Consider the following 115,343-nt stretch of genomic DNA (forward strand, 5'->3'; position numbering starts at 1 on the left):
TAAATCAATTTTAACTTTACACAAACTACACAAAACTTATGTTAGACGATTTATTACAACTCACACAAGGACAACTAGGAACTCAACTTCAAGAAGAAGCAGGACTAAGTTCTTCACAAGTAGGAGAAACAGTTGATGTTGCCAAAAATTCATTTCTTACTCAAATGGCAAGTGAAGCATTGAGTGGAAATTTGCCACAACTTTTAGATATTTTTAATGGAAAAGCAAGCACTACAACAGCAAATCCAATGGTTATGCGTCTTGTAAATCAATTCGGAGGCGATATGATGGAAAAAATGGGGGTTTCGAAAGAAACGGCTGCAATGGTTTCTAATATGGTCATTCCTTTTATTATGTCAAAAATTGGTTCTCCTGAGACAGGAAGTGCAGAAGATGAAGGTTCAATGATGTCAAAATTAGGACTTGATAACTTAAATAATATTGGAGGAATGCTTGGTGGATTATTTGGTGGAAAAGGTGGTTTTTTTAGCTAAAAACTTCTTTTATTGATTTTACTATTTCTCATAGTCTGATTTAGTTTATAAATTGAGGTTATGAGAAATTTTGATTTCATTTTTCTATTATTTTATCATCAACACATTCAAAAATAAATAATTAAATAATCATGACTACCAGCCCAATCGATAAAATTATCAATGATGCTAAAAATAATCTAGCAGAAAAAGTAAAAAATGAAATAAATATTTCTGAAGAAAAAACAAATCAAGTTTTTGTCCTTGCTAAAGATTCTTATATTCGTCTTTTAGAAAGTGAAGCAGGTGCAGGACATTTTGATGAGTTTTTGAAAATTTATAATGGAACAGCTACTTCACTTTCGACAGCTCAAATTACTTCTTTAATGGAATATTTTCATACCAAAAAATTAAGGGATAGTTTAAAACTCTCAGATATAGATGCTGAAAAAACAGCCAAAATAGTTTCGCCTTTTATCATAAAACAAATTAGTAACAAAAAATCTGTTTCTGCGACAGATATAAAAACTTTATGTACTCAAATAGGTTTAGAAAGTTGTATTCCAAACTTAGAAGCTCTCAAAAATAAATGGGATGATTTGTCTCCCGAAGAAAAAAAACAATTTAGCCGTTAGAATTATTTATTTCTAGTCTTAAATCTTAATTTAAAAAAATCAATTGATTCTACTTGCAAATCCTTTATTGTTCAAAATTTTGAAAAATCCACCTCGGGCAATGGCTTTATTTCCTTTTGTATTGGTAGATTCAGAAAAAGATAAATTTGATAAAGTATTAATCAATCATGAAAAAATACACCTCTATCAACAATTAGAAATGGGTATTATTCCTTTCTATCTAGTTTATTTAGGAAATTATTTTTTTCAACTTATCAAACTCAAAAGACATCATACAGCTTATATGAATATTGTCTTTGAAAAAGAAGCCTATCAGAATGAATGGAATTTAGAATATCTTAGAGACAGAAAACTCTGGGCATTTTGGAAATATTGGAACAAATAAAGTATGTTTCAAAGTGTTTTTAAAAAAAATAATGCAGAAATAGCAATATTAATCAAAAAAATTGTTATATTTACGTGTCCTTTAAAAACAGAATTATAATATTACTACTAAAGGACAAAAAAGAGGATAAATTTATAAAATGAATTCGTATTCGTTTTGACACTTGGTTTAATTAATACTTAATTGAATTTGTGTTTTGTATAGTTTCTTATAGAAATCAAAATATTTCCTCTTACCTTTTCAAAAAGCGTATTTTTACTTTTTACAACTTCCTTCCTGCTACCTATGTAAAACAACGAAGGAAATATAAGAAGAACCTACAATATGTTTTATTCAGATAAGTTTTAGTCTAATTTTCTTTTTTAGGTTTAATTTATCCTTTCAATTTTCTATTTAATAGATTAAAGCAAAATGATAGTATTATTATCATTTTATACTTAAATATTTTTTATTACAACTTCACGTTTTTTCTATATTTTTATAGATTATTCCATTACTAGAATTTTCTAAACTAATTTCTTAGAATTAAACCATTATTCCTACCAACCTATATAAGTCAATATGTATAATATTGAGGAACTCAACGTTCGCTTACTCTCCGAATTGCGTACTATCGCTACCGAAATGGGCTTGAAAAATCATAGCCGTTTACCCAAAAAAGACCTTATTTATAAAATCTTGGATCATCAAGCTAATAAAATAGAGGAAGATGAAGATAATGACAACAAACAAGAAGAAATAAAAACATCTTCTATATCTTCTAAAAAAGAAGCTATCTCTACTGAAAAAACAGCAGTCAAAGAAGAAGAAAAAAAAGAGGTGGGTTACAAACTTCCTACATTTAGCTTCTTGAAAAAAGACAAGCAAGAAGATAGTGAGCCAAAAAGTGAGGCAAAAGAAGCTAAAAAAGATGTTACAGAAACAGCAACAGCTACCAAAACCTCTACTGATGATAAAGAAGAGAAAAAAGATGACGAGAAAAAAGATGATTCAATAGAACGAATCAGAGAAACTCTCCGTGAAAGAAAACGTGCAAATCTTATTGGTAAAAGCGAAAATAAAGACAGTAAAGATACTGCTGATTCTACTTCTACGAAAGATTCTAAAGAAAGAACTGAAAGACGTTCAAGATTAGATGCTCGCAATGAAGAACGCAATGAGAGCGAGAATCTACGTCGTCGAAGCCGAGTAAACGTTAAAGAAACAGAAACAAAAGCACCTATTCAAAGAGCTTCTCAACGTTCTCAATCAGGTGAAGATGCTAATTCAAACCAAAGTAATACACAGTCTGAAAGAACAAGTCGCTCAAATGATAGAAAAGAACGTACAGACAAAACGAATGACCGAAATTCAGACAAAAAAGAACGAAATGAGCGTTCTTCCAACAAAAAATACAATATTCGTGAATTCGACGGTGTCGTAACAAGCGAAGGGGTTTTGGAAGTAATTTCTGATGGATATGGTTTTTTACGTTCTTCTGATTATAACTATTTGGCTAGTCCTGATGATGTATATATCTCACCTTCTCAAATCAAACTTTTAGGACTCAAAACTGGCGATACTGTAAAAGGACAAATCCGTCCACCAAAAGATGGAGAAAAATATTTTGCTTTACTAAGAATTGAATCTGTAAACGGAAAAACTACTGAGCAAATTAGAGACAGAGTTTCTTTCGAACACCTAACTCCACTTTTTCCTCGTGAACGTTTAAACCTTTCTACAAAAGCAAATACGTATTCAACTAGAATGTTGGATTTATTTGCTCCAATAGGAAAAGGACAGCGTGGAATGATTGTAGCCCAGCCAAAGACAGGTAAAACTGTTCTTTTGAAAGAAATTGCAAATGCTATTGCTGAAAATCATCCTGAATGTTACTTACTTGTACTTTTAATAGACGAACGTCCAGAGGAAGTAACTGATATGGAACGCAGTGTAAGAGGAGAAGTGGTTGCTTCTACCTTTGATGAGCAAGCAGACAGACACGTAAAAGTAGCAAATATGGTTTTGGAAAAAGCCAAACGCTTGGTAGAATGTGGACACGATGTAGTGATTCTTTTAGACTCAATTACTCGTTTGGCTCGTGCCTATAACACAACTGTTCCTTCTTCAGGAAAAATTCTTTCTGGTGGTGTTGATGCAAATGCACTCCACAAACCAAAACGCTTTTTTGGTGCTGCTCGTAATGTAGAAAATGGGGGTTCACTTACCATTATTGCAACAGCTCTTATTGATACAGGTTCGAAAATGGATGAAGTAATCTTTGAAGAGTTCAAAGGAACAGGTAACATGGAACTTCAACTTGATCGTAAACTTGCCAACAAACGAGTTTATCCTGCTATTGACATTCCTGCTTCTGGTACTCGTCGTGAAGATTTATTATTAGATAAAGAGACTTTACAACGTGTTTGGATTTTGCGTAGAATGATGAACGACATGCACTCTAACGAAGCAATGGATTATATGCTCAAACACATGAGAGGTACAAAATCAAATGATGAATTTTTAGCTTCTATGGATAATTAAGAATTATTTTTATAAAAAATAAAGAAAAGCTATTTCTTCTTAATAAAGGAAATAGCTTTTTTTTTACAAAAAATCAAACTTACTTAGTAGTAAGTAAAACATTTTTTCATATATTGCGTTAGTAAAATCAAAGTCAATCATTTTCTTTGGCAATAAGAATTTAGTAAATCACTAATTTTTACTTATTAATTAACTGATAATCAAACAATTAAACTAGTAATTTTTAATTAGCTTCACTGCTTTAGCAGGTCGTAATTGTTTTTTATCTATTTCTACTATTTTTTATGTCAGACATTACCATTGCCTCTCACTCTTATTCTTTTGATTACTTGGATCATAAATTAGAAAAACTTGATACAAGAGAAAAAATAGTTTATTTGGGGGAAGCTCTTTTTCAACAGTTTGGTTATAATGGTTTTAGCTACAAACATATCTCTGAAAAATTGGGAATCAAAAATGCAGCTATTCATTATCACTTTCCGTCAAAAGAAGATTTAGGAGTTGCCATAATTACACATTCAAGAAATAGACTAGAACGTTGGAAAGAAAAAATGGACACCCTAGATATTTCTCCAACTGAAAAATTAGAACAATATATTGAGGGTATGTACGGTTGGCAAATAGAAAAAGGAAATCGTATTTGCTTAGTAGCAGCTACAGGCACAGATTTTTTTTCTATTCCTGAAAAAATGCAGCAACAAGCACAATCATTAGGTTATTTTATAAGAAAAATTTATACAGAAATCTTAGAAGAAGGGCTAGAAAAAGGCGAATTTCAATTTGTAGGAGAAACAAAGTACCAAGCATTGAATATTCTATTGACCCTTCAAGGCTCACTCATGATAGCACGATTACATGGAAAAGAAGTCTATCAAATAGCAAAACAGCAAATTTTGGCAAATCTTCTTACAAAAAAATAAATAGCTTTTCTTATTTATCAATTACAAAACTTTTATAATCACTTTATTTTGTCTTAGATTAAATTTTTACAAACAACTTACTTATTAGTAAGTATAAATCTCAACATCTATGAATATTATTTTGCAACAACTACTTAAGAAACCTTTTTTTGGTAATTTCTTTGTCAAAAACTGGAAAAATCCTTTATCAGAAACTCAGCAAAAACAATGGAAGGAAATTAGTTTTCTTAATCCAGATGGTTTTGTTTTAAAAGGTTTATTTGCTGACGCATTGACTCAGAATTCAAAAGCAAGTCTTTTACTTGTTCCTCCAATGCTTAAATCATCAAAAGGTTATTTTTTGAGCAATAATACAGCACAAAAATTAAGAGAAAATGGATATAATATTTTTATAATTGATTTAAATGGTTTTGGAGAAAGTCAGAATGGAAGTTTTGATTTTCCTGCTGATGTATTGGCAGCTTCACAAGTTTTAGAAGAACTTACACCTTCACTTCCTTTGGGTTATTTAGGTGTTTCACAAGGCGCAGCTTGGGGAATTTGTGCATTAGCAAATCCTACTCATAACTTTCAAACAGCTATTTTTGAAGCTCCTCTTACTTCTTTGCCAGAGTTTTGGAAACATTACCCTTCTTCTGCAAGAATATTAAAATTTATGCAAACTGTTGCCCCAAATTTTGAAAATAAAGTTCGCCCAATAGATAAAGTATCACAAATTAAACACTTAAAAAATATGCTTTTGATATATGGCGATGAAGATATTCATACACCAGTAGAAATGGGAGAACGTTTAAAAGCAAAATCAAATATAGAGACTGAACTTTTGGTATTTAAAAAAGCAGCTCATTTAGAACCTATCAAGAAAAATCCTGAACTCTATTTTGATACAATTATTTCTCATTTTGATTCAATCTTTAAGACTTCAACTTCTGAAAAAGCAGATTTAGAATTATTTTTTATAGACAAAGAACTTACTTATTAGTAAGTAACTCTAAGCATAGAAATTAAAAAACTCCTTATCCAAAATAGAATTGAATAAGGAGTTTTGTTTTTTTGAAAATTAAATTTTGCTCAGGCTAAAGCATAAACTACATTTTATTTACCAAATTTATTCTTGAGCGCAGCCAACATATCAGCCATTGTTCCACCTGTTTCTTCTTGTGGTTTTTCTTTTGGCTTTTCCTGTCTTTTATTGAATGAATCAGCTTTTTTATAAGATGATTTTCTTACTGGACGTTCTGTACTTTTATTTTTTTCATTTTCTGATACTGAACTTCCTCTTGAGAATTTAGAATCATTTTTTCGGTCTGCACCAATTTTAGAATCTGTTTTTCTTTCTGATTTTCTTTCCATTTTGGAGTCAGAACGAGAAGATTTAGCTTCGCCTCCAACTGGATTTGCTCCAAAAGGATCAGATTTTAGACTTAACGCAATTCTTTTTCTGCTTAAATCTATATCCATAACTGTAGCTTCTACTTTCTGATGGACTTTTACAGCTTCTGTTGGGTGTTTGATAAATTTATCTGAAAGCTGACTAATATGTGCCAGTCCGTCTTGATGAACTCCCACATCTATAAAAGCACCAAAATCTGTAATATTAGTTACAATGCCTGAAAGTTTCATTCCGACACGCAAATCTTCCATTTTTTCTACTCCTTCCACAAAAGAAAAGGCTTCAAACTGCTCACGAGGATCACGCCCTGGTTTGGCAAGTTCTGAAACAATATCTTCAAGCGTGGGAAGTCCGACTGTATCAGTAACATAATTTTTAAGATTGATTTGCTTACGAAGTTCTTCATTTTTGATAAGCTCTTCGACAGTTGTGTTCAAGTCTTTTGCCATTTTCTCCACAATTGGGTAGCTTTCTGGATGAACAGCACTTGCATCTAGTAAGTTTTTGGCATCACGAATACGAAGAAAACCTGCTGCTTGTTCGAAGGCTTTATCTCCCAAACGAGGCACTTTTTTGAGTTGCGCTCTACTTTTGAAAGCTCCATTTTCATTTCTGAATGTTACAATATTTTTGGCAAGAGAAGCTCCCAAACCAGAAACATAACTCAATAATTCTTTACTAGCTGTGTTTACTTCTACACCCACAGCATTTACACAACTCATAACTGTATCATCAAGGCTATTTTTGAGTTGTTTTTGGTCTACATCGTGCTGATACTGACCTACTCCAATAGATTTGGGATCAAGTTTTACCAATTCTGCCAACGGATCCATAAGTCTGCGACCAATAGAAACAGCACCACGAACTGTCAAGTCATAGTCTGCAAATTCTTCACGAGCAACTTCAGAAGCTGAATAAATTGATGCTCCACTTTCACTAACAACTACAATTTGAATCTTTTTAGGCAGATTTGGAATTGCTTTTATAAAACGTTCTGTTTCTCTACTTGCTGTTCCGTTTCCAATTGCAATAGCTTCTATATTATATTTTTCTGCTAAAGCTAAAATTATATTTCCTGCTTTTACAGTATCTTTTTGAGGTTCATTTGGATATATGGCATCATGATAAAGCAGTTTTCCTTGTTTGTCCAAGACAACTAATTTACAGCCTGTTCTAAAACCAGGGTCTAAAGCTAATGTATTTTTTTGTCCTAGAGGAGCAGATAATAAAAGTTGTCTAAGATTTTCTGCAAAAATAGTAATGGCTTCTTCGTCTGCTCTGTGTTTGGAAAGCATACGAATTTCTGTTTCCATAGATGGTTTCAAAAGACGTTTGTAAGCATCTTTTACAGCCATTTGTACTTGTTCAGAAGATTTTGTGTTACTATGAACAAAATTATCTTCCAATAAAGTAATTGCTCGGTCTTCATTGGGTTGTAAATCTAAGAGCAAAATACCTTCTTTTTCGGCTCTTCGAAGTGCCAAAACACGATGAGAAGGAGCTTCTATTAATGGCTCTTCCCACTCAAAATAATCTCTATATTTTTCACCTTCTTTTTCTTTTCCTGTAATTACTCTAGCCGAAATTTTGCCTTCTTTTTCAAAAACTTGGCGCATTTTTGCACGAGTTTCTGCGTGTTCATTGATGTGCTCAGCAATAATATCTCTTGCTCCTGCTAATGCTTCATCAAGTGTTTTTACACCTTTTTCTTCATCAATAAACTGTTTAGCAGTTCTTTCTAAATCCATTCTTCCTTGCTCCAAAATCTGTAAGGCTAAAGGCTCTAAACCTTTCTCCTTTGCCATAGAAGCACGAGTTTTACGTTTTGGTTTGTAAGGCAAATACAAATCCTCTAAAGCAGAAAGTGTTTGGACAGCATTTATTTTTTCTTCTAATTCAGGAGTGAGTTTTTCTTGTTCACTAATCGATTTCAAGATTGCTTCACGTCTTTTATCCAATTCACGAAGTTGTGAGAGTCTATCACGAATACTTGCTACCTGTACCTCATCAAGTGTACCTGTAACTTCTTTTCGATAGCGAGAAATAAAAGGAACAGTTGCTCCTTCATCTAAAAGTTGTGCAGTTGCTTCTACTTGTTTGACACGCACACCAAGTTCGGCAGCGATTTGAACGATATGTTGAGCATCTAAAAGAGCCTGATCCATAGTCTTATCTTATTCTTATCTTATATAAATCGAAAAAATGAAAATAGTTTGCTTATTATGTAAGCAAAAATACGAAAAAATCATGAATTATTTTTATAAAAAGGCTCACATTATTTAAAACCACAACGTCTATATTTTTCATATTTTTTAAAAAAAAGTATGTGTCTTCTAGAAATGTATAGTAGTATAATTTTATTATTTTTTGGATAAATTCTTTTAACTTAGTACGAGTTAAGTTCTACATATTGTTCATTTGTGAAAGCTAAACCATTGAGTAGATTTATGAAAAAACATACACCTTTTATTTTTGCTTTACTAATTTTGGTAAGCTGTAACTCTAAATCAGACAATAAACTAGAAAGTTTTGAAGTAGAAAGCAAAGAAAAACGTATCGAAATTTTATCAGAACAAATCAAAGAATACTCTAAAATTTTAGATACAGAGTATTCTCTTTTTAATACTAATGGTTTTGGAAATACAATCGTTTTCATTCCTGCTGCTTCCTATTCTGATTATAAAATGGCTTTAAAAGTAGATGCAACTAATGTTGATAAATGGCTTGTCGGAATGTATCAAGCAGAAAATGAGAATGCAGAAGATTCAGTTTGGATAAATTCTATTTTGGATAATTTAGATCGTACAAGAAAACAAAATTGGGTAGAAAACATGGAAAAAAGCAATCCCAAAAGATTCACTATATCAGCCACAAACGGACGAACTAAAGTGGCTATTGTTTATCAAAATGATACACTAAAAGATGCAATTATTTTTGAACGAATAATTCAAGAGTAGATTTAAAATCAATTAGTTATGTCTGCAATTAGTCTGATTACTTTGGTAACTCTTAATTTTTAATTAGCTTCGCTGCTTTTACAGGTTGTAATTCGTAATTGCTGCCATCTTTATTTAGAATTATTCTAAAAAATGACTTCTGTCATTTTTTTTTATGCCTTCTGTGTCTTAATTTTGCACAAAATGAGATTGTCTATAATTAGTCTAAATAAATGAACCCTTTTTTTCAAGATTCGTTGTGTTGTGTTTGTAAAGATATTTTCACTTTTTGCTGTTGTTGCTTGATTTGCAGCTTTAGTTTTGCTCAAAATGCGCAAAGTTTTGAAACTGTTGCTACGAAAACTCCTAAACTAGAAACTCAAATCCGAATAAAAGGGAATGTTTCAACATCTTCTTATTCTAGGAATGAGCCTCTCTTTGGCGCAACTATCGTAGTCCAAGAACTAAATAAATATGCTCAAAGTGATGAGAATGGAAATTTTTTAGTAGAATTTTTCACTCCTGTTTCTACTCAATCTACTTATACTTTAGTTGCTTATTTATATGGTTTCAAAACAGCTTCAAAAGAAATAGATATAAAAAATAATACTACATTAACCATAAATTTTAATTTAGAAGAATTACAAGACTCTTTAAAAACAATTGTAGTAGAAGGACAATCAGAGCTTACAAATTCCAACTTAATGGCTCGCCTAAATGCTGTCGATGGAATGGGAATTTATGAATCCAAAAAGAGTGAAGTAATCGTTTTAAGCAACACAACAGCAAATTTGGCATCCAACAATTCAAGACAAATTTATGCAAAAGTAGCAGGTCTGAATGTTTGGGAAAGTGATGGTGCAGGCATTCAGTTAGGAATTGGCGCAAGAGGACTTTCGCCAAACCGAACAGCAAATTTTAATACTCGTCAAAATGGTTATGATATTTCGGCTGATGCACTTGGCTATCCTGAAAGCTATTATACACCACCTGTTGAAGCAGTTGAGCGCATTGAACTTGTGCGTGGTGCAGCTTCTTTGCAATACGGAACGCAGTTTGGTGGAATGCTCAATTTTGTCATGAAAGATGCACCAAAAGATGATAATTTTAAAGTCAATTTACGTCAAACCATCGGTTCTTTTGGTTTTACGAGTAGTTTTGTTGATGTTGGTGGAAATTTAGGAAAACAAAATCAAAATGCAAATTCAAAAGTAAGCTATTACGGATTTTATCAATACAAACGTGGTGATGGTTGGAGAGACAATTCTGGTTTTGATGTTCATACAGGTTTTGCAAAACTGACATTTAGACCCACTTCAAAACTCAAAATTTCGGTAGAATATACGGGGATGAATTATTTAGCACAGCAAGCTGGAGGACTGACAGATGTTTTATTTGAGCAAAATCCACGTCAATCCATCCGAGATAGAAACTGGTTTGCTGTAAATTGGAATTTGGGAGCAGTAGTTCTAGATTATAAAATTTCTGATAAAACCAAAATTAATAGTCGTACTTTTGGACTTTTAGCAGGACGAAAAACAGTAGGGAATTTGGATAAAATATCTACCATTGATTTTGGAAAAAATAGAACCATGATTGATGGAGATTTTAAAAATTTTGGCAATGAAACTCGTCTTTTACATCGTTATTCGATCAATTTTTTAGGAGAGAAACTCAAAAAACAAACTCACGCTTTCATAACAGGTTTTAGGTATTATAATGGCTTCACAACGCAGCGACAAGGCGATGCTGATGCTACCAACAAACCTAACTTTACCTTCCTCAATTCTGAAAATTTAGAAAACTCTTCGTATGAGTTTCCCAATCAAAATGCTTCTTTTTTTATAGAAAATGTATTTAATCTTTCTGATAAATGGAGTATTACCCCTGGAATTAGAGCTGAATATATTAAGACACAAGCTGACGGCTTTTACAAAGAACGAGTTTTTGATTTTGCAGGAAATCTTATTTCTGAAACCAAAAATGAAGAGGGTTTAGAGCGTCCTAGAAGTTTCGTTTTAGGGGGAATTGGAATTAGTTATAAACCGATTTTTAGAGAAAAATATAGCAAAAACGAATTAGAAATCTATGCAAATTTCTCACAAAATTATCGTTCGGTTACCTTTAGTGATTTGCGTATTCAGAATCCAAATTTGGTAATTAGTCCCGATATAAAAGATGAAAGTGGTTATAATGCAGATTTGGGTTTTAGAGGAAAAATAAATACACTTTTACAATTTGATGTAAGTCTTTTTTACTTGAATTATAATGACAGAATCAGCCAAGTAGAACGCAAAGGAGTTGCTCCAACGTATAATCCATATCGTTTTAGAGGGAATATTGCTCAAGCTAGAATTTATGGAATTGAATCTCTTTTAGAATTTAATATAGGAAAAATTAGTAATAATTGGATTGAGAGTATTTTACCAAAATCCTATTTAGGACTTTATTTGAATACGGCAATTTTAAAAAGTCGTTATGTAAAATCAGAAGAAACGGCTATTTTAGACAGACAAGTTGAACTTGTTCCTCCTGTTACATTGCGTACAGGTTTGCAGTTTGGTTACCAAAAATTTAAACTTTCTTATCAATATTCTTTCACAAAAGAACATTTTACAGATGCTACCAATGTTGTCCGAAGTGCAACGGCTGTTAGTGGAATTATTCCTTCTTATTATGTAATGGATTTGTCGATGAGTTATTCTTATAAGTGGCTAAAACTAGAAGGAAGTATAAATAATTTGACTAACAATTCGTATTTTACAAGACGTGCAGACGGTTATCCTGGACCAGGAATTATTCCTGCTGATGGAAGAGCCTTTTTCTTGACTTTGGGAGCTAGTTTTTAGATGCTTTTTTGTTGGTGTCGCAATGCTAAAATACCAACAGAGGTAAAAAAAATACCGTATAATAGAATAGCACATTATTTAAAAACTAATGGAATAGAACAATCAAAATGGAAAAAATACCAAAAAAATGATTAGTGGTAATGCTAATAAAAACAGAATGAAGGAGATTATTGAAAAAATTGAATCTAATTCAATTACAGTAGATAATTCTCGTTTCATAGAAAGTCTCCTAATAGAATTTAATAAAGAGAGACGGAAAATGAATCTTAACCCTGATAATCATTCCTGTTTGATGTTAGATATTACAGAACAACGGTGGACTAATGTAAAAGAACAAGTAGCTAACCAATCAAAGTCTTACAATAAATCTATTGTCAAACATATGAAATTGGTTATTGAAGGAAAAGAGGAAAGAATAGAATTAAATAGATTTGGGGGAATACATATTATACAGTTAATTACTAAATCAATTAAAAAAATTTTTGGTTTGAATTCATAGTCTTTAGCTCCTCGGCAAAGCCAAGCAATGACTATTTTAGTTAACCGAGCAAAAACAGAATTTTTCGCTCCTCTTGTGTACAGCTTGTTTTTTCTTCTTTCATAGTTTTTAGATTTCCCTAAGAAACCACAATATCAAACTCAATTCCTTCTTTTACTAAAGGTTTAAAATAATGATTCATTCTTCCTACATGTGTGTCAATATCATATTCACCTCTAAGATTGCTTTTATTTACTCGTAATAATACTTTTTTGTCATCAGATGTATCTATTTGTATGGCTAATCCAAATAATTTTTCGAATTGTTGTGAATAGGATGTAATTGTTGAATATGCTTCTTGATTCTTGAATTGTTCCATTTCTTTTTGGGTTGATTTGTTGTAAGTTACAATTTTTCTTCTTCTTCAACATTCGTGATAAAAAAATGTTATTGTTTGCCAAAAAAAATCACAAACCAAACTAAATTGATTTGTGATTCTGAAGATTGTCAAGACACTTCAAAGTGTCAGACAATTAGAATATATTCTTATTTTTCTTAACGAAAAGAAATATTTTTCTTATTTTCGGTAGAATAATAAATAGCTACATTATTTCCTACATTAAGATTGTCATATTGACTTTTGGTAAGTTCTACACTTGTTGAAGTCAAATTATCTGTTCTTCCAATTTCTTTACCTGTGTTTTTGATTCCTTCTCCAATATCTTCCAAAACATCTTCTAAGTTTTGATTTGTTCCATTTGTATTTTTTTCTGAGCTATCTACTTCAGGAGAAGCAAAATAATATAAGACAGCAAAGTATTTCATTGTACTACCTACATTTTGTGTATATTTATTAGTGACACGAGCTTCTACAGGTACTTTATCATCAAAAACATCTGTTCCTTGAGAAACTGTTTTTTTGGCACAAGACGAGAATAAAAGAGCGAAAGAGAATAAAAAAGCAAATAAAAATGCAGTTTTTCCTAATGATTTTTGAGTGAACATAATTCTAAAAATTGAAGTTTAAAAAATAAAGTTTAAAAAAAATAGATTTTTGAAAATCTTTGAAAGTAGAACACATTTACTTGATACATTGTTTGAATAGTTAAAATTTTCACAACATTCAACAATAGACAACGTACATACTAAAACCTACTTTAATAAGATAGTTAAAAAATTTTCTCCATGAAATTATACGAAATCGTTGTTATTCTCTTATTTGTCATTGCTATTATTCTTCAATTTTTCAACATCGGCGAAGATACAATATTGATAATTTTGCTTTCAACAAATACTCTTTTGGCTCTTTCTTATTTTATTGGTGGTTACTGGTTTTTTAAAAGAAAACAAAATGATGAGGAAGAAAATGAAAATGAAAATGAAAATAAAGCTATTTCTATTTTTGCAGGTTTTGCCTTTGGTATTGCTCTTATTTGTTTTTGGACTAGAATAATAGTTACTCCGAATGAAGTTATATCTTATCTTCCTTTTGCAAATATTGTGTTTTTCGTAATTCTGTTGATTTTACTGATTGTCAAAAGAAATGATTCTATTTTCACAAAAAATAATAAGCCTATTCTAATCCGTTCTTTTATTATTCTTATCATAACGTGTTTTTTCTTTTACATTCCTATAGAATTTGAGCCTTATAATGATTTGATTCGCTCTATGAATGCAAGTAGCGAAAGAATGCAGCATAATCTGAATATGGCGAAATATCATGGAAAATCACAAAAAGAATCAGCTAACACAAATTATGAGAAAGCTGTTGAATATTCTTTGCTCTCCGAAATAGAAGGTAGAAGAGGTTTTAAACTTTCCGATAGTGATTTGTTTTTGGATAATGGAGAAGTAGATACAACTTTACTTAAAGAATTAGATTTAAGAAGAATGAATGCTATTTACTCTGAGCTTTATGCTGTTTATACTCGTTTGGGGCATTATAATTTGCAGAATGGAAAAGGAGAAGAAGCACTAAAAAATTATAAAATAGCACATCAAATTCTTTATATTTATAATCTAAATGATGGAAGATGGGAACAGCAAAATGTAGTTTCTTTTGCTAATATTGGTAAAGCATTTAGCCATCTAAATCAGTTTGAAGAGGCAAATACACAATTTAATAAATCACTTTATTTAATCGATTCAGCAGATTACAAAGACAACATAGAACCACAAAAAATTGCTACAGCTTATAGTGAAATTGCTAAGTCTTTATCAAAAAGAGGTTTGTATGAACCCTCTACTAATTACTACACATCTGCTATTGAGATTATGGTAAAAGACTCTTTAAATGAAGAATTTAGAGAGTATTTGGCTACTACTTATATGGAAATAGGAAAAAATTACACTCAACTATCCAATCCAATAAAGGCAATAGATAATTACGAGAAAGTATTTTTTTATACTGAAGATAAATCAGAAGACCCTAGTCTGCGTAGCTTTGTATATACAGGATTAGCATATCTGCAACTTCATAATTATGAAAAAGCTGAATCTATTTTTTTAGAATGTATAAAATTATATAAAAACTTGGGAGAGGAAGGTGTTACAAATATTGGAGTGATTAAAGTTTTTTTAGCACGAACTTATATTCAATTAAATAAATATCAAGAAGCTGAAAAATTATTGCAAGAAGGAATTGAAATTACAAAAGTTGAAGAAGGCAAAATGAGTTCGAATTATCTTGTCGGTTTATCCGTTTATGCAAATCTAAATTCTATTTTGAGTAATTATAAAGAAGCTGAAAAGCAATATCAAGAAGCCTTTGAAATAAGTGAAAATCAATCTCAAACTAGTATTCGAACACTTGAATTATTAATTCAAGTAGCTAATAATAAAGTGAGCCTTTCTAAGTTAGAAATAGCCAAGGATTATACAGATGAAATTACTAAAAAAATACCTGAAGCAAATGGAGAATCTCTGAATACTTCAAATAATGTAGTAGCTGATGTAGCTTATTTAAACTATTCAGTAGGAAATTATGAGGATGCAAAATTATATTATGAAATGATTATTAACATAAACAAAAGAAATAACAATACAAAGGATATATCAATGGGTGTTGCATTCAATGGCTTAGGTTTATTAGAAATCAATGATAAAAAATATATAAAAGCAGATAGTCTTTTTCATCAATCTTTAGAGATTCATAATGCTATTTTCAAAACTTCAAATCCTTCTTTAGCTACTTTGCATTTGAATATGGCAAAACTTTATATCTTGAAAAAGGAATATCAAAAAGTAAAAACTAATCTTGCTATTTGTTTAAAAATGAATCAAGATTTATTTGATAAAAGTCATACTAATTTTGCAGATATTTATTTTGCTTATGGAGATTTAGCCAAGGAGCAAAATGAAAAAGAGAAAGCAAAAGAGCATTATCAGAAAGCATTGAAAATTTATTCAGCAAAATTTGATGAAGAACATTTCAAAATAAAGTCTGTAAAGGAACAAATAAAATCAATTCAATTTTAGACTTTCAAAACAAAGCAATTCGTTTTTCGACTTCTTTTCTCACAAATTCAAATAATTTTCTTGGGTCTGTAGTTCGCCAGTTGTCTATTTCATCTAAAATCCCTCCCCAAATCAGATAGGAATCTAAATTATAAGCATTCATTTCTCTAAGTACAAACTCTCTAAAATTCAGTAGAACAATCCAGCCGTTTTCTACATCTTCAAACCATTCTTCATAATATTCATCATCTGAACCATGAAAATTAAGGACATTTTCACCTATCAAAATAAAATGAGTAATTCCTTCTCCAGTAAAGTAATCGATGACATTTCGTTTGAGATGCATAATATCGTTGTGTAGGGCATCATTCCATTCTCCCAAAAATTCTATAATGACAAACTTACGATGATAATCAGCCATCAAAACCTTTACATAAAGCGTTTCAGAGCCTATAAAATCCCAGTAAGGATGAATATAATATCCGTAAATTGTATTTGTATATTGATTAGTGTCGTACTCAGCTTCATAAAAAGGAGAACGCTCATCAGCATTCGAATCGTAACTAAACTCCCAACCAAAAAAAGGTTCTATATCATGCATAAAATTGTGTTTGAGTAGGCTTCTGATAGGATTTTGACTATAAAAACGTAAAATAGTCGTTTCTTGTTTAGATAAAATTAGATTTTAGACTAGATTTGAATTGTTTTTTCAGCTAAAAACTCAAGTTTGCACTACTTTATTTCTCACTTTAAAGGTAACCTACATGGAATTTCGTTTTGTTTATTTTATATTCTTGATTTTTCTATTTTCAAATTGTCAGAATAAAGAAAAAGATACTTTTTACACCACCCTCAAAGACGGACAAAAAATAGGCATTCGTTTGGTTGAACTTAATACTAAAAAAGAAAGCAAAAAACACAAACATAACTTTGTAATTCAAACTTTTTTGAAAGAAAATAATGAAATTATTTTAGATGAATGGAAATTACCTTATCCAGTTTACAACTTCAAAGTTGCTGATGCAGATAATGACGGACAAGATGATATTTGGGTAGGCGTAATTAAAGAAACTCGTTTTGATAAAAATCTAAAAAAACGACTTTTTTTATTCAAAATTATTGAGGGGAAAATACGTCCCTTATGGCTAGGTTCTCGTATGAGCAAACCTTTAGTAGATTTTGCGCCTGCTTATTTGATTGATTCTTTAGATAAAAATAACAAAAAATGTATTATCAGAACTATTGAAAAAGAAAAAAACGGAAAATTCTTAGTAGCTAATTATCAATGGCGAAAATTTGGAATAGAATTTATCAATTATGAAATCAGAGAAACAGATAGTTTGGCAGCAAAACTCTTTCTAAAAAAATAGTGAAAATAAAAAACCCTTATTTCTTGCTTTCAGAAGCAGAAAATAAGAGTTTAAAAAGTTTTGAAAAGAGGATTTTTACTTCATTTCATTTTCTTCCTCTTGATTGTCTTTATTTCTAAAATCATAGACTTTTTTAGCTCCATAAGCTGCGCCTGCTGCCAAAAGTAGTGAAAGACCTCCATCTATAGGTGCGCCTAATGCATTAGGTGGATCAATAGGAAAACCTCCACCTTGAGCAAACAAATAGTCTACAATAAAAAATCCAATAAGGAGTAATACAATTTTTTTAAACATAATGAATACAATTTAAATGATGATGTTTTAGGTAAGATAAATAGCCGTAATAATACAATTAATACGGCTATTAATATCAATAATAGTGCTTATTCTTTAACAATACGTACAGTAGTTGTTTTTTCAGAATCCGAAACTTGAAGTAAATACAAGCCAGAAGCCTGTTTTTCTAAATCAATTGTGCCTTCTAAAAATGCTCCTTCTTTAGATTGCTCGGCTTCAAAGATGATTCTGCCTGTGGCATCAAATAAACGAATGGTGTAATTTCCTTCTTTATTTGTTCTCAAGCTATATGAAAAACGATTTGGAGTTGGATTTGGATACACCATCAACTTTTCATTCTCAAAGAAATCTTGACTTGCTTCTGTTTTGAATAAAAGCACAAAACGTTTTACTTCATTTCCTTTTGTTGCTTCAAACTTATAATCGCCTTCTGCTTTTAAGTTATGTAACGAATCCGTCAATGAATCATACAAATAAAGTTCGTGTTTTGAATGGAAATATTTCATACTGCGAAGCGTAATTTCATACTCTCCATCTGTCAGAATATTCATGGCTAAAGGTAAACTTTGGTCGGAATCAAAACGTCCTAATCCATTGATAGCAAAATATTCCGTTTCTGCTGTTTCTGTATTTTCATTGTATGAATAAAGCGTAGGGCTTGCACTATTCATTTTGTGAAGTTTGGCTGCATCATATTTGCCATCAAAATTAGGAGTTGCCCCTGATTCAAAATAAATTGTGGTTTCATCTAAAGAAGTCCCTTTCTTGAGAGCAACTCTAATCAATCCTTCTTTTACGTTTTGGGTTTCTGTGGTTTTGTAAAAACGTGTGTCTGTTCCCAAACGAACACCATTATTCATATTGACAGTTCCTCCACCTAGAGTTCTGACAAAGAAACCTTGCATAGAAGCAATTTCTTTTTTACCTCCATTGTTCGAAACCCCATTGACATATTCTGCAAAAATTCCTTGATATTGATTGACTGGAATATCAATATAAACAGCATCTTCAACTCCTGTAGAAGCTAGCAAAACTAACTCCCAATCAATTGGAGAGGGATACGGATTTCCAACCAAATTATAACCTTCTTGGCTAAATCCTCCTCCACTATTTGTAACAGAAATAGATTGACTTCCATTATTCAATGTTCCATTCAAATCTACGGTTACACCTGTTGAAATATTGGCTTGATAACCTCTAGTTACAGTCAAATTAGCTGTGGTAGGAACTTTGTAATTGGAAATAAATGGATTGAAATAAGCACTTGATGTTGCACCTGCATTACTTTCTTCATACTGGAAGAAAGTAGGGAAAGGACGAACAAAGGCAGGCTCTGGAGCTGTATTGTAAGCTGTCGTCAGAACTAGACTCATATCATCGCCAAACTGGGAAACAGTTGCATCAGAAAAAGGAGAACTAAATAAATGATATCCTCTTCCATCTGTGCCTCCTAAATCTGAAACAGCAGGTAAGTAGCGTTCCATAATGACAGTTCCTACAACTGTATTTGTAGGAGAATCATTGATTACTAAAGCCGTTTGAGTTGCAGAAGAAAGCAAGGCAAAATCAGTTGTTGAACCTGTAACTTCCATTTCGCCAGTAGATTCTAAATGTAAAACCTCTACAATACTCATATCGCCTGTAATAGTCAGTTTATTTCCATTTTCTACAAGAATCTGATTGATGTTTACATTTTTATAATCTGTAAAATCAGAAGTAAAAGTGAGGTTTTTATCTACGATTACATTTTCAGGATAATTTCTATTTCCTGTCGGTTTTATGGTATCATTTGCTATCGCTGCATCAACTGCTTGTTGGATAGTAGGGTAAAAAATACCTGTACGTACCAAAAGCACATCACCTCCAGAAGTATTACTTCCTTCTACTGCAAAATCATAAGCAGCTTCATCACAATCATTGTTATTTATTGTAATGGTTGCTGTTCTTGTTCCTGTTCCAGAAGGCGTAAAAGTAACATCAAAAGTAGCACTTCCACCTGCTGCAACGGTTGCTGGAATGCTACTTACTACAAAATCAGTTGCATTTGTTCCACTTGAAACAATAGAAGTAATAGTCAAAGTCTCTGTTCCAGTATTTTCAATCGTATAAGTAATGGTTCTTGATGTGGCTGTGTTTCCAAAATCTGTATCATCAGAAACATTGGGGGTTACATCGCCATCTACAATAGAAACTGCATTTCCTTGCACATCGATTTCTCTTGTGCTGTTTACAGTAACTGTTTGTGTTGCTGTTTGAGTATTTCCATTACCATCATCTGCTGTCCAAGTTACGGTTGTGTTTCCAATAGGGAAAGTAGCAGGAGCATCATTTGTGAAGGTAGGTGTTCCACAATTATCACTTCCTGTTGGTGTGCCTAAAGCAACTCCAGAAGCTGTACAAAGTCCTGTATCTGTGTTTACAGTCACATTTATTGGTGCTGTAACCGTTGGATTTGTAACATCATCAAGAATTACATTTTGGTCTGCTGTCGATGTATTTCCATTACCATCATCAAATGTCCAAGTTACAACCGTTGTTCCTTGGGCAGTAATTGGAAATACTGTTCCTGTTGTTCCTGTTACTGTTCCTGCACAATTATCTGTTGTTGTTGGTGCAGTTGGGGTTACACTACATTCAGCAGTAACATCTGCTAATGTCGGCACTACTGGTGCTGTAACATCATCAAGAATTACATTTTGGTCTGCTGTCGATGTATTTCCATTCCCATCATCAAATGTCCAAGTTACAACTGTTGTTCCTTGGGCTGTAATTGGAAATACTGTTCCTGTTGTTCCTGTTACTGTTCCTGCACAATTATCTGTTGTTGTTGGTGCAGTTGGAGTAGACGAACATTCAGCAGTAACATCTGCTAATGTCGGCACTACTGGTGCTGTAACATCATCAAGAATTACATTTTGATCAGCAGTTACTGAATTGCCATTACCATCGTTAAATGTCCAAGTTACAACCGTTGTTCCTTGTGCCGTGATTGGAAATACTGTTCCTGTTGTTCCTGTAATTGTTCCAACACAGTTATCTGTAGTTGTGGGTGCAGTTGGAGTAGACGAACATTCAGCAGTAACATCTACTAATGTCGGCACTACTGGTGCTGTAACATCATCAAGAATTACATTTTGATCAGCTGTGACACTATTGCCATTACCATCGTTAAATGTCCAAGTTACAACCGTTGTTCCTTGGGTTGTAATTGGAAATACTGTTCCTGTTGTTCCTGTAACTGTTCCTGCACAATTATCTGTTGTTGTTGGTGCAGTTGGGGTTACACTACATTCAGCAGTAACATCTGCTAAAGTTGGAACTACAGGAGGTACATTATCTGCTGTTCCATTTCCATTGATAGCAAATGTATAAGGATTTTCATCTGCATCATCATTAGTTATTGTAACTAAAGCTACTCTATTTCCTATTGCAGAAGGATTGAAAGTAACTGTAAAAGTTTGTGTTCCTGTTGTAGCTGCTACTGTCGCAGGGAAAGCAGGCAGACCACTTAAAGTAAAATCAGCAGCATTTGCACCTGTAACTGTGATATTACTTACTGTTAGTGCTGCTCCTCCTGTATTTTGAATAGTATATGTCTTAGCAAGACTATTCGTTCCACATTCAGCTACATCTCCAAAATTAGTATCATTGGTTAGACTTGTAGTTCCTGTTCCACTTACGATATTATTGCCATTACCTTGAACATTGATTTCGGGTATTGCACTAGGAACGAAAGTAATAAGGAAGTTATCAACTGCGCCACCAGCAAAATTTATAGTAATGTCCGATTTGAATACTATTCTAAAAGCAACATCAAGAGTTCCTGCTAAACTAGAAACATCAAGCGATTTAGTAAAATAGTTTGCATTTGTAGCTGACATAAATGGAGTTCCTTGAGGACCAAATACTGTTGGGTCGGGACCAACTGCAATTACTGAATTATACCAAGCTGCTGTTGTTGTCGCAGTTCCTAGTTTTGTCCAAGATGTGCCTCTATCAGTAGAATATTCTACAATCATTCCATCATAACCTGTTTCATAAACATGTTTCGTTTGAAAAGATAAATTATATGTACCTGCTGCTGAGAAGTTGAAATTAGGTGCATAGAGGTTAGAGTGAGAATTATCTAAATAATTTCCTGTAAGACCTGTAACCCATGCATTTGCACCACTTGCTGTTCCATTCTTTCCTGCTGTAGCAGAGTTTCCACGTTCCCACATAGTTGCTCCTCCTATATTATCGGCTGCAAAGTCTAGTGGGTTAACATCAAAGTTTCCTCCATCAGTAATAGCATAAGGTACAGGTCGATCTGGTAAAACAGTTATAGTTTTGGTTACTGTCAAGACACCACCTCCACCATTGATAGCAAGTGTAATCGTTTTTATACCTGGTGTAGTATAAGAAACTGTGTGAGGTCCAACAGTAGCTGCTGTAGCTGTACTTGCACCTGTACCAAAATTCCAGTCCCAAGAAGTAGCACCTGCAGAAGCATCCGTAAATATTACATTTTTATTCATGTAAACAATATCTTGACTTACAGCAAAATCAGCAGCAGCAGGAGAAAATACATTTGTTGTAAATACTCCTCTACCATGTGTTGCTACTGCAACTAGATTATCAGAACTGCGAATTTGGAGCATATCACAACGTGTATTGGCTAGTCCTGTACTTGATACCTCCCAAAAATCAGCAGCAGCTCCAGCAGTAATATCATCTGTACTCCAAATACCTGTTTCTGTTGCAATTAGTACCTCATTCGTATTATTAGGATTAAACATTGCCCAACGTACTGGCATATCAGGTAAACCATGAGCGGTATCTTTGCTTGTCCAAGAAGTTCCTCCATTGGCTGTGTACCAAACACTTTGAACACCATAATTAGAGTAAGTAACAACCATTTGATTCTCACTTGTACCAAACTCAATAGAAGAAACTGAACCTTGTGCTTGCATAGTAGCATTTGACAATACTGTTCCTGCTTTATTTGCCCCTGCAGTGTTGGCATTAGCAACTCGTACTACTTCGCCTGCATCTGTACCTACATAAAGTGTGGTAGAAGCTGCTGTAAAAGGAGAAGCTTTTAAGTGTGTAACATTTCCAGTCATACCACCTGTTACATTAAAGTTAGAACGAGTTCCACCAGGTACAGTCCATCTTGCAACATCACGATTTCCTTGTGATGAAGAGTAGAGTAAATCTAAAGCATCGTGGTAATCTGCTGGGTTGATAAAATCACCTGTGCCTTGATCTTGAGTACCTAAATTTGAAAAACTAGTACCTCCATTAGTAGATTTGTAGAAAGAGTTAAATACATACGAACTAATCTGAATATTTGGATTATCTTGGTCAATAAAACAAAATGCACCATCTCCTCCAGTTGGCTGTGTACTTCCACCTACTCCTGCCGAGGTAAGTTTACGTGTTCCGTTATCTTGTGCTCCTGCTAATAAATAATTAGAACCATTGTTTGGGTTCATTGCAACAGCATAAAACTGAGTAACATTATATCCTGTATTTCTATCAGCAAAATTAGGAGTAGCTGCACGTATATTTGCACTATAAGAGATCCCTCCATCACTACCTACAAGCATTTCATCAGAGCTACCAGGTTTATAGGCAAAAGCATGAATATCTGCATGAACGTAAGGACCACAGGCACCCGTCCAATAGGAGATAGAAGTCCAAGAAGTCCCTCCATTTGTCGTACGATGAACATCAATACCACCAACTACCACATGGTCAGAGTTAGTTGGATTTACTTGTAATATCAAATCGTACCAAGCTTGTCCACGAGTAAAGTGTGTACCGTCAGTAAGACAACCACCTTGATTACGGTATAGTGGAATAGTTACATCTGTCCAAGAAGTTCCAGCATTGATAGATTTTTTGAAGAATGCTATATTATTAGTGCTTGCATCATGTGCAACAGCATATAAAATATTACTATTTGATGGAGCAGAGGAAATTTCTATTCTTCTTGTGTTAGCAGAAATGCCAGCAGGTGTTACTTCTGTCCAAGCAACTCCATCGCTTGCACTTGTAGATTTATAGATAGAACCTACAACAGCTCCAAATAAAGAAGTAGTTCCATAAATAGTACCGTCAGAAGCTACTTCCAAATCAGCAGCACGAGTAGAAGTTTCTGGTAATGTCACTTTTGTCCAATTAGCTCCTTCATCAGTAGAGCGAAAAATACCTCCACTGTTTGCATCAGTAGAGTTAAATCCATCAGTACGACATGCTGCAAGTAATGTTCCTGCAGAAGTTACTACAATTTTTTGTACATATTGAAAGTCATCAGTTACTGTAGGTGAAGTATTGGCTAGTCTTGCCCAAGTAGTTCCTCCATCACTAGTTTTCCAAATACCTGCACCACGTTGCATTCCACCACCAAAAAACCCTTCTCCAGTAGAAACATACATGTTTTGTGTATTTGTTGGGTCATAAGCAATAGAAGAAATAGCTATATTTTCCCAAAAATTATCAACAGCTACCCAAGTTGGACTAGCTACTGTAATATCATTGGTATACCAAAGTCCACCACCAACACCACCAGCCCAAACTTTTCTGCCAGTACCATCATTTGGGTCATACATAAGGGCACGAGTACGTCCACCTACATCATTAGGTCCACGTTCTACCCAATTTACTCCAGCAATAGCCCTTTGATTTTGACTAAGAGCATTTAGACGTAAATCTGTAAGTTCATTTGCCTTTATAGGAGCATTTTCAGGAATATCTCCTGTATTTGGATCAGCTGTACGTAGAAAATTTAGAAGAGCTGCTAAATCAGGACGATCTTTTTTAGGGAGCTTTTTTAATTCTTGTTTTGTCCAGCCTCTATATTTTTCATATAAGGCTTTGTAATAGGCATATTTTTCTTTGCCTTTTAGTTGTGAAGGATCTTTAATTTCTAAGTTTTCAGAAATAAGCTCCTTGTCTTTAGGAGTGTTCTCCCAAACTAAGTAACCAGTAGTGCTGATTAGAAGCAGTAAAACAAACCCAAATATATAATTGGAATAAGTGGAGAGTTTTTTCATTGATTTTATATTATATGGTAGTAGTGAAAGGAATAAGTAGAAATGAAGTTTTACTAAAAAAGCCATACTTAAAATAAGATGACATACTATCAGCACGTAAATTAACTATTTTTTTTATAAAAAAAGCTATTTTATATTGGAAAATTAGCAAATATCAGGCTATTATTTTAACATTTAATATAAAAACGACTTTTTTTAATTTTTAGTTTACACGTTGTTGTTTTCTCTCTAAAAAACAAAAGCAACCCTATTTACTAAGGTTGCTTTTATTTTTTAAGTATTACATTAAAATCTTCTACTTCATCTAAAAGAGATTTGATTAGTTTTCCTCTTTTTTTGTAAGCAGTTTTCATTCTTTTCTACTTCTTTTCGACCTCATCAGCATTTATCAATGATAGAAAGCATTACATTTTCAATCGTTTGTTTTGCACCTGTCAAAACTACAATTTGGTCAGTAGAATACTCTAACTGATTTCCTCTTTTTAGCTTATCAGCAATTGCTTGGCAAAGTAGTGCAATGCCAGAAACAGGCATGTAGTAAAAATGTCCGTCATCAATTAGCTTTTTTGGCAGCCAACTTGTCGTTGGTGGATACACCAACAACGGCAAGAACATTTCTGTCTTCTTATTTCAAAATATATTTCATAAAAAGGAGGCTGTCTTGTTTAGACAGCCTTTTTTATGTTACATTAAAAATTACTTATTCTTTCACAATACGTACAGTAGTTATTTTAAACAAGAATATAGAGAATATCTGAAATATCTATAGTTTACTTCATTTCATTTTCCTCCTCTTGATTGTCTTTATTTCTAAAATCATAGACTTTTTTAGCTCCATAAGCTGCGCCTGCTGCCAAAAGTAGTGAAAGACCTCCATCTATAGGTGCGCCTAATGCGTTAGGCGGATCAATAGGAAAACCTCCACCTTGAGCAAACAAATAGTCTACAATAAAAAATCCGATAAGGAGTAATACAATTTTTTTGAACATAATAAATAGTATTTTAATAGATGATGTTTTAGGTAAGATAAATAGCCGTAATAATACAATTAATACGGCTATTAATATCAATAATATTGCTTATTCTTTAACAATACGTACAGTAGTTGTTATTTCAGAATCCGAAACTTGAAGTAAATACAAACCAGAAGCCTGTTTTTCTAAATCAATTGTGCCTTCTAAGAATGCTCCTTCTTTTATTTTGCTCTCCTCAAAGATGATTCTGCCTGTGGCATCAAACAAACGAATGGTGTAATTTCCTTCTTTATTTGTTCTCAAGCTATATGAAAAACGATTTGGGGTGGGATTTGGATACACCATTAGCTTTTCATTCTCAAAGAAATCTTGACTTGCTTCTGTTTTGAATAAAAGCACAAAACGTTTTACTTCATTTCCTTTTGTTGCTTCAAACTTATAATCGCCTTCTGCTTTTAAGTTATGTAACGAATCCGTCAATGAATCATACAAATAAAGCTCGTGTTTTGAATGGAAATATTTCATACTGCGAAGCGTAATTTCATACTCTCCATCTGTCAGAATATTCATCGCTAAAGGTAAACTTTGGTCGGAATCAAAACGTCCTAATCCATTGATAGCAAAATATTCCGTTTCTGCTGTTTCTGTATTTTCATTGTATGAATAAAGCGTAGGGCTTGCACTATTCATTTTGTGAAGTTTGGCTGCATCATATTTGCCATCAAAGTTAGGAGTTGCCCCTGATTCAAAATAAATTGTGGTTTCATCCAAAGAATTTCCTTTCTTGAGAGCAATTCTAATCAATCCTTCTTTCAGATTTTCAGTTTCTGTCGTCTTATAGAAACGAGTATCCGTACTCAAACGAACCCCATTATTCATATTGACAGTTCCTCCACCTAGAGTTCTGACAAAGAAACCTTGCATAGAAGCAATTTCTTTTTTACCTCCATTGTTCGAAACGCCATTGACATATTCTGCAAAAATCCCTTGATACTGATTAACTGGAATATCAATATAAACAGCATCTTCAACTCCTGTAGAAGCTAGCAAAACTAACTCCCAATCAATAGGAGATGGATATGGATTTCCAACCAAATTATAACCTTCTTGGCTAAATCCTCCTCCACTATTTGTAACAGAAATAGATTGACTTCCATTATTCAATGTTCCATTCAAATCTACCGTTACACCTGTTGAAATATTGGCTTGATAACCTCTAGTTACAGTCAAATTAGCTGTGGTAGGAACTTTGTAATTAGAAATAAATGGATTGAAATAAGCACTTGATGTTGCACCTGCATTACTTTCTTCATACTGGAAGAAAGTAGGGAAAGGACGAACAAAGGCAGGTTCGGGAGCTGTATTGTAAGCTGTCGTCAGAACTAGACTCATATCATCGCCAAACTGGGAAACAGTTGCATCAGAAAAAGGAGAACTAAATAAATGATACCCTCTTCCATCTGTGCCTCCTAAATCTGAAACAGCAGGTAAGTAGCGTTCCATAATGACAGTTCCTACAACTGTATTTGTAGGAGAATCATTGATTACTAAAGCCGTTTGAGTTGCAGAAGAAAGCAAGGCAAAATCAGTTGTTGAACCTGTAACTTCCATTTCGCCAGTAGATTCTAAATGTAAAACCTCTACAATACTCATATCACCTGTAATAGTCAGTTTATTTCCATTTTCTACAAGAATCTGATTGATGTTTACATTTTTATAATCTGTAAAATCAGAGGTAAAAGTGAGGTTTTTATCTACGATTACATTTTCAGGATAATTTCTATTTCCTGTGGGCTTAATAGTATTTCCTGTTACAGCTACATCTACAGCTTCTTGAATGGTAGGATAGAAAATACCTGTTTCAACAAGTAGAACATCGCCAGAGGAAGCTTTGTTTCCTTGTACAGCGAAATCAAAATCTTCTAAATCACAATCGCTACTTTTTATGGTAATAGTGGCGTTACGAATTCCAACTGCTGAAGGTGTGAAAACAACGTTAAAGGTAATACTACTTCCTCCATCTATCATCTTCTTTGTACAAGTAAAGTCAGTTATCACAAAATCACTAGCATTTGCGCCTGTCACTTCAATAGAATTTATAAATAATTTAGCTCCACCAGTATTTCGGACAGTAAAAGTATGTGTATCACTTGTAACTACTGAGCCAAAATCTGTATCATCACTTACGTCTGGAGTCGCATCTCCATCATTTATAAAAGTAGCATTACCTAGAAGAGCAATTTCAGCTGGAGTTACTGGTGTTGTTCCTGTGATTCCATTTGCAGAAGCAAGCCAATTAGAGGCAGCTCCTGTTAGTGAAAAATTGTTTAACGTGCCATCGTTATTAGCAGCAGTAACATCATTCAAAGAAGTAATAGTAGTATTATTTCCACTTGCTATACCTTGGTTGAAATTATAATATGTTATCAGACCAGCTTCATTACCAATAAGTTCATTAGACATATTGCTCTGAATTTGTTCACAAGTACGAACAGTATTCCAAATACGTAGTTCATCTAAAAGCCCCTTCGTATATCTACTATTGGCTATTGGTTTTCCAATATGTTGAGTTGTAGGTGTGTGATTCTGAAAAGTTTTAGCAGACATATCTTCCTCAGCAACCAAAGCTCCATTCAAATAAAGACGAGCAAACCCATTTCTATCATAAGTAGCAGCATAATGATACCATGTATTAGCACAAAGATTAACAACTGGTTGCAGAACAATAGAACTACTTCCATTATTTCCATTTTGATAGAAGAAACGTAGCTCATTATTCTCAGTACCTGTGTTTACCTCTAAAAAGTTTCCAATATCACCATATCCATCATGGTTAGCAACTCCATTAGTAAAATAAAAAGGAATTTGAGCTGAATTTAAATTATCTGTGTAGAACCAGTATTCTATTGTACCTGTATTAGCATCCGCCGTAACAGGTGTATTAATATAATCATTTAGTCCATCAAAGTCTAGTGTGTTAGCTGTAGCTGCTGGTATACAACTAGCAGGAGCAGTAAAAGCATTTGTTTCTGTAAATGTACAACCTGCATTAGCTGAAAAACTAGCTACTGCATCTACTGAATTCCCATCAGCTATCAAACCTGTAAGTATTACTGTTTGAGGACTTGAAGTAATAGCAAAACTTTGTCCGTTTACTACTAAATTTCCACTTGCTGGAGGGTTTGAGTACGTAACTGTAACTTCTTGTGTATAAGTGTTTGTTGTTGAAACACAACCCGTTTGAGTTCCTGCACTTATAGCTGTAATAGAACAAATAGGTGTACACGAAGTGGGAGCAGTAAAAGCATTTGTTTCTGTAAATGTACAACCTGCATCAGCTGAAAAACTAGCTACTACATCTACTGAATTACCATCAGATATCAAGCCTGTAAGTGTTACTGTTTGAGGACTTGAAGTAATAGCAAAACTTTGTCCGTTTACTATTAAATTTCCACTTGCTGGAGGGTTCGAATACGTAACTGTAACTTCTTGTGTATAGTTGTTTGTTGCAAGAACACAAGCTGTTTGTATTCCTGTATTAATTGTTGTGATAGAACAAGCTGATGCTGTACTTTGAATAGTAACTGAGTAATCTTCTCCTTGTCCATATTGTCCTGCTAAACAAGAGTTTATTGTTCCTGTTCCACCTGAAAAATCAGCTACTACTCTAAGGCGTAAAGAAATTCCTATAGTTGCAGTCAAAGGAATAGTTACACTAGCTATATGGTCACCACTTCCTGAATTAGATATTAGTACTTCTTCTCCTACATCTGTAAAGTCTCCATTATTATTATAATCTATATAAGCTCTGATACGATGAGAATTTGTAAAAACTCCGTTTACAATAAGTGTATAAGTATCTCCAGCATTTACAGTTGTACTTTGAGAGCAAGTTCTATCTACATAAGCTCCTTCTGCTTCTGAACCTCCTGAAGCTACATCAAGAGTATTAAATCTAACTCTTCCAACTCCTAAAGCAGAAAAACTTTCTGGTGCAGTTGTAACACAAACTGGAGTTGTAGGCAATGTTCCACTAGGAGCAGTTCCACCCAAAGAAGAAATAAGTCCTCCTCGTTGTGTTTCTAAAGCAGTACGCATACGAGTTACTTGGTTTGGAGTAAATCTACTTGTGCCACTACAGTACGACATATAATTATCAAGAGTAGCAGCATCAACCCCCCCACAGTTTGTCCCAGCACAAGCCCCTAACATATAACCATGAGGATCAGTATCACAAATTAAATCTCCTTGTATTGTACAATCTGTATTCAATGGACAATCTGCTGCATTTGCGCTATCATTTCCTGTTTCAGCCTTATGGAAAGTATGTTGAAGCGCAAAGGCATGACCAAATTCGTGTGTCATAGTTGTGCTTGTTCCGTTTGTTTGTGTAGCAAGGATAACAGTTCCATCAATGTTAGCAGGTGCACCTGGAAAATAAGCATATCCTGCTACAAAAGAACCACTTGTTCCGTCATTTCCATTAATTTTATTTACTATCCAAATATTATAATAATCTGTATTAGACCAAATGCTCAATGCTTTTACATCTGCATCAGCTGCACCACCTGTACCAACTCCATTTGCTGTATAATTAGGTAGTCCAGAACCATTTACTCTATTAATACCAGTGGTTGTATTACAATTAGGATCTCTTTGAGCAAGAACAAAATTTATTTCTACATCTGCACCAAAGGTTGTATTTCTAAAGTCTGTGTTGATTTTTCCTAACATAGCATTGATATTTGCTACACTTGGATTATAAATTGTGCCTTCTGCTCCTCCAGTATGAATGACATGAACTACAACAGGAATATTATAGACTACAGCTTCTGTTCTTTCTGTGGAAGCATTTGACATTTTTTTAGCTATATGTCTTTGCAAGTCAGCTTGCATTTTTTCGTAGGTAGCCTTATAATTTTCATCAGAGGCTAACATTTCTTGATGTTTGGTATTTGTGGCGCAAGGTTCAACTTGAGCAAAGGCATTTTGATTTATCAAAAATAAAAATGATAAAACAATACCAAGTATGTAGTTTTTGTACATAAGGTAAATAAAATTTAAGTATTAAGTAAATTTAAAGTAAATTGATTCAATTTGTGAATTAGGGGTACTCGTTTGAGTTTATAAATGAAAAAGCATTTTTTATCAATGACTAAAATATGTTTATGAATGGTTATACTTTATAATTAGTAAAACTCATATTTAAGTAATTACAAAAGCAGAAAGGTCTTATGTGTGATACATACGTTAAATATACTGTTTTTTTTTATAAAGGTTGTCTTATTCTTAGTATTTTCTTTAACGAAAATTGATTTTAATAGCTTTTAGCCTATACTTTGTTAGTTTTTACAAAAAAATAAAAAGCAACCTTATTTCTACGATTGCTTTTATTTTAATGAAAAATATTTTTGTTAACTCAATTTCTCAACAGCAGTTGAAATTCTTTCAATCGCTTTTTTAATAAGTTCTTCCGAAGTAGCAAAAGAAAGACGAATACAAGAAGGCGCACCAAAGGCATCTCCCATCACAACAGCTACATGAGCTGTTTCTAATAAAAACATAGAAAAATCTTCTGAATTAGCGATAGTTTTGCCTTCATATTTTTTACCATAAAAATCGCTTATATCAGGAAAAACATAAAATGCTCCTTGTGGAGTGTTACATTTGAAACCTTCTACTTCATCTAAAAGAGACTTGATTAGTTTTCCTCTTTTTTCATAAGCAGTTTTCATTTCTCCTACTTCTTTTCGGCTTCCATTCAATGCAGCAACAGCAGCATATTGAGTGATTGAATTTGCACCCGAAGTAACTTGTCCTTGAATTTTATCACATGCTTTTGCAATTACAGCAGGACACGCAGCATAACCCAAACGCCAACCTGTCATAGCAAAACCTTTTGAAAGTCCATTTATAGTAACTACTCTATCTTTCAAAGACTCTACTCTTCCGATACTAAAATGAGATTCGCCAAAATTAATATATTCATAAATTTCGTCTGCAATTACTGTAATTTGTGGATGTGGAGCGATTACTTCTGCAATTTCTCTCAATTCTTTTTCAGAAAAAACGCTTCCAGTAGGATTACAAGGCGAAGAAAAAATAACTGCTTTTGTTTTTGAAGTAATAGCAGCTTTTACATCTTGTGCCGTTGCTTTATAGTCATTTTCTAATTTTCCTTCTACAAAAACAGGTGTTCCTTGTGCTAATTGTACAATCCCAACATAAGAAACCCAGTATGGAGTAATAATAATTACCTCATCATCTTTATCAATGATAGAAAGCATTACATTTGCAATCGATTGTTTTGCACCTGTCGAAACTACAATTTGGTCAGCAGAATACGCTAACTGATTTTCTCTTTTTAACTTTTCAGCAATTGCTTGGCGAAGTGGTGCAATACCCGAAACAGGGGTGTAGTAAAAATGTCCGTCATCAATCGCTTTTTTGGCAGCTTCTTGAATGAAAAGAGGCGTTTTGAAATCAGGCTCTCCCAAATTCATATTGATAACATCAACTCCTTGTTCTTTGAGTTCACGGCTTTTACGAGCCATAGCAAGAGTTTGAGATTCTTCCATTTCGGAAATTCGACGAGCTAAAATATCGATATTCTGTGCAATAGTGGACATAAAAAGTGGGGTTAGTGTCGTTGGTGAGGACACCAACAACGGCAAATTTTGATAGAAAATTTTAATACAACAAAGCTAAAAAATAGTTTGGTAGGTAGCAATTTTTGTTCATTAGATTTTATAGATTGGAGGAAATTCTGTCTTTTAAATTGTAAAACAGACAAGATGGAATAGCAACTAGAACTAGTTGGGATTACCTATTTAGAAATAGTCGATTTAACATTTAGCACTTCAAATTTCATTGCTCCACATTCAGCATTGATAGCCTTTATACTTTCTCCTTTATCAAGAATTTGATTTAAAAATTCTTGCTGATATTTCCACCACGTTTTAAAAGCAGGAGGAGAAAAGCATTCTTTATTTAAGTATATGATATAGTTTTGTCGAGGGAAAATCAAAACACCATATTTAAACGTGTCTGAATATGAATCTTTTTCGCTAATTAAGTAATTAAAGGCTTTATTACTTCCTATAGAATCTTTATATACAGCCTTTGTAAATACAGTTCTGTTACCTTGATAATTAACAGGCGAATATACTAAAATACTATCCAAAGCATTTGGAGGTATTGGATATGTCTGTCTCTTGGTGTGCCAATGTATTATAGTTTTTTTGCCATGTCCAGCAAGGACTGAATCCGAAAAACTAAGTAGATTACGATTGAGTATATCTTTCTTGCTGTATATTATATTAGGTATTTCTTCTACTAAACTATCCTGCAATTCTTCTATTACTTCTACTTCATTAGAAAGAGTTTTATCTTCTTGTGAAGAACTAGACTTTTCAGTCTGTTTATGATTATCACAAGATATAAATATGAGAGAAAAATAAAACACATAAGACATTTTTAGACACTTTGATAAAATATTTTGGTAGTTCTTCATATCAATAAAGATTTAGTTCTTTCTTACTATTTAAAGTTTTACTGTAAACCTATAAGGTTTTTGAAACCTTATAGGTTTAAACTTTGCTTACAGTCCCAAAACATCAGCTCCCTGCTCAAAAATAATATCAACAGGAATATTTGCAGCCGAAAGTCTGTCCAAGTCAGCTTGCAAATCTGCTTTTATGATTCCCATTTCGTCAGCTAATTTTGTTACACCTTCGTAATCGCCATCACCTTGAAGTGTCAAGATTTTGGCAGAAAGTTCATTTACAGCCATCGCCATTTTATCAGGATTTACTTTGTATGTTCCGTCTGGTAATTTTTCAAAAGCTCCTTTTTCATTGAAGAAATTAAAACGAATCATATTTGCTTTTCCGTGTGCCGAAGCAGCTCCAAAACGAACTGAACGGAAAATACCAGCCAAAAATGTAGTATAATTATCCATGAGTTCGCCTTCTGAAAGTTCGCCCATTTCACGCAATTTGGTTACCATATACAATCCTAAAATATCAGCTTTTCCTTCTTCAAGTGCAGAAGCCATATCTTTTAACGATTCTCTAACTGTTCCTTTTTTATTGATTGTGTTTTTGATTCCTAAACCATGAGCTACTTCATGAAACATGGTGTTTTCAAAGAAAGCATCAAAAGTAATGTGTTTTCTTTGTTCTGGCGTAATGAGCATTTCAGAAATTGGCATCAAAATTTGGTCAAATTTCGCTTTCATAGCATTCTTTAGCTGCGAACGACGAGTACCTTTTTTGAGTTGAACTTCTTCATCATTTGGAAGATTTACAGCAATGGTTTTGCTACCTGCGTTACAATCTCCCCCATAATAAACCACATCATAAGCATTAAGTTGAGAATCCGACCCAGGTTTTTCGGCTTTGTATTTGGCATCAACAGGCAAATCTTTTTGAAGTTGTGGTAAGAGTGCTGCATATTTTTCCAAACGCTCACTCCAAGATTTATCTTTTACCAAAACATAAGACGAATAAGCAGCTTTTTGTCCATATAAATGGTCTTCGTACGTTTCAATTGCACCAATAATAATATCAATTCCGTTGGTTTTCATATCCATCCACGCCATATCACTCGCCATATACTTGTCTGTAACAAGCGCATCAGCACGAAGAGTAAGGTAATTTTTCAGACTTTTATCTTCTGCAACTTCAGCAGCTTGACGCAAATAATCAGCAGCTTTTTCTAATTCTGCTTTGTACTCTTCATTATAAGGAACTGTAATTAAATTTCCATCAGCATCTCTACGAAGAAGCGTATAAAGACTTGATTTTTCTTTGTTATCAAATGATTCATATTCTTCTTTTGTCATGTTGGTTGGGTAGAAGTTTGCGCCAAGAGGTTTTTCTCCTACACCTTCCATAAAAGGTTGATTTTCAGCCAATCTATCCCAAAGACCGTAATTTATTTGTATAAATTTTTTAGTGTCAGCATTTTCAGTTGCTGCTAATAAACTGTCTTTATCGCCCATATACGCTTGTTTCCAAAACAAACCATCCATTATTTTAGCAGCTTCAATAAGAAGTGGAATCATTTTTTTCTCACTTTCTGAAAGAGAGCTAATGTCGGTTGTTAGTTTGAAAGGAGCATAAATTTCTGGACGAACAAGCTCATTTTTAGACTCTTCTACTACTACACTTGTAGTATCAGTAGTTGTATCATCTGTTGTCTTTTTTTCTGGTGTACAGTTCCAAAAGCCTAGACAGATAGCCATTGACAGAACAGCTAATTTTGAAGTTTTTTGAATAGTCATGTTTTTTTTGAGGTTTGTGAGAGTTAAGTTAAATAATCAATACAATTTTTAAATACAGAGTCACAGAGAACACAAAGAATCGATTTTGAAATATGAGTTTTATTAAAAAAATCAATTCATAATTTACTACTATTTTTTCATTTCATTTTTTCTAACAATATCTACTACTTCAATTTCGAATCGCAGCATTGTAAAAGGAGGTATTCCTTGATGGTCTTTATTTCCAAAAGCAAAACGAGAGGGAGAAAAAAGACTGAGTTTAGAGCCTTCATTAGCAATCTGTGTGAAGGCTATTTGCCAAGCAGGAAGCACTTGTCTAGCTCCTACTACAAAACCTACCGTTTCGCCTTTTTTAGATTGATCTAATACTTGTTGAAAAGGAATAGTCCACGTCTGATATGTAAAAGAAACACTGTCTCCTATTTGTGCTGGCATTCCTGTTCCTTTTTCTTTAAATCTATAATAAAGTCCTAAGGGGTGTTTTTTTGAGCCTTCAAAGACCAATTCTTTTTTCATATATTCTACAATTTTTTTGTCTTGAATTGCTATTTGCTCTTGCGTACGTTTTTTAAGCCTCACCTCTTCATCTATATCAAAAGCAGCCTTACTCTGTGTGTTATATAATTTGACTACATAACGAATTTCCTTCATTTGCTCTCTTGTTTTTGCTCCAATTGGCAGTTCGGTATCTTTGATAGAATCTAAAACAACATAAAAAGTAGCACTATCTCCTACATTAAGCATTCTAAATCCTTCTTCTATTGCTCCTCGGTAAGCAGGTTTTAATAAAGGTTGTCCGACAGGCTCATTGAGTTTGTAGGTATCCGTAATTGTATCTCCATTGTCTGCTAATAATAGGTAGTGCATTGTCATAATTTCATTATATTCAGGTTTTCTATTTTCAGGATAGTGAATATGATGAATGTATTTTAGACCTGTTTCTGTAGTTTGTAGATTATCGTTACAAATTGCACCTTTTGGGCAGTTTTTATTTTCCTCACTGCCTGTACAAGAGTTAAATACAGATAAGAAAAAGATTGAAATAATAAATATAAACGGTTGAAAAGTGAATTTATTCATGTAAGAGAGTTTTATAATTTAAGAAATTAAATTCGTATTTTTATTTTTTTAGACCAATTGAAGTTTGATAGAATAAATAGCAAAATTACTAGATATTTTTCAGCTTCAATTATTTTTTAACAAAGTTAGTAGATTCAATAAAATTTATATGAATTAGGTATTTTTTGATGTACTTTTGAAGTAAGAAATCTAGCTTTCACTTTCTGGTTTACTCTTTTTTCAATCAAAACAGCCTATTTCATAGCGCAAATATACTTTAATTAAATTGGTATCATTTTGGCATAAATTGAAAATATACCACAAATATAACAAGACATAAATTATCATTAGATTGAAAAATCTACTAAAACAGCCTCTTTTACTTTACTATCACAGTTCTTGTAAAGTTGAGTAACTAATAAAGACTATTATATAGCACAAAAAATACAATGAAAAATAGAATAACATTTATATTACTTTCAGTTTTCCTTTTATTAGGACTAAAAAACTTGACTTTTGCACAAGTAGACTCTAATAAAGTGCTTATCAATACTACTGTCGTAGATTTCAAACAAAAAGTAAGACCTGGTGAAACTGTCATGTTTGTGAATACCCAAACTGGTGAAGTTTTCTCCAAAATTAGTGATAAAGAAGGAAAGTGTTTTTTTGTTTTGATAAAGGGCAGTGAATATCTTATCAAATATAAAAATTTTGGGAAAGATGTAGAATACCAAAAAGTTCAAATTCCTGATGTAGCACGTCTTAAGGAATTGAAAGTATTAGTAAAATTTCAACCAGCAACAGCTTATACACTTGATAATGTACTCTTCGAAACTGGAAAAGCAAATCTAAAAGGTTCTTCTTTTAAAGCTATTGACGAACTAGCATCAGCTATGACAGCTAAATCAACGATGGAAATAGAAATTGCAGGTCATACAGATAATGTAGGAGACAAAGATGCCAACCTAAAACTTTCACAAGAACGAGCTGAAGCAGTCCGTGATTATCTGATAAAAAAAGGAATTAATGCCAACCGTATTACAGCAAAAGGCTATGGAGACACCAAACCTGTTGCTGATAATAGTACAGACGCTGGGAAGCAGCAAAATCGCCGTACGGAAGTTAAAATAATTAAAGAATAAAATCATCTTTTAATTTTTAGATTAGAAAAATATATATTTAAACTGACTATTTTTTATTAAGTAGTCAGTTTTTTTGCTTATTTTATTTTTGATGATAACTTTGAATTTTATTTTCAATACTACCTTAAAAACAATTATTATTTTATATGAAATTAATCACACCTTTTACTCACTTTTATTCAATTCTATTTTTGCTCTCTTTCTCATTCTTGGCTTTTAGTTGTGAGAGTACAAAACAACCTGAAAATACGTATGCAGTACAGATAAAGCCTGCCTTTTTGAGTATTGAAGAATCGCCTACAAATGCCAAAAATTGGGATCCTGTAAATATGTTTTCTTACGACCACAAACCAGATGTATATTATGAAATTTGGCTAGGACAAGACCGTTTGTTTGAATCTGAATCTATAAAAGATGAATTTACACCAAAATGGGATAAAGTAAAACCTTTTTATATTCCAGATACCAAACCAAATGCAGAACTCACTATCAAATTCTATGATTTTGATAAAAAAATGGGTGTAAAAACAGGTCGTTTTTATAATAATGATGACCTTATTGGAGAGATTAAAATTTCAATTGATGAGATTCGAAAAAAAGCTCAAAGTTTTGATACACTTCGTTTTGGCAATGTAAAGGCTTGTGTTTTTGCAGAACCTGTTATGAAGTAAAATCAGTTATCAAAAATAAAATTGATTATGAATGGTTTGTTTTGAGTTTCTTACATTTTGTAATAACGAATCTAATGAAAATTATAATAATATTGCTAGTAGTAGGTTGCTTACTATCTGCTTTGCTTGTCTGTATTGAGTTTTTAATTTATCTTTTCATAAATAAAAGAGTATTTAATAAAAACTTAGAAAAAACTATTGATGTTTTGGTAATTGTAGGATTACCTTTTTTGTATTTCATACTTCTAGAAAAAAGCACAAATGACTGTTGTAGTGAAAGTGCTACTTTTTCTCCAGAACACAGACTTACAATTTACGCTCTGATGGGTATTTCTATTTTAGCAGGTATTTATTCTATTTTTAAACAGAAAATACTAAGTCCTGTTTTAGAAGTTTTTGTCAATGCTACTTTATTGCTTGGATTTGTACTTAATATTTTTGTAGCCATTCAAGTAAAAGAAATAGCCATTTTAGGGAATCTACCAATAAGTATTGTATTTGTTTTCCAACTTATAAAAAGTCAAAATCAATTCCTAGAATCTAATTTTATTCAGCTTTCAGAAGTACAAAAATTGACTAATCCAATAGAAAAAATGGCTTGGAGAATCTTGCGTCTTGAGCCAATTCTAAAATATCCTATTTTGCTGATTTTGGCTTTGCCTATCTTGGTAATTATTGTTTGTTTTCTATTGTTATTTGGTCAAAAGCCAGATTCTATAATTCGTGCTTTTACAGATACCTATAAACACAGTTTTTCTCAGCTTGACTATATGTGCGATAACGTAAATTATGGAGGACATTTCTTGTGTTCGGTAGCTGCAAATGGTCATTCAGACGTTGTAAAGCCTGTTAGATATGGAGAAAGAGGTGGAAACAAAATTATTTGTAATCGCCAGCTTTTGGTAGCAAATGCTTTTGAAGAATTGCTAGAAGAAAACTTTCCAAAACTACATCATCTAATAAGACGAAATTATAATAAAGTTGGAAATGTAGTCCACAAATATTATAGCATTTTTAATAATAAATTTGTAGCTGATTCTGTCTATTTTCTAATGAAACCTTTGGAGCTTATTTTTATTATTATGCTCTATACTTTTGATAGAAAACCTGAAAATAGAATTGCAAAACAGTATTTGAATAAAAATGATAGGAGGGAATTGCAGGGAATAGAGATTGGAAAATAAAAATTCATTAAGAAAAAAGGTTTCAAAAAGCAATATGTCTTTTTGAAACCTTTTTTAGTTATGAAATCATTTTTTATCTAAAAACTATACTTTTTCTGTACCCAACTCTTGTTCTTTCAAAACACGTCTAAGAATTTTACCCACATTAGATTTTGGCAATTCATCTTTAAAAACTACGTGTTTTGGTACTTTGTAACCTGTCAAATGTTCTTTACAGAAAGCTCTTATTTCTTCTTTTGTAAGGCTGTCATCTTTCTTTACGATACAAGCCATAATTGCCTCATGTGACTTTTCATCTGGAATTCCGATTACTCCTACTTCCAAAACTTTATCATTGAGTGCAATTACACCTTCAATTTCGTTTGGATAAACATTGAATCCTGAGACCAAAATCATTTCTTTCTTTCTATCAACAATTTTGAAATAGCCTTCTTCATCCATTATTCCAATATCTCCAGTTTTGAAGTAATCACCTATCATTACATTTGCTGTTTCTTCAGGACGTTGCCAATAACCTTTCATAATTTGAGGTCCTTTTCCACAAATCTCTCCTGGTTGTCCGAGTTCTACATCGTTGCCTGCATCATCCAAAATGCGTACTTCTGTACTTGGAAGAGGAAGTCCAATCCAACCAATGCGAACATCTCCAGATAAAGGATTTACGATAAGTCCTGGTGAAGTTTCTGTCAAGCCATACGCTTCTGCAATTGGCTGTCCTGTTACCTCTTTCCAACGATTATTTACAGCTTCTTGTACTGCCATTCCACCACCTAGAGCTACTTTAAGATGAGAAAAATCTACATTTTTAAATTCTGGCTGATTCAAAAGACCATTGAAAAGTGTATTTACACCACTAATAAGTCCCATTTTGTGTTTTTTGAGTTCTTCTACAAAACCTGCCATATCTCTAGGGTTTGTAATCAGAACATTTTTCACTCCGTAACGCAAAAATCCAAAGCAGTTGAAGGTAAGCGCAAAAATATGATAGAGTGGAAGTGCCGTAATTCCAGTTTCTACTCCTTCTTTAATCGGACTAGCATTTATCCAAGCAACAAGTTGTTGCATATTGGCTAAAATATTTCTGTGAGTTAGCATTGCTCCCTTCGAAACACCTGTCGTTCCTCCTGTATATTGCAAAAATGCTACATCGCCAGAATCAAATTTTGGTTTGCTATAATTATATTTCTTTCCTTCATAAAGCGCATCTTTAAAAGAAATTTCTTGTGGAAGAGAATAAGAAGGAACCATTTTCTTCAAATATTTAATAGCCATATTCATAGCCCAACCTTTCAAACCACCTACCATATCAGCTACTTCTGTAACAATTACATGCTCTATACTTGTATGCTTGATAATTTTTTCAAGATTAGCAGCAAAGTTTGCCAAAATCAAAATGCCTTTTGCACCAGAATCTTTAAACTGATGTTCCATTTCTTTTGGCGTATAAAGAGGATTTGTGTTTACTACAATCAATCCTGCACGCAATACACCAAAAATAGCAATTGGATACTGAATTAAGTTAGGCGATTGAATAACAAAACGGTCGCCTTTCTGTAATCCTTTTCTTTGTAGATAGGCTGCAAAGGCTGCACTTTTTTCATCTAATTCATTAAATGTAAGTGTTGCACCCATGTTTTCATAAGCGATTTTATCGCCATATTTTGCAATGCTTTCTTCGAATAATTCCAAAAGTGAAGAATATTCATCTGGATTTATTTCTGCTGGAATGCCTTCTGGGTATGATTTGAGCCAAATTTTGTCCATAATATATGTTGAAGAGTAAGAGTGAGTTAGGTTTTTTTGTGAGAATAGACTTTACAGTTTGCTATCAGAATCCTTGATTGAAACAAAGCAATTATAAATGTATCTACTAAACTATAGTAATGCTATTAGTGATACAAGATATTACTTTTACAGGTCATTTTCAAACTAATTCAGAATCAAAAATAGATTTATTTTGAAATGTCCTTTAAAATCCGAATTTTTTTAGGCTAATGCAAATAAACACCATATTTTTTTTCATTATCTAAGATTACTTCAATTCGTTCCTGCAAAGTGGTAGATAACCGAAGCCCAGCAAAATCGGCTGCAATGGGAAAAGAATGATGTCCTCTATCTATCAAAACTGCTGTATGAAGTTCCTTAATTCTTACTTTTAAAAACGGACGAAGACTATAGGCAAGGGTTCTGCCTGTATTCAAAACATCATCTATCAAAATAATAGATTGGTTTTCGAAAACAGATGTTTCACAATCTAAGACTACTTCGCTTTGAGTAGGTTGAAGTTTGTCTAATCGAATACAGATTTGTATTATCTCTAAAGGCGATATTTGTTCTAGTTCTTTGGCTAGTTCTTTTGTCAGAAGCATTCCCATTCCTTCAATTCCTGCCAAAATGAGCGTTTTTTCTTCAAAATTTTCTTCATAAATCTCAAAGGCTAGTCTGCGTATTTTTTGCTTTGTTTGTTCAGAATTAAGGATTTGACCTTCTGTTTGATTTAGTTTAGTTGAGGATTGCAAAATCAGTTATTTTTTAATTGAGAATAGTTTTGATTTGGATAGACTAAGATACTATTTTTTTTATTACAACATTTTACCAAGCGCATCTAATTTGTCAAAAAAGGAAGATAAAATTTCAAGAAAATAATAAACTGTTATTAAAAGAGCTACAAAAGCTAAAAATGAAAGCACTAAAAACAAAATCAAAGAGAGTAATGAACCATAAAACAAAGCCCAAATAAAGATTCTATTTTTACTTTTTTTACTAGATATAGCAAAGGTAATTCCGAAGGCTAAAGTTGAGCAAACAAGTATTTCTACAATCAAGAAAAAATTGTGTACTGGTTCTATATAAGAAATCCACAAAGCATTAAAAACAATGACTAAAACTAATCTAAGATATTTCATTTTTTCTACGTCTTTAGTTACAAATACTGATTGACTAAAAGCTAAATGTAACAGAAAATGATTGTAAACAAGAATTCTTATAATTTTTACAAAAGTTGGTTTTTAAATCATAAAATACTTATTTAAGTCTATTTATTGATTAAATAAAAATTATTAAAAGTCAGTTTTTCAAAAATAAGTTATTTGTTGCACATACTTTTCTACGTTTTTGCCGTATTAGAAAATATAGAAAACTTAATTGTTCTGTTTATCTCTCAACCTTCAATGAGGCATAAAGCTGTTGTTGAGGAAACAAAAACTCTAATTCCATTTTACCACTAAAATTCTACTACAATGAACTATCACAAACTCAATTCAAAATTTATTTTATCTCTTTTATTTCTTATTGTTTTTTCCTTTTCTCTTTCTTCCTGTGGCATTGTCCGACCAGGAGAAGTGGGAGTAAAACAGCGTTTTGGAAAAATAATCGGAGGAGTTCGACAACCTGGGATGTATTTGCATAATCCTTTTTTTAGTAAGATTGTTAAAGTTCCGACCCGAACAATAAATATGTATGCTTCTCTTACTTCCTTACCTACAAAAGAGGGTCTGAATATTAGTTGTGATTTGTCGGTATTGTTTCATATTGAAGAAAAATATGCCTTACAAGTAGTGCAAACAGTAGGAGTAAAAAATGGCGAAAACATAATTATGAGTGTACTTCGCTCATCAGTAGCTGATGTAACAGCACAGTTTGCAGCCAAAGATTTATATACTTCAGAACGCCATCAAATAGAAACTGCTATTGCTGAAAAAATGACAGAGCGTTTGGGAGATAGAGGTTTTAAGGTAGAGTCTATTCTTTTAAAAAGTATTATTTTACCTGCTCAACTTTCTAGAACCATAGAAGAGAAATTACAAGCCGAACAACAATCTCAAACTATGAAATTTGTTTTGGAACGTCAAAGGCAAGAAGCCGAACGAATGAAAATTGAAGCCGAAGGAATTCGTGATGCTCAAAAAATTATTAGTGAATCACTTAATGAAATAGCTCTAAAATATTTGAGTATAGAAGCATTTAAAGACCTTTCAAAATCCAATAATGCAAAAGTAATTATCACAAACGGAAAAACTCCTTTTTTGATAAATGAAGATGGAGATTAATCATTCTCAGTTTAATATACAATATTTCAAAAGTAAGTTATTTTTGAAATACTAAACGTTATCACGGTTAATTTAGTAATGTTTATTTTTCCATAGCGACAGGTTTGCAAACCTGTCGCTATGGAAACATAAGAGTGTTTTTCTTTTTTCTAACTAATTGATTATTAGACCTGTAAATAACCGTGATAACGTTTACTGTATTTAGTCTTTAAAACAACAAAGACAAATAAGACTTATTTTTATCATTCAGAATCTTGAAATAAGCTGGAGAAGTCAAATGTTTGACTTGTTCTTTTGTAAGTCCATAGAGGTCTGCAATTAGTAAATCATTTTCAGCTTGTAGCTTGTCTTTTTGTTTTTGAGTAGTTGGAATTTCTGATTTTTTGACTTCAAAATTTACTTTATCTTTTAGCTCTTCTAAGTTTGTAGTATTCGAAAGATTCAATAAAAGCGCATTTTTGATAAGTGTTTGATAGGTTTTATTTTCTGAAAGCTCGGCATCACTTGGCTGTGGAATAGGAAGACGCATTAAATAGGTTTTATTCACATGAATATCAATCAGAAAACGAATAATATAATCTACAACCAAACTATTCAGAATAGCTTGAACAAAAAGTAATTTTTCAAAAGAAAATTCTTCAATTTCTACTTTTCCATTTTTGAAAATATATCTTTTAGGAATAGAACCTTGTAGCGTATTTCCATACGTATTTTGGGGAGGAATTATTCCACAAATAATACTCCTGATATTTGTATTACTTGCAATATCTCTGAAAACTAAACGGTAATATTCACTATTCAAAACTACAAACTGTTCTAATTCTTCTTCTTCATTCAATCCTAAAAAACTCAGAACACTATTTTTTTTTGTAGAGAGTCTTTTTTCTAAAGGAATATATTCAGAAATATCCTTTATTAATCTACTAACTTCTGTTTTGATAAGTTTTGCTTCAAATTCATCTTTCTTTATCCAATAATTGGGCTGCGCTAAATTATTGGTGTATTGATGAATCATTTTTCCTTCATACAAAACCATTTCGTCTTTTTGCTCTTGAAATAAATTTTTATCATTCGTCATATCTAATTCTCTTCTAAAATCAATATAATCTGGATTTATTATATCAAAACGCTTATAGGCATTTCGAATAATGTCCAAATCTTTTTGGTCTTTGATTTCGAAAAGGGCGTGATGCAATGGTGAAAGCGTATAAATATCTTCGTACGGATATTCTAAAATTCCTTTTCTGCCATCGTAAGTTTCTGTTTTGTAGAGAATTTCTGTATCCGTTTGCATAAAACGAACAGGCAGTGTTTTTCGTTTTTCTTTACTCTTATCTAATTGAGTAATCTGAAAAACAGCAAATTTGTAACTACGATGAACGTCAGGAAAAATGGCTTTTTTATTTTCAAATTGATAGAAAAATTCTAATTGATAGTTTTCAAAAATATGTTTTCTGATATTGATTGAAGAGTCTTCATAAATCCAAGCTGACGGAGTAATATAAGTCAGTGTTCCGTCTTTGGTTAGCAAACCTAGATTTTGTTCGATGAAAAAACGAAATAAATTATTATCTCCCACACCTGCATTATGAGGATAATAATTTTTATAATATTCATTTGCAAAAACTACAAAATCCTTTTTTGTATCGTATTCGTTCTGAATTCCTTTATAATCCAAAACGTTTTGGCGAGTGGCTGCCTTTTCTTTGTTTTTCATTGTTCGGTACGAACTTCTCCACATAGAGAAAAAATCAGCATCACTAAATTTTGTTTTGTCCCAAGGTGGATTTCCGATAATCAAATCAAAACCTCTATGTCCATTTTGGAATACTTCGGCAAAACTAATTTCATAATTGAAGAAACTAAATTTTTCGGCTGTTTTTTCGATGCGTTCCACTAAAGCCCCATTTTTTTTATTGAATATTTTATCCTCAAAATCAGTCAAAGTGGCATTTAGCAAATCCAATTCTTTTTGTGCTTCGGCTTTGCTCTCAAAAATGAAAGGAACAAAACGCTTGTAGGTATGAAAATTCATAGCCAAATTGAGCTGTTGCAAAGAAGGTTCTAGCTCTTTATAAATTGCTTTGGATTGTGCTATTTCTTCGGCTGTCGTATCTTTTAGATTAGAAAGCTGCGATAAATCTTCAATAATTTTGGCTACTTTGTTTTTAAAAGAGTCTGCAAACAAATTATTATCAGTCTGCAAACTTTTATATAACTCTTCTTTTCTTGCTCCAACAAGCGCATTTCCTTTTTTGATATGATGCTCAATAAAACTAAGAGGTGTACCCAAAATAAACGTATCTAACCAAAGTGAAAGGCGAGTAAGTTCGATAGCAAACTCATTCAAATCTACTCCAAAAATGATTTTTTTGAGCAGTATTCTTTTCAAAATTCTGAGTTCGTCTATTTGGTGATATTCAATTGGATTGAGCTGAGAAAGTGTTTGGAGAATAGTTATTTTCTCAGTTTCTATGGTTTGTTCTAGTTTTTTATCTGTTCCATTTTCTATTCGTTTGAGTGCTTCACTGGTCAGAACATCTAAAGAAGCAATCAAAAAATGTCCACTTCCACAAGCGTTATCCATCAAACGCAAATCTAAAATACTTTTCTTTTTTTCTTCATTTTCTTTTAGTAATTTTTGGATAGATTCCTCAGCCATAAAATGTGTAATATCTTGTGGCGTATAATAAGAAGCTGTCGTTTTTCGGTTTCCAGACTGATTGGAAAGATAGAGTTCATCATTTTTATAAAAACGCTCTTCCAAAATCGTAATTTTCTTATTTTTCTTTTTTTCTTGATAATCATAACTATCAAAATAGCCTTCTTTTTCTGTTTTGCCATCTAAAAAAGTAAGGTAATATGTTCCTTCAAACGCCTGTCTAAATTCGGATTCTAAAAGCCCTTCATAAATATTTCCTAGATGTGTAACCGAAAGCGTTTTGTAATCTCTATATGCTTGAAACAATTCATCGCCTTTATGATACAAAAGTAAAGTCAGAATTTGTTCTATATCTTTATTGCTCAGTACCAAAGGAAGTTTGAGTAGTGGAGCTTTATGTTCTGCAAACAAACCCCCATTGAGAAGAGGCATTTCCAAATCGATATTTCCATAATTGAGATAATCAAAAAAGTGTTTCATCATATTCCAACCATTGTGCTTTTCAGGCAAGTGTTTATCCATTTTGACAAACGCTAATAAATTTCGTAGAGGGTGAAACTCATCTACTGCCTCCATACCAAAGACAGGATTTCGAAACTGTCCTTCAAAATAAGCTACAAATAAAAGACGAAATCCAAAAGTAAGAGAGTTAGCATAAATTTCTTTTATAGAATACTCATTGCCATAACGAGCAAAAAGTCGCTGTCCAATCATTTCAATAATAGAATCTTTACCATAGATAAGCTCTTTGAGGTCTTTTTCTACTTCCAAGATGTATTCTTGATTTAGCTCTGAAAATGTTTTTTCTTTTGTAGCAATTCCTCTTTCTTTGTTGTAAAGTTTGAGTATTTGTTCTTTGTGAAAATTATAATAAAAATACTCAAAAGCTCTGTAATCGTCATTCTGAATAATCCATTCTAAGTCAATTTCGAAATAAATTTTGTCTTGTTTTGGATTTGTAATATCATAAAAACGCCATTTTTGTCCATTTGTAAGAAACCCATAATTGATTCTCAAATCAGATTGATAACGCAGAAGCTGAAAATGTGGATTTTTAGTTGTTGTTTCTCTATTATCCAAATTCACTTTATAGGCTTTAGATTCACACAAAGCCAAAATATTTTCTATACTAGATTTGTCTTTTCCTCCACTTATTCGTTCTACTTCCTCACTTTCAAAAAGGGCAAAATCAGGTTTATGAATTTTTCCAAATACTTTTTTTGTGATTTGATAGGTATAACCATATCCAATTTCTATCAAAATCGCTTTTACAAATTTGTCTTCCAGTTGCGCTTCTGAAAGCTCTACAATATTTAATTTGTTGTAAAGAATTTTTATATTTTCAAATGCTTTTTGGCAGTCTTTTTTATAGTCTCTATCAAAATAATTCTTCATTTCGTATTCTAAAAAATACGCATTGAAATAGGTGTTATCTGTAAACTGTGCGAAATAAGCTGTATTATCCATTTTATTGTATCAATCGAATTATTTTTCTAATATAGATTCAAAGATAGTGATTTTTACTATTGGTCTTTTGCCATAACAAAAAAAGTTGGAACAAATTTACAAAAACAATATAGTCTATTTTTAGTCTTTTTGTGGTTGTTGGTGTCGCTGTCGCTAAAACACCAACAACGGCATTGATATAAAAAAACAGCTTGAAGTAAAAACTTACTGAAGCTGTTTTGTGATTAATAAAAATCTTGCTGTTGTCGGTGTCTCACCGACGAAACAGACATAAACTAAAAGACATTATTTCTAAACTTGCTCTAAGCATATTTATCTACATAGCCTTGCAGACCTTCACGGTTTCCAACTCCAGAAGCTACAAAAGACCATTCATTATTTTGTTTTACAAGTCTTCCAAACTCTACATCAGTATCATTTGGAAATTCTTCGTCTAGGTCATAAATCAGTATTTGTCTATCCGTTTTGACATCTACAATACGAATATAAGCATCCTTTAAAAGTCCAAAATGATGACGACGGGTCGCAGCTTCGTGAATAGTGACAGCCAAAATAAGTTCTGTTACTTCAGGATTTATGGTAGCAAGATTGACCAAAATCATTTCGTCATCTCCATCGCCGTCGCCTGTTCGATTATCGCCCAAATGTTGAGCAGAGCCATCAGGAGATTTCAAATTATTATAAAAAACTAGATATTCATCCGAAATAAGTTTTCCATTTTTTCCAATCATAAACATAGATACATCCAAATCTAGTTTGTTAGATGTTTTCATATCCCAGCCTAATCCTATCATTATTTTTTCTAAGCTAGGTTCTTTTTTTGTTAAATTAAGTGTACTTCCTTTTGTGAGTTTGATTGACATATTTTAATAAATTTAGATTTTAGAAGTATGAATTTAGAATTCTAAATTGAAGGGTATTGAAATTAGTTCTACCTTCTAAATTCAGAACTCTAAATTGGTTTTATAAATATTCATCAGCAATAATATCTAATGTTTGGCTTATCTGAGGTGCAGCAATAGCTTCTCCAATGGCTTTAAACTCCCATTTTCCAGAAGCATGTCGTATCATTTTTCCCATAACCATTGAGGTATGCCCTGCAAATTTTGGTTCAGATGACAAATTAAATGTAGCTAAAACTTCTCTTACTTCTCTTCTATTTCCTTCAAAAATTCGAATCTTAGAATAAGGAATTTCTGCAAAATCTTGTCCTTTGTATGAGTTTAAAAAGAAGATAAGTTGGGTTGCTTCTACATTAATTTTGTTGAGTTCGATTTCAATGATTTCATTGTCGAAATCATCTGTTTTGCTATCACCTTCTCTATCATCGCCACTATGAACGATAGCTTTATCTTTAGAAACAAGTGAAGAATAATAAACTAAATCAATTCGGTTTCCGTCTTTATCAAAAATGGCAACACTTCCATCCAAATCTACACTTTCATTGCTAGAAACCAAACCAAAAAGTTGTTTTGTTTTTATCATTCCCCAGTTTACTCCGATACAAATTCGGTCATAAGTTTTACCAGCTTTTTCTAAGGAAATAGAACTTCCTTTTTTGAGATTAATACCTGTTTTTTTATTTAATGAAATACTCATATATAAATTTAGATTTTAGAATTATGAATTTAGAATTAAATGCAATGATATAAAGTTAGATTTTAGAAGTCAGAATGAAATTAGAAATTTGTCATTAATTCTAAAATCTAACTTCTGACTTCTAAATTTATTTAAGCGTATTTGTCTAAAAATGCCTGTAAACCTCCATTTTCACCTACTCCAGAAGCTATAAACGACCATTCGCCATTTTCTCTAACTAATCTTCCAAACTCTACATCTGTATTTGAAGAGAATTCTTCATCTAAATCATAACGTAAAATTTCTCTATCCGAACTCACATCAACAATTCTGATATAAGCATCTTTCAACATTCCATAATTATGACGACGAGCAGCAGCTTCATGAATAGAAGCCACAAAAATAAGTTCATTTACATCTGATGAAACAAGAGGCAAGTTTGCCAAAACCATTTCGTCATCACCCTCACCATCACCAGTTCGGTTATCGCCTGTGTGCTGAATAGAACCATCTGGCGATTTGAGGTTATTGTAAAAAACAAAATATTCGTCAGCAGGCACTTTACCAGAAGCTCCTACCATAAAAACAGATACATCAAGGTCTAATTTTACACCTGACTTCATTTCCCAGCCAAGTCCGACCATTACTTTTTCTAAACTAGGTTCGTTTTTAGAGAGGTTGAAACGTCCTCCTTTTTTTAGCGAAATTGCCATTTTTCGAGTTATTTTAAGTGTGAAATTGAATAAATAAATTTAGATTGTACGTTGTTAAAACATAGTAAATATTTTTCTATTATTACCGTTTTTCAACTGAATAGATAATTATTTACCAAAAAATTTTTTCATTTGTTCTTCTTTACTGAGTTGTTCTTGTGTTTTTTTTGATTCTTGTTTAGGCATTTCTTTCTTTTTTTCTACTTTCTCATCCTTTTCAAAAAAATCATTTATAACTGATTTTTTGACATCTTTGGTAGAATCATTTTCTACGTTTTTACTTTGAGAAAAAAAGTTATTTAAAATATCGGATTTGTTTTCTGTTGCTTTATTTTCCTTCTCAAAATGTGCCTTAATTTCGTCTTCTAGGTTTTTATTTTCTGTATTATTTACTGTTTTTATATGTGTTGTCTTGAACTGTTCTAAAAGATTCTTTCGTTTTTCTTCTAACTGTTTTTTCTCATTTTGCTTTTGCTGCTGCGTTTTATTTTCGTTTCTACTGAAAAGCTGTTCAATTCTTTTTCTCTGTTTTTCTTGAATTTTCTCTTGTTCTTGTTGTTGATAGTTTTCGAATTTCTTATTTATTTTTTCATCTATATCTTGTAAAGAATTAGCTTCTAGTCCATCAATTTGATTTTCGATATCCAAAACACCATCTACCAAATCCACTTCAATTTGTGCCTGATTTACTTTATCTTCAAATAAATCTATTTCATTAGAAATCTCTAAATCATCAAGCACTAATTGTAGTTCTCGTTGATTTTTTGCGTTTTGAAGTTTGTTGATGAGTAAAACTTCTTTTGTTTTTAATTCTTGTAGTTGTAAAGTCAGCTTTTGCTTTTGAAGTTGCATTTGCTGCCAAGTCTGTAACACATTATTATAAAGTGTTTCGAATTCTCTCTTTTGTTTTTCTAGATTTTCTTTTTGAAGAATATGCGAACTAGCAAGTGATTTATTTTTACTTCTTAGAGCATACTGCAAAGCCGTTTCTTCTTGCTGAATGGCATATTTTATTTGTTCTATTTTTTGATATAATTCTTCTTTATTTTTCCTGACGTTTTCCCAAATGACACTATTTTTTTGGATAGCTTGTTCAATTTGCACAATTGCCAATTTAAAGATTTGACTTGCATCTCCTCTTTCTGCTTTTTCTTGCTCTATACGAGCATGTTCTTCATTGACTTGCAAAATTCTGCTGATTCTTTTCCACATAGTTTTTTTGAGAATAATGGCATACAAAAATTAAGTTTGTATCACATCAAAGTAGTTAAAATTTAATAGATGAATGATAATAAAGATAGAACTATTTAAAGAGGTTTATACACCTTGTATGTATGTTGTTATACGCAAAAATGTTAAAAAGGATAGGAAAAATCTAAAAAAAAACAAACTTAATGAACATCAAATTCATTAATCAACTGATTTACAGAAAGTTGTAATCACACATGACACTACTTTATTTTCTAACTAGAACAATACCTTTGCTTATTTATCTTGGAACAGAGTAAAAGAAATAGTTGTCTGATGATTTTTGTGGTAAGGTAAAAAATTTATTTGTCTTTCTGTTCTGTTAGGAACTACATATTGGTAGGACTTCAAGATTTTTAATACAAAATGCGACCAATATACAACTCCTACGGAGTAAATGATTTTTAACTTTTCTGTTTTTATCTACTCCTAACGGAGTAAAAATCAAAATTTCTCAATAGCCTTATGGCTATGTTAAGAACACCGACGACTTCCACAAGAAATATCAGCCAAGCAAAAATGACATACTAAACATTGAAAACAAACCGACAAAATGGCAGTAAAACTAAAATCAAAACGACACAAAAAGACAAAATTTACACTCAAAAAATCATTTTTGGTATTGGCATATTGTATGTAAAGACTACAACGAAAGTGTCACATACAAAATCAAACAAACTCAAAATAGAGTTTAATAAGATAAGCGTGATGACATAAAAATTATGTATTCATTCACTATTAAATAAACTAGACAACTATGGCTGATGTAAATATTCGTCCTTTAGCAGACCGTGTATTGGTTGCTCCTGATGCAGCAGAAGAAAAAACGGCAAGTGGAATCATCATTCCTGATTCGGCAAAAGAAAAACCACAACGTGGAAAAGTAATCGCAATAGGAAATGGTAAAAAAGACGAACCAATTACTGTAAAGGTAGGTGATAACGTTCTTTATGGTAAATATTCAGGTACAGAAATCAATGTAGAAGGACAAGATTACCTTATCATGCGTGAATCTGACATTTATGCAGTTGTTTAATTAAACAATAAGTCATTGGTGGAGACACCAACAACGGCAAACAAAAATGTTAGATTTTTTTATGGATTTATTTTTTAGACAAGTAGCAATTTGATTTATCAAATTCTATCTATTCAATTTCATAAAAACACATTTCTACAAAAAATTTTAATAGAACAAAAAAAACATTCAAAATATTATGGCTAAGATAGTAGTATTCGATACAGTAGCTCGTGAAAGACTTAAAAAAGGCGTTGATGCTTTGGCAAACGCAGTAAAAACAACTTTAGGACCTAAAGGTCGTAATGTAGTTATCGACAAAAAATTTGGTGCACCTTCAGTTACTAAAGATGGTGTAACAGTTGCCAAAGAAATTGATTTGAAAGACCCTATCGAAAATATGGGTGCACAGCTTGTAAAAGAAGTAGCTTCAAAAACGGCTGATATGGCTGGTGATGGTACTACAACTGCAACTGTTTTGGCTCAAGCTATCTTTAATGCAGGTATCAAAAATGTTGCTGCTGGTGCAAATCCAATGGATTTGAAACGTGGTATGGACAAAGCTGTAATCAAAGTAGTTGAGAGTTTGAAATCTCAATCTAATCCAATCAAATCGTCTTCAGAAGTTGCTCAAGTAGGTGCAATCTCTGCAAACAATGACATGGAAATCGGTAAAATGATTGCTGATGCTATGGATAAAGTGGGTAAAGATGGTGTAATCACAGTAGAAGAAGCTCGTGGTACTGAAACAGAAGTAAAAACTGTTGAAGGTATGCAGTTTGACCGTGGTTATTTGTCTCCTTATTTTGTTACTAATACAGAAACAATGGAAGTTGAATTAGAAGATGCTTATATTCTAATTTATGACAAAAAAATCTCTTCTATGAAAGAACTTCTTCCTATTTTGGAACAAGTTGCTCAAAGTGGTAAACCTTTGGTTATCATTTCAGAAGATGTTGATGGCGAAGCATTGGCTACTTTGGTAGTAAACAAAATTCGTGGTGCTCTCCGTATTGCTGCTGTTAAAGCTCCAGGTTTTGGTGACCGTCGTAAAGCTATGTTGGAAGATATTGCTACTCTTACAGGTGGTACACTTATCAGCGAAGAGCGTGGTTACAAATTAGAAAGTGCAGAAGTGTCTTACTTAGGACGTGCTGAAAAAATCACTATCGACAAAGACAATACTACAATTATCAATGGTGCTGGCGAAAGCGATAACATCAAACGTCGTATCAACGAAATCAAATCTCAAATTGAGAAAACAACTTCTGATTATGACCGTGAGAAATTGCAAGAGCGTTTGGCTAAATTAGCTGGTGGTGTTGCAATCCTTTATATCGGTGCAGCTACAGAAGTAGAAATGAAAGAGAAAAAAGACAGAGTAGATGACGCATTACACGCAACTCGTGCAGCCGTACAAGAAGGTGTAGTACCTGGTGGTGGTGTAGCATTTATCCGTTCTTTGGATTCTTTGAATGACTTTGTTGTTGGTAAAAATGGCATCGAAAACCAAGACCAAGAAACAGGTGTAAACATTATCCGTCAAGCTCTTGAAGCTCCTCTTCGTACTATCGTTTCGAATGCAGGTCTTGAAGGTTCTGTAATTGTACAGAAAGTAAGAGAAGGAAAAGGCGATTTTGGTTACAATGCTCGTGAAGATAAATACGAAAACTTAGTAGCTGCTGGTGTTCTTGACCCAACTAAAGTTTCTCGTTTAGCTCTTGAAAATGCTGCTTCTATTGCTTCTCTTTTACTTACTACTGAGTGTGTAATTGCAGATGATCCAGAAGAGAAAGAAGCTATGCCTTCTGCTCCTGGTATGGGTGGCATGGGTGGAATGATGTAAGAATCATTTCCTTAAAAACTTGCAGCGTATTTTTAGCATTCTCTTTTGAAATGTACGCTACAAAACTTAAAAAGTCATTTCTTCTTTGAAAAAGGAGGGAATGACTTTTTTGTATTTTGATAAATAAACCTGTCCTTACGAATTAAATAGTCTTTCATTTTCTAAAATTCGTTGGTGAGATAATCATCAAAACAAATAGAAATTGGATTTTAGGATAAAAATATAGTTTCATAGAAGATAATGTTTTTGAAATCAATGAAGCAGCAAATAATGAACTAGTTTTGATAGAAGAAAATAATAAAGGTTAAGTAATTGAGCTAAATTATTTACAGCTTATTTATTAAGCATCTTTTTTAGAATGAAACCCATAACTTTAGTTATGGGATAGTTAGAGGGTGTTTTCTGCTTTTTTTTGTTATATGTAATTCTGCCCAATTACTTATCACTGTTATTTTTGTATGTAAAAGTCTTCCAGACTGTTGAATTTCATAAACTATTGTTTTTTATGTTAGAGTAGAGTAAAAATAGTATTATTTAAAGTTTAAAAATCAAATAATTAGTAATTTATTCCACTATTAGTTTAATTTTATTACTTTTGATATTCATAAATACAGGGTTTAATTAATTATCTTATATTTCAGTTTTCCTTAATAATAATAATAAAAATAACTGTCAGACACTTTATACTCATCCGTAATTAGATTTCAAAAATATCTAAATTTTGATTATTTTTAGCTTATGAATTTTCAACTTAGTATTTCTGAACGAGATATTTTAAAAGATTATCGTAAAAGTTCTTCAGGAAAGAAGGACTATATTCGTTGTACTGTTCTTTTAGGTCTTGACCAAGGTAAGTCAGCAAAAGAGTTGTCAGAGCTTTTAGGTGTTGATTTAAGTAGTTTTTATAATTATGTAAAAAGTTATAATTCCTGTGGTCTTTCTGGTTTTATTTCTTCTAATTATTTAGGTTTTTGGGGTAAGTTGGATAGTTTTGATTTGGCAGCTTTAGATAAAGAACTTCGTTCTCACTTGCATAAAAACTGCCAGTCTATTGCTTATTGGATAAAAGAAAATTTAGGTATTGATTACGCTATTAAAAGTCTTCCTAGTTTGATGAAACGTCTAGGTTTTTCTTATAAAAAGACAAAAACAGTTCCTGCTAAAGCTGATAAAGAACTTCAAACTCACTTTATAGAAGATATAGAGGCTTTGATAGAGCGTTTAGATTCAGAAAATGCTGTTCTACTCTACGCAGATGCTGTTCATCCTCAATGGAATACCCGAAGTAATTATGCTTGGATTCCAACAGGAGAGGAAAGAGAAATTAAAAGTAGTAGTGGTAGAAAGCGCATAAATTTGACAGGTACAGTAAACATTCAAAATCCAAGCGATATACTCATTAGTGAATCAGAAACAGTTGATTCAGAGAGTGTAAGAGAATTTTTAGATAAAGTAGAAGCAGCCTATTTAGATAAAAGCAAGGTGTATATGGTCTTAGACCAAGCCTCCTATTTCAAATCTTATTTGGTGCAAGACTGGGTATATGGCTCTAAAATAGAACTCATTTACTTGCCTGCCTACTCGCCTAATTTAAACTTAATTGAAAGACTTTGGAAGTTGATGAGAAAGAAAATAATTGATTATGAATACTACAATACATTTGAAAAATTTAGGACTAACGTCCTTGCATTTTTTGAATATATCGTTGATTATAAAGATGAGCTAGAAACACTTTTAGCACCTAATTTTCACGTCCAATTTTCGAAAACCAATTTCTATTGAGTATAACAAGTATCAGTACAGTTTAAAAAACTTTATCTGACACTTATGAACGGCTTTAGCCCTCAACGAAATTAAAGTGTCTGATAGCAACAGAAAACCCAATAAAACTTATTAAACAGTGTAGTGAGTCATAAAAAATTACTTTTATCTATCTTATTATCTCCATGAAAACGGCTATCTTCTTTTTATTCTTTCTACTCTTATTTTATGGCTCTACTTTAAAGGCACAAGTCAATGACAATGAGCTTTGTATAAATGCCTCTCCTTTTTGTGCGAATTCTCCTAACCCATTACTCTATGCAGGAGGAACGGATAGACTTTCTGCTCCTTATGGAATTGATTATGAGTGTTTGCTTACAACTCCTAATCCAGCATGGTTTTATATGAATATTGTTAGTGCAGGTACACATACCATTGAACTAGTTTCTATTAATAATGTAGATGTAGATATTGCTATTTGGGGACCGTTTGCAGCAGGATCTTCTTTAGAAACTATTTGTAATCAGTTAAGTATAGGAACTATTGCTCCTGTTGATTGTAGTTACTCAGCTGACCCCACCGAAACAATGAATTTCACCTCTACTGCTAGAGGAGAAATTTGGATAATGCTTATTACTAATTATTCAAATCAAGAAACTGATATTACAGCTTTTCAATCAGCAGGAACAGGAATAACAGATTGTAGTATCGTTCCTTGTTCGGGTGTAATTGCAATAAATGGAGAAGAAAATGTTTGTAATACCTCCGTTAGTACATATTCTATTTCTTCTGGTGGAACTTCAAATTTAGTCTATTCTTTATCTCCTAGTAATGCAGGCATCATAAACGCATCAACAGGAAGAGTAACATGGAATTCTTCTTTTTCTGGGCGTGCTACTGTTTCGGTTAGAGCTTCTTATGATGATTGTGCAGACGCTACAGCTAATTATGCTGTGGAAGTTTCTTCTTCTTCGCCAATTACTTTATCTGCTTCTAAAAACCCTCTATGTGAAGGCGAAACGATTACATTTACAACTTCTAGTTCTTCTGCAAACTCTTCTACTAAATATGATTTTAAAGTAAATGGAGTTTCTGTTCAAAATACCACAAGTAATATATTTACTTCAAATTTATTAGCAAACAATGATAGAGTAGAAGTAACTCAAATAAATACTGGTTGTAATTCTGTAAGCAACCAAATTACAGTAACTATTCTTCCAAAACCCACCGTTTCGCTTTCGGCTTCTTCTACCAATTTGGCTTGTGGAGAAACAGAAATTATGTTTACAGCAACAGGAACAAACCTAAATAATGCAAATTATGATTTTCAGATAAATGATGTTTCTGTTCAAAACTCTACTCAAAATATATTTGCTTCTTCTTCTTTATCAAATAATGATGTGATTAAAGTAGTTGTGGATAATGGAAGTTGTTCAGTTACTAGCAATCAGATTAGAATGACTGCAAATTCAGAATTGGAGGTAATTCTTTCAGCTTCTTCTCTAATCATTTGTCCTAATTCAGAAGTAACTTTTAGTGTTGCTACAAATCCAACTTTACAAAACCTGAACTATGATTTCAAAATAAATGGCGTTTCTGTTCAAAACTCTACTCAAGATACATTTATATCTTCTTCGCTTTCCAATAATGATAAAATAACCGTAACAGTTTCTAGCCAAAACTGTCAAGGAACAAGCAATGAGGTTATTATTCAAATAAATAATGATTTGAATGTAAATCTTTCAGCTTCCAAAACGACGATTTGTCAGGACGAAGAAATCATTTTTACGGCTGATGAGGATTTTGAAAATTATGATTTTAGGATTAATGGTAATTCTATTCAAAATTCTTCTTCAAATATATTTACCTCAAATTCAATTTCTAATAGCGATATTGTAAGTGTTTTGGTAAATAGTGGAAATTGTGAAGTAACCAGTAATTCTGTTTCTATAGAAGTTGTTCCAAACATAAATGTAACTCTATCAGCCACAAAAACAGTTTTGTCGTGTCAAGATTCAGAAATTATTTTTACAGCAAATCCTATTCAAAATGCCACTTATGATTTTAGAATAAATGGTATTTCTGTCCAAAGTGGCACTCAAAATACGCTTTCTTCTACTTCTTTATCTGTTGTTTTAAAAAATAATGATGTAATTGATGTGGGTGTAAATAATGAAAGTTGTGAGGCTGTAAGTAATAAAATTATGCTCACTCAAAGTCAAAATTTGGATGTCACTCTTTCAGCTTCAAAAACAACTTTGACCTGTCAAGATACAGATATAATTTTTAGAACTTCTGTAAGTGCGAATTTACAAAATGGAAATTATGATTTTAGAATAAATGATATTTCTGTTCAGAATAGCTTTCAAAACATATTTTCTTCGGCTTCTTTATCAGAAGCTTTAAAAAGTAATGATAAAATTACAGTCATTGTAACAAATGGAAGTTGTTCCCAAACGAGCAATGAAATAGTAATTACTTTTACAGAAACATTGAATGTAGAACTTTTAGCTTCCAAAATCACTATTGAAGAAGGTGAAAATATAGTTTTTACAGCAAATTCAGATATAGAAAATTTAAACTATGATTTTAGAATAAATGATGTTTCTGTTCAGAATGGAAACTCCTCAGTTTTTAACTCAAATTCTATTTCTACTCCTTTAAAAACCAATGATGTCGTAACTGTAATTATTAGAAAAGGAAGTTGTAGTGCAGAGAGTAATGAAGTTATAATCACTATTGAATCCAAAACAACAGGAATTTATCCAAACCCAACACCTGATAAAATTATCTATAACCTCACCTCAGAAAGTAAAGGTGCTTATACAATTCGTGTTTTTGATGCGATTGGAAAGTCTATTTGGCAAGAAGAAAAACAAAAAGAAGATACTTTTTTGAAAGGAACTCTCAACTTAGAAAGTTTTGCTAAAGGAATATATATTATTGAATTTACAGATGAAAATGAAACTAGATTTTTTAAAATTATCAAAGAATAAGACATCAAGAACTACTATTAGACAATTAATAAATTTATACTCTTACTATTTCTGTAGACTATTATTGGTAAATGATTTTTATGACAAATGAAGATAAATATGAACTGTTTTTTATTGAAATATTATACTATTAGTTGAAATAGTTTAAAAAAAACAGTTATTTTTATCTGTATTTACTAACGTGAGTTCGTTATTAAAAATATCCTTTTTATTTGTTTATTATACTCTTTCCACAATACTTTCTATTCAAAAAAAGGAACTTGAAAACCACTTGAGCTTAAAAGTAAATTGATACGTATAAGTGTTTTGTTGAGGTAATTTTTTTGTTCGCCTTCTATATTTCCTTTGATAGTAAAATGAAATTCTAAAAGAAGTGAATCAATTTTAGCAATATCTAATTTACCTTTGATTCTTTCAGCCGAAAGCAAACATTCTATCATAGCAAAAAGTCTATCCATTACCATGACATCAGATTTTCCATAATAAAGAATAGGAGATATATAGCGATACATCAAATTATAAAGAGAATAAGTTTCTTCCCAAAGTCGTTGAGTTCCTTCTTTATCTGTATAACAATAAACTCCTTCACGCAGGGCTTTTTCTATAAAAATCAAAGTCATATAATTAATTGTACGGATAGCTGTTTCAGGGTCATTTATCCCTGGACTTAATGCTTTTGTTGCTATTTCACTTAGTTGTTTGATTCCATAAACATAATTATCTTGAATATATTCATTATCATAAAAAACAAACTCTTCCAAAATTTCATTCATTGCTTCTAATCCAATTTCTTTATTTACCTTCAATAAAGGAGTTCCGATAACAAGAAATGAACCTTCTTCTAAGTTGATAAATAACTCAATATCATATTTTTTAGCCAACTTAACTATTTTTTCTCTATTACATTCTCTAAAATAACCACTCTGATTACTAATAATGGTATGCCAGTCTGATACTTTATCAAAAACGGTTTGATAGTCTTGATAATTACTTACTTTCTTTGATTCTAACTCATTAAATGTCTTATTATAAACCATCAAAATAATATTATCTACCTGTACTGAACGAGAAATTGAATGAATAAAATAGATGAACAGAACAAGAGACAAAACACCAAAGCACATTCCTACAAAAATACTTAGCTGGGGAATATAAATTCCTTCTTCAGTTTTTCCTATATTTACGATAAGCAAAAGGCAGTACAGAATTGTTGCTAGATATGTTCCCAATACAATTTGGTAAGATTTGTTTGTCAAAACCCCTGGAACAACACGAGGAGAAAAAGCTGTTGCTGCCTGATTTAGAACAACCATTACCATTGAAAAATTAAAAACCATCAATGAAATAATCCCTCCAATAAAGGCATTAAGTACAAAACGAGCATTGTCCGCACCTGTTACTAAAGCAAATTTCAGAACTTCTTTAGCTTCTTTACTTAGTTCAGAATTTTCAAAAGTCATCATAAATATAGAAAGTCCTACCGAAAAAATAGCCATCAAAGAAGGTAGAAAAATAATGCTATTTGTAAGAGCTAAATAGGTCTTACGAACATACTGATAAGGTCTTTTGAACATAAAATAAAAAAAACATACGATGGAAAAGAAATCATTTAGTAAAGCAACTTGACAAAGCACAAATAGTTAGTGAAATTTTATTTTAAAATAAAATAAGGCGAATTAGGATTGAGTTTATTCTGAATTCTTTTAAAAATAGAAGGTTTTCCAAACTGCTTTTGAAATGCTTTTTCAGTTTGTTTTTTTCCTTCATTTTCAATAAAAAATGGAATTTCATTTACTTCTACAAAATCTTTAACAGCAGTATTAAAAAACAAATCTTCTTCAGTACAGTGTGTTCCTGTTGCATCAAAACCTGTATTTTGAACTAATGATTTTTTAGGAAATAAGAACCAACCTTTTTCTAAAAACATTGTTGCCATAAAAAAAGTAGCCCAAGAATCTATTTTATTCTCTTTTTGAGCTTCCAAGATTTGATAATAATAATAACTACCAAAGTTATATTCTTTTGGTGTAATTGAGTTTTGATTGAATTTTTGAAAAATACTGTCAATATCAAAATCAACTTTGTCCCAAGTTTTTTTCCAAGTAGCCCAACCCCAAGAGCTATTTACAGGAAGAAAAAAGGTTTGTTGTTCTACCATTTTTTCATTATCTAAAGGAAAAGCAGAAGCAGAAATTCCCCAGACTTTATCTTCATTTTCATATTTTTCTAAGGCATCATTCATATATTTTAAAAAGCCTTTTTGGGGAACAATATCATCTTCCAAAACAATTATTTTTTCATATTTATTGATTTGTTTAGTAATTCCTTCTTTTACTGATTTGGCTAAACCTTTATTTGATTGAGCTTCATAAATTTCTATACTCAGAAAATCACTTTCTTTTTGTTCTTTGAAATCTCTCAAAACTTGCCTCGTTTGTTCAATTTCTTCTTTATCTTTTGAAGAAGCATTTGGTTTTGCTCCATCTGAATAAATAATAAGAGGAGTATCTTTTGAATTTTGACACACAGCCAAAGCCTCCAAAACTTGCCTAGTATGATTGGAACGCTTATAAACGAATAAAATGACAGGAGAAAGCATATAAGGAATGGTAAATGATTAATTGTGAATGATAAATGACTTTGAGTGCCTGAATATCAATCATTTATAATTTTAAAATTAGTGTATTAGGAATAGAAATCAATTAAAGTGCGAAGGAGGAAACCCATAACTTTAGTTATGGGAAATAAAAGGAAGTTTTTTTTTCACGACGACTTTTAGAACTAATAACAAAAAAATCCTTTACAAATCTAAATTTATAAAGGATTTTTGAGAAAATACTATTTATTTTACACAAACTAGGAAGTCTGTGATACAATTAGGATTAATAATAATTATTAAGCATTACTGGCATAACTAGCATCAATACATCTTCGTCTCCTACTTCATGTGGATACATTAAAGCTGCACGATTTGGCTCAGAAAACTCAAAATGAACAGTATCACAATTTAAGTTAGATAACATTTCCATCAAGAATTTGCCATTGAAACCAATTTCTAAAGAATCACCATCATAATCACAAGGTAAGTTTTCTTTTGCTTCATTAGAAAAATCAACATCTTCTGCTGAAATAAGCAAGTTGTTATTTTCTAATTTGAAACGAATCTGTTGAGATGTTTTGTTAGCATAGATAGAAATACGCTTCAAAGAACTCAAAAGCTGCTGACGGTCAATATTTAAATTTTTGTCGTTACTTGTCGGAATTACGTTTTCATAATCAGGGAAACGCTCATCAATCAAACGACTTACCATTTTGATATTGCCAAAATTGAAAAATACATTTGTATCATTAAATTCCAACTGAATTTCTTGAGGAGAAGAAGGTAAGGCATTTTTGAGTTGCTCAAATGCTTTTCCAGGGATAATAATTGAAGAATTACTATTTCCTTCTGTTCCTTCATAACGATAACGCACCAAACGGTGTGAATCTGTGGCTACAAAATTTGTTTTTCCATCTGATAAATTAACAAAAATACCATTCATAGCAGGTTTCATTTCATCTGAACTAACAGCGAAAAGGGCATACGAAATAGCACTTGAAATAACATCAGACGAAAACATTAAGTTGGTCGTATTTTTTGGTTCAGCAGGACGAGGAAAATCGCCAGCATCTTCTCCAGCTAAAGTATATCGCCCATTATCTGACAAAATTTCGATGCCATGAGATTCTGTATCAATCGTAAAAGTGATTGGTTGTTCAGGCAAGTTGCGAAGTGTATCTAAGAGCATACGAGCAGGAACAGCTACATTTGCTTTTTCATCTGTTTCAACAGCCGTTTCTAAAGTCATTGCATTTTGTAAATCGGAAGCCGTTACACGCAAAAGACCATCACTAATCTCAAATAAAAAGTTTTCTAAAATTGGAATAACAGGATTGCTAGGAACAAGTCCTTTCAGCGAATTGAGTTGTTTGAGCAGCGCAGCCGACGAAACAATAAACTTCATATCGTATCAGTATTTAATGGTAACCTAAATGGTAAATTATTTTTTTGTAGGACTACAAAGATAAAAATTTGTAATGCCATACCATAACCTTTAATGAAATTTCTTTTACTTTTTTTGGAAAAAATCTATACAAGTCAGAATTCTGTATCAGAAAAGTAAAATATCATAGAGTTGATTTTTCTTTAGCTACTTTTTTTATTTATAAGTGCTATTTTTGTAATTTTGTAATTGAAAATAGTATCCTTCCTTAGTTATGAGTACCAGTATACGTATTATTACATTTTTTTTGGCTTTGCATATCTTAAACTTTAGTTTGGACATGCCTTCCTATAACTCATCAACTTACCTTACCCAAAATCAGAATACTAATTGGGAGAGTGAACAAGATGAGATAGAAAGTATTCTAGAACTTGTAATAGAAACAGTCTTAGAGCAAAATGACTTTTTTCCTGATACTGAAGAAGCTGATTCACAAACTGAGTCTTTTTCAAAAAAAGTAGATTGGATTACTCATTCTTTTCTACTCAAATTTTCTTTTTTTGAGAACCTATACACTTCTTCTAATTTTGTATTGTATAAGTTGCAAATCAGAGAAATAAGTCAAGATATTTTACCACCTCCTCCAAAAGCTTAGTTTAATTTTTTCTTAGAATATCTTTTTTCATTTAAAATAAATGAAATCTCTTTTCTATTTTTATTATTAAACTAAATTAAAAAATCATGACACTCTTTTTAAGATTTTCATTTGTGTATCTATGCCTTTTTATTTCATTTTCAACTCAAAGTCAGACACAAGCTCAAGATAGCTTATCTCAAATTATAGATAGTCTTTATATTGAAGAAGTCGAAAACGACAAAACACCTGACAAAGTTTTGCATGCCGAACCTTTATATATTGACCTAATAAGAGATTTGGGAGCTAGAAAAGGCGAGAAAGAATGGAATATAGGCTTAGGACTGACAGACAAACTTGACTATGATGAATATGAATTGCTTGTAGAGTATGAATTTGCACCTATTAATCGTTTAGGTTTTGAAATTGAAATACCATTGACTTTTTCTTTTAGAAATAATCCTCAAACAGATGATATTCGTCCTCCTTCGCACCGTGTAGAAAGCCTAAAAACAGCTGTTCAATGGTCGTTTTTTGTTTCTGAAAAACTCAAAACATCTATGGCATTAGGTTATCTCAATGAAATTGAATTTACTGATTTGAATGCAATAACGAGTAATAATATTCTTCAAGGTAATGTTTCAAATCCTTTTTTTGTGATAGCCAAACGTTGGGGGAATAATTTTCATACCTTACTTTATACAGGAAGTAAATTTACGCATCATTTTGAAGGAGGAAATATTGATTTTTCTTATCAAAATAATTTTAGTTTTCATTACATGATTCCAAGCACTAGAAATTTTATAGGATTAGAAACCAATCAAGTTTTTAAAAACCAGAATTCATACATTACACTGCGTCCTCAAATGCGTATCAGTTTGGCTGATAATCTGATTGTCGGAATTGTGGCTGGTATTCCAATTGAAAAACAAAATGAAAGGTTAAGTTCTTTTATTCGATTGATATATGAACCTTCTCATAAACATTAAAAATTAGGCTAAGCTATAAATCAAAAATGCTTGTCAGAGAATTATATTCTGACAAGCATTTTATTTTGCTATTGTTTAGCTTAAAAAAGCAGTTTTATGTTCGTTGTAGTTTCCATTTCCAAATAATTCCTTCGGCTTCATCTTCTAATTCCTCAATTTTCTGAAAGTTACACTTTGATAAGACTTTTGTCGAAGGGTTTTCTTGCCCTAATGTATGCGCTTGAATAGAATTTACGTGTTCAAAACTAAAAGCATTATCGATAAGAGTGTTTGCTAATTCTGTTGCAAGTCCTTTATTTCTGTATTCTGATTTAATTTCATATCCAATTTCAACAATTCCCTCTTCAGTAGGTTGCCCACTATATCCACAATTTCCAATAAGTTTATTATCAGATTTATGAATTACAAAATAGTTCCACCAACCCAATTCCTCTTTTGAAGATTTGATTTTATCTAAAGCATATTGTAGGGGAGCTAAACCAAACTCTGTCCAATTTTCAGGAACGATGACACCCAATTGTTGTGATAATTTTTTGTCTCCTTCAATAGCAGATTCTAATAGATTTTGATTAGAAGCAATAAGAAGTAACCTTTTAGTTTCTAGGTTTTTGTTCATTTTAAGTTCCTAATTACATTTTGCACATAATTGAATAAGGGAAAAGGCAAGCCTTTTCCCTACAAATACAATATAATTTAAGCCATCACTTTTTCCTTCTGCATCATCTCAACAAATTGGTCAAAAAGATAACGAGAATCGTGAGGTCCAGGAGAAGACTCTGGGTGATATTGAACTGAAAAGGCTTTTTTGTTTTTAAAACGAATTCCTGCCACACTTTTATCATTCAAGTTTTTGTGTGTCTCTACAATTTCGTTTTGTTGGTTTAATAATTCTCTGTCCACACCAAAACCGTGATTTTGAGAAGTGATTTCACAATTTCCTAATTCTAAATTCTTAACTGGGTGATTGAGTCCTCTATGTCCGTTAAACATTTTGTAAGTAGAAAGCCCACCAGCAAGAGCTAAAATTTGATGCCCTAAACAAATTCCAAAAATTGGTTTGTCAAGTTCTAAAAGTTCTTTTGTTGTCTTGACAGCATAATCCATTGCAGCAGGATCACCAGGACCATTAGAAAGGAAAAAGCCTGTTGGATTAAACTCTAAAAGTTCTTTTACAGAAGTTTTAGCAGGAAATACTTTACAAAAAACGCCTCTTTGCGCTAAACTTCTCAATATATTTGTTTTGATTCCAAAATCTAAAACAGCAACTCGTATTTCTGAATTTTCATTGCCGACTGTATACGTTTCTTTTGTCGTAACTTTAGAAGAAAGTTCTAATCCATTCATATCAGGCACTTCTGAAAGTCTTTTTTGAAGTTCTTCTTGTGTCAAATCTTCTGAAGAAATAATGGCATTCATTGCCCCTTTATCACGAATATGACGTACCAAAGCACGAGTATCAACTTCTGCAATTCCTGTAATATTAGCTTTTTCTAAGTAATTTTGAAGTGAACTATCAGCCGTAGAACGAGAATGAATGTCTGAAAAATTACGAACTACAAGACCATTTATTTTGACACTTGCAGATTCATTTTCTGCATCTATTGTTCCATAATTACCGATATGAGAACTTGTATTGATTACAATTTGTCCAAAATAAGAAGGGTCGGTATAAATTTCTTGATAGCCTGTCATTCCTGTATTAAAACAGATTTCGCCACCTGTTGTGCCTATTTTTCCAATAGCGATACCTTCATATTTTGTTCCGTCTGCAAGAAGTAAGATTGCTTTTTTGTGATTTTCCATAAAAATAACTTCGTTCTTTTGTGAGTTTGTACGATGATTAAGATTTCATGAGATTCAAATACGCAAAAGTACAAAAAAAATCCATTACCATTTTGAAAAATCAAAAAAGTGATGGATTTGGTGTGAAAATTCAATACAAAACACTCTAAAGAGTGTTCTACAGAATGATTATTTTAAAAATCTTCTCTCAAAAATTTAGAAACTGCTTTAACCGTTTTTTGAGGAGCTTCTTCCATCGGAACATGTCCTACACCCTCATAAATCAACATTCTGTTGTTGGGTAATAAGTCTCTAAAACGACGAGCATTTTCAGCAGGCAGCCAAGCATCATCTTTTCCCCAAATAATAAGTGTTGGTGTATAAAGATTTTTGAGTTGTTCGGTATTATCGTGTAAATCTTGATTGATGATATTAAAAAAGGCTTTCATGTTACAATCACGAGTAAAAAAGTCAAAATAACGGTCTATAGTTTCTTGACAAATTAAAGATTGATCACAATAAACTTCTTTTACAAATTTCTCAAAAATAGGTTTCTGAAGTGCATATTTGAATATTTTACCAAACATAGGAAGTTTGGCAAGTTTGAAAGGTGCTGGAATGCTTCCCTCATCTATAAATCCTGCTGATGAAATCAAAACTAATTTTTCTACTTGTTTTTGGTGTCTGAGGGCATATTCCCAAGCAATCCAACCTCCTAAAGAATTTCCACCTAGATAACATTTCTTAATATCTAATCTATCCATAAATACTTCTAAGTAGTTCATATAATTCTCTAAGCAATAATCTTCTTCAGAAATTGCTCCTGTAAGTCCAAAACCTGGTAAATCTAATGAGATAACTCTATATTTTTTGGAAAGTGTTTTTGTCCAGTCTTCAAAAGTATGAAGCGAAGAAAAAGCTCCATGAATCAAAATTAAAGGTTCGCCTGTTCCTTCTTCTCTATAATGAATTAGAGAACCATTGATGGAAACAAAACGAGAACGATTATCAGTATATTTTTTTAGTAATTGCTGTTCGCTGCTTTTTGGGTCTTCAAAAAGAGGTTTTAAAGAGGCAATTTTTTCAAAAGAAATAGGAATCATAATAAATTAAATAGTCAAAAAAATGAGGTTGAAAGTTTAAAAAATGTTCTACTGTGTGTTAGATGTAGAAGAGATAGAATGAGCTTGAATTTTAAAAAATTGATTGTCATCAAATTCAATATTCTATTGTTAATTTGTCATAGCTAATTTATAATACGCATTTTTGGCTAAAATTGTTTTGCATGCAGAGTATTTTGTTTAATTATTTTGATACCTAGTTGATTTTGAGAGGTTTATTTTTAAACAAAAAACCGTAATTCTACTGATAAAAATAGAATTACGGTTTAGTTTTTTATAAAAAGTCTTTCTTATTTAGCTAAAGCCATTAATAAATCTTGTTGTGTTATGATATGTACATTTTGGTTTGCATCACGAACCAAAAGTGCAGGATTGTCTTTATTGATAAGTGAAGAAAGTACATCCACAGTATTGTTCATGGAGACAAAAGTAAATGGACTATCCATAATTTCTTTGACAGGCATGTCTTTCAAAGCAGGATTATCAATAAGTTTGGCAAGTGTTTTTGAATCTACCAGACTTCCAACAATATTTTCTTTAGTTGCATCACTTACAGGAAGTTGAGAAATTCCCTCTTTGTTCATCATCTTAACAGCATCTCCTACTTTCATATCTTCATCGATAACGAAAAGCTCTGAATGACCATTTTTGCTTTGAATAATATCGGCAGCTGTTGCAAATTCTCTTTCCAAGAATCCGTGGTCTTTCATCCAATTATCATTGTAGATTTTACCCAAATAACGAGTTCCGTGGTCAGGCAAAATAATTACCATTACATCTTTTTCTTTTAGGTTTTCTCTAGCATATTCTAAAGCTCCAAAAACAGCAGAACCACACGACCAGCCTACAAAAAGACCTTCTTCACGAGCCAATCTTCTTGTCATGATAGCACTATCTTTATCAGTTACTTTCACAAAATGGTCTATCAAATCCATATTTACATTTTCTGGCAAAATGTCTTCTCCAATTCCTTCTGTAAGATAAGGATATACTTCTTTCTCATCAAAAATACCAGTTTCTTTTAGTTTTTTGAAGATAGAACCATACGAATCTACTCCAACTGTAACAATATTTGGATTTTGTTCTTTCAAATATCTTGATGTTCCACACATAGAACCACCTGTTCCTACGCCTGCTACATAATGCGTAATTTTTCCATCTGTATCATTCCAAATTTCAGGTGCAGTGCTTTCATAATGCGCTTGCTGATTTGATTTGTTATCGTACTGATTTGGATAAAATGAATTTTCTATTTCTTGATTTTTGCGTTTTGCAATCGAATAATACGAACGAGGATCTTCAGGAGAAACATTAGTAGGACAAACAATAACTTCTGCACCCAAAGCACGTAGGATATCAATTTTCTCTTGTGATTGCTTATCTGAAACCGTAAAAATACACTTATATCCTTTTGCAATGGCTGTAAGTGCAAGTCCCATTCCTGTATTTCCAGATGTTCCTTCAATGACAGTTCCACCTGGTTTAAGAAGTCCTGCTTTTTCAGCATCTTCAATCATTTTTAGTCCAATACGGTCTTTCATAGAATTACCTGGATTAAGGTATTCTACTTTTACCAAGATTGTTCCTTTGATTCCTTTGTTTACGCTGTTGAGCTTTACAAGTGGCGTATTGCCTACTGTGTCGATGATGTGATTGTAATAACGCATAGTTATTTTTTGTGTTTTTTGAGTATTTTTGCTGTGTTGTTTATACAGAGATTTAAATGTTACAAAGGTAGAAAAAAAACAGTAAATAGGAATTCGGAAACTAATTACTAGTGATATAAAATGAGAACGTCAACAAAGAAGAGAGTTGCCTTTATATTTCGTTTAAAATGTATCCAAAATAGAAAAACTAATAGCACTTAACATTTGCATATTCTTCATGAAAATAAATATTACCTGTAGTTGATGGTCTCCCACCACCATAATTTTTATGTAAAATAGTTTTTCTTATTGTAGAAGTAATAAAACGATGTTGATTATACGTATACTCATAATTTATTTCTTCCGAAAAAATTTCATTATAGCTATTTTCACGAATAGTAAAGGAGTAGATGATATTTCCATATTCGTCAGTCTCTTCTATTATCTTATCTTCTATTATATTTCCAGCTTTGTCATACCCTTGATACAAAGTAGTATTACCTTCAGTAGTAACAGTATAGGATTTAACGAAATCATAGTAAGACATTGCTACACTCCAATAATGTTTTATTTTTACTAAAAGACCATTTTCATATTCATATAAAATAAATCTAGGTGAAATAACATCTCCACTGGTTTGGATTCTTTGAGAAGTTTTTATTAACCCATTTTCATATGTATAAAGCCATTTATTTATCAAAAGATTGTCACGATAATAATCTTCTTGCATAAGCAAATCATCAAGATATGTATACACTCTTTCTGATAACATAGAATTATCTCTATAGTATGTTAATTTTTCTATACGAGAATTTCCATCGTAACTAATTTCTCGTCTTTCTTCTAGCTCAGGAACATCATTAATAAAAAGTCGTGGTCTTTTGATCTCATATGATATGAGTCTGTTTTGGTTATCATACTTATAATATTTTATCTCATGTGGTACTTCTCTCCAAGCACTCGTAGTAGATTCCTGAATCTTTCGTTTTCCTTTATACATTATATCTGTATATTTAATAAGCTCACCCTCTTCATTATAATAATTTATACGCTCAGGAATACAAGAAAACTTGCCCTCTTCAATCTCTTCTTTTTGACAAGATGAGATGACTAGAGACAAAAACAATGTAAAAATCAAAGAATTTAGATAGTTGTATTTTTGCATAAGCTATTTATTTATAAGTTTGAAAGTGCTGAGTATTCTTTCTTTTACTGTGCTATTTATACAGAAATTGAAATGTTACAAAGGTAGGAAAAAAACAGTAAATAGGAATTCGGAAACTGTTTTTCGTACCACAAAAAAATAGCTCTAGATTTTTTTTGTAATTCTAAAGCTATTCTGAAATGAAAATAATTTTAAGATAGAGCAAACACAGTGTATTTAGTTTATAGGAGTTGGTTTTTTGTTTTCATCTATTGCTACCAACGTAAACTCACCTGTTATTGCCTTTTCTCTAGTCTCTGAATACATTTGTTCAATATAAATCTCTACACTTATTTTCAAACTGGTGTTACCAATTTTACTGATTTTGCCAATCAGTTCTATAATTGTACCTGCAGGAATAGGATGTGTAAAATCAATTCTATCACTACTTACAGTTACCATTTTTTGTCTAGTAAAACGAGTAGCTGTAATAAAAGCAACCTCATCCATCAAGTACATGGCTGTTCCTCCAAATAAAGTATCGTAATGATTTGTAGTATTAGGAAAGACAGCTTTAAAAATATGTGTTTGAGCAGCTTTTATTTTTTCTTCTATTTCTTGTGTCATTATTTTATTTTTTTAAATCCATAAACACAATGCCTACAACCACTTTTGCAACAAGAATTTCTTAATAAATGGTAGAGTTCAGTAAATACCCAATAGCCATTTTCTTTGTAATAATGTACATTTTCTATCAACGATTCTCTAGCAGGAAAAGAATAATTTTGAGAGTTATTTACAAGTGTGTTTAAGTAAATTAAACAATCTTTACAAAGGCAATCAAATTGAGTTTTACTCAAAAAATCTGTAGTTTTTTTGCTAATAGTTACTTGATTACATTGACAATTACTAATATCATCTATTTTACAAATAAATTCTATATTGCATCTAGGACAAGTTTTAGGTGAGTATTGTGTCATTTTTTTGAAAGAAATACAGACAGAAAAAATATATTACTTTTCTGTCTGTATAATTTTAGGGTTATAAAATTTCTGTTTCAACTGCTGTACGCAATTCTTTAGCAGCACTTACCATTTCGGTCATGGCTTTTTTGGTTTCTTCCCAATGGCGAGTTTTGAGTCCACAATCTGGATTTATCCAAAGCTGGTCTATTGGAATATATACTTTTGCTTTTTCCATTAAAGCGACCATCTCGGTTTTGGAAGGAACTCTAGGCGAGTGAATATCATATACACCAGGTCCAATTTCATTTGGATACTTAAACTCTGAAAAAGCATCTAATAATTCCATTTGTGAACGGCTACATTCTATCGTAATTACATCAGCATCCATAGAAGCAATATTTTGGATGATGTCATTAAATTCAGAATAACACATGTGAGTATGAATTTGTGTATCATTTTCTACACCACTTGATGCAATTCGGAAAGCACCAACTGCCCATTCTAAATAGGCTGTCCAATCTTTTTTACGCAAAGGCAATCCTTCACGAATAGCAGGTTCATCAATCTGAATAATTTTGATATTCGCTTTTTCCAAATCTGCAACTTCATCTCGGATAGCTAAAGCAATTTGATTACATGTTTGGCTTCTAGGTTGGTCATTTCTTACAAAACTCCATTGCAAAATTGTAACAGGACCTGTTAGCATTCCCTTAACCCATTTTTTAGTTAAAGATTGTGCATAAGCCGTCCAACGCAATGTCATGGGATTTGGTCGGAATACATCTCCATAAATAATAGGAGGTTTGACACAGCGAGAACCATAACTCTGTACCCAGCCATTTTGTGAAAACTCAAATCCTTCTAATTGTTCACCAAAATACTCTACCATATCATTGCGTTCAAATTCTCCATGAACTAATACATCAATTTCGGTTTCTTCTTGCCAACGAATAGTTTGTTCAGTTTCTTTGGCTATCAAATCGTCATATTGTTGTTGAGTGAGTTCGCCCTTTTTAAATTTTGCTCTCCAACTTCTTACTTCACTCGTTTGAGGAAATGAGCCAATAGTTGTGGTAGGAAATAATGGTAATTTCAATGATTCTCTTTGGACTAACTTTCGTACTTGAAAATCAGATTTTCGCTGTGTATCTTTTTGTTTAATAGTAGCTACACGCTCTTTTACAGCTTTATTATGAATTAGTGTAGAGGTTTTACGTTTTTGATTAGTCTCTTTATTTTCTTGAAGTTTGTTTTGGGTTACTTCCAAATTGTCGCCATTGGCTAATTCTTTGAGTGTAACTACTTCTTCGATTTTCTGTTTGGCAAATGCAAGCCAATTTTTCACTTCTGGTTTTAGTGATTTTTCATTGTTTTCGAAGCTCAAATCACAAGGACAATGTATCAAAGAACAAGAAGGAGCAATCCAAACTCTTTCTTTACCAATTTTATCAATAGTCTTTTGGATAATAGACAGTGAATTTTGAAAATCATTTTTCCAAATATTTCTGCCATCAACAATACCTAAGGAAAGATTGGTTTCAGTTTTTATAAAATTGGTAGTCAGAATATCTTCTAGTTGAGAAGGACAACGCACCAAATCTAAATGCAAAGTCTGAATAGGCAAATCTAATACAGTACCCAAATTGTCACCATAGCAATCAAAATAATTAGCTAAGATAATGTGCAATTGAGGAAACTTTTTTGCAATTAAATTATAGGTTGTTGTTATGGCAGCCTGTTCTTTTGATGTTAAATCTAAGGAAAGATAAGGTTCATCAAATTGAATATGTGTTGCTCCATTAGCTATTAATTCTTCTATTACCTCTATATAAACAGCCAATAAATTAGGTAATAAATCTATTTTATCAAATCCAGTTTCTTTTTCTTTTCCCAATAGCAAATAAGAAACACAGCCAATCAAAACAGGTTTAGGAGTAAAACTCATTTTTTTTGCTTCTAAAAACTCATTAACTACTTTTTTGCTAAACCAAGAAAATTTTTGATTCGCTACAAATTCGGGTACAATATAATGGTAGTTGGTATCAAACCATTTTGTCATTTCCATTGCTGTTACATCAAACCCATTTTTTTGATGTCCTCTTGCCATAGCAAAAAGCAAATCTATTTCAGCAACTTGATTGTCTTGTGCTAATTCTTGATACCTTGGAGGAATTGCTCCGACCATTAAAGTAGTATCAAGTACTTGGTCATAAAAAGAAAAATCGTTACAAGGAATTAAATCAATTTTGGCATCAAGTTGAATTTGCCAATTGTGTTTGCGAATGGTTGTGCCTGCTTCCAAGAGTTGCTCTTGGTTGATTTTAGCTGACCAATACTGCTCAGTCGCTTTTTTGAGTTCACGCTGACTACCTATCCTCGGATAGCCTAAATTTTGTGTACGCATGGTATTACTTTTAAATAAATGAATAATTTAAAAGTTCTTATTGCTTACAAATTCACAATGTTTTGGCAGATAGAAAAGACAAATGTAGATAGTAAAAAGGCACACTTATCCCATTAAATAGAAATAAATAGGTAAAACTATTTATCACACTATTTTGAGATAAAATATACCAACTCAACAAACTGCTTCATTCCACGAAAGCATTGTCAAATACGAAGAAGGCAGGTCTCCTGACTTGTATCATTTTTACCGTCCTTCCCGTTTTTGACAGTGGACAACAAGGATAAAAACTATTGAGATACTTACAGTTGCGGGACAGCTTGTGATTTGCACACAATTCCCTATTAATTTACGTAACGTAAAACCTTTTTCGCTTGATAAAGAAATTATAACAAAGAACTATAATTCAGTATCAAAGGTAGTAATAAAATTTAATTCTACATCTATTTTATTTAAGCCAATGGACTAATCACTCGTCTAGCATGTCGATACGCTTTTTGCCAATATTCGTATCTAAACAAAGGCTCTTCGACAACTCCTCTTGATGTAGAAGTATGAATAAATTCCAAATCATCTCTACTATCACCTGTTTTGGTAATAATTCCGACATGGCTAATACGATTTGGGTCGCTTCCTGTGGCAAAAAAAACCAAATCCCCAGTTTCTACATTATCTATAGAAACGTCTACTCCACTTACAGCCTGCGAACGTGAATCTCTTGAAAGCTCTATACCTGCTTCTTTGAAAGCCAAATGAGTAAGTCCAGAACAATCCAAACCATTGCTAGAAACTCCTCCCATCACATGCTGTGTTCCTAAATAAGTACGAGCTGCTTCAATTGCTTTTTGTGCGATAGCATCATGATTTCCAGAAACATTATCTGAAATATGTCCCTCTGAATGTGTATGAACAGTAGAGTTTGGATTCGCTAAAGTTTCAGCTTGATAACGAGTAAAAATTTCATCAAAAAGTTCTTTATGAACTCGCAAATCAATGACTGCTTTTACTGTCTTTCCATTTTCTTGAATAAATTCGATTCCTTTCATAATTGAGATTCTCTAAGATTTTAGCCTACGAATGTATAGTTTATTTAATTTTGAAAGATACTAATTTACAAATTGAATTGATATAAATCAAACTTTTAAAAAGGTAGTCCTGATATGGTAGAAATAGAAATAAGAAGCTATAATAAAGAAAAAAGATAATTGTATACAAATTTCAAAACTATTGCTTTTAATCAACCGTTAGTGAATTGATAGTAAAGATATTATCAAAACTAAATTATAAAAAACGATAGCTATATATAAAATTTTATGGAACGCAAATCACAAGACAACATACCCACTAGCAAAGTACAAAGAGCTGCCAAGTTTGCTAAAACAGGAGTAAAATTAGGTGCAAATTACGTAAAACACTATGCTAAGAAAACAATAAACCCAAATCTTAGTCGTCAAGAATTAGATGATGCTAATGCTAGTGATGTATATGATACATTGAGTGAATTAAAAGGAAGTGCTTTGAAGGTAGCACAAATGATGTCGATGAGTGAAGGAATGCTTCCAAGCGCATACAGTGAAAAATTTAAAATGGCTCAATATACTGCGCCCCCTTTATCCTTTCCATTGGTTGTCAAGACATTTAAGCAGTATTTGGGGAAAAGTCCGAATGATATTTTTGAGCAGTTTGACAAAGAGGCAATGAATGCAGCCTCTATTGGACAGGTTCATAAAGCAAAAATTGGAGACAAAACTTTTGCTGTCAAAATTCAATATCCAGGAGTAGCTGAAAGTATAGATTCTGATTTGAGGATGGTAAAACCATTTGCCATGCAGATTTTAGGACTTAGCGAGCGTGATTTGGAAATTTACATGAAAGAAGTAGGCGACATGCTAAAGTCTGAAACCGATTACAATTTAGAATTAGCACGCTCACAGAAATTAGCTAAACTGACAAAAGAAGCTGTTCCAAATGCTATTTTTCCTGAATACTATCCTGAATATTCATCAGAAAGAATTCTGACAATGGATTTTTTGGAAGGAATGCACCTAAAAGAGTTTTTGGCTACCAATCCGACACAAGAAGTAAAAAATAAAGCTGCTCAAACGCTTTGGGATTTTTATGATTATCAAATGCATGTCTTGAAAGAAGTTCATGCAGATCCACATCCAGGTAACTTCTTGATGAAAGAAGATGGCAGAGTTGGTTTTATTGATTTTGGAGCAGTAAAAGTTATTCCAGAAGAATATTATTTGCAGCATTTTAGTATTATGGAAAAAAATATATTGGAAGATGATGCTCAATTAGAAACGGCTTTTGAAGGATTAGGATTTTTGATGGAAGACGATACACCACAACAGCGAGAATTTTTTAAAGGTGTTTTCAAGGAATTATTGTCACTTTCTATGAGACCTTTTCATAGTGATACATTTTATTTTGGAGATAAAAAATACTTCAATGATTTGAATGAGTTTGGAGAGCGTCTTTCTAAAATGCCTGAGCTTCGTAACTCAAAACAAGCAAGAGGTTCACAACACTCACTTTATTTAAATAGAACTTATTTTGGTCTATATTTCTTATTGCACGAACTTAATGCTACCGTAAATACAGATTCATATTGGTATAAAAATAAAGAAGCATAATTTTATTTTGAAATAACAGAACATAGAAGTTGTTTAAGAATGGGATTTGTGGATATATTTGTTGGTGTCGCTAAGCTAAAACACCAACAAAGGCTTTGGAATAATTTTATTTTGAAATAGCAGGACATATTTAAGCCTATCAAATTCTTTTGAGTTTGATAGGCTTTTTTTGTGTAGTTGGCGAATTCAGCTCTTCAAAACTGAATAGAATTTAAACAATAAAAAATATTCTAGCGCACAATAGATATATATCCTGTAATTGGTTTTAAAGAATCACTAATTCTGATTCTATAATAATATGTTCCTTCAGCGAGTTTCATTCCATTGAGAAGTCCATTCCATTCTGTTTTATAGCCATTTTTTTGAGTGAAAAGTATCTTACCTGTTCTATCAAAAATTTCTATATCAGCATTTGGATAACGCTCTAAAAACGGAACTTGCCAAGTATCATTTGTACCATCGTTGTTAGGAGTAAATGTATTAGGAATTCCTGCAAAACAATCTCCATTTATTTCTACAAAAACGGTGTCAGCCGAACATTCATCAGCTTGGTAGATTATTTTATACATTCCTTGTGCAGATGTATTCAGATAAATTTCTCCACTCAAAGAGTCTAATTCAATTCCTGTATCATTTGTAAAGAAAAAGCCATTTTTTACTCCTGAAATTGTAGGTTTTGGATTAATTTCTAGCTTACAATAACTATCATAATCGTAACTAAAACGGGAATCAACAGGTTGTTGGCGAGTTAAAAAGTTTGATACAGTAAACTCACAACCATTTGCATCTGTGATTCTGACCTCATATTTTTCGTTTTCATTTGGTTCTAAAGCCGAAATTTCATTTGTATTGATGGCAAGAGTATCTCTTTGATATGTCCAAACAGTTTGATAAGGTTCTGTTCCTCCTGTAATTAGTAAAGAAATTGCTCCATTATTCAACTCTGAATTACAGGTTGGTTCTTTAATAATAAAATTACCTTCTAATTTTTGAGGTTCTGCAACTTCAATAAGTAATGAATCCTGACAGCCCAAATCATCAATTACTTTTACTTTATAATTTCCCTTCTTGAGATTTTCTAAAGAACTATTTGTACTTCCATTTTCCCACAGAATTTGATAATCATCAAAAGCTCCTGTGATTTCTAGTTCAATTTTACCATCATTTCCACCAAAACAAGATACATTGGTAGTTTTGGCTTCCACTTTTAGATTTGAAACTTCAATTAAAACTACATTGCTATACTTTGCATCACAGTTGTAGAATGAATTAGGAGTTACTTTTCTTCTAAAGTAAGTAGAAGTAAATAACTCTTGAGGTTGATAATTGAGTGTGGTGTCTAAATCTGTCCAATTCAAACTATCTATAGAAGATTGCCACAAATACGTGTGTCCAACCAAAGAAGAATCCCCTGTCAAGAGGCTAGGATTTTCCTCTCTACAAACTCGTTGAGAAGAAGAAATAATATTGTTTTTTACTCCTGCAAAATTTATTCTGACAGTATCCACCACTGTACAAAATCCATTATCTACCCAAACAGTATAAATACCTTCTTCTGAAATGGTTATGCTTGGAGTCGAATCCCCTGTACTCCATAGGTAGTCAATTCCTGTTTCGGTAGCAATAAGTTGATATTCAAATGGTTCACAAAAAGTAGTATCTTTAAAATTCTCATTTGGAAAATTATTATCAGGAACAGTAAATTCTGTAACAATTGCTTTTTCAGAAGTTAGAATTAATCTAGGAACACTATCATTTTTTACTTTTACATAATATGTACCTATTCGTTTGGCAGCAAAAACAGAATCTGTTGCATTTTTGATAGAGTCTCCATTAAAAAACCATTGATATTGATTAAATTCTCCTCTTGTTTGCACTTGCAAATAACAAGGTTGAATAATTGGAATATTTTGTTGAGGAGAGTAAGTAAAATTAGGAATTTTCTTTATATGACCTTCCAAATCTCCAAAAGTCAGGTTATTATTACTAACATTGATGACTTGTAAGCGTGTCAAAGAATCTATATTTTCTATTGATGAGAACTTATTTCTACTCAAATCTAATGTTCTGAGAGTAGAAGAAGGAGTAAAGAAAGAACGTGGTATTTCTCCTTCCAAACTATTTGTAGAAGCTCTAAAAGTTTGAATTTTGCTCATATTTCCTATTTGAGCAGGCAGAGTTCCTTCAAATTTATTGGCAGAAATATCAAAAGAAGTAAGAGAAACAATAGAAGCTACCTTTATGGGAATTTGTCCTTTGAGTTTATTATTATTTAATTTTATTGTAGCTAAATTTTTCAATGTATAAAATTCTATTTTATCAAAATCTTCTAAATTATTATATGATACATCTAAATAAGTTAGATTAGGAAAATAATCGAAAGAACCTACAGAGGTTTCTGCACTATTGAGAAGCTTGGTTTGAAAAAGATTGTACGACAAATCCAAATAGCTAAGTTTGCTAGGTAAATTTAAGCCAACAGGCAAAACATCTTTAAATTTATTACGAGAAAGAATTAATGTTTTTAAAGAAGGAGAATAATAAAATCGTATAGGTATTGTGCCTGAGAATGAATTATTTGATAAGTTGCAAGTTACTAATTTAGGTAAATTAGTGATAGGCAGAGGAAGTTCTCCTGAAAGTTTATTATTTTGTAGTAAAAGTGTTTGTAGGTTTTTTAAGTTTGAAATCAGCGCACTAATATAGAGTTTGTATTCATTGTTTGATAAATCTAAATAAGTCAGTTTGCTCAACTCATACAACAAACGTGGTAATACTCTATTTCTTCCTAGTCTATTTGAAGCAGCTGACAAAACTCTTAAATTTGGCATAGCTGAAACAATAAGCCCCAAATCGGAATCAAACGCATTAGAAGCTAAATAAAATTCTTCTAAGAGCGTTAAGTTTGTCAATGAAGCTGGTAAAGCACCCGAAAAACGACAACTTGAAATATTAAACGTTTTAAGTTTTTTGAATTCTCCAAATTCGTTTTGCATTCTTCCATTAAAACTATTGGAGTTTATATATAACTCTTGCAAATTAGTCAATAAGAAGAAACCTGTTGTATCTGAAATAGGCGCAGTAAATCCATTTTGAGACATATCAAGATAGGTAAGTTGGCGCATTTGTCCAAATATAGAAGGTACATTTCCATAGCTTTCTTTGTATTTAGTTCCTGCCATACTAAAGACTTTTAACTTATAAAGCATAGTAAGCATTTCCAAAGAACCTGTCAGATTATTAAAAGAAATATTCAAACTTCTTAATTCAGAAAGATTGCCTAATGAACTTGGAAGACTGTCAGTAAGATTACGTCTACTAAAATTAAGACCAACCACACGCTGATTCTGTACTGTTACACCATTCCAAGTCGTGATTTTTTGATCTAACTTCCAAGTATTAATCCAACCAGAACCATTAGTAGATTGATAAATATCTACCAAAACTAAAGAATCGCTTTCTATAACAGTCATTTGTGCAAAACCATATATAGAAAAAGAGAGATAAAAAAATAGAACAAATAAAAGAGTAAATAAATATTTTTTCATTTTACATTTTGTAGAAAAGGGGAAAAAAAATAATTAGTTGATAGAATTTAAATAGAGGAAAATATATTTTGATATATTTTGAAACAATATGATAATTTCAAATAAAATAAACTTAAAATCAATGCTACTAGCACGGCTGTAACTTTTAAGTGTATATTACAAAATTCCCACCAATATTTATGTTTTTTTATAAAGACAAAATTCTTTCTAAAAAATAGTAAAGACTTTATGTCTGTTGCGTTTTTTTAGAGTTTAAAACTAAAAATTTCTTTTTTTGTTAAAATGCTCATTTATTATTTAAATGAATTTGGGATTAGAAATACTATATGTCACCATTGAGACATCGCAAACAGCAAAAAGAATTATTTTATAACGAAACCATTGTCATTGTCGCAAAGAAGATTTATTAGAAAGATTGAAAAGCGATTAGTATCAAAAGTTTTCTCTACAACTTGAAATATTGTAATTTATCAGTAAAACAAGTAATTTAGCTTTATTGAATAATAAGCTATACTGATTTTGTAAATCGTAATTTTTAATTGATATGACCATACACAACGCAACCGAAAAAGGTGCAACACCCACAGGAATAAAATTAAATACAAAAGGCTGGCAACAAGAAGCCGTTTTGAGAATGCTCTACAATAATCTTGACCCAGATGTAGCCGAAAGACCAGAAGACTTAGTGGTTTATGGTGGAATTGGAAAAGCTGCTAGAAACTGGGAATCTTTTGATTTGATTGTAAAGGCTCTAAAAAATATGTCTGATGAGCAAACACTTTTGATTCAGTCGGGAAAGCCGATTGCCATTTTACCCACTCACAAAGATGCTCCTCGTGTCTTGATTTCGAATTCTATGCTTGTTCCTCGTTGGGCAACTTGGGATCACTTCAACGAATTAGACAAAAAAGGTTTGATGATGTACGGACAAATGACAGCAGGTTCGTGGATTTATATTGGAACACAAGGAATTGTACAGGGAACGTATGAAACCTACGCCGAATTAGCAAGACAACATTACAACGGAACACTCAAAAATACGCTTAATGTTACGGCAGGACTTGGTGGAATGGGTGGAGCGCAACCACTTGCAATCACAATGAACGAAGGAGTTTGTTTGGCTGCTGAAATGGAAGAATGGAGAATAGACAAACGCTTAGAAACTCGTTATTTAGATGAAAAGTATTTTGATATTGATAAAGCCATTGATGCAGCATTAGAATATAAAAAAGAAGGCAAAAACAAATCTATCGGTGTCGTTTGTAATATCATTGATTTACTTCAAAGATTGATTGATAGAAATATTACTCCTGACACGCTTACCGACCAAACATCTGCTCACGATGCTTTAAACGGCTATTTTCCAGAAAATATGAGTGTTGAAGAAGCCAATACATTAAGAGATGCAAACCCAAAAGATTATACCGAACGCTCACTAGATACAATGGCGCACCACGTAAAACAAATGTTAGAGCTTCAAAAGCGAGGTGCAATTACATTTGATTATGGAAATAACCTAAGAGGACAAGCATTAGACCAACGCAATGTAAAAAATGCCTTTGATTTCCCCGGATTTGTTCCTGCTTATATTCGTCCTTTGTTTTGTGAGGGAAAAGGCCCTTTTCGTTTTGTGGCTCTTTCGGGCGATGAACAAGATATTTTTGAGTGTGATAAGGTTTTGTTAGAATTATTCCCTGAAAATGAATCGTTGCACCGTTGGATAAAAATGGCACAAGAACGCATTGCTTTTCAAGGTTTGCCAGCTCGTATTTGTTGGTTGAGTTTGGGAGAACGACAAAAGGCAGCTTTAGCATTTAATGAGCTTGTCAAAAATGGAACGCTAAAAGCTCCTATCGTAATTGGAAGAGACCATTTGGATAGTGGTTCGGTGGCTTCTCCAAACCGAGAAACCGAAGCGATGCTAGACGGTTCGGATGCTGTGGCAGATTGGCCTATCTTGAACGCCCTTATCAATACGGCTGGTGGTGCGACGTGGGTTTCGATACATCACGGAGGAGGCGTAGGAATGGGATATTCTATCCACGCAGGAATGGTTATTTTGGCAGACGGAACAAAAGAAGCTCACGAAAGACTCAAACGAGTTTTACATAACGACCCTGCTATGGGTGTGCTTCGTCATGCTGATGCAGGTTATCAAAAAGCCTTAGAATGGGCAGAAGAATTTAATCTGAATTTGAAGAAGAATTTGGGGTAGATTCTTTTCTTTTTTAGTGAAAAAGCAGTTACTTTTTGGGTAACTGCTTTTTTGTTTTATGCTTCATAATACTCTACAACATCTAATATTTCTTTCTCATAATTATAAATTTCATCTATTGATACAATAGAATGTTTTGTTTCATTTTTATTTTCATCAAATACACTTAAATACTTTTTAGTTGCTGAATTCAGATATAATCTACAAATAGGTTTTCTATTATTATCATCTAATAAAACACCAAAATAAGATTGTGTATCTCTATGTGCAATACGTTCAATAGGTAATTTTCTTCTAAGAATAGCGACAATTACTCTATAAGCATCTAACTCTTCTTCTGTGGTATCTATTTTACTAACTTCTTCTTCAATTACTTCTTCTGCCTCTTGTTCTTTTTCTGATTCAGCTTCTTTATTTAAAGCTGCGTTCAATCTACTATTAACTCTTTCACTAAGCATCTGACTAAATGCTTTTTGAACTAACTCTGTAAACTCTTCCATAACAGAAGCTGTCAATCTTCCTGAATAAACTTTATTTGCAAATAGTTTCACAAACTCTGGAGAAGGAGATTGAATTTCTTTGCTTATAGCATTTCTTATTTCTCTTGAATATTTTAATGAACTTGCATTATTAAATATCTTATCTACATCAAAGTTAGATTTGTGAAATTTTTCTATTTCCTTTATTACACTCTCTTTCAAATCTGTAAGATTAAATTCTAAAAATGGTTTTTCATCCATTTTATTAGATTCTTCTAAATCTGTATAAAACCTATACTCAATACCATTTGTAAGTAATGAAAACTTTGTTTTAGTTACATGAAAGTAACGAAATAGTTGAGAACCATGTATATCTAACTTTTGCTTCCAATTTTTGCATTCTATTATCAAAATAGGAACATCATTTTGAAAAATTGCATAATCTACTTTTTCGCCTTTTTTTAGCCCTAAGTCGGCTGTAAACTCAGGAACAACTTCAGTTGGATCAAAGGTATCATAACCTAAAAGATTGATGAATGGAAGTACAAAAGCATGTTTTGTCGATTCTTCTGTTTCTATTCTATCTTTTAATTGTTCAATTTTATCAGCAAGAGCTTTGAGTTTATTTGCTATTTCCATAATATAATAATTGTAGTTAGTTGGAAGTCAGGTCTTTTTTTACAATTATACATTTTTTATTAGACTTTTCAACACAAATTTTTTTTTTTCACTATAAAGTAAACCTTATCACAGTTTGTATTAAGGTAGTTCAGACATCTTGTCTGAACACAAAAAACACTATTTTATCCTATTCAACAGTCTGGAAGACTGTTATACAAAAATATACTCTAAAACTTCTTTTTATCAAAAAAGTGTTGTTTCAATACAAATGACTTTTTTTTAGTAAGACTAAATGTAATAAAATTATCAACCCTATATTAAATAAAGATAGACGATCTACAAATGTTCCATCAAACTCTATCTAGTGTATATTTATTCTTGAAACTCTTCTCTAATTTTCATCAATATTTTTCCAAGTTTATTTTTTCCTTTTCCATCTAATCCATCTCCCCAATAATCATCATTTTCGGTATGTTCGACAAGGATAGCATCTTGTGTAGATAGTAATAATTCTTTCAAGTCTTCATGCTGAGTAAACTTTGCCTTAACAGCTTCGTACATAATATTATCTTTCATATTATCCCAATTTTTACGCATTTTCACCTTTCTAGTTCTTCCCATTTCTGCTGCTTTCATGGGACTTGATGCCTTTCTAATGTTGTTTTCATATTCTGTTCCAGAAAATTTTTGAGCGTGAAAATAGTGTTCAGAAGTTTGCCAAATTTTGCCTTTTATCTTGATGGGGTATAAAGCAAAATTAGAAAACTGTCCGTAGGCATTGCTTACACTATAAAAAAATATACTATCGTTTTCCATTTTTCGATAAGTTAGGAGAGAAGAAGATATTTATGAAAATAACAAGAGAAAACATATCACATATATATAATAACAAGCGCAATAGAATTCATAAGCACAACCCATGAATTATCCTTCTTTTGGCTTTTGTAATAAAATGTTTGAGATATTCTTTTGCCTACTCTTCTTGATTTCTATTAAAGTTCTGTTCTAAATTTTCTACTTCAAAGGATTTTATAGGTTAATTTTTAAATTCTCTTTAGAAATAGATTACTTGTCTACTTCCTCAAAAAGCGTTTCAATCTCTATCTCAAAACCATTCAAAACTTTAGATTGTACTTTTCCAACTTTCTTAGCTTCTGAAAAAAGTTTGTACTTTCCTTCTTCATTCAAAACTTCTACTTTTACTTCACGTTTCTTAGGGAAAATCTGCCAGTATTCTGTTACTCCTTGTGTTTCATAGATTTTGTGTTTCATTTCTCTTTCCTTTTTTGCATTAGAAGGCGACCAAATTTCTACTACCAAATTAGGAGCTTCTTGTACTTTTTTATTTTCTATGATATGATAACGACTGACAGCAATAAAAATAATATCAGGTTGAAACAAATTATCTTCATCAAATTGAACATCAATAGGCGCATAAATAATTTTTCCTGCTTTATGTTGGCGCACAAAAGTACCCATTTGAAAACCTAATTCTTCAGAAATAGCTTGATGGTTGAAATTTGGAGAAGGCATAATAAAAAGTTGATTTTGAATAATTTGTACGCTTACTTTTAAATCTTGAGGAAAATAGGTTTCAATATCAGAACTTTTCCAAATGTGTTTTTTTGGAAATAAAGCTGCATATTCTTCAATCTCCTCAACTGTATAATCCGATTTTTGAGTAAGTGGAGAAGGTAAAGGTTGTGTACTTCCGTTTTTATTATTTACTTCTTCTTTTCTAAAATCTATTTTTAATGCTTCTAAAAGAGGAATTAATAGTTTTTCCTGTTCTTCGGTAAGCTCAAGTTGGTAATTATTCATTTTTCTCTATTTTTAATCAGGCTGATTAATTTCTATATTTTCTTTTAATAAAGATAAGGAAAATATAAAACTTTGTCAGTAGTTTTTCGGTAATCCGAAGCAACTCTGACAATAGTTGAAAATTAAACTATTGACAGCCTTCTGAAATGACTGTCAAAGTTTACAAAGTTTGATTCAAAAAAAAAGCAACATTTCTAGTTAGACTAAAAATGTTGCTTCCTACATGTAACCGTCGTTGAGGCGTTGCCGTCAACGAGGTTTTAATTACTTATACAAAATCTCAAAACCTTGTTCTACTACTTTATCCAGTCCAGATAAATCTTTTCCTCCTGCTGTAGCAAAGAAAGGCTGTCCACCTCCTCCACCTTTGATATTTTTAGCTAAATCTTTCACAATTTTTCCAGCATTCAAGCCTTTTTCATCTACTAATTCTTGAGAAATAGTAACAGCGATTTGTGGTTTGCCTTCAATATCAGCAGCCAAAACAGCAAAGAGATTTTCTACTTCGTTTTTGAGTTCGAAACTAAGATTTTTGAGCGCATCAGCAGACGGAATAGAAATTTTTTGAATCAAAATATTTATTCCATTTTCATTCTTTATTTCATTCAAAAGATTTTTCTTGATATTTTTAGCTTCTTTCTCTTGAAATTCTTGAATCTGTTTTTGAAGGATTGCATTTTGTTCTACTAAAGAATTTACATCCTCTTTTAGGTTTTTGTTTCCTTTTACTATCGAACGAATTTCTTTGACAAGTTTGTTTTGTTCTTGAATCCAATTATAGGCTTTTTCTCCTGTCAGAGCTTCCAAACGACGAACACCAGAAGCTACCGAACTTTCAGAAATAATCTTGAAGAAACCAATTTTTCCAGTTGCCGAAACGTGCGTTCCTCCACAAAGCTCAACTGAATATTTTTTATCAAACATAACTACACGAACCGAATTACCATACTTTTCACCAAAAAGAGCCATTGCACCCATTTCTTTGGCTTCGTCTATTGGCGTGTTTCTCATTTCTTGAAGCTCAATATTTTCTCTAATTTTTTGATTGACAATAGTTTCTACTTTTTCAATTTCTTCGTCAGTCATTTTAGAAAAATGAGAAAAATCAAAACGCAAAATATCTTCAGAAACTAATGAACCTCGCTGCTGAACATGAGTTCCCAAAACAGAGCGCAAAGCTGCATGTAAAAGGTGTGTTGCAGAGTGGTTATTTTCAGTCGAACGTCTTAGTGTTTCACTTACAATCGCTTTATAATTTGCTGTAAAATTAGAAGGTATTTTTTTTGTGATATGAACAATCATATCATTTTCTTTCTGTGTATCAATGATGCTAATTTTTTCTCCATTATTTTCATTATCTGAATCAATGGCTTGAATATAACCTCTATCTCCAACCTGTCCACCACTTTCTGCATAAAAAGGAGTTTGGTCAAGCACAATTTGATAGAGTGTTTTGCCTTTTTGAGTAATTTCTCTCCATTTTACAATCTTTGCCTTTGCTTGAAGTGTATCGTAACCCAAGAAATCAACATTTACACTTTTGTCTTCTTGGATTTCGTGCCAATCCGATTTTTCAGAAGAAGCATCTTTTTGAGAACGTTTTCTTTGTTCATTTAAAGCCTTTTCAAAACCAACTGTGTCGATTTTCATTCCTGCTTCTCTTGCCATCAAATCTGTTAAATCATCAGGAAAACCGAATGTATCATATAATTCAAATACTTCTTTTCCATCAATTACATTTCCCTTTGTACGATTTTTCACCTCTTCAAAACGCTTAATTCCATTTTCTAAAGTACGTAAAAACGAATTTTCTTCTTCTTTTACAACTCTTGCAACAAAATCTTTTTGAGCGTCTAATTCTGGGAATGTATCGTCAAACTGTTCTGCCAAAATATGCACTAACTCAAACAAAAATGGCTCTTTCAAATCCAAATAAGTATAGCCATAACGAACAGCACGACGCAAAATACGACGAACGACATAACCTTGTTTGTTGTTGGATGGAAGTTGTCCGTCTGCAATCACAAATGAAATAGCACGAATATGGTCAGAAATAACACGAATGGCAATATCTGTTTTTTCATCTACACCATACGAAATGCCACTAATCGCCTCAACCGTTTTGATAAGAGGAGTAAAAACATCAGTATCATAATTGGATTGTTTGCCTTCGATGGCACGCACCAAACGCTCAAACCCCATTCCTGTATCTACGTGTTGCGAAGGAAGTTTTACAAGAGATTTGTCAGCCTTGCGCTCAAATTCCATAAAAACGTTATTCCAAATTTCGATAACTTGTGGGTGGTCTGCATTTACTAGCGTTTTTCCATCTACATCAAAACGTTCTGCATCAGTACGCAAATCAATATGAATTTCTGAACAAGGACCACAAGGACCTACATCGCCCATTTCCCAAAAATTATCTTTTTTATTTCCGTACAAAATACGGTCTTCTCCTCCTAAAATCTGTTTCCAAATTTCGAAAGACTCTGTATCTAAAGCTAGTTTATCGTCTTTATCACCTTCAAAAACAGTTACATACAAACGTTCTTTTGGTAATTTATAGACTTCTGTCAAGAGTTCCCACGCCCAAGGCAAGGCTTCTTTTTTGAAATAATCGCCAAACGACCAGTTTCCTAGCATTTCGAAAAATGTATGATGGTAGGTATCAATTCCTACATCGTCCAAATCGTTGTGCTTACCAGAAACACGAAGACATTTTTGGGTGTCTGTAATTCGTTTGGAAGGAGGATTTCCATTTCCTAAAAAATAATCTTTAAACTGTGCCATTCCAGAATTGATAAACATCAGCGTAGTATCGCCTTTTGGAATAAGTGGCGCAGAATCAACAATTAAATGCTGTTTTTCTTGAAAAAAATTGAGAAAGGTTTGGCGTACTTCTTTAGCTGTCATGTTTATATTTTTGAGGTCGCTCGTAGGGATACAAGCCACGGTAGATTTGATTTTTCTTTAAGACGCAAAGATAAGAAAAGATAAAAAGAATTAGAATAAAAATCTATTCAATTTGATTTTTTAGTTTCTGAACTACTTTTAGGCTATTTGTAAAGGTTTCTTTGTCTTCTTGATCGGAAGTTTTTGCTATCATTTCAAGAAACATATTCTCAGCTTTTTCAAATAAATTTAAGGCGATTTCATTTTCTTCCATTGCCTTACGACACTTTCCTAGCTTTACAATTCCGATAGCTAAAAGATTTTGGAAATAGTCTATTTGTTCATCTTCAATTTCTTCTGCTTCATCAATAAGGAATTGATAGGTTTCTATTTGCTCTTGATAATAATCTAGTGCTACTTTTGGTTGCTTTTTTTTATAAAAAGAATCTCCTACTTTTTGATTTGTCTTGCCTAATGAATCTCCATATTCTAATTCTTGTTGTACTGTAAGCACATCTGAAAAATTAGTATATAATTCTCCCAAATATTCTATATTCTCTCTATACTTTTCTATTGCTATTAGAGGATAACCCATTAGATTATTTATTTCAGCTAATTGATTTGTAGCTTCACTCAACAGATTTAGATAATCAACATCTTGTATCAAACCTTCTGTATTTTTTATATATTTGGCTTGTTGTTCATACCATTCCATTGATTTTTTATATTCTTCTCGCTCAAAGTCTAGTTTTCCCAAACCTCCATATAAAGAAGCCAAATCAAAAATAAAATCATCATTATCAGGAAAAAGAGAAGCCAACTTTTCTGCTATTCCAATCTTTAGATTATAAAAAGTAAAAGCTGTTTTGATATGTCCTGATTTATAAAGAATATCACCCCACTTTTCATAAATAGTTCCTAACTCTTCTTCATATTCTATATTATTAGGAAATTTTTCTGTAAGTTTCTTTTGAAGGAAAGCTGATTTTTCGATAAAGAAAAATGAATCTTTTTGTTTATCATTATCAAAAGCATATAAAGCAATTTCTTTACAAATCTTGGCAATAGAATCTTGAATAATCCCCTCTTCTACATCCCAAAAAGGAAATTGTTTTTCATTAAGCTCTAAAAAATGCTTTGTGTAATTTGTGTACTCTTCATAATTTTTGTTTAGCAATGTATCTGATTGCATTTTGTATTCCCAACTTTGCAAAAATGGATGAGTTAGTTTCCAAATTTGTTCTTTTTGAGTTTCTAAAAGTTGTGTTCGGTTTGTTTGTGATAGGAAATAATAGACTATTTCATCTGTTTCGTTCTTGGCTATTTTCTCAATCCAATTTTGATTAATAAATTCTTGTATAGATTCTTCAATATACTTTCTGCCTTTTTCTAATCTCACTTTTTCAATATGACTATCTACATACTCTTCACTTGGATTGCCGATAGACATCAACATTGATTTTATATAATCTTCTCCACTATTTTCTCCTAAAATCGGACTAAGTAAGTCTATATTTTGTTCACCTTCATCAAAAGAAAAATGTAATTCTAAAAAAGAACTAGCAATTTCTTTACTCGGCAAGACTGACAAAACAGAAAGTAAACTTTGTGCTTGTTGAGGTAAATTTTCAAAAGGTTTTTGAGTAAAATTCATAAGTGTAATTTTTAAAGTTTAAACTTAGATTTTAGTTTAGAGAAAAAAGAGGAAGGCAGAGGAATGATGAAATTTTGGATAAGATATTCTCTTTGTGAATCATTAGAAACTACCATTGAACCCAAAAAATCCACGAGTTTGTTGGCATCTATTTTTATCATTGACAAAGGAATATTTGTTTCTTCAAAACCCATTGCTCTATTTAATTTACCTAAGTTTTTCTGAATAGAACTTTGCTTTTTAGATTTTGAAGAAGCAGTATTCAGACAGATAAATTTTTGATTATTTACAGAAGACCTATGAATGTTTTTTATAATTTCCCATTCTATAATATCCTCATAATTACGTTTTTTCCAAATTGCTTTCTTATACCAAATTCCTTTCTGATTGATAATAATTTGAGGTGTTTTGTCAAAAAGCATAATCAAACTAACTAAAGCCCACAAACCACAAAAAATAAGGGCAAACCAAGCCATAAAAGAACCTTCTTTCATAACCATAAAAATTCCACCTAATACAAAAATAAAACCACCTAAAAATAGATAAAAGGCAGATAGAGGCGATTTGTATAATTTAATTTCCTTCATAACTAAACGGATTTGATATATTTAAAAATTACCCTGCTGCTGCCTGTTGTCGAATTTTCATAATAAAAATACCACCCAAAATAAGTGCATTGAGATTACTTTCTCCTGTATTTCCAAAATTAAATTCTCCTTTACCAGTCAAAAAATTGGAAATAGAGCTATTAATAAGTTTTTCGCTAGGTAGTGAAGTATCAATTTGATGGTTCTCTAGTTGTGATTGTGTGTATTTTCTCTCCCACCACCAACTTCCTACACTCCACATATTTTGCTTAAAAATGAAGGTTTCATGGTCTTTTTCTACATAGAGTTCTGTTTTGTTAGTCCACATATTTGTAGTAAGAGTTGCAATTATTTGCTCATCAATTTTATCGACAATAACTATTTTTGTTCCCCAAAAATTAATTGGTTTTATTTCAAATTCTCTATCCAAAAGCATTCCTTTAGCTCTTTTGTGTTTCCAAAAGTTCATTTTGAAAAAACCGATTTCCCTTTCATTGTATAAAATAGAAGTTTTTTGTTGCCAAAAATCAGTTTTCCACGTAATTCCGTTCATAGTGCGAATTAGTTTTGAGTAAAAACAATTAGAATCAAGATTGCGTATTAAAAATATGAAAAAATCTACTAAAATCCACTTTCTAATTGTTTCCTTTATAAATCTACTTGTTGTTGCAAGATTACTCTTTGTTACTTTTGAGTCAAACAATTGTAAATCTGTAATTCTTATAATTATTCCTTTTCCTATTTTGATAGCCTTGAATGGAATTATCGGATTTGTGCTTTTTTTGATAAAGAAAGCAGATTATAGAATTTATATGATAAATATTTTGGGTTTGGTTTGGTTGTTTTTCTTGGGATTAGCTTTAGCTGCAAAAATCTAATTTTTGCTCAAAATACAACATAATTTAAACCCTAAGGGTCTTAAAGAAACTTAGGGTTTCGAAAAGAGGATATTTTTCAATCTTTATCTAAACCTTTTCAAAAATCTTCTTCGCTTCCTTCGCCACTTCATCAGCCACCACACGACCCGAAATAATAGAAGGAGGAACACCAGGACCTGGAACGGTCAGTTGTCCTGTAAAGAACAAATTACTTACCTTTTTAGATTTCATTTTAGGTTTGAAAAATGCTGTTTGTGCAAGTGTATTTGCTAATCCATAAGCATTGCCTTTGAAAGAATTGTAATCTGCTTTAAAATCATCTAAGGCATAACTACGCTTCAAAATGACATGTTCTCTAATTTTTTGTTCCGTCAGATTTTCCAATCTATCCATTACAAGATTGTAATATTTTTCTCTAATCGTTTCACCATCTGGCAAACCAGGGGCAATAGGAACTAACAAAAATAGATTTTCTTTACCTTCTGGCGCAACTTCATCATCAGTTTGAGAAGGACAACACGCATAAAAAAGAGGCTTTGAAGGCCAACGAGGATTAGTATAAATTTCCTCTGCATGTTTATTAAAATCTTCATCAAAAAATAAATTGTGATGTTCTAAGTTATTAAGTTTCTTATCTATTCCTAAATAAAATAATAAACTTGAGGGCGACATAGTTCTGTCATCCCAATATTTTTCTGTATAATTTTGATCTGCTTTGTCTAGTAATTTTTGGTCGGTATTGTGATAATCATTTCCTGCCACAATCCAATCAGCATGAAATTCTCCTTTTGAAGTTAAGACTGACCCAGCTTTTCCATTTTTAGTAACAATTTTATGAACTTCGGTTTCAGTTTCGAATTTTACACCTTGTTCTTCTGCTACTTTTACCATCGCTTCAATGATTTTATTCATTCCTCCCATTGGATACCAAGTTCCGAGTGATAAATCTGCATAATTCATCATGCTGTACAATGCAGGCGTATTTTGTGGAGTTGCACCGAGAAAAAGCACAGGGAATTCTAATAATTTTATCAGTTTTTCATGGGTAAAGAATTTTCTGACGTGTTTGCTCATCGAAGTTAGCATCTGAATACGCAAACTTTCTTTCATCAAGCGATAATCTATAAATTCAGTAATCGAATGCGAAGGACGAAAAACATATTCGCTCATTCCAACTTCATATTTATATTTTGCTTGAGCCAAAAATTCACGTAATTTCAAGCTACTTCCTTCTTCATAACTCTCAAAAAGGTTTTCCAATTCTTCCATAGAAGCAGGAATATCGACAAAATCATCTTTGCCAAAACAAACTCTATATCCAGGGTCAAGGCGATGAAGGTCGTAATAATCACTTACTTTTTTTCCAAAAAGAGCAAAATACTCTTCAAAAACATCAGGCATCCAGTACCAACTTGGTCCCATATCAAAAGTAAATCCTTCAGTTATCCATTGCCTAGCACGACCTCCTAAAGAATCATTTTTTTCCAACACAGTTACATCAAAACCCTTCTGTGCCAAACAAGCAGCAGCCGAAAGACCAGCGAAACCAGAACCAATTACTATTACTTTTTTCATAATGTTGTAAATTGTCGTTGGTGAGGACACCAACAACGGCGAGAATATATTTTTTCCGACACTAAAGTGTACGATACATTTTCGCACCTTAAAAGGTACGCTACATTTGATTACATTTTTTTTCAAAATAAGTTTGAAAAAATCAATTAAAATATGCTTTTTGCAGAACAAATATAGAAATAAACCTATAAGGTTTGAATAAATAAACTATGAAAAAACAGTTGTGGATAATAAATGGTGCAAATCTTAATCTTTTGGGAAAACGAGAACCATCTATTTATGGAAACCAGTCTTTTGAAGATTATTTTGAAGAGTTGAAAAAAGTTTTTTCTGATAAATTGGTAGAATTACATTATTTTCAGTCTAATCATGAAGGCGAGATTATAGACAAATTACATCAGATTGGTTTTAGTACTGACGGAATTATCTTGAATGCAGGAGCTTTTACACATACTTCTGTTGCCATTGCTGATGCTATTTCAAGTATTTCTACGCCTGTTATTGAAGTTCATATTTCGAATACTTTTGCTCGTGAAGAGTTTCGTCATAAAAGCTATTTGAGTAAAAACTGTATCGGTGTAATTGTAGGTTTTGGAATGGAAAGCTACCGTTTAGCACTAGATTTTTTTGAAAGAAAATTTAATAGTCAATCTTAAAGAAATATTCATTTCATTTATAATTTATCACTTACAATTTACCATTTCATTTATGTTACTAGATATACTTTCATTTTTCACCAATCCATCAGAAGCAGGATTTTTTTTAAAGATAATCTGTACTCTTTTTTTAGCCATTTTATTTATTCAATCTGGCTTTAATAAGGTTTTTCGTTGGGATGAAAATTCGGCTTGGCTTATAGACCACTTCAAAGGCTCTTATTTAGAAAAATTAGTAACTGTTCTTTTAGTTATTGTTACTATTTTTGAAGTCGCAGCAGGGGTTTTTAGTGCTATTGGATTTGTAACACTTTTACTTACAGGAGATGTAAAATTTGCTTACATAGGTTCTGTTTTGGCAACTATTAATATTACGATGCTCTTTTTTGGGCAAAGAGTGGTCAAAGATTATGTGGGAGCTGCTAATTTGGTGGCTTACTTTATCTTATGTGTTATAGCAACTTATATTTTGGGTGGACTAGCTCAGTAATTTTTAGTATTGATAGATGTGATAAATCGTTTTTTTGCTGTACTTATTCCCTTATTTTTTCTTTTAGGAATTATTTTTCTTTGGTTTAATAATCCTATAAACACAAGTGAAAACTCATTTTACCCAAAATGCCCAACCTATGTTTTTTTTGAGATTCATTGTGTTTTTTGTGGTGCTACTCGCTGTATTTATTCACTTTTACACTTTGATTTTTTATCGGCTTTTCGGCAAAATGCCTTCTTAATTCTAATTTCTCCTTTATTGATATACGAATTTTTGAGATTTTATTTCAAGACTTTTTTTGAGATAGAATTAAAGGCAATTCATTATTCAAATCTGTTTTGGGTAATAATTTTTATACTAGGATTTTTATTTATGATTTTGAGAAATATAGATTCTTTTCCCTTTAATTACCTTGCTCCTTTTGTGTAGTTTTATTCAGGAGCTTGTTTTGTAGCAATTTTGAAAAATAGATTCGGAAAAAATCGTCTTACATATAATCCTAATCTTTCTTTACCGAAAGGTTTGCCTACATAGGTTTCCTTTTTTTGATTTTTGATAGCTTTCAAAATTTGATGAGCGCATTTGTCAGCAGGATAACCTTCGCCTGTGTTTTTACCCATTTTGGCAAATGTTTCTCCTGTTTCTGTGAGTGCATTGATGGCAACATTGGTACGAATAAATCCAGGGGCAATCATTGAAACCTTAATATTATCGTTGTAAAACTCAGCTCTAAGTCCATCAAAAAAGCCATACAAAGCGTGTTTTGAGCTTGAGTAAGCACCACGCATAGGAGTTGATAATTTCCCCAAAACACTCGTAATTACTACAAAATGTCCCGTTTGATTTTCTACAAAGTGAGGTAAAATTGCTTGTGTAAGTCCGACATATCCAAAATAATTTACTTCCATTATTTTTCGATAGACTTCCATTTTGGTATCTTTTATATATGAACGCTGACTAATTCCTCCATTATGAACCAAAATATCAACCTTTCCAAAAAATGAAATTGCTTCTTTTGTTTTTTCTTCAAAATCTGATTTTGTCAAATCTAAAGGAAGAATAGCTACATTTTCTCTGTTTTGGCTTATTTCTTTTACTCTTTCTAATTCCTCCGTTCTTCTTGCTGAAATAATAATTTTCGTATCAAGATTGAGATTTGATAGAACATAAACAAGCTCTTCTCCAATTCCAGAAGATGCACCTGTAATCCAAACTGTTTTATTTTTAAAGTAATTCATTTTGCAGGAGGTTATGTTTTAAGATATGTTTTATTCTTCAATCAAATTTAGCCAAACTATTACATAAAAAAGCAAAAAACAAGGTTTCATTTTACAATATCCTAAACTTACTAAGCTAGTTTACGTTCAAGTAAGCGACTTTAGTTAGTCAATAGTCAAACTTAAAAATAAGAATACTAAAACGTCTTTTCAAAAAAACAACTTATTATGTTAGTGCCTGCCACGAACTCGGAACTCAATTTTACATCAGAATTACATATTCCTGCTGCCAACAAACCACGTATCGTGATTATTGGAGGAGGTTTTGCAGGGTTGGAGCTTTCCAAAAAACTGCGTTCTGTCGATGCTCAAATTGTGATGATTGATAGGTATAATTTTCATACATTTCAACCTCTTTTGTATCAAGTAGCGACGGCAGGTTTAGAGGCTGATGCCATTGCAGGTCCTTTGCGTAAAGTTTTGAAGAGCAGTAATAGTAAGTCTGATTTTTATTTTAGGGTAGCAACAGTTACAGAAATTCATCACTACAAAAACATAGTTGATACTAATTTGGGAACACTGCGATACGATTATTTAGTGATTGCAAACGGCTCAAAGACTAATTTTTATGGTAATAAATCGATTGAAGAAAGAGCATTTGCTTTAAAGCAAGTTCCTCAAGCATTGGCTATTCGCAATCATTTATTAAAGAACTTTGAAAAGGCTCAACTTGCCCAAACGATTGAAGAGCAACAGTCTCTTATGAATATAGTTATTGTGGGTGGAGGACCAACAGGTGTAGAAGTAGCAGGAGCTTTAGGAGAATTGAAATTACATGTTTTGCCAAAGGATTACCCTGAACTAGATTTTAGAAGAATGCAGATACATTTGGTAGAAGCAGGAAAAAGTCTTTTGAATGGAATGACAAATAATGCAAGCCGAAAAGCAGAAGAATATTTAAAAGATTTTACAGTTCAGATTTGGAAAGAAGTTAGTGTAAAAGCATTTGATGGTAGTCATGTAGAGCTTTCGAATGGAATGGTTTTGCCTTCTACTACGCTCGTTTGGGCAGCAGGAGTTACAGGAAATCTAATAAAAGGACTTCCTGAAAAAGCTATTTTGCAAGGAAATCGAATTATTGTTGATGAATATAACCGAGTAAAAGGAATAGAAAATATTTTTGCACTTGGTGATATCGCAGCAATGGTTTCAGAAGATCATCCAAAAGGCTTTCCTATGCTTGCACCTGTGGCAATGCAACAAGGAAAAACACTAGGCGATAATTTAAAACGAATGCTCAATAAAAAAGAAATGAAACCGTTTAAATATTTTGATAAGGGAAGTATGGCGACAGTTGGAAGAAATCGTGCTGTTGTGGATTTGCCTAACAAAATGAGTTTTCAAGGTTTTTTTGCTTGGTTTGTGTGGCTTTTTGTTCATTTGATGTTTATAATTGGCTTTAAAAATCGTTTTATTATACTTACAAGCTGGATTTGGAATTATTTTACATACGACCGTAGCAACCGTTTGATTATTCCTACTCAAATAAAATCTAAGAAAGAAAAAGAAGAATTATATGTTTAAATAGATTAGAATTTATTGAATATCAAAAACTTCCCTTTTAATAGTCTCAACTAAAAGGGAAGTTTTTTTTGAAATATTACTCCATTTTTTAATGTCCAAAAATACATCAAAACTATGCTTCTGTTTATAGTGAGAAGAAGTTTATTATATTTGTTGTAAAATTAGAAAAATCCTTGGCTGTTATTAAACTCTACTTAATAACAATAAATAAAAGTTATGTCAAAAAAGTCTCCTGTAAAACCAAAAAAACATTTAGGACAACATTTCCTAAAAGATGAAAATATTGCTCGTAAGATTGTTAATCAGATGCAAGATGATAGTTATAAAGACCTCTTAGAAATTGGAGCAGGTACAGGTGTTCTGACAAAATTTATTTTAAATGATAAAAAATATAATCTGACAGTGGTAGAAATTGATGATGAATCAGTAGAATATTTGAAAGAAAACTTGGGTTTTACAGATGAAACGCTTCTAAATGAAGATTTTTTGAAAATGGATTTAGAAACTGTTTTTGAAGGAAAATTCGGAATTATTGGCAATTTTCCTTACAATATTTCTTCACAGATTTTTTTTAAAGTATTAGAATATAAAAATCAAATTCCAGAAGTAGTTGGAATGATTCAAAAAGAAGTGGCTGAACGTATTGCTTCACCACACGGAAACAAAACGTATGGTATTTTGAGTGTTTTGTTACAGGCTTATTACGATATCGAATATTGTTTTACAGTAAGTGAAAAGGTATTTAATCCACCTCCAAGAGTCAAATCTGCTGTTATTCGCCTAAAGAGAAATGAAGTAGAACAATTAGATTGTAATGAGAAATTATTTTTTCAACTTGTCAAATTTGGTTTCAATCAGCGAAGAAAAATGCTTCGAAGTGCTTTAAAACCACTAGGAATTCCGAATGCTTTTAAAGAAAAAGAAGAACTAAATGAAATGCTCAGCAAAAGAGCAGAACAGCTTTCTGTACAAGATTTTATTGAGCTGGCACAAATTTTTGAAAGAGAAAGAGAAACTGAAAAAGAGTAAATATATTATTATTAAATCTTTAGAAAGGTTGAATTGTGTAGTAGATTGATTTTCTAAATTAGAATCCTATAAAAAAAATAAAAAAAAACTCATACAAAAGCTAGTATGCTTCTCAAGTTAAAATAAATCTATTATATTAGGCACTTATTGACTATTATATTTCTAGTCCAAAAAATGAATTTATGCTTTTGAATGACATAACTAAAATAATAACACATATAATCTATCAAAAATGAGTAAATACGAATATAATGCTGAGTACGAAATACGTGCTGCTGTCAAGATGGTTTATCCTTTTATTTCCACTCCACAAGGGCTTGAAGAATGGTTTGCTGACAGAGTAGAGGTTTTGAATGATAAATTTTTGAATATTCATTGGGACAACGAACAGCATATTGCAAAAATAGTTTCACAGAGAAATAATTCTATGATTCGCTATCAGTTTGTCGATAATATAGAAGAAGAAAAAATTAAAACTAGAGGAAAGAAAAAAGATGTAAACTTCTTAGAACTCAAACTAAATTATAGCGAACTAACTGACACTACCTACTTAGTAATAAAAGATTATTCAGAAATGAATGATGAAGAAGTATTGGAAGAACTTTGGGATGGACTTGTCGAAACGCTGAGAGAGAAATTAGGTGCTTAGTTAGGTGCTTAGTCAGACATGTAGTTTTTAGTAGTTTAATTCTGTTGAATATAATGTAAAATTGGAACTAAACAGATTAATTATCAAATGGTTAACTTAAATTTGAGTTTATATTTTGTCGTTGTCGGTGTCTCACTTACGACACAGAAGATTAATGATACTGATTTTGCTAGAAACTCATTATTTCGATAAAAACCCATTATTCATCTATAAAAAAAGTCCTACTGGCTAACTATTTGAAGTAAATACCATTACAATAAAAAATCCTATTCTATAAATAATTCGATAAAAGAAATCAAGATAAATCTATAAACTACTCTTAATAAAATAAGAAAAGGTCGTTTATAATTTTTTAATTGGCTTAATCTGCCTGTCTTATACTTTTCTATTCTATTTACTTTGTAGCAATACGGATATGAACATAAATAATAATATAAATACGAATACAGGAAATTCTTCTTTAAGACCTGTTTTTCCTTCTGTCAAACGTCCTGTTGTTGAGCAACCTCTAGCTCAAACCATTCATAAAAATTTTATAGATACACCTACTCATTTCGAAACGGATTATATCTCTATGAAATGGATTCCAGAGAAACGTCGCATAGATGTAATTTGGAAACAGTTTGTTAGTGAGGAAAAAGTACGAGAGGTTTTGTTGAAAGAAGTAGCTATGATTCGTCATACAAAAGTAAAATGTCTTTTTTTAGATGCTCAAAAATTTAAAGGTACAAATCCGAATATTCCACGTTGGGCAAATGAAGTGTGGTCTCAAATGGTACACGACGCAGGTCTAAAGCATTTTGCAACTGTTGTTTCTGATAAAGATATTTTTGCTGTTTTTTCTTTAAAGTATGGAATGGGAGAAAAACTCACTTCACTGGTTAATTGTGCTGTTTTCAAAACAGTAGAAGAAGGAGAAGTTTGGTTACGACAATATACGCATCCTGAAAGCCCAGTCTATAGTGATGATGAGCTAGAAGAAATAATGGAAGAATATGAAAATCCTACTGCTACGACTAATTTTGAGACTATTTTAAAAGAGGAAGAAGAAAAAAAATATAATCAAGAAGATAGTGTAGAGCTGTCAATGAATCCAATGCACGAAGTTCAGAAAGAAGAAACTGTAAAAGAAGGAGAAGACATCTTAGGAGAAATAGCAGAAAAAAAACTGGAAAAATTTGATTTGAAAAATGAAATAGTATCAGAAAAAGAAGAGCTAAAAGATAATTTTGAAGAGTTAGAAGAACTAGATGAAGTAGAAGATGAAAATAGACTTTCACAAATTCAAGTCTTTTCAAATTTTGAAGATTTAGAAAACCATATTCAAACTATAGAAGCCAAATATAAAATTAATGAAGAAAAAGCAGATACATCTGAAAATGAAATCTGATTTCATTGTTTTTAAATTAAAATAGCTCGTTTTTTGCTAAATAACCTTTACGTATTTATCTTAAACATAACAGTTTTTCTAAAAGAAGAACTATATTTTTTCACCTTTTAATTTTTAAAAAATGAAATTTTACTATTTATTTTTTCTGCTATTTTCGCTTTCTCTTTTTTCTTGTGATAAAGAGAGTAAAAATGGCAATGCCAAACTAGAAGTTCGTCTTGTAGATGCACCTGCTGAGTATGATGCTGTTTATATTGATGTAAGAGAAATTAGAATTCATACTTCTGAAACGGCTGCTGATGAAGACCAAGGTTGGACAACACTTTCCACAAATACAGGAATTTATAACCTTTTAGAACTCACTAACGGCATTGATGCTCTTTTGGCAAGTGATGAACTTCCTGCTGGTAAAGTATCTCAAATTCGTTTGATTTTAGGAGAAAATAATACACTTGTTGAAAATGGAGAAACATACACTCTCAAAACGCCTAGCGCACAACAATCAGGTCTGAAATTGAAAATCAATACAACTTTAGAAGCTGATCTGAAATATGTAATTATGCTAGATTTTGATGCTGCTCGTTCTATTGTAAAAGCAGGAAACTCTGGAAAATATAATCTAAAACCTGTCATTCGTACTTTCGTAGAAAGTGATGGAGGTTCTCTAAAAGGCTGTACCTCTCCTGCCACTATTCAGTCTTTAGTGACTGTTTCTCAAAATGGTGTATTTGTAGCAAGTGCTTATACAAATGATGGCTGTTTTTTAATCAAAGGACTTCCAGCAGGAACATATCAAGTAAAAGTTGAGCCTCCTTTGGCATATTCTCCTGTTACCATTTCTGATGTAGTTATTAGTAATGGAGAAGTGAATACATTAAGTACAATTACAATTCAGTAATCGCTTTTAGATGTTTTTATAAAAAATATCAAAAACTCATTTTGCAGTAATGTAAAATGAGTTTTTTATTTTTATAGAAATTCTAATAAAATTTAAGTACTCAAAATACGAAGCATTCTCACAAGGTCATTATCAATAACTCTAGGCTTTAAGCATTCTTCTATAGAAGTATAAATCATTTTTCGCTTTAACTGTCCAACCATAACATTTGATTTTCCAGATAAAAGACCTTCTACTGCGCCCAAACCTAATTGACTAGCCAAAACTCGGTCTGCTGCCGTTGGCGAACCTCCACGCTGAATGTGTCCTAAATTAGTAACTCTAAACTTAAATTTGGGAATTTGTTCTCTTACTTTTTTCCCTAATTCTTCAGCATTTCCAAGTTCATCGCCTTCTGCTACTACGACTATTAGAGAGGTTTTTTTGTTAGCTAACATTTCCTTTATAGACTCCACAATCTCATCTAAAGAATCGACAATTTCGGGAAGCATGACAATTTCTGCTCCACCTCCAATTCCAGTCAGAAGCGCAATATCTCCACAATGTCTTCCCATTACTTCAATAAAAAATCCTCTTTCAAGTGAGTCAGCTGTATCTCTAATTTTATCGATGGCTTCTAATGCTGTGTTGATAGCTGTATCAAATCCGATGGTATAATCAGTTCCGTTAAGGTCGTTATCGATTGTCCCCGGTGCGCCTACAAAAGGCATTTTATGTTCTTCCCAAAAGGTTTGCATTCCTGCTAAAGTTCCGTTTCCACCGATGGCTATAAGTCCGTCAATTTCTAAATTTTTGAGATTTTGATAAGCTCTTTCTCGTCCCTCTTTTGTCAGAAACCGTTGGCTACGAGCTGTTTTCAGAACTGTTCCTCCACGCTGAATAATATTACTGACATCTCTAGAAGTCATCATGTGAATATCATTTTCTATCATTCCACGATAGCCTCTATGAATTCCATATACTTCAACACCGTAATATAATGCACCTCTTACAACAGCTCTCAAGCAGGCATTCATACCAGGGGAATCCCCTCCAGAAGTAAAAACTCCGATTCGTTTCACGTCTTATTTAGTGATTAATGGTTAATTATTGTTTTTTTTAGATTAGAAAGTGACTATTTATTCTTCACTTTCTAATTCTGTTTCAAGATAGTGTATTTCTAAATCTCTTTCCAAGTCTCTTTTAATTAATTTTCTTTTAAAGAATGTAAAAGCTCCTAATAGAGCAATAATTACCCATTTTAGCCATTTAAAAATAAAAGGTACAACTTTTACTTTTGTCAGAACTTTTCCTGCCAAAAGACCAGCGAAACCAAATGCTGCTAAATTATCAAAGTTGGGATCAAAATCTTCGTGTCTGAATCCTTTATAAAACTCTACACTAGAAGTAAGTAGAGGAATTTGGGAATTAACCTCTAAAAGATGGGTAGGTGAAGTGCTAATATTCATCTCCAAAACTCCATATCTACCCAATTTATGGGTACTATGACGAATGTAGTCTTTATTTTTGGAAGTACAAGAAACAGCCCACTGCAATTGATGTTCATTTTCTAAAAAATAAGGTTTCATTGCCCAAGCCTGAATGGCTAAGGTATCACAACCCTTTTCTTTTATATATTTATTTTTTCTATAATTGGTATGAAGAATATCATTCCAAAAAAAATGTTCAGGTGTCTTGAAAATAGTAGTATCAGGAATATAGCCTGTTTCTATATACACTACTTCTATTATAAAAGGAGGTTCTGTAATAGAATCAGGAGTATTTTGAGTTGGAATAGCTACCAAACAACCTAAATATTCGATACTATCACACGCTATTCGATAAGGAGATTGTGCCGAATTTCCTTCCATAAAAATAAAGCCTTTGGGTACAGAAAGTAAAGCTACCCCTGCCAAATCAATTTGCCCAATTTGTCCAACTATTTTATCTTTTTCATTTTTTTGAGCAAAAACAATAGAAAAAGATGAGTTATAGAGAAGAAAAGCTATACATAAATAGGTTGAAAATCTAAAAAATGTTTTCATAGCTCAATAATTAAAATCAGTAGTATGTTGTTATAATATTTAAGATACAAAATTATTTTCTATTTTGATATAAAAACAAACCACAAAAAAAAGCATTGCCAGAAGACAATGCTTTTTAGTTTATTGAAACATTTTTTTCTAGAAACCTTCTACAGTAATTTCTGCAAAGATAATCCCTGTTTCATTTTCACTTGTATCTTTAAATTTGGCATATACTCTTTTATATCCTTCTCCACCTGTAAGAACCCAATCTAATTTATCAGTATATTCTTGCCAGTACGCTCCATCATCAAATTTAGCAGAATTTGAAACCATTATATAATTTGCCTGACGAGCATTAAAGAGAAGTGTTACTTGGTTATCTTTAACACGAGTTTGTCCTCCTTCAATTCTGATAATTCCAGGCTGTGGTGGTTGTGTATCTAGCAAGATTTGAGAACTAGCTACAAAAGATTGATTTCCAGCTTCATCTCTAAATTTTATATAGACTGTCTTATAACCGTCTGCTCCTGATAAAGTCCAGTTAGAAGAGGTACTGTATTCTTCCCAACGTGCAGGAGGTGGAAATCCTCTTAGATTAGTAATCATCATGTGAGAAGCTTCTTCTGCCATTATGCTCAATTTTACTTGATGTTTGTTGGTATAAGGCTCACTATTGTTGATAATAATTTCTTCCCCAAAAGGAGCTTGTCTATCCAAAATGATACTTGCACTAATTGGTTCAGTTTGGTTTCCTGACTTATCTCCAAATTGTACCCATACTTTATTTTCACCATCTTCTCCTGCTAAAATATGATTCATTATAATAGGTCGGAAAGGTTGCCAAGAAGCACTGTCCATAGATTGAGATTTTCCAATACGCATTTCACTTGCTCCTTTAGCACGAAGTTGAAGTGTTACATATTTATTTATATTGGTTGTATATTTTGCATTTTTATTAATAGTAATTTCTCCTCCAGTTGGTGCTGTACGGTCAAGACCAATTCTGTCATAAGCAATTTCAGAAATATTACCTACTCCATCTCTATAACGAACAAAAACAAACTTAATCCCATCTTCTCCTACTAGAGTAAACTGTTTAGAAGTGTTATAAGACTCCCATTTTGCTTCTGGAAAATCAATACGATTAGATATCATCATGTGTGTTGCTCCTTGTGCATTTAGGGTAAGATTTACCGTCTGAACATTTGTTCCATTATCTCCTTCATTAATTTTGACTTCTCCAACAATAGGAGGGGTACGATCAAGTAGGATTTTTTGAGAAACTACTTCTGAAACATTCCCTGCTTCATCTCTGAAGCGAGCAAAAATTTCTTTCATTCCATCGTCCCCTGGTAAAGCAAAAGGAACATTTTTTCCTGCTTGATAATTAATCCAACGACTACCACTAAAGGTTGCATCCATTCCAATTTGCATCATAATTGCTCCATCAGCTTTTGCTTGTAATAAAACCACTTTATTTGGGTTATTGGTAACACTGTCTCCTTTATTTATTCTGATTTGTGGGTCTTGGGGAGCTACTCTATCCAAAATAATTTCTGTACTGATAGGAGGAGTTATATTGCCTGCTGCATCTTTAAATTTCACATACACTGTTTTTTTACCGTCTGCTCCTTCTAGTTGCCATCCTTTTATTTCTTCTTCATATTTTTGCCATTCTCCACCTGTAAATTGTTCTGATTTTCCGAGCATTACTTCACTTGCTCCACGAGCAAATAAATTAACAGCAACAGAAGTGCTTCGAACATATTTTGAGTTTTTCTCAACAGCTATACGTGTGTCGATAGGAGGAGTAAGGTCTAATACTACTCTATCAGAAACAGGACTAGAAACATTTCCTGCTCTATCTCTAAATTTGACATACACAGCTTTTTCTCCGTCTCCTACTGCAAGTTTCCAGTCTTCTACTTTGTTTCGATAAATCTCCCAACGTCCTTCAAAGAAATTTTCAGTATTACTAACCATCATATAACGAGCATCATCATTATCTACTGAAAGCTCAAGATTTACTAATCCCTCTTTGTTATTTGTTGTTCCTTGATTTCCTTCTTTAGAAACTATCTTTATTGTTCCTCCTGTTGGTTTTCCTTGGTCAAGGATAATTTTATCTGATTTTATTTCTGTTTCGTTTCCAGCTTCATCTTTGAATTTTACATATACTACTTTTTCTCCATCAGCGACATCAAATGTCCAGCTAGGAAGTAGATAACGATAAGATTGCCATTCTGCGCCACGCAAATTAGGATCGTTGCTGACCATCATTTCAGATGCTCCAATAGCAGAAAGGCGAATATTTACATTATGACTGTTAGTATAACGATTTCCTCCATTCACTAATATTCTAGGCATAGAAGGAGGTTCTAAGTCTAAAATAATACGAGCGAAGGCAGGTTTAGATTGGTTACCCATTTTATCTCTAAACTTTACTGCTACTACTTGAGGACCTTGTTCGGCAGGTAATTGAAAATCCATCTCTTTTTGATAAGCAACCCAAGTACCTAAAGACTGTATGGAAACATCACTTGCGCCTTCTGCATTAAATTGTAATTTGACATCACGAGAAGTAGTAAATTTTGCCCCATTATTTATTTCAAATTTACCTTTAGGAGGTGTTTGATCAACAATTATTGTGTCAATGGCTGTTTCTGAAATATTTCCTGCATAATCTCTATAACGAGCATATACATGTTTAGTACCTTCTCCTCCAGTAAGTGGCCAGCCTTGTATGGTTTCTTTGTAAGGATACCAGCGAGGAGCATCTTGAAAATCACTACGATTACTGATTTGCATTTCGTATGCTTCATTACAATACAATTGCAAATAAACTTTTCTGTCTCTAGCATTGGTATATTCTGCTCCTGAGTTAATATTGATAGAAGGGTCGGTAGGAGGACTACGATCAAGTTCTAATTGGGCAACAGTTGGGTCAGAAACAAGTGAGCCAGAACCATCTCTAAACTGTACATAAACTGTTTTTATACCATCTTCACGAGCATCTAAACGCCAGTTTTTTTGTCCTTCAAACGATTCCCAACGTGCGCCAATAAAACTGGCATTATTACTAACACGCATTTCACTAGCTCCTTTAGCAAAAATCTTCAAAATAACACGTCCTTCGGGGTCATTACTGATTGAAGCACCATTATTTACTGTAACAATACCTTGAAGAAGCTGTCCATAGGAAGAATGACTAATCAGAAGAACACTAAAAATGAAAAGCGCAAGGAGTAAAGTTTTTATGTTGTGCATAATATATAATTAAATTATATTTCATTTAATATTTTAGCTTATTTATTAAATTCAGTATTACAAAGGTTTTTTTACTTCAATATAGAATTGCAAAAAATAATAGGATATTTGATAAAACAAGAAAAATAATAATCATTTCAATTAAAAAAAACTCCTACAAAAGGAGAGAAAGAAATAATAAAATCTGTAACTACTTCAAATTAATTTCTTTTATTCTAAACAATTAACGATTCTATTGAATAGCATATTGAATAGTATCTTGAAAATACAGAAAAAAATAATAAAATCTACTTTCTATCCATCAGAAATCGACTAAATGAAATAAGGAGTCATTCAATGTAGAAACTAAAGTTTGTTTTATTAGTAGTTTCTTTTTTTACGTAAAGATAGGATTTTTTTAGGAATTGTTTGTTTGAAAAGTAGATTTTAAATAAGATATAGACATTTAATATAATTCTATGTTATTAATTTAAAAATTTTTAAACCAATTCAGAAATAGGTGTTGCAATTACTGTTCCCTTCGAATCTGATTCGTCGAAATCCTTTAACTCCACTTCTTGAAGTGTATTAGGCAATGAAACATTATACAACTGATTTACACGAACATAATTCTCTGTAAAGCCAAATATTTTATTTTCTTTGACTTCATTTTCCCACAAAACGGTTTTTGTTTTTCCTAATTGTGATTCGTAAAACTGACGACGTTTTTTATCAGACAAATTATGTAACATTTTCGAACGCTCTGCACGAACTGATTTTGGAACAGGATTTCCCATATCAGCAGCCTTTGTATTTTGGCGTTCTGAATAAGTAAAGACATGCAAGTATGAAATATCTAGGCTATGCAAAAAATTATACGTTTCCATGAAATGGGCATCACTTTCATTAGGAAATCCAACAATTACATCAACACCAATACAAGCATCAGGCATTAAATTTTTTATTTTTTCTATTCTTTCAGTATATAAACTTGTTTTGTAACGACGACGCATATAACGCAAAATTTCATCGCTACCCGACTGTAAAGGAATATGAAAATGAGGAACAAACTTTTTAGATTTAGCTACAAATTCGATAATCTCATCTGATAATAAATTGGGTTCGATAGATGAAATACGAAAACGCTCAATTCCTTCTACTTTATCTAATTCTTGAATTAGCTCATAGAAAGTATGAACACGCTCATTATTTATCAAACCATAATCGCCTGTATTTACACCTGTCAAGACAATTTCTTTTACATCAGTTGCTGCAATTTCTTTAGCTGCCTTCAAGATATTTTCTACTGTATCACTTCGGCTATTTCCTCTTGCAAGTGGAATCGTACAGAAAGCACAGTTATAATCACAACCATCTTGAACTTTTAAAAATGTGCGTGTACGGTCACCATACGAATACGCAGTATTAAAATCAGTAGCTTGTGAAATTTCGGAAGCACAAAGCTGGACTGTATCTTTTTGCTCAAAATCATTCAAAACTTCAAACAAACGAAATTTTTCGGCAGCTCCCAAAACAGCATCTACACCTTTTATGGTTGCAATTTCTTGAGGCTTGAGCTGTGCATAACAACCAATAATAATTACAAAAGAATTAGGCGAAGTTTTTTTAGCTTGCTTTACAATTTGTTTGCATTTTTTATCTGCATTTTCTGTAACCGAACAGGTATTAATAACAAAAATATCTGGAGTTTCAGAAAACTCTACACGCTGATAACCACGCTGCTCAAACTGGCGTGCAATGGTTGAAGTTTCTGAAAAATTGAGTTTGCAACCCAAGGTGTAAAAAGCTACTTTACGCATGACTTTTGATTTCTTTATATATTGGAATTCAGGCGATACCACTTAGACTAGATAAGAAGTTAAGCTACGCAATGAAATTTTTGAATGAAGTTTCTAGAACAGTCCACAAAGGTACGAAATAAAATAAAATTTGTATTTATGAAAAAATACGCTTTTATTTGCTAGACTAAAATATAAACTAGAAAGATTCTGAAAAATGAACTTATCTTTTAAAGAATTAGTTTAAATTTTAAACCAAAAATGGGGATTTAGCTCAGTTGGCTAGAGCACTTCGCTGGCAGTGAAGGGGTCATCAGTTCGAATCTGATACTCTCCACAGGATAGAAACTAAACCTTCTTAATTTTATTATTAGGAAGGTTTATTTTTTAAACTGAAATAGGATTTCTTTCAAGAAAATTTTCACACAAAAATTTATTCTTCATCATTTATAAGATTAAAAAAAATCAATACCTGTTTCTTTTTCAATTTCTAATAAAAGTATTCCTATTCTTGATGATGGATCTGGACACCATTTTTCACCTATTTTTATTTCTCCCTCAATGTTAGTTATAAAATAATAGCTTGTTCCATCTAAGCCCCCAAAGTGGGTTTCTTTAGCCTCCTCAACCAATAATATGATTTTGCTACAAAAATTATTTAAGACAATTCCTTCAATGTTTTTGTTTTTCTCTCTTAAAATTTCTTTTTCAAAAATCTGATTCTTAGTTATCTTACTTTCTATTATTATCTGCTTTGTTATTTTTGTATCATCTATTTTCAATACAAAGCAATTTTCAAAAGAAGGCATAACCCAAATTATTACTTCATTTTCTTTTGGAAAAGAAATATTCATTCTGTGAAATAACATATTAAATCTTTGAATAGGAATATGCTTTAAATAATTTTTCATCAAAAACTAATTTTATACTTTTCATTTGTAAAGAAATTTGCCATTTATAACTTACAATTTATCACTAATTAAACCTCACAGGATCAATCAAAGAAAAGTCAGGAATTTTGACTTCAAAAAGTATATTATCTTCTATTCTTTTCATTAGATATGTTCCAGACATTTTTCCCATGTCGCTTTTGAGATGACAACCTGAAACATATTTGTGTGATTGTCCAGATTTCAAAATAGGTTGTTGTCCGATTACTCCTTCACCCTCTACTTCTTGGTATGTTCCTTTTGAGTCATAAATATGCCAATGACGACGCATAAGCTGCACAGTGTGGTTGCCAGTATTTGTAATTGTGATATAATAAGTAAAAACAAAATTCCCATTTTGGGAATGTTTTTTATGAAATTCAGTACGAACACGCACCAAAATACCTTCTGTAATTGCACTAAAGAGTTCTCCCAACATTTTATGAAACATTTGGTAAAGGAAATGATTTACTACTAAAATGATAATTTTTTTTAATTAATACAAATTTTAGATTATAAATAGTTGCATCACAAAGAAAAAATTTACTTTTTAACTTTTTATTTTAGTATAGAAATCAATAAAAGTATTTTTTCATTGTCAATTATTTAATACCAAATTACCAATTACAATTTTATGGACGTAAAAATCGCAGACTCTTGGAAATCACATTTGGAAGAAGAATTTTCAAAACCTTATTTCGAAAAACTTGGACTTTTTTTGAGAGAAGAAGTACAACAAGAAAAAGTATATCCTCCTGGAAAACTTATTTTTAATGCCTTTGAAAAATGTAGTTTTGAAGATACAAAGGTCGTTATTTTAGGACAAGATCCTTATCACGGTGCAGGACAAGCCAATGGACTTAGTTTTTCGGTGAGTGATGGTGTTCGTGTTCCTCCGTCACTCAAAAATATTTTTCAAGAAATAAAAGACGATTTGGGAAAAGAAATTCCAAAAAGTGGAAACCTTGAACGTTGGGCATCTCAAGGCGTTTTGATGCTCAATGCAGTCTTGACGGTACAGGCTTCAAAACCTGCATCACATCGAAAAAAAGGTTGGGAAGAATTTACTTCAGCAGTTTTGAAACTTGTTTCTGATGAAAAAGAAAATCTAGTCTTTTTGCTTTGGGGAAAAGATGCCCAAAAAAGAGGCGAAATTATAGACCGAGAAAAACATTTAGTTTTAGAATCGGCTCACCCTTCGCCTTATTCTGTGCATACTGGTTTTTTCGGAAATAAGCACTTTAGCCAAGCGAATAATTATCTAAAAGAACATGGAAAAGACGAAATAGATTGGTAACTTTGCGCTCTTAAAACTAACAGCATTTTAAACCCTAAGGGTCTTCGAAGACTCTTAGGGTTTTGCATTCAAAATAACTGATAACTGAAAAAATGATAATTTTATTTATTCTTTGGATTCTAGCTAATGTAGCTATTTTCATCAACTTCCGTGCTTTTTCAAGCTACAATGTACCCACTTTTCCTGCCATTGTTATCAATTATGTGGTCTGTGTCCTGACAGGGAGTTTATTTATTTCGATGGGTTGGATAAATAGTCCTCCAGTTTTTGAAACTTTAGCAAGTCCAGAATTTTCAACAGCTTTGTATATTGCTATGGGAATGGGAGCTTTTTTTATTGGTTCTTTTTATTTGATGGGACTTACTACACAACTTTCAGGGGTTGCTGTGGCTTCTCTTTCGGCTCGTATTTCGTTTGTAATTCCTGTTTTGGTTAATCTTTTTATTTGGAAGTCGGGTGGAAAGGAATATGATTTTATCAATTATTTAGGTCTTTTTTTAGCGATTACGGCTGTGGGTTTGGTTTCTTATAAACCTTCAAAAATAACTGACCCAACAGAATATAAAGATGATAAGAAAAAATATTTGGCAATTGTCCTTCCTATTTTGGTTTTTTTGGTGAGTGGAACAATAGACACAACTTTCAATTATACAGTTAGAGAAGATGTACAGATAGTTTTACCAAATCAACAAGGCATTTTTAGTATTTTGCTTTTCGGAATTGCAGGACTTACAGGAATTACTGTTTTTACAATTCTGTTTTTGAAAAAGAAAGTAACCATGACAAAGAGAAGTATTATCGGTGGAATTTGCCTAGGAATTCCTAACTTTTTCTCTATCTTTTTATTATTAAAGGTATTGAGTGGTTTTAAAGGCGATGGCGCACTTGTTTTTCCTGTCTTTAATATTTCTGTAATTCTGATTGCTGCTATTGCTTCTTATTTCTTCTTCAAAGAAAAATTATCGCTTATCAATAAATTAGGTTTGGCACTCGCTATTTTTGCTATTTTGCTGATTTCTTATCAAGAAGTTCAGAATGCTTTTTAATTTTTGATTCAACAAAATCATTTCACAAAATGAAATTTATATACAAACTCTCATTTCTGTTATTTTCTGTTTTTATCGTTTCTTCTTGTAATTTTGAGACTAATATACTCCTTGGAGAAATAGACCCTTTTTCCACACTAGAAGAAAATCAACAATTTGTCAATGATGTTTTGGCATATGACCATGCTACTATGATGAAAGAAAAATTGAACTTAACAGATTCTACTGTTTTAGATGGCATTCAATATGAAACAGAAAGCACAGAAAAAGCTATAAAATTAAAACTCAATCTTACTGGTTCTGCAATATCTCATACCAAAGAAATAAGTGATTACTTTACGAGTTTTTTTGAGCAGAAAGCACAACAATATAAAGAAAATGGAAAGAAATTAAGAGATGCAACATTGAAAGCAGCCTATTTTATTGATTCGATGGAAGAAGATAATTACGACAATATGTGGAGTGAGTTTTCTCCCAAAGCGAAAGAAACAGCCACTAAAGAACAGTTTATAAAATCATTTGAGCCGTATAGCGATAAAGTAAAACAAGGAAAAAAACAGCTTTATAGTAGATTGATACAAAATAAAATAAGAGATTTTGAAGGTGAATTTTATATCATAAACTATATTTATGCAGAAAAATATCACATACAAGTTATTTTGCAGCCCATAGAAAATGAGTTGTTTGTTTCTAATTGTGTAGTAACAGCTCTTTAAAATTTAACTCAATCAAACCCATTTCAAAAATGAAATTTATATACAAACTTTTGCTTCTTTTGCTTTTTGGTATTAGTATTTTTGCTTGTAGTTATAATCGTTTTGAGAAGTCTGTAATAAAAGGTATAAATTTGTATTCTACTTTGGAGGAAAATGAAAGGTTTATAAAAGAAATATTTTACAATTATAATCCAAAAAACTTGGAAAAGGAATTATCTATTACTGATACTACAATACTGAGTAAAATAGAAATTAACCCTATCAATGATGGTAAAAGTGTGAGTTTAGAGATTACATTTCATAACGAAGCTATTCAATATAAAGAAAAGACAAAAGAGTATTTGACCAAATTGGTAAATGCAAAAATTGAGCAGTACAAGTACAATGCTTACTTTTTAGATCAAGCAGAACAAAGATCAGAGTTTGTTTTTAAAATGATTAATCAAGGACGATATGATGTAACCTGGAATGAAATGTCATCCAAACATCTTCGTTGGAGAAATACAGAGCAAGAGTTTTATAATGGATTAGATGATATTAAATCCAATATGAATTTATCTTTGAAAAGAAAATTGACTGAAAGAGTAATTTTGGATAAAGTAGAAGGAATTGAAAATACTCTTGTAAGTCTACATTATTTATATGAAGATGGAAGCTATTTGGAAATGATTTTAGAAGACGCAGCAGACAATATTAAATTGGTTGCTTTGGGTGGAAACTCTAAAAACAAGTGATTTTAGAAGTATATTATAAAATTCAAAAATAAAAAAAATGAAAAAATCAATCACACTATTTTTTCTTTCTATATTTATTCTAGCTTCTTGCGCCCCAAAATATGAGGTAGAAGTTCAGACAGAAAGAAACAAAAAAGACAAGCAATTTAAGGAAGGTGCTGGTTCGCCTATTCCGTATGATGACAGAAAGACTTTTGAAGGATTGGATTATTATCCGATAGATTCTTCTTACTATGCTGTTGCTATGCTGACACTTACACAAGATGTAAAAGAGGTAAAACTCAAAACTTCACAAGGTAAAGACCGAAGATTTAAAATGTATGCAAAGGCTGATTTTAAGCTAAAAGGCAAACCTCTATCTTTGAATATTTATAAAGCAATTGAAGATGGCGATGGCTTTTCTGTTTTATTTACAGACCAAACAAGTGGTAAAACTACATACGAAGTTGGGCGTTATATCGAACCTGAAATAAATGGACTTAGAGCCATTTTAGACTTTAATCGTGCTTATAATCCATATTGTATTTACGATAAAAAGTATGATTGTCCAATTCCACCAGAAGGAAGTAATTTAGATATTGAGGTGTTAGCAGGAGAGAAAATTTACAAAAAATAAAAAATACATTAAAAATCAGCTTAGCTTTTACATAAAATTGTACAGTTTTAAGAAAGAATTACTTTTTTCTTACAATAATAATTAAGACTTTTGTAGCAGCTAGTAAGAAGTAATGAAATTATTTTGTAAATTAGCTAGACAGATATAATTAATTATCAGAAATAGATAAAGTGGTGGTGAGATATTGATTTATTCTAATTTATTAGAAAGTTCTATCAAAATGCTCAAAAAACACAATTCTTTATGAGAATTATGTAACCTAACTTATATAAATTCAGTTCTAATAATTAAATACAAATTCAATCAGAATAGAAAACTATTCAATACTCTGTATTTTTACCCTTTTATAAAAACACCCTAAAATTCCGAATGGCAAAACTCTAACTAATTATTTTTATGAAATCAAATCCGTTTTTATCTTTTTCTAAAAAACCACCTCAACAGTCTAACTCATCTACTAAATTATCTTTTGTAATATTTGCAAAATCTATTTTGGTAGCTCTAGTATTTTTTATGACTGTTTCGTTTTCGTATGCTCAAAATCTTCAAACTATTGCTTCTACTACACATGAAGCTGATAGAATTGAAATTTCAGAAGCCTATCCTAATCCAGCAACACATTATATTCAGTTTGATTATCGTCTTACTGATAGAATGTCAGAAGGAAAAATTACAGTTTTTAATCTTTTAGGAAGTGTAGTTGGAGAGCATATTTTGAATAAATATGATAACCGTCTTCAGATTCCTGTGGATAACCTAAAGGCAGGTATTTATTTTTATACGATTTCAGTAAATAATAAAAGCCTAATAACTAAGAAATTTGTAGTAAAACATTAATTTATGATACAATTATCTTACTGTTAAAAACACTTTTGCAATTTTGTAAAAGTGTTTTTTTTATGCTTTAAATTAGCTTCTTTGATTTTTAGTTCGGAATTCTCATAAAATAATTGTTTTTTTGTACCCACTTTCAAAATTTATCTTCGTGTTATGAAAACACTTTGCTTAGAGCATCGTTTGTAGTGCTTTAATTGTGTGTGATTTACTTATCTTTAGTCTTTGTTATGAATTCTGTTTCTCCTCAAAAAATTCCTTTTTATCAAGTTGATGCTTTTGCTCCAAAATCTTTTAGTGGCAATCCTGCTGCTGTTTTTTTATGTGATGAAGCCTTAACAGATGAGCAGTACTTGAACATTGCTAGAGAAATGTATCTTCCCGAAACTACTTTTTTGCGTCCTTTATTTGATGATTCGTCTGAAAAAATAACTACAAAAGAAGTCAAGAACTGGAAAACAGCGACACTTTTTGAGGTTCGTTGGTTTATGATAAATGAAGAAACAAATCTTTGTGGACACGCAACCCTTGCAGCAGCACACGTAATTTTTGAAGAAATACAAAGTATTCACACAGAAGTAAGTTTTCGTACAAGAAGTGGGGATTTGCTTATCAAAAAAGAGAATTTTGAAGGCAAAGAAAATTATATCAAAATGCAATTTCCAGTAGAAGAGAAATTTGAGGAAAAAATACCTGATACTGATTTATTAAAGTATTTAGGAATTGAAAATCAAAAAATCAATTCTTGTATTTATTTTCCTATCAAACAAACCTTAATTTTAGAGTTTGAAAATAAAACCGAATTGGAAAATCTACAACCAAATTTTGAAAAATTAGTAAAAAATAAATATGAAATTCCTATCAAAAAAGTAGGAGTTACTACAAAAGGAGATTCCAAATATGATTTTATTTCTCGTTTGTTTTGTCCTTGGATTGGAATAGATGAAGATGCACTCTCAGCAGTTTCACACGGACTTTTTGCAAAATACTGGCAATCTAAATTAAATAAAACTTCTTTCTTTGCATATCAAGCCTCAAAAAGAGGTGGAGAAATTCATTTGGAATTATTAAAAGATAATCAAGTCTTGTTAATTGGAAAAGGAATTACTACTTTAGAAGGAAACGGAAGAATATAAATTTAGAAGTTAGATTTATGAATTTAGAATGGAATAAAAATAACTCTTTTCTTGTATCGCAAAATCAAATTCTCTAAATCTAACTTTTATACTTATTATTACTACTGAATTCCTTATTTCATTTTTACTTCTAACTTCTAAAATCTGACTTCTAAATTTATTCATGCACATCGAACCTACCATACATCATTTAGACCACCCTGTTGAGGGAGGTTGGATAGAAGTCGTCTGTGGCTCTATGTTTTCTGGAAAGACAGAAGAACTTATCCGTCGCCTTACTCGTGCCAAAATTGCACGTCAGTCAGTTCAGATTTTCAAACCTGCAATTGATACTCGTTATGATGACCAAAAAGTTGTTTCTCATAATCAAAATGAAATTGATTCGATAGCCGTCAAAAAGGCTACAGATATTCTGACTATTTTAGAAGAGAAAAAATGTCAAGTTATCGGTATTGATGAAGCTCAATTTTTTGATAAAGAATTAGTAAATGTTTGTCAAATCTTAGCTAATCAAGGAAAACGAATTGTAATAGCTGGTTTGGATATGGACTTTGCAGGCAAACCTTTCGGAATTATGCCTCAGCTTTTATCTATGGCAGAATATGTGACTAAAGTTCACGCTATTTGTATGTGTTGTGGCAAAGTGGCTGCGTATTCTTTCCGTCTTACTCCGTCTAAACAAAAGATTTTATTGGGTGAAAAAACAGAGTACGAAGCTCGTTGTAGAAAATGTTTTGTAAAAGGAAATCTCAATCAAGAAACAGATTGTGAAAAGATATTGAAAAATGAGGTCTGATGCTAGTAAAAAACTATCTATTTCGTTTAGCTAATTCATCAATTGCTTGTAATTCTATCAAAATGACTTCTTTTTTTAGTGCGCTAAGAAAAGCAAAGGCTGCCTCTGGAAAAGTTTTTTGGAAGTGTGCTTCCACTAGGTCTTCGTTTTGATGATGTAATAGTTCTACATCATTTTGAGAAACAAAAGGAGAGTTAAAATTCCATTTGTTATCAATTTTATTCATTTCAGTTACATATTCTGTCAATTTTTTTTCTAATTTATAGCCCCTTCCTTTTTTATCTTTTCC

General features: G+C 32.0%; 89 protein-coding genes, 1 tRNA gene and 1 riboswitch (1 of these 91 only partly in view). Of the genes, 40 read left to right on the top strand and 50 right to left on the bottom strand.

Going from position 1 to position 115,343, the window contains the following annotated elements; genetic code table 11:
- The first annotated feature begins 38 nt into the window (after nucleotides 1–38).
- The 6 genes from V9L04_RS03305 (at nucleotide 39) to V9L04_RS03330 (ending at nucleotide 5,918) form a co-directional block, all read left to right on the top strand.
- Nucleotides 39–494: a hypothetical protein gene (locus tag V9L04_RS03305; RefSeq protein ID WP_338792648.1), complete on the top strand. Its 456-nt coding sequence runs from the start codon at nucleotides 39–41 to the stop codon at nucleotides 492–494.
- A gap of 131 nt (nucleotides 495–625) precedes the next feature.
- Nucleotides 626–1,108, top strand: coding sequence for a hypothetical protein (locus tag V9L04_RS03310; protein ID WP_338792649.1), 483 nt, complete (start codon nucleotides 626–628; stop codon nucleotides 1,106–1,108).
- Between the two features lie 79 nt (nucleotides 1,109–1,187).
- Nucleotides 1,188–1,493 (top strand): hypothetical protein, encoded by a 306-nt coding sequence (locus tag V9L04_RS03315; RefSeq protein ID WP_338792650.1) that lies wholly within the window; start codon nucleotides 1,188–1,190, stop codon nucleotides 1,491–1,493.
- A 561-nt stretch (nucleotides 1,494–2,054) separates the two neighbouring features.
- A complete protein-coding gene (gene rho, locus V9L04_RS03320; RefSeq protein WP_338792651.1) occupies nucleotides 2,055–4,016 on the top strand; it encodes a transcription termination factor Rho in 1,962 nt (653 codons plus the stop codon).
- Nucleotides 4,017–4,300: 284 nt separating this feature from the next.
- Entirely contained in the window at nucleotides 4,301–4,936 is a 636-nt protein-coding gene (locus tag V9L04_RS03325) for a TetR/AcrR family transcriptional regulator (protein WP_338792652.1), read from the top strand.
- Nucleotides 4,937–5,045: 109 nt separating this feature from the next.
- Nucleotides 5,046–5,918: an alpha/beta fold hydrolase gene (locus V9L04_RS03330; RefSeq protein WP_338792653.1), complete on the top strand. Its 873-nt coding sequence runs from the start codon at nucleotides 5,046–5,048 to the stop codon at nucleotides 5,916–5,918.
- A gap of 113 nt (nucleotides 5,919–6,031) precedes the next feature.
- Here the strand turns inward: V9L04_RS03330 and V9L04_RS03335 are convergent, their stop codons facing one another.
- The gene (locus tag V9L04_RS03335) at nucleotides 6,032–8,494 is read right to left on the bottom strand and encodes a Tex family protein (RefSeq protein WP_338792654.1); all 2,463 of its coding nucleotides are present in this window, start codon (nucleotides 8,492–8,494) and stop codon (nucleotides 6,032–6,034) included.
- A 282-nt stretch (nucleotides 8,495–8,776) separates the two neighbouring features.
- Here V9L04_RS03335 and V9L04_RS03340 point away from each other — a divergent pair, with 282 nt between their 5' ends.
- The 3 genes from V9L04_RS03340 to V9L04_RS03350 all read left to right on the top strand — a co-directional run bounded on the left by V9L04_RS03340 (nucleotide 8,777) and on the right by V9L04_RS03350 (nucleotide 12,613).
- Entirely contained in the window at nucleotides 8,777–9,286 is a 510-nt protein-coding gene (locus tag V9L04_RS03340; protein WP_338792655.1) for a hypothetical protein, read from the top strand.
- 212 nt (nucleotides 9,287–9,498) lie between these two features.
- Entirely contained in the window at nucleotides 9,499–12,114 is a 2,616-nt protein-coding gene (locus V9L04_RS03345) for a TonB-dependent receptor (protein WP_338792657.1), read from the top strand.
- Nucleotides 12,115–12,271: 157 nt separating this feature from the next.
- The gene (locus tag V9L04_RS03350) at nucleotides 12,272–12,613 is read left to right on the top strand and encodes a hypothetical protein (protein ID WP_338792659.1); all 342 of its coding nucleotides are present in this window, start codon (nucleotides 12,272–12,274) and stop codon (nucleotides 12,611–12,613) included.
- A 118-nt stretch (nucleotides 12,614–12,731) separates the two neighbouring features.
- Here the strand turns inward: V9L04_RS03350 and V9L04_RS03355 are convergent, their stop codons facing one another.
- Together V9L04_RS03355 and V9L04_RS03360 are read right to left on the bottom strand one after the other, a co-directional pair.
- The gene (locus V9L04_RS03355; protein WP_338792660.1) at nucleotides 12,732–12,971 is read right to left on the bottom strand and encodes a hypothetical protein; all 240 of its coding nucleotides are present in this window, start codon (nucleotides 12,969–12,971) and stop codon (nucleotides 12,732–12,734) included.
- 176 nt (nucleotides 12,972–13,147) lie between these two features.
- Nucleotides 13,148–13,597: a hypothetical protein gene (locus tag V9L04_RS03360; RefSeq protein ID WP_338792661.1), complete on the bottom strand. Its 450-nt coding sequence runs from the start codon at nucleotides 13,595–13,597 to the stop codon at nucleotides 13,148–13,150.
- 180 nt (nucleotides 13,598–13,777) lie between these two features.
- Between V9L04_RS03360 and V9L04_RS03365 the strand changes: the two genes are divergently transcribed.
- Nucleotides 13,778–16,069, top strand: coding sequence for a tetratricopeptide repeat protein (locus V9L04_RS03365; RefSeq protein ID WP_338792662.1), 2,292 nt, complete (start codon nucleotides 13,778–13,780; stop codon nucleotides 16,067–16,069).
- A 4-nt stretch (nucleotides 16,070–16,073) separates the two neighbouring features.
- Here the strand turns inward: V9L04_RS03365 and V9L04_RS03370 are convergent, their stop codons facing one another.
- The gene (locus V9L04_RS03370) at nucleotides 16,074–16,649 is read right to left on the bottom strand and encodes a hypothetical protein (RefSeq protein WP_338792663.1); all 576 of its coding nucleotides are present in this window, start codon (nucleotides 16,647–16,649) and stop codon (nucleotides 16,074–16,076) included.
- Nucleotides 16,650–16,812: 163 nt separating this feature from the next.
- Here V9L04_RS03370 and V9L04_RS03375 point away from each other — a divergent pair, with 163 nt between their 5' ends.
- A complete protein-coding gene (locus tag V9L04_RS03375) occupies nucleotides 16,813–17,418 on the top strand; it encodes a hypothetical protein (RefSeq protein WP_338792664.1) in 606 nt (201 codons plus the stop codon).
- A 75-nt stretch (nucleotides 17,419–17,493) separates the two neighbouring features.
- On the opposite strand, the gene V9L04_RS03380 is transcribed toward V9L04_RS03375, so the two are convergent.
- The 9 genes from V9L04_RS03380 to V9L04_RS03420 form a co-directional block, all read right to left on the bottom strand.
- Complete coding sequence (locus V9L04_RS03380) at nucleotides 17,494–17,712, bottom strand: hypothetical protein (protein ID WP_338790439.1); 219 nt, start codon at nucleotides 17,710–17,712, stop codon at nucleotides 17,494–17,496.
- Nucleotides 17,713–17,801: 89 nt separating this feature from the next.
- Nucleotides 17,802–24,755: a choice-of-anchor D domain-containing protein gene (locus V9L04_RS03385; RefSeq protein ID WP_338792665.1), complete on the bottom strand. Its 6,954-nt coding sequence runs from the start codon at nucleotides 24,753–24,755 to the stop codon at nucleotides 17,802–17,804.
- A gap of 378 nt (nucleotides 24,756–25,133) precedes the next feature.
- Nucleotides 25,134–25,370 carry an aminotransferase class I/II-fold pyridoxal phosphate-dependent enzyme gene (locus tag V9L04_RS03390; RefSeq protein WP_338792666.1) on the bottom strand — a complete coding sequence of 79 codons (237 nt, stop codon included), beginning with the start codon at nucleotides 25,368–25,370 and terminating at the stop codon, nucleotides 25,134–25,136.
- A 155-nt stretch (nucleotides 25,371–25,525) separates the two neighbouring features.
- The gene (locus V9L04_RS03395) at nucleotides 25,526–25,744 is read right to left on the bottom strand and encodes a hypothetical protein (RefSeq protein ID WP_338790439.1); all 219 of its coding nucleotides are present in this window, start codon (nucleotides 25,742–25,744) and stop codon (nucleotides 25,526–25,528) included.
- Nucleotides 25,745–25,834: 90 nt separating this feature from the next.
- Nucleotides 25,835–30,775: a LamG-like jellyroll fold domain-containing protein gene (locus V9L04_RS03400; protein ID WP_338792667.1), complete on the bottom strand. Its 4,941-nt coding sequence runs from the start codon at nucleotides 30,773–30,775 to the stop codon at nucleotides 25,835–25,837.
- A gap of 368 nt (nucleotides 30,776–31,143) precedes the next feature.
- On the bottom strand, nucleotides 31,144–32,358 hold the full coding sequence (locus tag V9L04_RS03405; protein WP_338792668.1) for a pyridoxal phosphate-dependent aminotransferase: 1,215 nt from the start codon (nucleotides 32,356–32,358) through the stop codon (nucleotides 31,144–31,146).
- 197 nt (nucleotides 32,359–32,555) lie between these two features.
- Nucleotides 32,556–33,242, bottom strand: coding sequence for a hypothetical protein (locus V9L04_RS03410; protein WP_338792669.1), 687 nt, complete (start codon nucleotides 33,240–33,242; stop codon nucleotides 32,556–32,558).
- Between the two features lie 87 nt (nucleotides 33,243–33,329).
- Nucleotides 33,330–35,015: a Zn-dependent hydrolase gene (locus V9L04_RS03415; RefSeq protein ID WP_338792670.1), complete on the bottom strand. Its 1,686-nt coding sequence runs from the start codon at nucleotides 35,013–35,015 to the stop codon at nucleotides 33,330–33,332.
- A gap of 129 nt (nucleotides 35,016–35,144) precedes the next feature.
- Nucleotides 35,145–36,095, bottom strand: coding sequence for an FKBP-type peptidyl-prolyl cis-trans isomerase (locus V9L04_RS03420; RefSeq protein ID WP_338792671.1), 951 nt, complete (start codon nucleotides 36,093–36,095; stop codon nucleotides 35,145–35,147).
- 428 nt (nucleotides 36,096–36,523) lie between these two features.
- Between V9L04_RS03420 and V9L04_RS03425 the strand changes: the two genes are divergently transcribed.
- The 3 genes from V9L04_RS03425 (at nucleotide 36,524) to V9L04_RS03435 (ending at nucleotide 39,071) form a co-directional block, all read left to right on the top strand.
- A complete protein-coding gene (locus tag V9L04_RS03425) occupies nucleotides 36,524–37,216 on the top strand; it encodes an OmpA family protein (protein ID WP_338792672.1) in 693 nt (230 codons plus the stop codon).
- A gap of 146 nt (nucleotides 37,217–37,362) precedes the next feature.
- A complete protein-coding gene (locus tag V9L04_RS03430) occupies nucleotides 37,363–37,887 on the top strand; it encodes a hypothetical protein (protein ID WP_338792673.1) in 525 nt (174 codons plus the stop codon).
- A 74-nt stretch (nucleotides 37,888–37,961) separates the two neighbouring features.
- On the top strand, nucleotides 37,962–39,071 hold the full coding sequence (locus tag V9L04_RS03435) for a DUF6688 family protein (RefSeq protein WP_338792674.1): 1,110 nt from the start codon (nucleotides 37,962–37,964) through the stop codon (nucleotides 39,069–39,071).
- An 84-nt stretch (nucleotides 39,072–39,155) separates the two neighbouring features.
- Here the strand turns inward: V9L04_RS03435 and V9L04_RS03440 are convergent, their stop codons facing one another.
- The 3 genes from V9L04_RS03440 to V9L04_RS03450 all read right to left on the bottom strand — a co-directional run bounded on the left by V9L04_RS03440 (nucleotide 39,156) and on the right by V9L04_RS03450 (nucleotide 41,977).
- Nucleotides 39,156–40,835 carry an AMP-binding protein gene (locus V9L04_RS03440; RefSeq protein WP_338792675.1) on the bottom strand — a complete coding sequence of 560 codons (1,680 nt, stop codon included), beginning with the start codon at nucleotides 40,833–40,835 and terminating at the stop codon, nucleotides 39,156–39,158.
- Nucleotides 40,836–41,062: 227 nt separating this feature from the next.
- Nucleotides 41,063–41,590: a phosphoribosyltransferase family protein gene (locus V9L04_RS03445; protein ID WP_338792676.1), complete on the bottom strand. Its 528-nt coding sequence runs from the start codon at nucleotides 41,588–41,590 to the stop codon at nucleotides 41,063–41,065.
- Between the two features lie 63 nt (nucleotides 41,591–41,653).
- Entirely contained in the window at nucleotides 41,654–41,977 is a 324-nt protein-coding gene (locus tag V9L04_RS03450) for a hypothetical protein (RefSeq protein WP_338792677.1), read from the bottom strand.
- A gap of 333 nt (nucleotides 41,978–42,310) precedes the next feature.
- Here V9L04_RS03450 and V9L04_RS03455 point away from each other — a divergent pair, with 333 nt between their 5' ends.
- A complete protein-coding gene (locus V9L04_RS03455; RefSeq protein WP_338792678.1) occupies nucleotides 42,311–43,120 on the top strand; it encodes a prohibitin family protein in 810 nt (269 codons plus the stop codon).
- 208 nt (nucleotides 43,121–43,328) lie between these two features.
- On the opposite strand, the gene V9L04_RS03460 is transcribed toward V9L04_RS03455, so the two are convergent.
- The 5 genes from V9L04_RS03460 to V9L04_RS03480 all read right to left on the bottom strand — a co-directional run bounded on the left by V9L04_RS03460 (nucleotide 43,329) and on the right by V9L04_RS03480 (nucleotide 50,752).
- The gene (locus V9L04_RS03460) at nucleotides 43,329–47,249 is read right to left on the bottom strand and encodes a DNA methyltransferase (RefSeq protein WP_338792679.1); all 3,921 of its coding nucleotides are present in this window, start codon (nucleotides 47,247–47,249) and stop codon (nucleotides 43,329–43,331) included.
- A gap of 302 nt (nucleotides 47,250–47,551) precedes the next feature.
- Nucleotides 47,552–48,112, bottom strand: a complete 561-nt coding sequence (locus V9L04_RS03465) for a TerD family protein (RefSeq protein WP_338792680.1) — start codon at nucleotides 48,110–48,112, stop codon at nucleotides 47,552–47,554.
- Nucleotides 48,113–48,212: 100 nt separating this feature from the next.
- A complete protein-coding gene (locus V9L04_RS03470; protein ID WP_338792681.1) occupies nucleotides 48,213–48,848 on the bottom strand; it encodes a TerD family protein in 636 nt (211 codons plus the stop codon).
- Between the two features lie 131 nt (nucleotides 48,849–48,979).
- Nucleotides 48,980–49,540, bottom strand: a complete 561-nt coding sequence (locus V9L04_RS03475) for a TerD family protein (protein ID WP_338792682.1) — start codon at nucleotides 49,538–49,540, stop codon at nucleotides 48,980–48,982.
- A gap of 108 nt (nucleotides 49,541–49,648) precedes the next feature.
- On the bottom strand, nucleotides 49,649–50,752 hold the full coding sequence (locus V9L04_RS03480; RefSeq protein WP_338792683.1) for a hypothetical protein: 1,104 nt from the start codon (nucleotides 50,750–50,752) through the stop codon (nucleotides 49,649–49,651).
- Between the two features lie 793 nt (nucleotides 50,753–51,545).
- On the opposite strand from V9L04_RS03480, the gene V9L04_RS03485 reads away from it, so the two are divergent.
- The 4 genes from V9L04_RS03485 to V9L04_RS03500 all read left to right on the top strand — a co-directional run bounded on the left by V9L04_RS03485 (nucleotide 51,546) and on the right by V9L04_RS03500 (nucleotide 58,406).
- Nucleotides 51,546–51,824 carry a co-chaperone GroES gene (locus V9L04_RS03485; RefSeq protein ID WP_338792684.1) on the top strand — a complete coding sequence of 93 codons (279 nt, stop codon included), beginning with the start codon at nucleotides 51,546–51,548 and terminating at the stop codon, nucleotides 51,822–51,824.
- A gap of 178 nt (nucleotides 51,825–52,002) precedes the next feature.
- Nucleotides 52,003–53,649, top strand: a complete 1,647-nt coding sequence (gene groL / locus V9L04_RS03490) for a chaperonin GroEL (RefSeq protein ID WP_338792685.1) — start codon at nucleotides 52,003–52,005, stop codon at nucleotides 53,647–53,649.
- 738 nt (nucleotides 53,650–54,387) lie between these two features.
- Entirely contained in the window at nucleotides 54,388–55,431 is a 1,044-nt protein-coding gene (locus V9L04_RS03495; RefSeq protein WP_338790635.1) for an IS630 family transposase, read from the top strand.
- A 164-nt stretch (nucleotides 55,432–55,595) separates the two neighbouring features.
- Nucleotides 55,596–58,406 (top strand): T9SS type A sorting domain-containing protein, encoded by a 2,811-nt coding sequence (locus V9L04_RS03500; protein WP_338792686.1) that lies wholly within the window; start codon nucleotides 55,596–55,598, stop codon nucleotides 58,404–58,406.
- Nucleotides 58,407–58,648: 242 nt separating this feature from the next.
- On the opposite strand, the gene V9L04_RS03505 is transcribed toward V9L04_RS03500, so the two are convergent.
- The 3 genes from V9L04_RS03505 to dnaN form a co-directional block, all read right to left on the bottom strand.
- Nucleotides 58,649–59,980, bottom strand: a complete 1,332-nt coding sequence (locus V9L04_RS03505) for a DUF2254 domain-containing protein (RefSeq protein ID WP_338792687.1) — start codon at nucleotides 59,978–59,980, stop codon at nucleotides 58,649–58,651.
- Between the two features lie 77 nt (nucleotides 59,981–60,057).
- Nucleotides 60,058–61,005, bottom strand: a complete 948-nt coding sequence (locus tag V9L04_RS03510) for a hypothetical protein (protein ID WP_338792688.1) — start codon at nucleotides 61,003–61,005, stop codon at nucleotides 60,058–60,060.
- Between the two features lie 283 nt (nucleotides 61,006–61,288).
- Nucleotides 61,289–62,410, bottom strand: a complete 1,122-nt coding sequence (gene dnaN, locus V9L04_RS03515; protein WP_338792689.1) for a DNA polymerase III subunit beta — start codon at nucleotides 62,408–62,410, stop codon at nucleotides 61,289–61,291.
- 253 nt (nucleotides 62,411–62,663) lie between these two features.
- On the opposite strand from dnaN, the gene V9L04_RS03520 reads away from it, so the two are divergent.
- Both V9L04_RS03520 and V9L04_RS03525 read left to right on the top strand, forming a co-directional pair.
- Entirely contained in the window at nucleotides 62,664–63,044 is a 381-nt protein-coding gene (locus V9L04_RS03520; RefSeq protein WP_338792690.1) for a hypothetical protein, read from the top strand.
- Between the two features lie 86 nt (nucleotides 63,045–63,130).
- Nucleotides 63,131–64,012, top strand: a complete 882-nt coding sequence (locus tag V9L04_RS03525; protein WP_338792691.1) for an HAEPLYID family protein — start codon at nucleotides 63,131–63,133, stop codon at nucleotides 64,010–64,012.
- A 94-nt stretch (nucleotides 64,013–64,106) separates the two neighbouring features.
- Here the strand turns inward: V9L04_RS03525 and V9L04_RS03530 are convergent, their stop codons facing one another.
- The 9 genes from V9L04_RS03530 to V9L04_RS03570 all read right to left on the bottom strand — a co-directional run bounded on the left by V9L04_RS03530 (nucleotide 64,107) and on the right by V9L04_RS03570 (nucleotide 74,120).
- Nucleotides 64,107–64,628 carry a GNAT family N-acetyltransferase gene (locus V9L04_RS03530; protein ID WP_338792692.1) on the bottom strand — a complete coding sequence of 174 codons (522 nt, stop codon included), beginning with the start codon at nucleotides 64,626–64,628 and terminating at the stop codon, nucleotides 64,107–64,109.
- Nucleotides 64,629–64,705: 77 nt separating this feature from the next.
- Nucleotides 64,706–65,815 carry a glutamine-hydrolyzing carbamoyl-phosphate synthase small subunit gene (carA, locus tag V9L04_RS03535; protein ID WP_338792693.1) on the bottom strand — a complete coding sequence of 370 codons (1,110 nt, stop codon included), beginning with the start codon at nucleotides 65,813–65,815 and terminating at the stop codon, nucleotides 64,706–64,708.
- 173 nt (nucleotides 65,816–65,988) lie between these two features.
- Nucleotides 65,989–66,897: an alpha/beta hydrolase gene (locus tag V9L04_RS03540; RefSeq protein WP_338792694.1), complete on the bottom strand. Its 909-nt coding sequence runs from the start codon at nucleotides 66,895–66,897 to the stop codon at nucleotides 65,989–65,991.
- 308 nt (nucleotides 66,898–67,205) lie between these two features.
- Nucleotides 67,206–68,582: a cystathionine beta-synthase gene (locus V9L04_RS03545; RefSeq protein ID WP_338792695.1), complete on the bottom strand. Its 1,377-nt coding sequence runs from the start codon at nucleotides 68,580–68,582 to the stop codon at nucleotides 67,206–67,208.
- Nucleotides 68,583–68,769: 187 nt separating this feature from the next.
- Nucleotides 68,770–69,726: a hypothetical protein gene (locus tag V9L04_RS03550; protein ID WP_338792696.1), complete on the bottom strand. Its 957-nt coding sequence runs from the start codon at nucleotides 69,724–69,726 to the stop codon at nucleotides 68,770–68,772.
- A 216-nt stretch (nucleotides 69,727–69,942) separates the two neighbouring features.
- On the bottom strand, nucleotides 69,943–70,332 hold the full coding sequence (locus V9L04_RS03555) for an acyl-CoA thioesterase (protein WP_338792697.1): 390 nt from the start codon (nucleotides 70,330–70,332) through the stop codon (nucleotides 69,943–69,945).
- Nucleotides 70,332–70,685: a cysteine-rich CWC family protein gene (locus tag V9L04_RS03560; RefSeq protein ID WP_338792698.1), complete on the bottom strand. Its 354-nt coding sequence runs from the start codon at nucleotides 70,683–70,685 to the stop codon at nucleotides 70,332–70,334. The genes V9L04_RS03555 and V9L04_RS03560 overlap by 1 nt, the downstream gene beginning before the upstream one ends.
- A 61-nt stretch (nucleotides 70,686–70,746) precedes the next feature.
- Complete coding sequence (gene metE / locus V9L04_RS03565) at nucleotides 70,747–73,074, bottom strand: 5-methyltetrahydropteroyltriglutamate--homocysteine S-methyltransferase (protein ID WP_338792699.1); 2,328 nt, start codon at nucleotides 73,072–73,074, stop codon at nucleotides 70,747–70,749.
- 202 nt (nucleotides 73,075–73,276) lie between these two features.
- A riboswitch (cobalamin riboswitch) is annotated at nucleotides 73,277–73,458 on the bottom strand.
- A gap of 68 nt (nucleotides 73,459–73,526) precedes the next feature.
- The gene (locus tag V9L04_RS03570) at nucleotides 73,527–74,120 is read right to left on the bottom strand and encodes a C40 family peptidase (protein WP_338792700.1); all 594 of its coding nucleotides are present in this window, start codon (nucleotides 74,118–74,120) and stop codon (nucleotides 73,527–73,529) included.
- A gap of 267 nt (nucleotides 74,121–74,387) precedes the next feature.
- Between V9L04_RS03570 and V9L04_RS03575 the strand changes: the two genes are divergently transcribed.
- Nucleotides 74,388–75,713, top strand: coding sequence for an AarF/ABC1/UbiB kinase family protein (locus tag V9L04_RS03575; RefSeq protein WP_338792701.1), 1,326 nt, complete (start codon nucleotides 74,388–74,390; stop codon nucleotides 75,711–75,713).
- A 230-nt stretch (nucleotides 75,714–75,943) separates the two neighbouring features.
- Here V9L04_RS03575 and V9L04_RS03580 read toward each other — a convergent pair whose 3' ends face one another.
- On the bottom strand, nucleotides 75,944–79,261 hold the full coding sequence (locus V9L04_RS03580; protein WP_338792702.1) for a leucine-rich repeat domain-containing protein: 3,318 nt from the start codon (nucleotides 79,259–79,261) through the stop codon (nucleotides 75,944–75,946).
- Between the two features lie 544 nt (nucleotides 79,262–79,805).
- Between V9L04_RS03580 and hutU the strand changes: the two genes are divergently transcribed.
- Nucleotides 79,806–81,476, top strand: coding sequence for a urocanate hydratase (gene hutU, locus V9L04_RS03585; RefSeq protein ID WP_338792703.1), 1,671 nt, complete (start codon nucleotides 79,806–79,808; stop codon nucleotides 81,474–81,476).
- A 56-nt stretch (nucleotides 81,477–81,532) separates the two neighbouring features.
- Here hutU and V9L04_RS03590 read toward each other — a convergent pair whose 3' ends face one another.
- From V9L04_RS03590 to V9L04_RS03620, 7 genes are all read right to left on the bottom strand, one after another.
- Nucleotides 81,533–82,594 (bottom strand): type I restriction endonuclease, encoded by a 1,062-nt coding sequence (locus V9L04_RS03590; protein ID WP_338792704.1) that lies wholly within the window; start codon nucleotides 82,592–82,594, stop codon nucleotides 81,533–81,535.
- A gap of 354 nt (nucleotides 82,595–82,948) precedes the next feature.
- Nucleotides 82,949–83,392: an NADAR family protein gene (locus V9L04_RS03595; protein WP_338792705.1), complete on the bottom strand. Its 444-nt coding sequence runs from the start codon at nucleotides 83,390–83,392 to the stop codon at nucleotides 82,949–82,951.
- Between the two features lie 249 nt (nucleotides 83,393–83,641).
- Nucleotides 83,642–84,397, bottom strand: coding sequence for a Uma2 family endonuclease (locus V9L04_RS03600; RefSeq protein WP_338792706.1), 756 nt, complete (start codon nucleotides 84,395–84,397; stop codon nucleotides 83,642–83,644).
- A gap of 264 nt (nucleotides 84,398–84,661) precedes the next feature.
- Nucleotides 84,662–87,310 carry an alanine--tRNA ligase gene (alaS, locus tag V9L04_RS03605; RefSeq protein ID WP_338794182.1) on the bottom strand — a complete coding sequence of 883 codons (2,649 nt, stop codon included), beginning with the start codon at nucleotides 87,308–87,310 and terminating at the stop codon, nucleotides 84,662–84,664.
- Between the two features lie 103 nt (nucleotides 87,311–87,413).
- Nucleotides 87,414–88,943 (bottom strand): hypothetical protein, encoded by a 1,530-nt coding sequence (locus V9L04_RS03610; protein WP_338792707.1) that lies wholly within the window; start codon nucleotides 88,941–88,943, stop codon nucleotides 87,414–87,416.
- An 11-nt stretch (nucleotides 88,944–88,954) separates the two neighbouring features.
- The gene (locus V9L04_RS03615) at nucleotides 88,955–89,530 is read right to left on the bottom strand and encodes an STM3941 family protein (protein ID WP_338792708.1); all 576 of its coding nucleotides are present in this window, start codon (nucleotides 89,528–89,530) and stop codon (nucleotides 88,955–88,957) included.
- 28 nt (nucleotides 89,531–89,558) lie between these two features.
- Nucleotides 89,559–90,083 carry a hypothetical protein gene (locus tag V9L04_RS03620; protein WP_338792709.1) on the bottom strand — a complete coding sequence of 175 codons (525 nt, stop codon included), beginning with the start codon at nucleotides 90,081–90,083 and terminating at the stop codon, nucleotides 89,559–89,561.
- A gap of 55 nt (nucleotides 90,084–90,138) precedes the next feature.
- Between V9L04_RS03620 and V9L04_RS03625 the strand changes: the two genes are divergently transcribed.
- The gene (locus V9L04_RS03625; protein WP_338792710.1) at nucleotides 90,139–90,408 is read left to right on the top strand and encodes a hypothetical protein; all 270 of its coding nucleotides are present in this window, start codon (nucleotides 90,139–90,141) and stop codon (nucleotides 90,406–90,408) included.
- Between the two features lie 87 nt (nucleotides 90,409–90,495).
- On the opposite strand, the gene crtI is transcribed toward V9L04_RS03625, so the two are convergent.
- Nucleotides 90,496–91,983: a phytoene desaturase family protein gene (gene crtI, locus V9L04_RS03630; protein ID WP_338792711.1), complete on the bottom strand. Its 1,488-nt coding sequence runs from the start codon at nucleotides 91,981–91,983 to the stop codon at nucleotides 90,496–90,498.
- Between the two features lie 209 nt (nucleotides 91,984–92,192).
- Here crtI and aroQ point away from each other — a divergent pair, with 209 nt between their 5' ends.
- Both aroQ and V9L04_RS03640 read left to right on the top strand, forming a co-directional pair.
- Nucleotides 92,193–92,639 (top strand): type II 3-dehydroquinate dehydratase, encoded by a 447-nt coding sequence (aroQ, locus tag V9L04_RS03635; protein WP_338792712.1) that lies wholly within the window; start codon nucleotides 92,193–92,195, stop codon nucleotides 92,637–92,639.
- Between the two features lie 52 nt (nucleotides 92,640–92,691).
- Nucleotides 92,692–93,129: a DoxX family membrane protein gene (locus V9L04_RS03640; protein WP_338792713.1), complete on the top strand. Its 438-nt coding sequence runs from the start codon at nucleotides 92,692–92,694 to the stop codon at nucleotides 93,127–93,129.
- A 434-nt stretch (nucleotides 93,130–93,563) separates the two neighbouring features.
- On the opposite strand, the gene V9L04_RS03645 is transcribed toward V9L04_RS03640, so the two are convergent.
- Nucleotides 93,564–94,370, bottom strand: a complete 807-nt coding sequence (locus V9L04_RS03645) for an SDR family oxidoreductase (protein WP_338792714.1) — start codon at nucleotides 94,368–94,370, stop codon at nucleotides 93,564–93,566.
- A 207-nt stretch (nucleotides 94,371–94,577) separates the two neighbouring features.
- On the opposite strand from V9L04_RS03645, the gene V9L04_RS03650 reads away from it, so the two are divergent.
- The 5 genes from V9L04_RS03650 (at nucleotide 94,578) to V9L04_RS03670 (ending at nucleotide 99,899) form a co-directional block, all read left to right on the top strand.
- Nucleotides 94,578–95,933, top strand: coding sequence for an NAD(P)/FAD-dependent oxidoreductase (locus tag V9L04_RS03650; RefSeq protein WP_338792715.1), 1,356 nt, complete (start codon nucleotides 94,578–94,580; stop codon nucleotides 95,931–95,933).
- Nucleotides 95,934–96,149: 216 nt separating this feature from the next.
- On the top strand, nucleotides 96,150–96,962 hold the full coding sequence (gene rsmA / locus V9L04_RS03655; RefSeq protein ID WP_338792716.1) for a 16S rRNA (adenine(1518)-N(6)/adenine(1519)-N(6))-dimethyltransferase RsmA: 813 nt from the start codon (nucleotides 96,150–96,152) through the stop codon (nucleotides 96,960–96,962).
- Between the two features lie 232 nt (nucleotides 96,963–97,194).
- Nucleotides 97,195–97,611, top strand: coding sequence for an START-like domain-containing protein (locus tag V9L04_RS03660; RefSeq protein ID WP_338792717.1), 417 nt, complete (start codon nucleotides 97,195–97,197; stop codon nucleotides 97,609–97,611).
- Between the two features lie 415 nt (nucleotides 97,612–98,026).
- Entirely contained in the window at nucleotides 98,027–99,001 is a 975-nt protein-coding gene (locus V9L04_RS03665; RefSeq protein ID WP_338792718.1) for a hypothetical protein, read from the top strand.
- Between the two features lie 121 nt (nucleotides 99,002–99,122).
- The gene (locus tag V9L04_RS03670; RefSeq protein WP_338792719.1) at nucleotides 99,123–99,899 is read left to right on the top strand and encodes a DUF4382 domain-containing protein; all 777 of its coding nucleotides are present in this window, start codon (nucleotides 99,123–99,125) and stop codon (nucleotides 99,897–99,899) included.
- Nucleotides 99,900–99,991: 92 nt separating this feature from the next.
- Here V9L04_RS03670 and pfkA read toward each other — a convergent pair whose 3' ends face one another.
- The 4 genes from pfkA to mtaB all read right to left on the bottom strand — a co-directional run bounded on the left by pfkA (nucleotide 99,992) and on the right by mtaB (nucleotide 106,971).
- Nucleotides 99,992–100,960, bottom strand: coding sequence for a 6-phosphofructokinase (gene pfkA, locus V9L04_RS03675; RefSeq protein ID WP_338792720.1), 969 nt, complete (start codon nucleotides 100,958–100,960; stop codon nucleotides 99,992–99,994).
- Between the two features lie 57 nt (nucleotides 100,961–101,017).
- On the bottom strand, nucleotides 101,018–101,923 hold the full coding sequence (locus tag V9L04_RS03680) for a DUF2167 domain-containing protein (RefSeq protein ID WP_338792721.1): 906 nt from the start codon (nucleotides 101,921–101,923) through the stop codon (nucleotides 101,018–101,020).
- Nucleotides 101,924–102,061: 138 nt separating this feature from the next.
- Nucleotides 102,062–105,172, bottom strand: coding sequence for a hypothetical protein (locus V9L04_RS03685; RefSeq protein ID WP_338792722.1), 3,111 nt, complete (start codon nucleotides 105,170–105,172; stop codon nucleotides 102,062–102,064).
- A gap of 479 nt (nucleotides 105,173–105,651) precedes the next feature.
- Nucleotides 105,652–106,971: a tRNA (N(6)-L-threonylcarbamoyladenosine(37)-C(2))-methylthiotransferase MtaB gene (gene mtaB / locus V9L04_RS03690; protein WP_338792723.1), complete on the bottom strand. Its 1,320-nt coding sequence runs from the start codon at nucleotides 106,969–106,971 to the stop codon at nucleotides 105,652–105,654.
- 242 nt (nucleotides 106,972–107,213) lie between these two features.
- Between mtaB and V9L04_RS03695 the strand changes: the two genes are divergently transcribed.
- Nucleotides 107,214–107,287: transfer RNA gene (locus tag V9L04_RS03695), tRNA-Ala, on the top strand.
- 118 nt (nucleotides 107,288–107,405) lie between these two features.
- On the opposite strand, the gene V9L04_RS03700 is transcribed toward V9L04_RS03695, so the two are convergent.
- Nucleotides 107,406–107,861 (bottom strand): hypothetical protein, encoded by a 456-nt coding sequence (locus tag V9L04_RS03700; protein WP_338792724.1) that lies wholly within the window; start codon nucleotides 107,859–107,861, stop codon nucleotides 107,406–107,408.
- A gap of 64 nt (nucleotides 107,862–107,925) precedes the next feature.
- The gene (gene apaG, locus V9L04_RS03705; protein WP_338792725.1) at nucleotides 107,926–108,330 is read right to left on the bottom strand and encodes a Co2+/Mg2+ efflux protein ApaG; all 405 of its coding nucleotides are present in this window, start codon (nucleotides 108,328–108,330) and stop codon (nucleotides 107,926–107,928) included.
- Between the two features lie 183 nt (nucleotides 108,331–108,513).
- Between apaG and ung the strand changes: the two genes are divergently transcribed.
- From ung to V9L04_RS03745, 8 genes are all read left to right on the top strand, one after another.
- Nucleotides 108,514–109,176 (top strand): uracil-DNA glycosylase, encoded by a 663-nt coding sequence (ung, locus tag V9L04_RS03710; protein WP_338792726.1) that lies wholly within the window; start codon nucleotides 108,514–108,516, stop codon nucleotides 109,174–109,176.
- Nucleotides 109,177–109,268: 92 nt separating this feature from the next.
- Nucleotides 109,269–110,222: a hypothetical protein gene (locus V9L04_RS03715; RefSeq protein ID WP_338792727.1), complete on the top strand. Its 954-nt coding sequence runs from the start codon at nucleotides 109,269–109,271 to the stop codon at nucleotides 110,220–110,222.
- A 29-nt stretch (nucleotides 110,223–110,251) separates the two neighbouring features.
- Nucleotides 110,252–110,938, top strand: coding sequence for a hypothetical protein (locus V9L04_RS03720; protein WP_338792728.1), 687 nt, complete (start codon nucleotides 110,252–110,254; stop codon nucleotides 110,936–110,938).
- Nucleotides 110,939–110,967: 29 nt separating this feature from the next.
- Nucleotides 110,968–111,672 carry a hypothetical protein gene (locus V9L04_RS03725; protein ID WP_338792729.1) on the top strand — a complete coding sequence of 235 codons (705 nt, stop codon included), beginning with the start codon at nucleotides 110,968–110,970 and terminating at the stop codon, nucleotides 111,670–111,672.
- A gap of 37 nt (nucleotides 111,673–111,709) precedes the next feature.
- Nucleotides 111,710–112,288 (top strand): DUF1684 domain-containing protein, encoded by a 579-nt coding sequence (locus tag V9L04_RS03730; RefSeq protein ID WP_338792730.1) that lies wholly within the window; start codon nucleotides 111,710–111,712, stop codon nucleotides 112,286–112,288.
- A gap of 396 nt (nucleotides 112,289–112,684) precedes the next feature.
- Nucleotides 112,685–113,125, top strand: coding sequence for a T9SS type A sorting domain-containing protein (locus V9L04_RS03735; protein ID WP_338792731.1), 441 nt, complete (start codon nucleotides 112,685–112,687; stop codon nucleotides 113,123–113,125).
- Between the two features lie 227 nt (nucleotides 113,126–113,352).
- Nucleotides 113,353–114,258: a PhzF family phenazine biosynthesis isomerase gene (locus V9L04_RS03740; RefSeq protein WP_338792732.1), complete on the top strand. Its 906-nt coding sequence runs from the start codon at nucleotides 113,353–113,355 to the stop codon at nucleotides 114,256–114,258.
- Nucleotides 114,259–114,421: 163 nt separating this feature from the next.
- Nucleotides 114,422–115,054: a thymidine kinase gene (locus V9L04_RS03745; RefSeq protein WP_338792733.1), complete on the top strand. Its 633-nt coding sequence runs from the start codon at nucleotides 114,422–114,424 to the stop codon at nucleotides 115,052–115,054.
- 13 nt (nucleotides 115,055–115,067) lie between these two features.
- Here V9L04_RS03745 and V9L04_RS03750 read toward each other — a convergent pair whose 3' ends face one another.
- Nucleotides 115,068–115,343, bottom strand: the 3' end of a protein-coding gene (locus tag V9L04_RS03750; RefSeq protein ID WP_338792734.1) for a hypothetical protein. It continues 384 nt past the right edge of the window; 276 of the gene's 660 nt are visible here — the last part of the coding sequence; the start codon falls outside the window, past its right edge; its stop codon occupies nucleotides 115,068–115,070.

This window comes from Bernardetia sp. MNP-M8 (genome assembly GCF_037126285.1).
Classification (GTDB): domain Bacteria; phylum Bacteroidota; class Bacteroidia; order Cytophagales; family Bernardetiaceae; genus Bernardetia.

Coding starts and splice junctions, on each gene's coding strand:
- V9L04_RS03305 (WP_338792648.1), top strand. CDS start 39: ATGTTAGACGATTTATTACAACTCACACAAGGACAACTAGGAACTCAA.
- V9L04_RS03310 (WP_338792649.1), top strand. CDS start 626: ATGACTACCAGCCCAATCGATAAAATTATCAATGATGCTAAAAATAAT.
- rho (WP_338792651.1), top strand. CDS start 2,055: ATGTATAATATTGAGGAACTCAACGTTCGCTTACTCTCCGAATTGCGT.
- V9L04_RS03325 (WP_338792652.1), top strand. CDS start 4,301: ATGTCAGACATTACCATTGCCTCTCACTCTTATTCTTTTGATTACTTG.
- V9L04_RS03330 (WP_338792653.1), top strand. CDS start 5,046: ATGAATATTATTTTGCAACAACTACTTAAGAAACCTTTTTTTGGTAAT.
- V9L04_RS03335 (WP_338792654.1), bottom strand. CDS start 8,494: ATGGATCAGGCTCTTTTAGATGCTCAACATATCGTTCAAATCGCTGCC.
- V9L04_RS03340 (WP_338792655.1), top strand. CDS start 8,777: ATGAAAAAACATACACCTTTTATTTTTGCTTTACTAATTTTGGTAAGC.
- V9L04_RS03345 (WP_338792657.1), top strand. CDS start 9,499: ATGAACCCTTTTTTTCAAGATTCGTTGTGTTGTGTTTGTAAAGATATT.
- V9L04_RS03350 (WP_338792659.1), top strand. CDS start 12,272: ATGAAGGAGATTATTGAAAAAATTGAATCTAATTCAATTACAGTAGAT.
- V9L04_RS03355 (WP_338792660.1), bottom strand. CDS start 12,971: ATGGAACAATTCAAGAATCAAGAAGCATATTCAACAATTACATCCTAT.
- V9L04_RS03360 (WP_338792661.1), bottom strand. CDS start 13,597: ATGTTCACTCAAAAATCATTAGGAAAAACTGCATTTTTATTTGCTTTT.
- V9L04_RS03365 (WP_338792662.1), top strand. CDS start 13,778: ATGAAATTATACGAAATCGTTGTTATTCTCTTATTTGTCATTGCTATT.
- V9L04_RS03370 (WP_338792663.1), bottom strand. CDS start 16,649: ATGCATGATATAGAACCTTTTTTTGGTTGGGAGTTTAGTTACGATTCG.
- V9L04_RS03375 (WP_338792664.1), top strand. CDS start 16,813: ATGGAATTTCGTTTTGTTTATTTTATATTCTTGATTTTTCTATTTTCA.
- V9L04_RS03380 (WP_338790439.1), bottom strand. CDS start 17,712: ATGTTTAAAAAAATTGTATTACTCCTTATTGGATTTTTTATTGTAGAC.
- V9L04_RS03385 (WP_338792665.1), bottom strand. CDS start 24,755: ATGAAAAAACTCTCCACTTATTCCAATTATATATTTGGGTTTGTTTTA.
- V9L04_RS03390 (WP_338792666.1), bottom strand. CDS start 25,370: ATGTTCTTGCCGTTGTTGGTGTATCCACCAACGACAAGTTGGCTGCCA.
- V9L04_RS03395 (WP_338790439.1), bottom strand. CDS start 25,744: ATGTTCAAAAAAATTGTATTACTCCTTATCGGATTTTTTATTGTAGAC.
- V9L04_RS03400 (WP_338792667.1), bottom strand. CDS start 30,775: ATGTACAAAAACTACATACTTGGTATTGTTTTATCATTTTTATTTTTG.
- V9L04_RS03405 (WP_338792668.1), bottom strand. CDS start 32,358: ATGTCCACTATTGCACAGAATATCGATATTTTAGCTCGTCGAATTTCC.
- V9L04_RS03410 (WP_338792669.1), bottom strand. CDS start 33,242: ATGAAGAACTACCAAAATATTTTATCAAAGTGTCTAAAAATGTCTTAT.
- V9L04_RS03415 (WP_338792670.1), bottom strand. CDS start 35,015: ATGACTATTCAAAAAACTTCAAAATTAGCTGTTCTGTCAATGGCTATC.
- V9L04_RS03420 (WP_338792671.1), bottom strand. CDS start 36,095: ATGAATAAATTCACTTTTCAACCGTTTATATTTATTATTTCAATCTTT.
- V9L04_RS03425 (WP_338792672.1), top strand. CDS start 36,524: ATGAAAAATAGAATAACATTTATATTACTTTCAGTTTTCCTTTTATTA.
- V9L04_RS03430 (WP_338792673.1), top strand. CDS start 37,363: ATGAAATTAATCACACCTTTTACTCACTTTTATTCAATTCTATTTTTG.
- V9L04_RS03435 (WP_338792674.1), top strand. CDS start 37,962: ATGAAAATTATAATAATATTGCTAGTAGTAGGTTGCTTACTATCTGCT.
- V9L04_RS03440 (WP_338792675.1), bottom strand. CDS start 40,835: ATGGACAAAATTTGGCTCAAATCATACCCAGAAGGCATTCCAGCAGAA.
- V9L04_RS03450 (WP_338792677.1), bottom strand. CDS start 41,977: ATGAAATATCTTAGATTAGTTTTAGTCATTGTTTTTAATGCTTTGTGG.
- V9L04_RS03455 (WP_338792678.1), top strand. CDS start 42,311: ATGAACTATCACAAACTCAATTCAAAATTTATTTTATCTCTTTTATTT.
- V9L04_RS03460 (WP_338792679.1), bottom strand. CDS start 47,249: ATGGATAATACAGCTTATTTCGCACAGTTTACAGATAACACCTATTTC.
- V9L04_RS03465 (WP_338792680.1), bottom strand. CDS start 48,112: ATGTCAATCAAACTCACAAAAGGAAGTACACTTAATTTAACAAAAAAA.
- V9L04_RS03470 (WP_338792681.1), bottom strand. CDS start 48,848: ATGAGTATTTCATTAAATAAAAAAACAGGTATTAATCTCAAAAAAGGA.
- V9L04_RS03475 (WP_338792682.1), bottom strand. CDS start 49,540: ATGGCAATTTCGCTAAAAAAAGGAGGACGTTTCAACCTCTCTAAAAAC.
- V9L04_RS03480 (WP_338792683.1), bottom strand. CDS start 50,752: ATGTGGAAAAGAATCAGCAGAATTTTGCAAGTCAATGAAGAACATGCT.
- V9L04_RS03485 (WP_338792684.1), top strand. CDS start 51,546: ATGGCTGATGTAAATATTCGTCCTTTAGCAGACCGTGTATTGGTTGCT.
- groL (WP_338792685.1), top strand. CDS start 52,003: ATGGCTAAGATAGTAGTATTCGATACAGTAGCTCGTGAAAGACTTAAA.
- V9L04_RS03495 (WP_338790635.1), top strand. CDS start 54,388: ATGAATTTTCAACTTAGTATTTCTGAACGAGATATTTTAAAAGATTAT.
- V9L04_RS03500 (WP_338792686.1), top strand. CDS start 55,596: ATGAAAACGGCTATCTTCTTTTTATTCTTTCTACTCTTATTTTATGGC.
- V9L04_RS03505 (WP_338792687.1), bottom strand. CDS start 59,980: ATGTTCAAAAGACCTTATCAGTATGTTCGTAAGACCTATTTAGCTCTT.
- V9L04_RS03510 (WP_338792688.1), bottom strand. CDS start 61,005: ATGCTTTCTCCTGTCATTTTATTCGTTTATAAGCGTTCCAATCATACT.
- dnaN (WP_338792689.1), bottom strand. CDS start 62,410: ATGAAGTTTATTGTTTCGTCGGCTGCGCTGCTCAAACAACTCAATTCG.
- V9L04_RS03520 (WP_338792690.1), top strand. CDS start 62,664: ATGAGTACCAGTATACGTATTATTACATTTTTTTTGGCTTTGCATATC.
- V9L04_RS03525 (WP_338792691.1), top strand. CDS start 63,131: ATGACACTCTTTTTAAGATTTTCATTTGTGTATCTATGCCTTTTTATT.
- V9L04_RS03530 (WP_338792692.1), bottom strand. CDS start 64,628: ATGAACAAAAACCTAGAAACTAAAAGGTTACTTCTTATTGCTTCTAAT.
- carA (WP_338792693.1), bottom strand. CDS start 65,815: ATGGAAAATCACAAAAAAGCAATCTTACTTCTTGCAGACGGAACAAAA.
- V9L04_RS03540 (WP_338792694.1), bottom strand. CDS start 66,897: ATGATTCCTATTTCTTTTGAAAAAATTGCCTCTTTAAAACCTCTTTTT.
- V9L04_RS03545 (WP_338792695.1), bottom strand. CDS start 68,582: ATGCGTTATTACAATCACATCATCGACACAGTAGGCAATACGCCACTT.
- V9L04_RS03550 (WP_338792696.1), bottom strand. CDS start 69,726: ATGCAAAAATACAACTATCTAAATTCTTTGATTTTTACATTGTTTTTG.
- V9L04_RS03555 (WP_338792697.1), bottom strand. CDS start 70,332: ATGACACAAGAAATAGAAGAAAAAATAAAAGCTGCTCAAACACATATT.
- V9L04_RS03560 (WP_338792698.1), bottom strand. CDS start 70,685: ATGACACAATACTCACCTAAAACTTGTCCTAGATGCAATATAGAATTT.
- metE (WP_338792699.1), bottom strand. CDS start 73,074: ATGCGTACACAAAATTTAGGCTATCCGAGGATAGGTAGTCAGCGTGAA.
- V9L04_RS03570 (WP_338792700.1), bottom strand. CDS start 74,120: ATGAAAGGAATCGAATTTATTCAAGAAAATGGAAAGACAGTAAAAGCA.
- V9L04_RS03575 (WP_338792701.1), top strand. CDS start 74,388: ATGGAACGCAAATCACAAGACAACATACCCACTAGCAAAGTACAAAGA.
- V9L04_RS03580 (WP_338792702.1), bottom strand. CDS start 79,261: ATGAAAAAATATTTATTTACTCTTTTATTTGTTCTATTTTTTTATCTC.
- hutU (WP_338792703.1), top strand. CDS start 79,806: ATGACCATACACAACGCAACCGAAAAAGGTGCAACACCCACAGGAATA.
- V9L04_RS03590 (WP_338792704.1), bottom strand. CDS start 82,594: ATGGAAATAGCAAATAAACTCAAAGCTCTTGCTGATAAAATTGAACAA.
- V9L04_RS03595 (WP_338792705.1), bottom strand. CDS start 83,392: ATGGAAAACGATAGTATATTTTTTTATAGTGTAAGCAATGCCTACGGA.
- V9L04_RS03600 (WP_338792706.1), bottom strand. CDS start 84,397: ATGAATAATTACCAACTTGAGCTTACCGAAGAACAGGAAAAACTATTA.
- alaS (WP_338794182.1), bottom strand. CDS start 87,310: ATGACAGCTAAAGAAGTACGCCAAACCTTTCTCAATTTTTTTCAAGAA.
- V9L04_RS03610 (WP_338792707.1), bottom strand. CDS start 88,943: ATGAATTTTACTCAAAAACCTTTTGAAAATTTACCTCAACAAGCACAA.
- V9L04_RS03615 (WP_338792708.1), bottom strand. CDS start 89,530: ATGAAGGAAATTAAATTATACAAATCGCCTCTATCTGCCTTTTATCTA.
- V9L04_RS03620 (WP_338792709.1), bottom strand. CDS start 90,083: ATGAACGGAATTACGTGGAAAACTGATTTTTGGCAACAAAAAACTTCT.
- V9L04_RS03625 (WP_338792710.1), top strand. CDS start 90,139: ATGAAAAAATCTACTAAAATCCACTTTCTAATTGTTTCCTTTATAAAT.
- crtI (WP_338792711.1), bottom strand. CDS start 91,983: ATGAAAAAAGTAATAGTAATTGGTTCTGGTTTCGCTGGTCTTTCGGCT.
- aroQ (WP_338792712.1), top strand. CDS start 92,193: ATGAAAAAACAGTTGTGGATAATAAATGGTGCAAATCTTAATCTTTTG.
- V9L04_RS03640 (WP_338792713.1), top strand. CDS start 92,692: ATGTTACTAGATATACTTTCATTTTTCACCAATCCATCAGAAGCAGGA.
- V9L04_RS03645 (WP_338792714.1), bottom strand. CDS start 94,370: ATGAATTACTTTAAAAATAAAACAGTTTGGATTACAGGTGCATCTTCT.
- V9L04_RS03650 (WP_338792715.1), top strand. CDS start 94,578: ATGTTAGTGCCTGCCACGAACTCGGAACTCAATTTTACATCAGAATTA.
- rsmA (WP_338792716.1), top strand. CDS start 96,150: ATGTCAAAAAAGTCTCCTGTAAAACCAAAAAAACATTTAGGACAACAT.
- V9L04_RS03660 (WP_338792717.1), top strand. CDS start 97,195: ATGAGTAAATACGAATATAATGCTGAGTACGAAATACGTGCTGCTGTC.
- V9L04_RS03665 (WP_338792718.1), top strand. CDS start 98,027: ATGAACATAAATAATAATATAAATACGAATACAGGAAATTCTTCTTTA.
- V9L04_RS03670 (WP_338792719.1), top strand. CDS start 99,123: ATGAAATTTTACTATTTATTTTTTCTGCTATTTTCGCTTTCTCTTTTT.
- V9L04_RS03680 (WP_338792721.1), bottom strand. CDS start 101,923: ATGAAAACATTTTTTAGATTTTCAACCTATTTATGTATAGCTTTTCTT.
- V9L04_RS03685 (WP_338792722.1), bottom strand. CDS start 105,172: ATGCACAACATAAAAACTTTACTCCTTGCGCTTTTCATTTTTAGTGTT.
- mtaB (WP_338792723.1), bottom strand. CDS start 106,971: ATGCGTAAAGTAGCTTTTTACACCTTGGGTTGCAAACTCAATTTTTCA.
- V9L04_RS03700 (WP_338792724.1), bottom strand. CDS start 107,861: ATGAAAAATTATTTAAAGCATATTCCTATTCAAAGATTTAATATGTTA.
- apaG (WP_338792725.1), bottom strand. CDS start 108,330: ATGTTTCATAAAATGTTGGGAGAACTCTTTAGTGCAATTACAGAAGGT.
- ung (WP_338792726.1), top strand. CDS start 108,514: ATGGACGTAAAAATCGCAGACTCTTGGAAATCACATTTGGAAGAAGAA.
- V9L04_RS03715 (WP_338792727.1), top strand. CDS start 109,269: ATGATAATTTTATTTATTCTTTGGATTCTAGCTAATGTAGCTATTTTC.
- V9L04_RS03720 (WP_338792728.1), top strand. CDS start 110,252: ATGAAATTTATATACAAACTCTCATTTCTGTTATTTTCTGTTTTTATC.
- V9L04_RS03725 (WP_338792729.1), top strand. CDS start 110,968: ATGAAATTTATATACAAACTTTTGCTTCTTTTGCTTTTTGGTATTAGT.
- V9L04_RS03730 (WP_338792730.1), top strand. CDS start 111,710: ATGAAAAAATCAATCACACTATTTTTTCTTTCTATATTTATTCTAGCT.
- V9L04_RS03735 (WP_338792731.1), top strand. CDS start 112,685: ATGAAATCAAATCCGTTTTTATCTTTTTCTAAAAAACCACCTCAACAG.
- V9L04_RS03740 (WP_338792732.1), top strand. CDS start 113,353: ATGAATTCTGTTTCTCCTCAAAAAATTCCTTTTTATCAAGTTGATGCT.
- V9L04_RS03745 (WP_338792733.1), top strand. CDS start 114,422: ATGCACATCGAACCTACCATACATCATTTAGACCACCCTGTTGAGGGA.